Origin of the sequence: Gilliamella sp. CG35 (genome assembly GCF_046635745.1) — a bacterium.
GTDB lineage: Bacteria > Pseudomonadota > Gammaproteobacteria > Enterobacterales > Orbaceae > Gilliamella > Gilliamella apicola_I.
Genome location: NZ_JBIDFH010000011.1, coordinates 1 through 82854 on the forward strand (window position 1 = coordinate 1; position 82854 = coordinate 82854).

Consider the following 82854-nt stretch of genomic DNA (forward strand, 5'->3'; position numbering starts at 1 on the left):
GAATCAATAAAACAAGGCTTAGAACAACAAAGAAGAGATTATCAACGTTTTCCAGATGGTTATGAAGATGCACCCGAAAAGAAATTAACACAAGAGCAACTTAACTTATTGGGGAAAATAAATGAGTTAGAAGAGAAGTATAAATTATGGGAAAAAAGCAAAGAAAAAGCGACAAAAATGCTCTGGTGGGATGATGTCACCAAAGGTTTAGCTAAGCAAAGTCAACAGACAGAACAAAGTGACGCAGAAACTAAAAAAGAGCAATCAGCAGACGCCTCAAGTAAACAAACCCAAACTTCATCAACGCTTGCCACGTTAAGTCAAAATGGTCGGGTGTGGTTTATACATCCGGTATCTATGGTAAATTATTTCTCTGATAATAAAGTGCTTTTCCAAAAAGGTGATAAAGATGAAATAATTCGAGAAATCAATATCCGTCTTGCCGGTTTTGGTGGCAATGTCCCGACTGATGAGTTTACGGAAAGAACAGAAAACATGATCAAACAGTTTCAACGTGATTATATGAAAGTTGAAGAAACGGGTGTTGTTGATATGCAAGTAATTGAAGCGATTGATAAGTTTCAAGAGGAATATCCAATAGAAACATATTTTGCTCAAGCTAAGTGTAAATGTTCAACATACAAATTAGAAGTTGAGATTAAAGCATGTGGAGGATTTGGGCTTGGGAGGTATTCTGAGCAAAAACAGAAGGAAGATCCTGTTGAAATGTTGAGACAGTATGAATATCCCGGGTTACATAGAACGTTATTTTGGGTATTAAGAGCCTGGAAATTTTATTTGAAACACTTTGATCAACGAAATATGAAAATTGAAAAAGTTGAATCCGGATACCGCTGTTGGAGGGATAATAAATTTCATAAGGACAGACAAACCACGAATCATATGGGAAAAGCGCTAGATATTCATATGGTTTACGACAATCCAAAAATTACAAAAGCTAATTTGTGTGATGATGCAAGAGAAGTGATGATTAAGTATTGTGATGCTCAATACAGATGGGCTAAACCAAATTTTGTTTCTTTAGAGCCAGGAAATCGAGTAAAAATATCTACAGATAAAGCTGTAGCATCAACATGGGTACATTATGATGTCAGAAGTTTTCAATTAGTTTATTTGAAAGATGAATACTTTGCCAAAAGTGTTGAACAAGCTAATGGCATATCAATGCAAACATTAATCACTAATAAAGGTTAACAATATGCAACAAAGTAATTACTATATTGTATTATTTTCTCTATTATTAAATTTAATCGTATCATCAGCGATAGCTGATGAAAAAAAAGCGCCAGATAATTGGGGAATTATTTATGGTATTAGCAATACATTGGTAGATGAAACAACGATTGATTTTGATATAAAATTGCGTGGTAATAAATTTTATTTCAATAATCAGTCGTTTTTGATTAAACGTAATACGATGCCTATAGAAGATTTTTTTAAAAGTAATAATATTGAACAAGCATATATTGATTTAAAAAAGAAGCAAACATTATTAGAGCATAGTTATAATATTAAATTAAAAGATAACATTACTTATCTTCAGTTTGATAAAAATATTGATAATAGCCTATTAAAACAGTATGTAACACAAAATCGGCAGGCCTTATTATTGGATGATATGCTGCTTCTGTTTGGAAAAAATGGTAAGCCAGTATTTTATTCAAAGCCTTATTTTGAAAAAGAATTTATTAAACAAGTCCCTCCGTTACCCACAATCAATGTTCCATTTAACCAAGATGATGCTTTTATGCTATATCAAGAGCGCGTATTAAAACCGTTATCCATTCATTTTAAAAATTTTTTAGATCTTCCTTGGGTTGCAATATATATATCCGGAGCAAAGTATCCTTCTATTTCATCGATTATAAATCCAATATTTATTGATGTAAGTTGGGATAGTGGTGATGTTGATTCCTATTTATATCTGTTTTCTAATGATTATAAGGTTCTAGATAAACTGGTGTTATTTGGTTATCGGACTACAACTCGAGGCGGTCCTGGCGGTAGCGGTTACATGGTTGGTTATCATTATTTTACCATTGACAAAAACTATTTTATTGAGCGTCGCCAACGTTTTGAAGATGAAACAGTAGAAGTACAACATTTTCAAGTGACAAAAGAAGGGAAGTTTCAAGAATTACCTGTCACGTCAAATTGCTACAGTAAATTAGCGGTTAAAGATAACAAAATACATTCAACAAAAAGCCTTTTACTAACCAGTCAACAAGCAAATAATTATATGCGCTTTGAAAGTGTGAGAATCGATGAACTTTATGATATCACACTAACCTTAAATCCTGCTAATAAAAAGCTTTGTGTAAATTATCAACAAGCCCATTCATTTACCTTTGGTAAAGCGAAGTCAAAACAGTTATTTGGTGATGAAAAACGCTATCAACAGCAAGTCGAAAATTTTAAAGAATTTAATATAGATATTAGTGACGAGTTGGAATATATCGCATTTGACAATATCGACAAATCACCATTAGCTAAATATCTACTCAATGGAAATAAAGCGATTTATATGAACGAAATGCTCTTTATTGTGGGTGAAAATTATCTCGCAGCCTACAGACAGCCTACAGTTATCGAGCTAACTTACCAAGAATGATAATATTAAAAGGTGCAAAATTACTGGCGTCAGCATCAGAATCGGATACAAAAGTCGGTGAGCGTCTTAAAGACTCGGAAATAAAAATATTAAGTAAAGAACAGAATATCAACTGGTTCCAAATAGAGATTCAAACATCGAAAAGTGAAACTAAAACATTATGGATAGAGAATAATAAAGAGATACAGGATAAACTAAAAGAAAAAGGTAATCTAAAAGATTTAGCCAGTACCACACCCGCATGGAGCAAGTTTCCATTACAACAGAGTGAGTTAACAACCAGTAAAAATGAAGTCGATACACCATCGTTGCTACTGAATATGAATGATGAAGATTTAATCAAGAATGATAAACGAGCCATGGATGAAAAGGGGACATTATGGTTATGGATAGAGCATGCAGTGGATAGTCAAAATGTTTCTATTAAAGGATGGACATTTATTGGCAGTGAGGGCGTGAAGAAAGTCAGTGGTTGGGAGTGGTTTAGTTTTAAACAGATTACAGAAACCAGCAGTTTAAAAGAGTTTTACCTGAGTGCAAAAAAAGCGATAACCCGAAATAAGGATAATGCTTCACTGGAGAACTATAAGCCAACCCTCAAAGAGACCTTAACAATATTAGACAAGCAATATATTCAAAATAGTAATAAATATGCGACATTAACACAGGGATGTTTTAAAGGAATATCCGACAAACCACACTTAACAACGGCACTGGGACGGCTGTTAGTTCATTATCAAAGTGAATGGTATGAAAAGCTGAATGCAGAAGGAAAGCGACCGGAATGGGAAGCATTAAACAGTGAAATGACCGATGATGCGGAAAACTATTTGGGTTATATAAAAGACGGTGATGAAGCAAAACGTGATGCATATGTTAGTAAGATGGATGCAAGCGAACAAGAATCAGAAAAACATGATTTAGAACAAGAAAAAAAGAATATTAACGCTTTGCTAAAGACGAGTTCCCTGTATACACAGGGATACATCATCAACAAAATCAATAAATTCTATACTTAACTATTATAATGCAACTATAAAAGGTTATTTTTAGCTTGTAATCACTCTTAATGATTAACCCTTTTTATTCTGCAAATTTATTTTTGTGATCGTAACGATCAAAGTGAACATCATCGCTAATCAAATATTGATAAATATCATCCACGATTTCGATCCCATTTTTAATATAATCTGCTTCCCGTTTTTTTCCTCTTTCACCAGGGAAGAATACTTCACTATTGCCTTTTGCAGGTTTTACCTGTTTCAATTGGTCTAACATCGCAGACATGCTTTTTTTGAATACTTCAAGCCCAACAAAGTATTCTGGATTAATGACAATATGTAAATGCCCTAGATTACGTCCTTTGGATAAATCGGCATACATCGAAGACACGTTTTTACCAAATGGTACACCAAGCAAAATTCCGGATAACACATCAACCATCATCATTAATCCATATCCTTTTGCATCTGCAATAGGTAATAAGGCATTGACTTTATAAGGATCGGTAGTGGCTTCACCTTGCTCATCAACAGCCCAAGTAGGGGGGATTGCTGCACCTTTAGAGCGAGCATACAATACTTTACCCCAAGCTTGTACAGTCGTTGCCATATCAAATGATACGACTCTTTCATCAGCAGAAGGGGCGGCAAAGGCGATAGGATTAGTGCCAAAAAATTCTTCGGCACCGCCAAAAGGTACCGCCATCGGATCAGATTGACACATTGAGATAGCAACAAGATTATGAGCGGCTGCCATTTCAGTAAAATAACATAATGAACCACTGTGTGACATGCGTCGAATACCGACAACGGCAACGCCATTTTTTTTGGCTAGTTCAATCGCTTTATCCATACCAATTTTTGCGCCAACCAAACCACATCCATTATCAAAATCGAGAATCGCACTAGCTGGCCCGGTTTCTTTATAGGTCATATTGGGATTTGTGGTCATGCCGCCTTTGGCTATCCGCTCAGAATAGTATTCAACTCTTACCGCTCCATGTGAGTGTATTCCCCTTGCATCAGCAAAGGCTAGTGCATCGGCAGCAATATCAGCATGTTCTTTGCTTAATCCTGCTTTATGTAGTTTTTTCGCAATTAAATTATGTAATGTTTTTCGGTCTACTCTCATGTTTGTACTCCTCTGAATGGATTCTATTTATCCATGGAATGGTTTTTTATTACGGTTCCTTTTTGACCTTTTAATAAGGATTCAATATCTGTTAGGGTACCGATATAAGCTGTATTCCCTGTTTTTTCGACAAATTCAATGACGGATTTGACTTTAGGGCCAATAGCACCATCATCGATAGCAAGCGGTTTTAGGCGTTCAGTATCAACATGATCAAGTGCTTTTTGTTGTGGTGACCCCCAGTTTTCATAAACGGCATCAGCATCGGTTAATATCATTAGGTGATCAGCTTGTAGCTGTATGGCTAATTGCGCAGCAGACAGATCTTTATCAATGACCGCTTCCACTCCTTGGTAGCCATGGTCAGTGCTGATAACAGGAATACCACCACCCCCATTACAGATCACGATAGTATTGTCATTCAGCAATTTTTGAATGGTTGCAATTTCCAAAATTTTTTTGGGTTTAGGGGAGGGGACTACCCGTCGAATGTATTGACCGTCTTGTTTAAATATCCAACCATATTGTTGTTTGAGTTGATTTTGTTGTTCGGGTGGATAGACCGGCCCTATAAATTTTGTCGGGTGAGTAAACGAAGGATCATATTTATCAACTTCCACTTGCGTAAGTAACGTGACCACCTGGGTAACATTAGGTTGTTGCTGTAAACTTTGACCTATCATATATCCTAGCATGCCTTGAGTTTGCGCAACTAATATATCAAGCGGATAAGCCGGTACCTTTGAATAAGCTGCATTTTGCAAGGCTAAAAGTCCCACTTGCGGACCATTACCATGTACAATGACTAATCGATATTTACCTGCTAATTTGGCAATTAATTTGGTTGTAGAATGAATATTTTGATATTGATTCTCAACCGATAAAGGTTCATTACGTTTGGCAATTGCATTACCACCTAAAGCAATGACAATCAGTTCCATATGGTTTCCTTGATCATTTGTTAAAGTTATTGGATTTATCCGTTTTTAAGTTTACGTTGTCTTATTATCGATTGATTAGATAGCAACGTCTCGATGACAATCTTTAGAATAGATATAACTTAAAGGCACTTTACCAACGGCATAACAGGCTTGTAAGGCATAGGCACCCATAAAAATATAGTCATCTTTCTTAACGGGGATCCATTCATTATCAAGTAGGTACATCCCTTCACCACTTAGCAGATAAGCACCATGTTCTTGGACATGGGTTTCAATGTACCCATGACTGGCGCCGGGATTGAAGGTTAAAATATGGAAATTCATATCAAATCCAAGTTCTTTAGGTAATAAGTCTTGGATAAATACGTTATCCATATTTTCATAATTTAAGCTTTCTAACTGCTGAACGTGATTGGAAATAATGCGAGTTTGATAATCTGCTAAGGGGATATAACGTCTTTTGTAGAGAAATAATCGTGAACTTTCGGCATGATTGTGTAGATATAATTTTACCCCAGCAGGACAATATAAATAGCCACCAGTCTTTAATCTAAACGATTGACTATCTGCGGTGGCGGTAATATATCCACTAAGGACATAAACAAAAAGTTCAATCCCTTCGTTGCCAAAACCTTGTACATTTTTTGCGTCTTGATGCATGGTGACAAGATAATCTACGAAGGATGCACCTAACTTAGGTGTCGATAAGATAGTGATATCACAATTTTCGAATCCCGGAATGACATTTTTGACTAATCCATCAGGTGGAATAAGCGCATAATTTTGTCGTTTGATGATGGCTCTGGAAGCCAGCAAATCTTTTGGATAACCAGTATTGTGATTGAAGTACCCCATATTTATCTCCTTGAAAAATAATAATCTTATACTTTGCTGTTCGTTTTTTTTTTAGGGTAAAAGGCAACTAGCCTGTAAAACAGCATCGTTTTAAAGCAATATAGTTATTGCCGACTACCGCAATGGATCGGCAATGATTGATTTGTTAATTGGTGATATGTTTACGCATGTTGATTAGGAAAAAAAGCAGCGTAGCGATAATTAAAATGCAGATTGCCACGTAAAATCCTGTCATTTTTGTTCCGGTCAGATCAGCTAAATAACCGGTTAATGGCGGTGCAATTACCGATGAACTCATACCAAAAAAGTTAAATACTCCAAACGAAGTGCCATAATTTGTTTTCGGTGCTGTATCAGCCACGTGTGAGATGAGGATAGGCTCTACCGCCAATTTACCAAACAGTCCATAAAAAATGAGCCCACCTAGCAATAACGTGATGGTTGTTGCTTGTACGGTCGTTAACAGGGTCGCTGCTGCAATTAACTCAAGTACAATAATGAAAAACAGCCGTTTATTTTGGTATTTATCTGATATTTTACTGATGATTAACGCCCCGGGTATGGCAGCAAAGGCAACCAAAGACGATGCAGATCCAATGTTTCCACCCGTAAAGCCACGCTCGGTTTCGAGAAAGTTAGGTAACCAACTAACTATCATGTAATACCCATAGCAGGTTGCAAAATACATAATATAAGAAGCCACCATTTGACTACTAAAAAATCGGTGTTTGGCGTTCGGTTCGTCAGCGGATGTGACCGCTTCTTTTGCTGACGATGATTGACTTTGATTTTGTTTTTGTTTTGGCGTTTCCTTAATAATCAGGGCAAACCCTGCCACTAAACAAAGTAATAAGGCTGCAATGATGTATAGCATATACTCCCAAGGCATTCCCCATGATTTGACCAAAAAGCTGGTGGCAAGTAGACTGATCCCCATTCCTAATGCTGAACCAGTATTAATAATGGCAGAAGCAAAACCGCGATGTTGCGAAGGAATGTTTTCAGCAGAAAGTGACCAAGCTGATCCATAATAAGAGCCACATCCTAATCCAGCCAATAAGCTACCGACATAAATCATCATAATTGAATGTGCATTACCAATGATTAATGCCGCTATGGTAAAGAGTAAAAATCCTGGAATCACCACGGCTTTTTTACCGAATCGATCGACAAGAATGCCTGCCGGAATTTGCATTGCGGTGTAAGCAAAAAAATAGCAACTTGCAATAAGTCCAAGTTCTGTATTGGATTGAGGGCCTATAGTTTGTTGAACTTCAGGAAAGATAGCGGTTAGCACAGGGCGATAGATCCACATCACTGTCCAACCCAGACATAATAATACGACGATTTTATGCCAATATTGAATACCGCCTGTTTTTTCTGTCGTGGTCATATTGATTCCTCTTACTCTTGATAAGCTAGTTTATATAAGGCATAAGTGAGCGCTTTAATGCCTTCAACTAAATCTTCGGTTTTGGTATCTTCGGCAATATTGTGACTAATGCCTTTTATACTCGGCACAAATAGCATTGCTGTTGGAACACGAGGCGCGAAAATCTGTGAGTCATGGCCTGCACCGCTATGCATTACCCGATAACTTAATCCTTCTTGATCACAAATTTCTTCTAGCAGATGAATTAATTTAGTGTCCATAGGAATGGGATCTTCATCCATCCAGCGATTGATTTCGATCTCAAGATTAAGTTGATGGGCGATTCGAATCATATCTGCTTCAATCTCTTCGGTGAAGGCGACGAGTTCCGCTTTATTGGTATGGCGACAATCCATCGTGAATAGCACTTCACCCGGCACGACGTTTACAACATTCGGTTTAGGTTCAACGTGCCCAAAAGTCAGGACTAAGGGATCACCCACTTTTATGGCTTTATTAATTGATTGATAACAGATTTGACTAAAGGCATAAACTGCGTCTTTACGATAACCCATTGGTGTTGTGCCGGCATGGTTAGCTTCGCCAATTAAGCGGATGTTATAACGGCGCTGACCAACTATGCTTGTCACCACACCGATACTTTTTTGTTCTTTTTCAAGCACGCCACCTTGTTCGATATGAATTTCTAGAAAAGCTTTAATGTCGGTGCGTGCAGGCTGAGTTTTGAAATTAAATCCACATGCTTTCATGGCATCAACAAATTTGATTCCGTCACTATCTTCAATGTCATTAACATCACGATGATCGGCAATGGCAAACACATTTTTACTTCCCCAAAAAACATACGGAAAACGGCTACCTTCTTCTTCTGCCATTGAGATGAGTTCTAGTGTTCGTAACGGTTGACCATAATGTTGATGTAAGTATTGCATGGCAAGTAACGCAGCAATAATACCAAGTTGCCCGTCAAGTTTGCCACCGTTAACAACGGTATCAACATGCGATCCAGACATAATGACTTCATCCGGATATTTGCTACCTTTGAATCGTCCATAAAGATTGCCTATTTCATCAAAGTCGCTTTCCATACCGAATTGCGTCATTCTGTCTTTTAAGGCATTTTGGGCGGTCAGCCATTCTGGTGTATATAGCAGTCGGGTGGTACCGCCTTGTTCAAGCCCGCCAAAACTTGATATCCATTTAACTGCATTAGCCACATCATCATACAAGATATTCATAAGCATTTACCTGTCATTAACCATTCTTTTAGAAAAATTGCTTTAACTCTTTTTAACTATTCGTTTTTAATTAGTTTTTTAGTTCTGGAACAAATTCGATAATTGTTTATTTGCCGTTTAGACTATCTATTAATAGCAGAGAATAATGTGATCAAACTAACTATTTTAGATTTATAAAATTTAATTAAATTAATGGGTTATTATTATAAAAAATTTTTTAATAATAATTTATCTTCATGATTATATTCATATTTATTTAATGATATAGATGATTGTTTTGTGACTTATGACCTATTTATTCCGCTTTTTTTACGTAATATATAAATATAGTCTGATAGTTAGATTTAATAGGTTAACGCAATATTGTTGTTGTAAAACAGATTCAAAGCGGATAGTAGGGTATGACTGAGTAGGATAATTTATCGCGTCAATGAAAATGTCTTTTAACATCTAGCAAGCGCATATCTATTTATTTCCAATTACCATTACAGCATTTATTACAATAATTTAATAACTGAGAGGTCCAATTCTCATGATTCAATCTTTCATAAAAAAAGGTAGTTTTCAGGATTCTGTTAGCCTCATGTTGATATCTAAAAAGCTGAGTAACCTTGAAGAAGTCGATGAAGTTTCCGTTATGATGGGAACACCAGCCAATAAATCATTGCTTGTAGCCACGGGATTTTGGAGTGATACTTTCAATCAAGCAACGCCTAATGATATCTGTGTAGCAATTAAAACGCATGATGATGCTAGCGATGCCATAGATTTAATTCGTTCACAACTTGAAGAAGCTTTAAAAAATATTGCTCAGCAACAGCAAGGGGGCAGTAAATTACTAAAAGCAAGACGTTTGGCAACCGCTAATCGAAAACTGCCTGATGCTAATTTGGTGCTTATTTCAATTGCCGGTGAATATGCAGCAGAATTGGCAGAACAAGCGTTAGATGAAAATAAAAATGTCATGATATTTTCCGATAATGTGTCGCTTGAAGATGAAATCCGTTTGAAAAAAAGCGCAGCAGCAAAAGATCTTATTGTCATGGGGCCGGATTGTGGAACGGCAATCATCGCTGGGGCGCCATTGGCATTTTCTAACGTGATACCTAAGGGTAATATTGGGGTGATTGGGGCATCGGGAACCGGCATTCAAGAAGTGATTTCACAAATTGCATTACTCAATCAGGGAATTACACAAGCAATTGGACTTGGCGGACGTGATTTATCGCAAGCAGTAGGGGGGATTAGCGCATTAACCGCATTAACTATGCTAGCGGCTGATAAGCAAACGCAAGTCATTACTTTTATTTCCAAACCGCCAGCTGAAAGTGTCCGTATAAAAGTGATTAATGCAATGAAGCAAATAGCTAAACCTATTGTGGCGCTCTTTTTAGGTTCCCGTATTGATAAACGGCAAGACGATAATATTTTTTTTGCCAGCACGTTAGATGAAGCAGCTAGATTAGCTTGTTTATTAGCCAAAGTTGAAAGTGCGATGAGCACGTTGCCTAGTGTGGATCATCAAACCATTATGGGATTATATACCGGTGGTACATTAGCATCGGAAGCCGCAATGTTGCTGGCTAATCAACTCAATCTTTTGCTCAGTGATAACCACGACAAAGGTATCATGTTCGATCAGCAAGGTCATAAAATTATCGATCTGGGCGATGACTTTTATACCGTTGGGCGCCCACATCCCATGATTGACCCATCCATACGTGAACATGCAATAGCACAATTGGGCGAGCAAACAGGGGTGGGGGTATTGTTACTGGATCTGGTCATAGGCTATGGCGCAAATGCGAATCCGGCTGAATCAATAATCTCAGGTTACAACAAGGCTATCGCTCAACGATCTTCTCATCATCCCTTAATTGCTATTGCCACGGTGACAGGATCTGAATCCGATCCACAATGTCGTAGTAAGCAAATTGCAGCACTTCAATCGGCAGGTATTACCGTAATGGATAATTTACCTGAAGCCATTTTATTAGCCACAAAATTAATTACGTCAGCAAATAAGATTGATTGCTTAAAACCTTACCCTTTACTTGATCATATCAGTGTGATTAATGCCGGTTTGCGGAGTTTTGCTGAAGATCTGCAATCATCAAATATTCCTGTGGTGCATTATCAATGGGCACCGATAGCTGGTGGCAATCAAAAATTAGCGGCTATTTTGAAAAAATTAAACTAAGAGGTTGTAACAATGAACTCATCAATTAATGAAGCAAATCAGGCCATTATTGAAATAATTAAAGTGGCAAGACCGCATTGGGTTGGTGTTATTGCTGCTAAAGAAGCGATCCCGACTTTGGCACAAGGTTACAAATTATTACATGCAGGCCCACCGATTATATGGCCGGACATGACTGGACCAATGCAAGGTGCCTGTATTGGTGCCTGTTTATTTGAAGGCTGGGCGCAAAATGAAGAACAGGCACTAGCTTTGCTAACGACAGGTAAAGTGGAATTTATACCTTGTCATTCGGTTCATGCTGTTGGCCCTATGGGTGGGATTACTTCGGCAAATATGCCTGTTGTTGTGGTTGAAAATATTACTCATGGCAACCGAGCTTACTGCAATTTGAATGAAGGTATTGGGAAAGTCATGCGTTTTGGTGCCTATGGGCAAGAGGTGTTAAATCGTCATCACTGGATGAAAACGTCATTAGCGCCGGCGCTTAATGAAGCATTAAAATTATTTGAAAAAGGAATCGACTTAACCGCACTGATGGCTCAAGCCATTTCAATGGGGGATGAGTTTCATCAACGCAATATTGCTGCATCGGCATTATTACTTCGTACCTTATCACCTAAATTAGCTCTGCTTAATCGTAGTAAAGAAGAAATGGCGAAGATTTTTGATTTTTTAAGTGTCACCGACCAATTCTTTTTGAATTTGGCCATGGCATATTGTAAATCAGTTATGGATAGCGCAGCACAGATCCAAGCCGGCACTATTATTACTGCGATGACACGTAATGGTAAAGATTTTGGCATTAAAGTCAGTGGACTGGGTGATGAATGGTTTACTGCACCCGTTAACACACCACAAGGACTTTTCTTTACCGGATACTCCCAAAAGGATGCGAACCCCGATATCGGTGATAGTGCAATTACGGAAACATTTGGTATTGGTGGGGCGGCAATGGTTGCTGCACCAGGTGTAACCCGTTTTGTTGGCGCAGGTGGCGCGGATGTTGCATATGAAGTATCAGAAGAGATGAGCGAAATCTTTTTAGAACATAATATGCAACTACAAATACCGTCTTGGAACTTTCAAGGATGTTGTATGGGATTAGATCTACGTCTGATTGTAGAAACCGGTATTACGCCCTTAATTAATACAGGAATTGCCCATAAACAAGCAGGTGTGGGTCAAATTGGTGCAGGAACGGTGCGTGCGCCGTTAGCCTGTTTTGAAAAAGCGCTTGAGGCATTAGCGATAAAATTGAAAGTGTAATTTATGAATCAGGAACTTGCAGATTGTCATCGTACCGATAAACAAGCTGAAAATCAGCAATGGCTCTCACCATTCTCTGCCGATTTTAATCGGCAGGGAGTTTGCCATACATCAAAACGTATTACGCAATCTATAAAGCCATTGCTTAAAAGTGCCCATGTACCAATTACTGTGAGTGATTTAACACTATTTAGTCTGCATGAACATACCATTAATCTGATTAATAATGCAAAGCAGCTTATCACTTTACACCGTTATGGTCACGGTTTGTCGCCAATGGGTTGGGTACTAAAAAGTGCTCAATTTGATTTAATCAAACAGACACTAACTCAACGTCATAAACCAATCGAACAATTAGCAACGGGTGACTTAATTATCGGACATATTCAAATTAGTGCAAAAACACACATCTGCTCTTTGCAATTACTTCCTTATCCGCTTACCAATTATGATAAAAATGGCGTTGCTCAATTATTCAAGCAGATCAATAATCCTACAGGATTGTTTGGCGAGTTAAGACAAAATATTACTGAAAAAAGGGCGCCTGAATTGTGCCAGTTTTGTGACAAAATTGACGCATTATTAAATGGATATTCTGATGATATTACCCCTTTTATTGGTCTAGGAGCAGGATTAACCCCCAGCTTTGATGATATTTTGATTGGCATGATTGCAGTACTATTAAGTGATCAGCGTTTTTATCGTCGATGTAACTTGTTACAACGTGCCATACTTAAGCTTGATCTGGATTCTTTAACGACAACTATTAGTGCGACTTTTTTACGTCATGCCCTGCAAGGAAGATTTTCATTACAAGTACTGCAAGTTATAACCGCACTCAATCAACAAAAATATCAACATCGATCTTTGGCTGAGATATCAAATTATGGTCATACTTCAGGGGCTGATCTGTTGCTTGGTATTTGGCTTGGTATCGATCGTTTTGTCATAAGGGATTGAAGTATGTTAGATACAGAAACCATGCGCACTTTTACTAAAGTTGTTGAGTGTAACAGTTTTTCTAAAGCCGCAAAGTTATTATATAAAACCCCAGCCGCAATTAGCTATCGAATAAAATCATTAGAAGCTGAACTCAACACTCAGCTATTTGAACGAACCACTCGAACCGTTTCACTTACGCTTGCCGGTCAACACCTTTATGAGCACTGTAGTCAGTGGTTATTATGGTTAAATTCAATGCCCGAAGAGTTACAACAAATTCGTGATGGCGTTGAACGTAGAGTCAATTTAACCATTAATAACCTATTATATGACAGCGACGCTATTACAGAACTGCTAGATTATCTACTGGAAAAATTTCCTTTTACCCATTTTACGTTTAATCGCCAAGTTTATATGGGGGTGTGGGATTCATTGTTACATGGAGAATGTCATCTTGCTATTGGGGCAACAGGCACGGAATCACTGGATAATATGATTAATATCTTCCCATTAGGCGAAATAACTTGGGCATTTGTAGCAGCTAAGCATCATCCTATCACTCGTATAGATACTCCTTTATCAAATGATGCACTGCGTAAATATCCTGCAATCAATGTTGAAGACACCTCTATTCACATGAATAAACGTGTGGCATGGTTATTGCCAAGTCAGACCGAAATCATCGTACCGGATATTTCAACTAAATTGGCTTGTCATTTAAAAGGGCTTGGTATTGGATTTTTGCCTCGCTCTTTGTGTCAACCCTATTTGGAGACGGGGGAATTAATTGAATGCAAAGTGATTAATGAACGCAAACCCTCACCACTTTCGTTAGCATGGAAAAAATCGAATATGGGTAAAGTGATGAATGAAATCGTCAATTTGTTTAAATATCATCATCCTATTGCGCTACGTTTTTTAAAAAATATTGATAAAAAAAGGTAATCCAATTCGTTCTTAAAGTAGACATTGTTAATTAACAAATTTGATATTAATAAAGGAAAAATAATATGTTAGACCTAGATAAGTATGATCAAATTAATCCGCCAATGCGTTTACTCATGGGACCGGGGCCAATTAATGCCGATCCAAGAGTGACCCGTGCTATGGCTGCGCCATTAATTGGTCAATTTGATCCAGTTATGACGGATTATATGAATCAAACAATGGCACTGTATCGAGATATTTTCAAAACCACCAATGAGCAAACTTTTGTGATTGATGGCACAGCACGAGCAGGAATTGAAGCGGTCTTAATCTCAACTATTCGTCCGGGTGATAAAGTTTTGGTACCGGTTTTTGGTCGGTTTGGATTATTGCTATGCGAAATTGCCCATCGTTGTCGAGCACAAGTCCACACGATTGAAGTACCATGGGGTGAAGTGTTTGATCCTAATGTGATTGAAGATGCGATCAAAAAAGTGAAACCGAGATTATTACTTTGTGTTCAGGGCGATACTTCGACAACGTTACTTCAACCGCTTGATAAAATCGGTGAAATTTGTCGCCGACATGGTGTGTTGTCGTATGTTGATGCGACTGCTTCAATCGTCGGTAATACTTTGGAAGTGGATAAATGGCAACTCGATGGGGTATCAGTCAGTTTACAAAAATGTTTAAGTGGCCCACCGGGTGTTGCACCATTAACCTTAAGCCCGGCAATGGTCGACGTTATTCAAGCTCGCAAATGCGTTGAATTAGGCATTCGTGCAGAGGGTGATACCAGTGGTAATGACGAAATCATCTATTCTAACTATTTTGACATCGATATGATCATCCGCTATTGGGGGGCGGAACGCATTAATCATCATACAGAAGCTACTTCGATGCTTTACGCCGCAAGAGAGTGTGCCCGTATTGTATTACAAGAAGGACTAGATAATGTCGTTGAACGTCATCGTATTAATGGCGAGGCAATGGTCGCAGGTTTGCAAGCGATGGGGCTTAAACTTTTTGGCGATCTTAAATACAAAATGAATAATGTGGTTGGGGTTATGCGTCCTGAAAATATCGACGACCAACAAGTTCGTAACCTAATGCTGAATGATTTCGGTATCGAAATAGGGGCATCTTTTGGCCCACTTAAAGGGAATGTTTGGCGCATTGGCACAATGGGATATAACGCCAGAAAACAGTGTGTTTTACAAACCTTGACCGCATTTGAAGCCGTGTTAAACCGTCTTGGCTTTAAAACCATACAAGGTGCTGGTCTTCAAGCTGCCTGGAACATTTATCAAAATTCGTAATATATCGTCATCGTTATAAAGCTCACTAAGGTGAGCTGATCTTATGACTATTAAAAGTATTAGATACACCATTTATATCGAAAAGTAAGTTAGTTGTTATTGGTTGCAATAAAAGCAGATTATCAAATTAGCGTCTAAAAGCGTTGTGATTCGTTGCTCATTGATTTGAGTGATGGAGGACAATAGCCTAATTATACTTAAGGAAATTCTATGAGTATCTTAACAAATAAAAAGCCGACATCGGGATATCATCCTAAAAAGTGGAAAGGTCGTTATAGTGTCCTGTTGTTATTATGGTCTGCTTGGTTAGTATCATTTCTCGATCGAATGGTGATGAATGTATCGCTTCCCTTTATAGGTGACGATTTAGGGTTGGATAAAATAGAACAAGCATCAATTATCAGTGCTTTTTTTATTGGTTATGCCCTTTTTCAAATACCGGGCGGGTATTTATCCGATAGATTTGGATCCCGTAAAGTCATGGCATTCGCCATCGTTTGGTGGTCAGTTTTTACTTTTTTCACAGGTTTAATCTATATTCTGCCTTTAATGTTATTAGTCAGATTTCTGTTTGGTCTAGGAGAAGGCGGGTTTCCTGCTTCATCATGGAAAACCATTGCCACTTATTTTCCTACTAAAGAACGAGGTCGAGCCACTGCGATTCAATCTTCTGTCAATACATTAGGCCTGCTATTTCGGTCATCGTTGCGGTGACAATTATCGAATGGTTAGGTTGGCGTGCCGTTTTCATTCTGTTAAGCCTGCCCGGATTAGTATTAGGTTATCTTATCTACCGTTTGATATCCAATCATCCTGCTGAAAATCCCTTAATCAAGCCTGAAGAACTGCATGAACTACAAGAATACAATGACAATTTTAATACCCCTAATCATAACGTCAATTTGCGCAATAATAGTCAGTCGCTAGCTGATGTGTTGAAAATGCCTTTATTATGGAAGCTGTCATTAATCTGGTTTTTATTTGATATTACTTTTTGGGGATTTACGACTTGGTTACCCAGTTATTTACTGGAAGCAAGAGGATTATCGTTATCCAAAACTGGGATATGGGCCGCTATTCCATTTTTATTTGGTGCAGTAGGCACCTTGATCGGAGGCTATCTTGCCGATAAATTTGTACAACGACTCAAAATTATTTATGGTGTTACCGCAATCTTATCTGCTAGTTTTTTATTTCTTATGTTTAACGTTGAAAATCTTGATGCTGCCATTGCTTTTCAATGTATTTCAGCGTTGTTTATGTTTATTGCCTTTGCTATTTTTTGGGGAATGTTAATGCAACTTATTCCAACTGTCATTATGGGTAAAGCTTCCAGTATCGTTAATTTTGGCGGACAAGTTGCCGGAGTTATTTCACCCTTTATCATCGGTTTTTTAATTGAAAAATCAGATGGTGGATACCAAAGTGGTTTTTTATTTATGGTGCTATCACTGATTGCATCGGCAATTTTAACGCTATTCATTCAAAAAATAACACGTTAAAAAAGTGGAGCAATGCTCTGCTTTTTGTTATTGTTATTGTTATTCAATCCATTAATATGGTTACCATAAGGTTTGATTAAACAAGTGGAATAAAAGTCGTCAGAATAATTAAGAAGAAATCTATACGATTAACCTAATCGGAAAAGTGAAATTATTTTCTCTAAAAATCATCGCATTGTAAAAAAGATAAAAATATCTGCGAAATTTCTTGATTAATATGTGATTCAAAAATAAGTCAGGTTAACGTAACGCATTAATTAGTTAACCAATGAAAAATAGGATGTTTATAAAATGAATGTTTGCGATATTTTTGAACGTGAATAAAAAAACCGTTCCAAAGAGAACGGTTTTATTTAACTAAAACACTAGACTAAGCTTTATATTTTTTCATGACAATTGAAGCGTTAGTTCCACCAAATCCAAAGCTATTCGACATGACTGTCGTTAATTCACGCTCGGTTGGTTCAGTGATAATGTTCATGCCAATAGCGGCTTCATCCAGTTCATCAATGTTAATGCTTGGCGTGATAAAGCCATGTTCTAACATTAATAATGAATAAATTAATTCTTGTGCACCTGTCGCACTTAACGAGTGACCCGTCATTGATTTAGTGGATGAAATCGCCGGGATATTATCACCAAATACTTGCTTGATAGCCCATAGCTCTTTAACGTCACCAACAGGAGTTGATGTACCGTGTGTATTGATATAATCTACAGGCACATCTAAATCTTGGATCGCAAGTTGCATACAACGCATTGCACCTTCACCAGATGGGGCTACCATGTCATAACCGTCAGATGTAGCAGCATAACCAACCAGTTCACCATAGATATGGGCACCACGAGCAAGTGCATGCTCTAACTCTTCAACTACAACCATACCAGCACCGCCGGCAATCACAAATCCATCACGGTTGGCATCATAAGCACGAGATGCTTTTTCAGGTGTATCATTGTATTTAGTTGATAACGCACCCATTGCATCAAATTCACATGACATTTCCCAACAAAGTTCTTCACCACCACCGGCAAAAACAATATCTTGTTTACCGAGTTGAATCAGCTCAGCAGCATGACCAATACAATGTACAGACGTTGCACAAGCTGACGTCATAGAATAGCTAATCCCTTTGATTTTAAATGGTGTTGCTAAACAAGCTGAAATTGCTGATGACATTGATTTTGTCACAGCATAAGGCCCTACGCCACGTAATCCCTTTTCTTTCATACCTGCAACGACGTTATATTGAGTTTTGGTTGAACCACCATAGCCCGCAATTAAACCAGTTCGAGGATTTGAGACTTGTTCAGGAGTCAATTTTGCATCGTCAATAGCTTGTTGTAGAGCAAGATAACCATAGATAGAAGCATCATTCATAAAGCGCACGATTTTGCGATCGATAAGTCCAGTAGTATCTAATTTAACATTACCGCAAACATGGCTTCGCATTCCGCTATCTTTCATTTCTTGAGAAAAAGTGATTCCACTACGACCCACTTTTAATGATTCTAAAACCTCTTTAGTATTGTTCCCAATACTCGAAAGAATACCTAATCCGGTAATAACAACTCGTTTCATGTAATATTCTGCTCCTAAATTAACTGGCTTCATAAGAAAAATTGATGTGATTATAGCGTACACTTGTAAGCTGAACAATACCTAACGAAGCTATTTTATTTATAATATTAAATCGAGTAATTTCGAAAGTAAAAAATATATCAATTATCCTTTAAATTATATTAATTATTATGTTTTATTAACAATAAACCTCATACTTTGTTAAGTACCTAAAATTACACTTTTCTGATTATTTATTTACTTGCTAATTAAAAAGTGATTAGTATAATACTGTTTGTTTATACAGTATAAGGGGTTAGCAATGAATGAAAAGATGATATCAAAGCTTGAAATATTAGCTGAATCAGCAAAGTATGATATTTCTTGTGCTTCAAGTGGCTCATCTCGAACTAATAAAAATAAAGGGATTGGCAGTGCGCATCGTTGTGGAATATGTCATTCATTCACTGCTGATGGGCGTTGTGTCTCTTTGCTTAAAATCATGTTAACCAACTATTGCATGTTTGATTGTGCTTATTGTATAAATCGCCAAAGCAATGATATTCCCAGAGCTGGATTTACGCCTAAAGAATTAGCTGATTTAACCATTGAATTTTATCGTCGTAACTATATTGAAGGACTTTTCTTAAGTTCTGGCATTGTCAGAAGCCCTGATCATACGATGGAAAAAATGATTAGAGTGGTAAAAATATTACGTAATGAACATGGATTTAATGGCTATATCCACATGAAAGCCATTCCTGGTGCCAGTAATGATCTTATAGTTCAGGCTGGTTTGTTGGTTGATCGAATGAGTGTGAACTTAGAGATCCCGACAGAAAAAAATCTAAAGTTATTAGCGCCCGATAAAGATCATCAAAGCATTTATCAACCAATGCGCCATATTCATCAAAACTTACTTGAAAACATAGAAGATCGAAAAAAAATTAAATCTACGCCAAAATTTGTACCAGCAGGGCAGAGCACTCAAGTCATTATTGGGGCGACAGATGAGACAGACAGCCAGATTTTACAACTAACGGCTAAACTCTATAAACGACCAAGCATGAAGCGTGTTTATTATTCAGGGTTTATTCCTGTTAATGGTTATGATAAAAGATTACCCGTATTGCAAGAAGTACCAAGAGTGCGAGAAAATCGCCTTTATCAAGCTGATTGGTTATTACGATTCTACGATTTTAGTGTCGACGAAATTGTCAATGATCAATATCCTGATCTTGATTTAACTGTTGATCCTAAACTGGCGTGGGCTATTCGAAATCCCCAATTCTTTCCGGTAGATATAAACCGTGATAGTTATCAAAAAATTTTACGGGTACCGGGTATTGGTGTTAAATCGGCAAAATTAATTGTTTTAGCAAGGCGACATCGTAAATTAAATTTAGAAGCTTTAAAACGAATAGGCGTTGTTCTAAAAAGAGCCCAATTTTTTATTATTTGCCATGAAATGCGAAAATTTAAATTATTAGACTCATCCGAGCAGTATATTCGGCTTTCTTTGCAAGAAAAACCGTTGATTGAAGTCAAAAATGATAATATTCCTCAGCAATTAGTGATGGGTTGGTAAATCATGTTAGCTTTTCAATATGATAAAAGTTTTGAAGGATTGCTATGCGCAGTGTTTGATGCGTTTGAGCAAAAAAAGATGCCCGATTGTTTGTTGGCGCATAATGATCTTGTGCCTTTGTTAGTATCCGATACGCATCATGTGGAAGTACGTAATAGTAAATATGAACGGGTTCAAGTAGCTTTGAATAAAAAGTTATCTCACGTTGCGCTTAATCAATTAAAGTATGTTTGGCTTTCTGAATTACCAGAAAGTGATTTCATTATTTTTCGTTATATCTGTAAAGTTTTCAAATCAAAGCATCCTATTGAAACGGATTTTGGTGATCCTGATGTACTAACCGTTCACGACATTGCTAAAAAAGTAAGTCGGGAACGGCATCATTTAATGCAATTTGTTCGTTTCAATACTATTGAAAACCCAATTGATAACACAAATGACGGACAAAATGAAAAGATCTATTTTTCGGTTATTGCTCCTATCTATAACGCATTGCCTTTAGTCTTAGATTTTTTTAAAGATCGTTATGCCGATCAGAAATGGGCGATTTATGATGAAAAACGTAAATATGGCTACTTTTATGATCTCGACAAACTTGAAAAAATTTCACTTGTTGATCATGAGGAGTTGATCGTAGATAACAAAGTCAATCAACGGTTTTTAACGAAAGATGAACAACTATTTCAAACCCTATGGCATCGTTACTTTAATGCTTTATCTATCAAAGAAAGAGAAAATCCTAAATTACAACGTCAACAGATGCCAAAACGGTTTTGGCACAATTTACCTGAAATGAAAGGCAAATAAAAAACCGCTATTGAAGCAGCGGTTTTTTATCTATAAATCATGATAAAACAAGTTATTGTGAATCGATATCATTAATAAAACTATTGATGCTTTCTTCACGTTGTTGCTGTTTCTTTTCATCGACTTTACCGCCAGAAGCAATAAAATCATTTCGTTGGAAATAAGCATTACGCATAAAGTTATAAGGATCGTCACTGTTTTTAATCAGATCTTCGTATTCAATCGCCACCGCACGAGCCTCAATACCGTCGAACACGCCTCGTACTAATGCCCATTTCCAATTTAACCAAGCTAAAGGTGGATAAAGCGTATCAACTAAGGCACCGCCTTCCTCTCTAAGCGTTGCTGAACCATAGAAAGGTAAAACCACATATGGACCATACGGTACGTCGTAGTGACCAAGCACATCACCAAAAGTATGCCTATTGCCTTTTTGTAATTGTGGGTCAGCTAAACTGGCAACATCAAATAATCCTGCAACACCAAAAACAGTGTTTAAAAAGAATCGTGCTAAGTGTTTTCCGGCTTGGTGGACATTTCCTTGTAAAAGATTATTCACCATCGAAGCAGGTTCAGAAAGGTTAGAAGAAAAGTTCACGACACCTTTACGAAGTGGTGTTGGTACATAATCTTTCCAAACGACAGCAGCTGGACGCAAAACATACGGATCTAATGCATAATAGTTAACATTAAACATTGCTTTATTGAATCCAGATAAAGGATCACTGTATGAATTGCTTTCAGGATCATATGAAGCGCAACTTGTTAGCGCCATAACAGAGAACAGCATACCAATTATTCTTTTTTTCATAGGATTTTCAACTAAACAAAATTCAGATTATTGATTTTTTAATTGTATCATGTTTACACATAATACAAAATTTTTCATTATTTAAATGGTATTATTTTTTTAAATTTATTAAAATGGGCGCCCCCGATGACCTCATAGTTAAATGGATATAACGAGCCCCTCCTAAGGGCTAGTTGCAGGTTCGATTCCTGCTGGGGTCGAATGATAATATATATTCCAGTCATACATAAATATAAATCATAGTCTAAAGAATATACCATTTTCAATCTTAGAATTTTTTGAGATACAAAAAAATTATCTGAATCTTGAGCATAATTTTCCTTAATTGACTTAACCACTACACTAAGACATTTTAAATATAACTTTAAGTTATAAGCATCTAAATAATCGTTATTTATCCCCCCAATACTTTATTGATAAACTTAAAACCCTATTAAGTCCAAAGGGGGATAATAACAATGAAATTTTTTACTAAGTCACTGTCGGTAGCTGCATTAATTGGTTCATTATTGGTCGCAAGTTCGGCTTATGCTGATCGTCTTGATGATATCGAAAAAAAAGGGGTAATTAAAATTGCGGTATTTGATAGTAATCCACCCTTTGGATTTGTTGATGAAAAATCGCATAATATTGTCGGGTTAGATGTGGATTATGCCAATCAAATCGGTAAAGCTTTAAAGGTAAAGGTTGAACTTGTACCGACTAATCCTGCCAATCGTATACCATTATTAACTTCACAAAAAGCCGATTTAATTGTGGCTAATTTCACCGTAACTGAGGAGCGTGCCAAAGCGGTTGATTTTAGTTTGCCTTATTTTGCTACCGGACAAAAATTTGTGGCAAAAAAAGGGGTATTAACATCACCGGATGATTTGAAAAATCTTCGTATAGGCGCCGATAAAGGGACAGTAATGGAAATTACTCTACGTGAAAAATATCCTACCGCTAAAGTAATTTCGTATGATGATACGCCGTTTGCGTTTGCCGCTTTACGTAATGGGGTGGTGCAAGCTATTACGCAAGATGATGCTAAATTAATTGGTTTACTTGCCAACGTACCCGAAGAGCAACGTGCTATTTTTGAAATCTCACCCTTTAGTATTACCCAAGAATATCAAGCGGTTGGCATTCCCAAAGGCGAAACTCGTTTAAAAGATAAAGTGAATCAAATCCTGTTAAATCTTGAAACAGACGGTGAAGCGGTGACGATTTATAATCGCTGGTTTGGACCTGAAACGACGTCAGCAATGCCTCGTGGTGATTTTAAAATCGGTAAAGGTCAATAGATAGATGGTTGAGCAATTACTTGAACCACGATATTTGTGGTGGCTGTGGGACGGTTTTTTAGTGACGCTTGCGATTTCGTTATTAACCATAATATTGTCAACTGTGCTGGGTTTTTTGTTAGTGATTGCTCAACAAAGCCATATCAAAATCATAAAAGGTTTGGTGACATTCTATAATGCAATTTTTCGTTATTCGCCTTTACTGCCTCAACTGTTTTTTTGGTATTTTGGTGTCGGTAATTTATTACCAATTGAATTTAAAGTGTGGTTATTTGATGAACCCCAAATTCAACTCTTTTTTTTAACGTTAAAAATGCCTTCTTTTGAGTTTATTATTGGTTTGATTGCTTTAACGTTTTATTCCAGTGCTTTTATTGCTGAAGAGTTTCGGGCTGGTATTTTAGGTGTGTCAAAGGGACAACAACAAGCGTCTTTAGCGTTGGGGTTAACGTGGTGGCAAACTATGCGGTTTATCATTTTACCACAAAGTGTGCGAATCGCTTTTCCGCCATTAATTGGGCAATATATGAATATTATCAAAAATTCATCATTAACCATGGCTATCGGCGTACTTGAACTTTCTTATGTTTCTCGGCAAGTCGAAACGGAATCCTTAAAGACGTTTCAAGATTTTGCTATTGCAACCTTGTTATATATTTTAGCCATTGTAATAGTAGGAACGGTTGGCAATATTTATCAAGCAAGTCGGTTGCAAATAAGTAAAGGTTAGTCAGTTATGGATCTTATGGGATTTGCTGTTATTTGGAATAATCTGGGATACCTGATGTGGGGTAACTTTCCTGGTGGCATGTTTTTAACGTTATTAATGAGTGTTGTTGCAATTGTTTTTTCAACTATTTTAGGCATAGTAGCCGGTGTTGGTTTAACCGTGCTAAAAGGGGGAGTGCGTCAGTTACTCATCACGCTTCTTGCTTTTTTGCGAGCAATTCCAGTCATTATGTTAATTTTTTGGACTTATTTTCTATTACCCGTGATTTTTAATGTCGATGTACCGGCTATTGCTACCGTGATCTTTGCTTTATCGTTAATTGGAGCAGCTTATATTGGGCATTCTGTTCATGCCGGTATGAATGCAGTTGGTAAAGATCAGTGGCAAGCGGCTTATTCATTGGGGCTGAATAAAGCGCAAGTGATTATTGAAATTATTTTACCACAAGCATTAAAGATGATGTTGCCGTCGTTTATTAATCAGTGGGTTTCACTCGTTAAAGATACTTCTTTGGCCTACATTGTTGGTGTTGCCGAGTTTACCTTTGTGGCAACACAAATTAATAATCGTAGTATGGTTTATCCGACTGAGATTTTTTTATTTGTCATTCTGGTTTATTTTTTCATTTGTTGGTTGCTTGATATTACGGTTTCATTTTTGGCAAGATGTTGGTTGCATTATGGCATCGACCACAAATAAACATGTCTAACTTTTCAGTATGTAAATTAAACCCGTATAACGATAAGTCACTCATGTAAAATAGATTAAAGTGGTTATTAAGGTTTTTTTAAGGTTAATAGGTTACATTTTTGATATGAATAATTCAGTCTGTTCAACTTTTCATGTGGTATGATATTAATACTAAACTCTTTTTATTGATTAATGCTTCTGATCAAGCATCAAAATCTTTTATCTATTTTGCAATCTTTTGTGCTAATTATTTAATGTTTTTTCCAATTATCATGTTAGCTGGCTATTGGTTTTTGAAGCCCGATTATCGACAATCGATTGTTAAAATTATGGTTAGTTTAGTGTTAGCGCTATTGATTTCTTTTGTGATACGTCATCTATTTTATTCGCCTCGCCCTTTTGCGCTTGATGTTGGAACCCATTATCTGTATCACGAAACCAATAGTTCGTTGCCAAGCCAACATGCTGTTTTTGTATGGACACTGTTTTTTTCGATTTTTTTCAATACAAAGCAGCAAGTTAAAAAATTATATTATTGCTGTTTTATTGTTGCGTTATTGGTTTGTTGGAGCCGAATTTATTTAGGTATTCATTGGCCTTTAGATATTATTATCAGTTTTATTGTCAGTCTTTTATCGGCTTATTTTGTGTCTAAATCTTGGGTTGCTTTTCTTAAATGATTGAGTGTATTTATCGCTAATTCAATAAAGTTGAGTCAATAAATCCAGTAATTGAATTTTTTCGATATCACTATTTTTACGTTAATTAAGGAACATTTAATATGAATGTCCAATCGACAATAGGATAACATTTAATGAAAATACTTATTGTTGAAGATGATAGCCTTCTTCAAAAAGGACTCTATGATGGCATTACTTCTAATGGTTATGTGTGTGAAGTGGCATCTAATGGTAAACAAGCTGAGCAGTTTATTCAATTTGGTCAATTTAGTCTGATAATATTGGATCTGGGTTTACCTGATTGTGACGGTTTAGATTTGCTAACGCGTTGGCGTAAAAAACAGATAGATACCCCAGTGCTTATTTTAACCGCTCGAGATACCATTGAAGATCGAGTTGAAGGATTAGATCATGGTGCCGATGATTATCTTATTAAACCTTTTGCTTTAACTGAACTTTTAGCCAGAGTGAGAGCCTTAATTCGCCGTAATCAAGGCACTGCTGATAATCTTATTTGCTTTGGTTCAATTACCATTGATATTAAGCAACAAATTGTCACTCAACATCAGCGTGAAGTAACATTGACGCCTAAAGAGTTTATTGTACTTTCTCGACTGATGTTAAAAGCCGGCGAAAAAGTACACCGTGATTTATTGCAAAATGATCTATATGATTGGCAAAGTGATCCAAGTTCCAATGTGCTTGAGGTTTATATTCATGGATTACGAACTAAATTAGGTAAAAGTTTAATCAAAACTGTACGGGGCTATGGTTATCAACTCAATAGCGACCATTAAATTATTATTTTTCTTTATTGAATGAAAAACATGATGATCTTTAAATCGTTAAATAATATTCGTCAAAGTATTCGTTGGAATCTTTTTTTCACTTTGGGGGCGATTATGCTCATTTGCCAGATCATTACGGTGTTATGGTTATGGCATGAAAGTAAAGAACAGATAGATGTATTGGTAAATTTGACCTTAAGTCAAAACAAAATTGATGAAGTGGTTGAACATGAAGAACTAGAAGCTATTTTTGCCTTATTTTGTTCTGCTTTTTCAATGATGTTAGTCACTTTATTCCTTGCGTATAAAGCCATTAAATGGATTACAAAACCCTTAGAAGTGTTAGAAAAAGATTTAAATGAACGAACCGAAGATAATCTGAGTCCTATTGATCCCATTAGTAATAAGCGAGAAATTAAATCCATTACCACTGTTTTGAATAAGTTGTTTGTCCGATTAAGTAGTACACTTGCTCAAGAGCGTCTTTTTACGGCTGATGTTGCGCATGAAATGCGAACACCATTAGCCGGTATCCGTTTGCATTTAGAGTTATTAGAAACAACACATCATATCGATTGTCATGAATTAATTGATCGTATTGATCGTTTAGTTAATACCGTCGAACAGTTATTAATGCTTGCCAGAGCTAGTCAAAAATTTACTGTTGGACACTATCAAAAAATTAATTTTCATGATGATATTATGTTGCCGCTTTTTGAAGAGTTATCCGAGCAAGCATTCCATAAGCAACAAGCGATTCAATGGAACATACCTGATAAAAAACTGATGTTTGAAGGAGATACCACTTTAATTAGATTATTGATTCGAAATTTGGTTGAAAATAGTAGTCGTTATAGTCCACCCAATACCAAAATTGTCGTTAATTGTTTTAAAGATGCCGAAGGCATTATTATTAATGTCGTCGATGAAGGTAGCGGTATTGATGAATCTAAAAGCGAAAAATTAACTCAAGCCTTTTTCCGTATGGATCGAAAACATGATGGAATAGGGCTTGGATTAAGTATTGTGAATCGTATTTCAAAGTTGCATCATGGATCGTTCACTTTAGAAAATCGTCATGATCATCATCAAGGGACCATTGCTCAGCTACGTCTTACTGATTTACCTCATCAATTAAATTAGCCACCAGTGGATTATGCCAATTATCTTTGATGATTGATTTTAAAAAACGTTGCCATGTGCGCTCAATCTTCGATTTTGCAAAATAGGGGATATAGTTGGCAACCGGAATAAAGGTCGAATTACCAATATTATCTATAATGACAAGCCGATTTTTTTGTTCTGAAAGATGTTGAAATAAGATATTTTTGCTTTTAATGGTCATCGTAATGATACGATTGTCAAGCAATGTCGACTTTAATGCTTTTAACAAAACAATTAATTCATCATAGTATTGTTGTGTTAATTGTTGGTCAGCAAGATATGTTTCGAGTGGTGTAGCGGTTTTGCCACCATAATTACGAATTAATTCGAAAAGATGACCTTCACCAAAATTTGTTTGCACAGGGCCATAATATTTGGCTAACGCATCCCACGAGATATTGCGTTTAATAAGATGTTTGTAATAGGCAATTTCGCGGTTAGTTTCTTGTTCTGCCCCATCATTATAGTTGACTTTAATACATTGATCGGGATTAGTCGGATGGTGATAGCACTTCCTATGTAAGCCTTTACTTATATAATCTTTATCGGTAAGTTGAATTATCTGAGTCATCTAAAATAATATGATTGAGTAAAATTAGTTTTAAGTTTAACAGCAAGCGTTTTTACTTGCTATAATTTTTTATGACAAAACCTAGCACTTTTACTATATTTCTGTATAATATTGCAACCCACGTTACAACAGTGTTCTTCCCAACACTGTTTTCGGTTGTCAAGGTTAATATAACAACTCGAAGGGGTTAGTTACTTAATCATTGCAATCAAAAAGTGTAAATAAATCGTTTGATTTATTAACGTGAGATTAATTAAAAATTGGATAAATACGAATGAGTACTTTTTCAGCTAAACCAGAAACAGTTAAACGCGACTGGTATGTTGTTGATGCAGCAGGTAAAACGTTAGGTCGTTTAGCTACTGAGATCGCAAGCCGTTTGCGTGGTAAACATAAAGCAGAATATACACCACATGTAGATACAGGTGATTATATTATCGTTATCAATGCAGAAAAAGTTGCTGTAACAGGCAAAAAACGCACTGATAAGATCTATTATCGTCATACTGGTTACATCGGTGGACTTAAAGAAGCGACTTTTAAAGAAATGATTGAACGTCATCCTGAACAAGTCATCGAGATTGCTGTAAAAGGCATGTTACCGAAAGGTCCTCTTGGTCGTGCAATGTACCGTAAACTTAAAGTTTATGCTGGTAGCGAGCACAATCATGCGGCACAACAACCGCAAGTATTAGATATTTAAGGGGATAGAAGATGGCTGATAATCAATATTACGGTACTGGTCGCCGCAAAAGTTCTGCTGCTCGTGTGTTTATCAAACCAGGTAGTGGAAACATCGTTATTAACAAACGTTCATTAGAGCAATACTTTGGTCGTGATACTGCTCGTATGGTTGTTATGCAACCTTTAGAGTTAGTTGAAATGACTGACAAACTTGATCTTTACATCACTGTTAAAGGTGGCGGTATTTCAGGTCAAGCGGGTGCAATTCGTCACGGTATTACTCGTGCATTAATGGAATATGATGAAACTTTACGCTCTTCATTACGTCAAGCGGGCTTTGTTACTCGTGATGCACGTCAAGTTGAACGTAAAAAAGTGGGTCTACGCAAAGCTCGTCGTCGTCCACAATTCAGCAAACGTTAATTGCAGACTTTACAAAAATATTTCAAAAACCCAGCACTGTCTGGGTTTTTTTTATGACTAAAATTTATCACACTTCCAATTACCAAAGTCTTTTTTTCATTTCATCGAATTATTTAATTGTGAGCCAACTGTTATTGATAAATTGTATCGGTTTTAATTGACTTAAACATGGTAAATTGTCAAAGTTTTTCACAATTAAAACGATTATTTGAAGAAAGATGATAAGAAAATTAATTTTTTTTAACAATTTTGTTATCCAATTTGCTAGAATAGAAACTCTCTAAACCTATTTTAAATTTTGCATATTTGGAGTGAACATGGTTGTTGCTGTTAATAAACGTTCTGTAATGACATTATTTTGTGATACAACAGATATCTATGGTCATCAGATCCGATTTGTGTTGGCAGAAAAAGGTGTGACTGCTGAAATTGAGTTTGTAACTGCTGATAATTTACCTCAGGAGTTACTGGATCTTAATCCTTATGGTTCAATTCCAACGTTGATTGATCGCGATTTAACACTGTATGAGCCTCATATAGCGTTAGAATATCTCGATGAACGTTTCCCTCATCCACCATTAATGCCTGTTTATCCGATTGTGCGTGCTAATTCTCGATTAACGATGTATCGCATTAAAAGAGAATGGTACAGTGCCTATGAAACCATTATCGCCGATCCAAATAGTGATGCCGCTAAAGTCGCACGTAAAAATCTTCTTGATGATTTAGTCTCAATTTCTGTCATGTTTAAAGAAAAAGACTTTTTTATGAGTGATGATTTTACGCTATGCGATTGTTATTTCGCACCTCTACTATGGCGATTGCCAATACTTGGTATAGAATTACCTAAAGTTGCGGAAAAAAATTATTTAGCCTACATGGCAAGAATTTTTGAACGCCCAGCTTTTATCAGTTCATTAACTGAAGATGAGAGAAAAATTAGAGTATAATAATTTATCTGCTCTAATTTATTATGTGATTTTAGAAGGTAATCTAAATGGATCCAAACCAAATGACTGCTCGACGCCCTTACTTATTTAGGGCGTTTTATGATTGGATTGTTGATAATGAACTTACTCCTTATATCGTGGTAAATGCTTCGGTATTCGGTGTTCTTGTACCGCAAGAGTTTGTGAAAGATAATCAGATCGTGTTAAATATTGCGCCACATTCCGTTGCGCAATATATGGCAACAAATGAAAAAATTGAATTTAATGCGAGATTTTCGGGTGTGCCACAACATATTATTGTGCCGATGTCAGCCGTAGAAGCCATTTATGCTCGTGAAAATGGCGTGGGCATGGGATTTGAAGACGAACCCGAATATAAACAGCAACGCGAAACCGATATTCAGCAATCTGATAAAACCGAGAAGAAATCAACAAACCCATTCCGAGTAGTGAAGTAATAATTTAACCTAAAACGTGATAATAAATTCAGTTGAACAGTTGGTTAACTATAGAAAGTGATGATCAACTGTTTATTCCCACCTAATAGTGTATATTTATTTCATTAATCGGGATATGATATAGCAAATTAAATCATATTCCCGTTTAAATTCATGAGTAATGAAATTGAGTTAAAATTCCAGATAAATAATTGTGACATTGCTGATCTACAATCTTTTTTAAACCAATGGGCAAGTAGTGATGAGCTTGAGTTTTCGAGCTTATCGAACAATCAGCGTACATTTTCAACCTTATCTTTGTGTAACTGTTACTATGACACAGCGGATAATTATTTGCGAAATCATCATTGTGGATTAAGACTTAGAGTAACTGAAAGCAACGAAAGTAAACAGTACGAAATGACGTTAAAACGTGATAGTCATGCTATCGCCGGTTTGCATGAACGCACTGAATATAATGTTGATTTAAGTTGTCCACAACTCGATTTATCTCTATTTCCTGTAGGCGTATTTCCTAACAATTGTGACATCGAAAAGTTACAGAAAAATTTACAACCACTTTTTACTACTAACTTTACCCGTCAAGTGTGGTTAATCTCGTTTGCGAATAGCGAAATTGAAGTTGCTTTAGATTTAGGCAAAATAACCTCAAATGGTAAATTTAAACCAATACAAGAAGTTGAACTCGAAATAAAACAAGGCAATAAACAAGATTTGATTAACTTTGCGATTGAATTAAGTCGTTTTAACTTACATCTTTTTTCGCAGAGTAAGGCCTCAAGAGGTTACCGTTTATTATTAAATAAACCTGTTACTTCTGAACTCTTTTCTGCACAAATTGAACAAGATTTACCAAATTTACTCAACTTTTGGCAACAAAATGAAGAATATGCTTTAGAAAATAATGATTTCAGTTATTATAAACAGTTACTTATTCAAATAAACGAAGTATTAATAAACCTAAATCTTCAAATTGAGCCAGATTTTGAGCAGTGGCAAATGGCGATACAACGTATTGACTCGATTGCAAAGTTTGCTTATAGCGAGGTAAACACAAAACTCAAACTTAAACTAATTTCTGAAATAAATGGAATATAGGTATAACAATGAAATTGGACAGGACTTTTTTTAAACTACCACTATTATTAGTTTTATTTTATTGGTTATTTAATATTTTATATATCATAGTCTATGTTACTGGATTTGATGATTATCCTTTATTGTCAGATATGACAAATAATCAATTTATTCGGTATGTAACTAGGCAAGTCGTAATCAACTTCTTCTTCCAAATACCTTGTTCGATTGTTTTATTTGTTGTTTCCATCGTATTATTTAATAAATACTCCATTCATCAAGTCAATTCGAGAAATATTATTAATACTTTACTTGTTGCTATTTTATTTGCCTCAATGGAGGTTGCAGGACGATCGCTTTTCTACAGTGATATCTTTTTATGGGTTAGATCTAAACTTAATTATTCAAATTCTGTTATCTCTTCTTCGTCTCTAACTTATGAATTGATTAATTTTGTTAACATATTAATTAGTTATATTTTTATAACACTGTGGACTTATCTTAGTATCAAATTGTTGAATAAAAATTTTATTCGCATCAATGACGTATTAACTCAATCTGAAAGTCAGCGGTTACATTTTGGGTTATTTATTTCGCTTTATAATTGTTATTTTAGCACGTTGTTATTTCCTCTAATTTTTTTCGGTTATTATCACAGTTTAACAAGTTCAATTATTAATCTAACAATTTTAGTTCTATTTTTATTCATGACTAATTTGATAGGCTATTTTTTGTTGAGAAAATGTTTTACAGGCGTAACAGAAATTTTAAACCTGAAAAAACTTGTATTTAGTTCGCTATGTATATTTATTTTCAATTGTATCTTGGTTGCAATAATTTTTTGGGTATCTGTTTTTCTGGATAAATATTGTCGAGCATTTTATAGATTCTACAATAACTTTTCATTGTGTTATACATGGATAACGATAGCAATGGTGTTTATTTTAAGTTCGATACTGGTTAGAATTATGACTAAACTGTTATTTGATTCAAAAAAGAATAAAATTAATATCACGCAATAATACAAGTTGTTATAGATGTATTGGTGAAAATGAGTTTTAAAGAAATACATAGATTATGTTTTCGGTTATAGTAAATGGCGTTGATGCAATGATCTAACAAATCAAACCCGATAATACCTTGTGTGAGACAGAAAAAATGCCCCAATCTAATCTTTTTAAAGATCAAAAGCAAAGCGTTATCAATCAGCTTCAACATTGCGATCCAGTACTGGTACAAGCAAACCTTGATATTTTAGTCCAAAGTAATTTTCTTGTTGAGGCATTTTCTCGTTTTCCACATTGGCTTACTGATTTTGTACAAAACCCACCACTGGCAGATGAAAGACAATATTATCAATCTTGGTTGAATGAACAGTTAGTTTCAGTCATAGATGAAGCCTCGTTAATGAAAATATTAAGGCAATTTCGCCATAAAATGCTAATTCGTCTGGCATGGTCTCAATTAATAAAGGCAAGCAGTGATGAACAGATTTTGTTACAACTCAGTGAATTGGCAGAAATAATTGTTGTAACGGCTCGTGATTGGCTCTATTCATTAAGTTGTCAAGAATGGGGAACGCCAAGCAATATGCAAGGTAAACCCCAACCGTTATTGATTTTAGGTATGGGTAAATTGGGTGGTGGCGAGCTAAACTTTTCGTCTGATATTGATTTGATTTTCACTTATCCAGAACATGGACAGACACAAGGTGGACGTCGAGAAATGGATAATGCGGTTTTTTTTACGCGTTTAGGACAACGTTTAATTAAAACGCTTGATCAGATTACAGAAGATGGATTTGTTTACCGTGTTGATATGCGTTTACGCCCTTTAGGCGATGGCGGTCCATTGGTTCTTAGCTTTTCTTCTATGGAAGATTATTATCAAGAACAAGGTCGAGATTGGGAACGTTATGCAATGGTGAAAGCAAAGGTGTTAGGTGACCAACATGATCCTTATACCCAAGAACTCTATCAAATGCTTAAACCTTTTATTTATCGCCGTTATATCGATTTTAGTGTTTTACAGTCACTGCGAAACATGAAAAGTATGATTGAGCGAGAAGTCCGTCGTCGTGGCTTAAAAAACAATATTAAACTTGGCGCTGGCGGCATTCGGGAAATTGAGTTTATCGTTCAAGTCTTTCAACTTATTCGAGGTGGTCGAGTGGTTGGATTGCAGACACGTTCGTTATTAAGTGCTTTGCAGGTTATTGAACAAGAATCATTACTGAAACTCAGTGAAGTGATTTTACTTCGAGAAAATTATCTTTTTTTACGTCGTTGTGAAAACCTTTTACAAGCGATTAATGATGAGCAAACCCAAACTTTGCCAGACAATGAACTAGATCAAATGCGTTTAGCAATCAGTATGGGGTTTGACAATTGGGAAAATTTTGAACAAGACTTGGCAAAAAGAATGTTGATCAACCGTGAAATATTCAATGAATTAATCGGTGATGAACAGTCCGAATCCACCCAGTCTAAACAATATAATGATAAGTTTGATGATTTATGGGTACCAGACTTAGAATTAAGTGATGTCAAAGCGGTGTTACCTAACTATTGTGATCAAACGGCAAATCAGCTTTGTCAATTGTTGTTACAATTTCGCAATGATATTGGTAAACGGACAATAGGTGTGCGTGGGCGAGAAATCCTCGATCAACTTATGCCGAGATTATTAGAAATACTCTGCAATGAAAAAAATGCCTTAATTGTGTTAGCAAGAATTTTTCCTTTGTTAGTCAATATTGTTAGCCGTACCACCTATTTAGAATTATTACTTGAATATCCTACCGCATTGAAGCAGTTAATTCGGTTGTGTAGTGCTTCTCCAATGATTAGTGATCAGTTGGCACATTATCCGATCTTGTTAGATGAACTGATCGATATTCATTCACTTTATCAAACGGTTGCCCCTAATGAATATAAAAGTGAACTTTATCAATATTTGCTTCGCATTCAAGTTGATGATGAAGAACAACAACTTGAAGCGCTACGCCAGTTCAAGCAAATGCAATTATTGCATATTGCCGCAGCCGATGTTGCGCATGTATTAACCACCATGAAAGTGAGTGATCATTTAACGTTTGTGGCCGAAGCTCTCCTTGATTTTGTTGTTCAAATGGCATGGCATCAAATGATAGTTCGATATGGCAAGCCAGAACATCTTACTGATGACCATAAAGGTTTAGTGGTTATTGCGTATGGTAAATTGGGCGGTTGGGAGCTGGGTTATGGGTCGGATTTAGATTTAGTTTTTTTACATGACTGTCCTGTTAACAGTATGACTAGGGGTGAAAAACAGATAGATAGTCGTCAATTCTATCTTCGCTTAGTTCAGCGTATTATCCATTTATTCAATGTACGTACCAGTTTTGGTATTTTGTATGAAGTTGATGTTCGTTTACGTCCGCAAGGGGAAGCGGGTTTATTAGCTTGCAGTTTAGCTGCTTTTGAGGACTATCAAATGCAAGACGCATGGACTTGGGAGCATCAAGCATTAGTTCGCGCTAGAGCCATTTATGGCGAAGTTGAACTTATTGAGCGTTTTAAACAAATCCGACATAAAGTGCTTTGTAAAGTACGTGATGAACATCAATTAAAAACCGAAGTTAGAGAAATGCGTGAAAAAATGCGTACTCATTTGGGGTCAACTCAACCAGATTTATTTAATTTAAAAATTGATCAGGGTGGAATAGGGGATATTGAATTTTTATCACAGTATCTTGTGCTTAATTACGCACATCATTATCCTAAAATGACAACTTGGAGCGATAATGTTCGGATATTAGAATTAGCCGCTAATTATCAGATTATGGAACAGGATGAAGCCCAAAAGCTCACTCAAGCTTATATAGATATGCGTAACGAAATTCATCAATTATCATTACAACTATTACCCAGCACGGTTGATAACTCCTGTTTTGTTGAGGAAAAACAAATCGTCAATCAGAGTTGGTCTAAATGGTTAATAAATTGAAAAATATTAATGTTGATAATCAATTTAAACTTTATCGATAGAATAATCGATTGAATGTTATCAGTGAGTTAACGCTATTAAAATTGACGAAAAAATGATGTTTTAGATTTGTTATCCCACTAAAGTGTTGAGTGGGATAATTTTACAAAATAGCGATAATATAAAGATTTATTTAACTTCTTTCCATAAGATCATGTCTTGATCTTCAAGGTCGGATGCATCAAATCCAATCGATTGGGGCATATCTTCGTGATCAAATGCTATATCTCCTCCATCAATTACGTGATCCCCCTTTTTAATTCCTTTGAAATCAAAAAGTGAAGTATCACAAAGATGCGATAAGGTGATATTTTGGGTTGCACGGAACATGGTTTCAATGCGTCCGGGATATTTTTTATCCCATTCATTAAGCATCTCTTTAATCACTTGACGTTGTAAATTGGGCTGTGAACCACAAAGGTTACAAGGAATAATTGGGAATTGCTTAATTTCAGCATATTTTGCAATGTCTTTTTCTTTGCAATACGCAAGCGGACGAATAATGATATGTTCACCTGAATCATTCATTAATTTGGGTGGCATTGCTTTTAGTTTACCGCCGTAGAACATATTTAAAAACAAGGTTTCTAAAATATCGTCACGATGATGACCTAAGGCAATTTTTGTGGCGCCCAGTTCGGTTGCGGTGCGATATAAAATTCCACGGCGCAGACGTGAACAAAGCGAACAAGTTGTTTTACCTTCTGGTATTTTTTCTTTGACAATACCATAGGTATTTTCTTGAACTATTTTATATTCAATGCCTAATGACTCAAGGTATTGCGGTAATACATGCTCAGGAAATCCCGGTTGCTTTTGATCTAAATTAACGGCAATAAGATCAAAATTAATAGGCGCACTGATCTTTAAATTTAATAAAATATCAAGCAAGGTATAACTATCTTTACCGCCTGATAAACAGACCATAATACGATCGCCTTCTTCGATCATATTAAAATCAGCGATCGCTTCACCAGTAAGGCGACGCAATCGTTTATGGAGTTTGTTTTGATTATAGGTTTTCATGACAAATTAATACGTTATTCTGATCGTCCCATATAACGACGTTCGGCGATATGAATTTTGACCTTTTCATTGTTATCAATATATTCTGGAACTTGAATAACAAGTCCTGTTGATAATGTGGCTGGTTTAGTGCGAGCACTTGCTGATGCCCCTTTGATACTTGGTGAGGTCTCAATAATTTCTAGATCAACCGTTTGTGGTAATTCCAATGCAACGACTTCACCATCAGTCATGAGTACTTGAATGCCGTTCATGCCACCTTCTGGAATAAAAAGAAGTTCTTCTTCAATTTGTGCTTTTTTGAAAATAAATGGCGTATAGTCTTCATTGTCCATAAAGACATATTCATCACCATCGATATAGGAAAAGCTGACTGGACGTCGAAAAAGTTCAATGGTTTCGATAATATCGTCACCTTTAAATCGCTCTTCAACTTTACCGCCTGTCTTGACATCGGTAAAACGCATTTTATAGAGTGTACTTGCACCACGGGCACTTGGACTTTGAACATCAATGTCTTTAACCAGTAATAATTTGCCATTATAAGTGACGGCATCGCCACGTTTTATTTCATTTGCTTTTGCCATAATAGTTTCTTTGTAAGGTTTTAAAATTGAATTTAAAATTTAGCTCGCTATTTTACCGCTATCTTGCTATTGTCACCATCAAAATTTATCGATGTTCCTTAAATTAAAGGAATCTTATGACAGAATTGGTTAAATGTCGTCAAAATTGTGGGGCCTGCTGTATTGCACCTTCGATCTCGTCCATTATTCCCGGAATGCCCAATGGCAAGCCTGCCGGCGTGCCCTGTATCCATTTAGATAGTCGTTTTCAATGTCAACTCTTTGGACAATCCTCCAGACCAAGGGTTTGTTGTCGATTAAAGCCGTGTATGGAAATGTGTGGCAGTAATCGTAAACAAGCTTTAGATTATTTAACTCAATTAGAACAGGTCACTAGCGCTTGAATATTGCTAATATTTAACAAACTTGCGCTATTATTAGAATTATTTATCTCGTGTTGTTTTTTTTTTGATACACTTCACCGCATTTCATTATTTAATGATAAATATACACAATAATTAAGATAAATAGTGTTTTCTATCAATTTGTTAAAATAACCGATTGGAAACTGAAGTTTTCTTAATTACCTTTACTCTCTTTAAAAGAAGATTTTTGTTATGAAAAATAAATTAAAACGGGATTTAAAGGCTCGCCATTTAGCCATGATTGCAATCGGTGGTTCAATTGGGACAGGGCTTTTTGTTGCATCCGGTGCGACAGTTGCACAGGCAGGGCCTGGCGGTGCTTTGCTTTCCTATGCCATTATTGGTGTAATGGTGTACTTTTTAATGACCAGCCTTGGTGAACTTGCAGCATATTTACCTGTATCTGGGACATTTGCGACTTATGGCGCGCGTTATGTTGACGAGGCGTTCGGATTTGCGATTGGTTGGAATTATTGGTACAACTGGGCAATTACCGTCGCGGTTGATCTGGTTGCTGCGCAGTTGGTCATTTCGTATTGGTTTGATGCCGGAGCGTATAGTTGGCTTTGGAGTTTGCTATTCTTAAGCATTATCTTCTGTTTAAATTATATTTCTGTCAAAGGTTTTGGCGAAGCTGAGTTCTGGTTCTCATTAATTAAAGTTGTGACTGTTATCATTTTTATTGCAGTTGGCTTATTAATGATTGTCGGTATTTTACGTGGGAGTGAAAGCACTGGTTGGCAAAATTGGACTGTTGGTGATGCGCCTTTTGTTGGTGGCTTTTCTTCGATGATTGGTGTTGCTATGGTGGTTGGTTTTTCATTCCAAGGCACAGAACTCATTGGTATTGCAGCCGGTGAATCAAAAGATCCTGAAAAAAATATTCCTAAAGCCATGAAACAAGTTTTTTGGCGTATTTTGCTATTTTATATTTTTGCAATTTTAGTCATCAGTTTAATTATTCCTTATACCGATCCTAATTTACTTCGTAATGAAGAGACCGACATTAGTGTCAGCCCATTTACATTAGTATTCCAACATGCGGGCTTATTATCGGCAGCAGCCATAATGAATGCGGTTATTCTAACGTCAGTCTTATCCGCAGGTAATTCTGGTCTATATGCCTCGACACGTATGCTATATGCCTTAGCAAAAGAAGGAAAAGCACCTAAAATCTTTTCAAGATTATCTTCAACGGGTGTGCCTCGATTTGCATTATTAGCCACAACATTTGTTGCTATGTTATGTTTTTTAACATCAATGTATAAAGATCAAGAAGTTTATTTATGGCTTCTTAATATGTCGGGGATGACCGGATTTATTGCTTGGCTTGGGATTGCGATTAGTCATTATCGATTCAGAAAAGGATACATGGCTCAAGGTTTTGATGTGAATAAATTACCTTATCGTTCAAGTTGTTTCCCTTTTGGCCCTATATTTGCTTTTGTACTTTGTCTCACCATCACCCTTGGGCAAAACTATGAAGCATTTTTACAAGATACCATTGATTGGAATGGTGTAATAGCGACTTATGTTGGTATCCCGTTATTCTTTATTATTTATTTGGGTTATAAGATTGTGAAGAAAACTAAATGGGTGAAATACGAAGATATGGATTTTTCTCAAACGGATTAGTTTGAGAAAGTTGGTTAAAATTTCTCTTCCGTCGACATTTATGTCGACGGAATTTTATTAAAAAAGAGAAAAATAACCAATAAGGTTAATTAATTTTTAAATAACAAGTTTGATAACGATATTAGCGACTACGGAAGATGATACGTGCTTTAGAAAGATCGTAAGGCGTCATTTCAACAGTAACTTTATCGCCAGTTAAAATACGAATATAGTTTTTTCGCATTTTGCCAGAAATATGTGCAGTAACGACATGACCATTTTCAAGTTCAACACGAAACATCGTGTTAGGAAGAGTATCAAGTATGGTACCTTGCATTTCAATGTTATCTTCTTTTGCCATTGGGGCCTCTTAATAATAAAAACAAATTAACTATACACAACTCGTTTATGATATCCCTTTTATTTTTGAGGGAAAGAAAAGTCAACTTTGGATGCTTTTCTTAAATGACTAGTTCAGTATTTTATCATAAGATAAAATGATAGTGTGTATAAACATAAAAAAGCTCAACTTACAACATATAAGTATCGCCGCAAAATAATGCCGAAAAAACTCCCAGAAGTAAAGTCATTTCTAAATTTTCTTTGTCTGGTAAAGACCTTGTTGGTGGATATATTGCCAAACTTTTAGTGGTAATAGACCTTCACAACTTTGTTGATTCTTAATTTTTTGCCTGATTTGCGTTGCTGAAATATTTTCTAAAGGCGTATCAGAAAAATAGATACATCCTTGAGCAGAATCATGCAAATTTTTTATATTAGTCGTACGATTTTTATCAATCCATTGTTGAAATTCAACATTATCAGTTCTTGCGGCATAATTTGGTCGCTGACAAATAATCAAATGGCAATAATCGAGTAATGATTGCCATTTATACCAACTGGGCAAATTCAGTAATGAATCTTGCCCCATAATGAATGCAAGTGATGCGGTTTTCCCATTTTTATGACGCCATTGCTTTAAAGTATCGATGGTATAAGAAGGTCGATTTACAGTGCTAGGAACAATTTCACAGGTGTCAACGGTAAACAAAGGTAAATCTTCAATGGCTAATGCTAACATTGCCAGACGCTGTTGTGTGGTTGCTTCTGGTTGCGCTTTATGTGGTGGTATTTTATTGGGTAATAAAACTATCTGTGTCAAACCCACTTCTTGCGCTAATGAAATTGCAGTGCGTAGATGACCATAATGAATAGGATCGAACGTGCCACCAAATAAAGCGGTTAGCATTGATTTAATCCCATAAATTGCATCATCAAACTGGTCAAATTGTCCCAAATTTGCAATTGGCTATCATGCTTTAAACCGATCTCAATATCGGTCAATTTTGCCAAAGTGGTAAATAAATTTTTGATATCACAACGCGTTAAATAGGCGGTATATAAAGCTCTTTTGTTTTGCCATATTTTATATTCATCAAACGCTTGTTTAAGCGATTTTTTTTCTGAAGATTTTTTTAAATTAATAAGTAGAATTAGCTCTCGTTGAAAAATTCGCATTAAAATCAGTGGTTCCAAATCATTCATTTTTAGTTGGTGTAATATATGTGTTGCACGTTTAGATTTATTGGCAACCATGGCATCAATCCAATGATAAGGCGTAAATACAGCCGAATCATTAATGTTATTTTCAACTTGATCATAACTAATGGTATGATTTGGATATAGTAATTTTAATTGTTCAATAATTTGTGTTAATGCGAGTAAATTACCTTCATAATAATAACAAAGTAGTTCAATCGCTTGTGGTTCGATGCTTATTTGTCTGTGCTGAAGATGACTTTTTATCCAATGAGGTAATTGTAAGGTATCGGGCGTGACGCAATTAACGACAACAAGTTTATCGTTTAACGCTTTATACCATGTTGCGTTTTCCTGGGTTTTAGTGATTTTGTTTAAACTGATTATTAGCGCAATTTCAGGGGTTAAAACGTCACTTAGTGTATTAAGCTTTGTTATTAAGGCTGTGTTTAATGCATTATCACCAAAATCAAGAAAGATAAGCGTGTTATTCGAAAATAGATTTAATGCCTGACAACTGTCATAAATTGCTGACCAATCGGTTTGATTGTCTATCGTATATGTCAGTTGCTCATCGAATCCTTTCTGTTTAAAAGTATGACGCAATTGAGTTTGTGCATAATATTGCAAATAGGGATCACTTCCTACTAATAAATAATAGGGTGATCCTAGGTGATTAGTAATTTGATCAGCATTGATTTTAATCATAACAACGTTATTTTTTGGCATCTACAGATTTTAATTTACCTATAATCTGTTTTGCTGCTTGCCTATACATTTCGTCTTCGATTAAATTCTGCTCTGCTGTTTTGGATAATGGCGTTGATGGATTATCAAAGAATGTACGGAATATCCGTACATTAATTGGATATATTTGCTTACCATTGATTACGGCTTGAGCATGGACGGTTAAAACTAATTGATATTCAGCAGCTTTACCGTCTTGATAAATCGATATAGTATTACGATCAATATTTTCATTGGTGATATTCAGTGTCGGATATTTGCCTGAAGCATCATCATTGACTAGTGTGATATGATTATCATGCAAGAGTTCTTTAACATATCTTGATAATTTACCATAAGGATCATAACTTACGTAAGACATGGTTTTAAATCGTGCAGGTATCTCTGTTTCATTTTGCAAATGAAATCCACACCCTGTCAGTGATATTGCCATTAGCATGATTAAGACGATATATTTTTTCATAAGTATTACCACCAATTTTCGTTATTAACAATATTAACCAACAACCAAATTCAATAATTTACCTGGTACATAAATGACTTTACGAATAGTCACATCTGCCAAATATTTTTGTATATTAGGTTCTTGTTTAGCTTGTTCTACAACAAAATCTTGCTCAGCATTAGCAGGTACAGTGAATTTGCCCCGAACTTTACCATTAATTTGTACTACGATAAGTTTTTCATCTTCAATCATCGCTGATTCATCAGCAATCGGCCATGTTGCATCATCGATTGATTCACTATGCCCTAATGCTTGCCACATAATAAAACAGACATGCGGAATCATTGGATAAAGTAAACGAACAATCGCGTTTAAAGCTTCGTTCATTAATGCATAATCTTGATCGTTTTCTAAAGGTGCTTTTTGTAGACGATTCATAAACTCCATGACAGCAGCAATTGCCGTATTAAATGTTTGTCGACGTCCAATATCATCACTGACTTTGGCAATGGTTTTATGAAGTTCACGACGCAATGTTTTTTGTTCAGCATTCAATTGTGTCACATCTAATTTGACACTTTTACCTTGCTGTGCATATTCATACACTAAACGCCAAACACGTTTAATAAAACGGTTAGCCCCTTCAACACCTGATTCTTGCCATTCAAGCGTCATATCAGCAGGCGAGGCAAACATCATAAATAATCGAACTGTGTCAGCACCATATTTTTCAACCATTTCTTGTGGATCGATGCCGTTATTTTTCGATTTCGACATTTTAGTCATACCTGCATGCACAAGTTCATTGCCTTTGCTGTCGATTGCTTTACAAATGCGACCTTTTTCATCACGTTCAATGGTGACTTCGGTCGGTGATACCCAAATGCGTTCGTTTGTTGGACTGGTATAATAAAATGCATCAGCAAGTACCATTCCTTGACAAAGTAATCGTTTAGCTGGTTCATCAGAGCTGACTAAGCCAAAATCACGCATTAATTTATGGAAGAATCTAAAATAAAGTAAATGCATAATGGCATGTTCAATACCACCAACGTACTGATCGACAGGTAACCAGTAATTCGCTGCTTTTTCATCTAACATGCCCTTGTCATAGTGCGGACAAGTATAACGTGCGTAATACCATGATGATTCCATAAAGGTATCAAAGGTATCGGTTTCTCGTAATGCCGCTTGACCATTAACAGTCGTTTTTGCCCAATTTGGATCGGCTTTAATTGGACTTGTGATCCCATTCATTTCGACGTCTTCAGGTAAAATAACCGGTAATTGGTCTTCTGGTGTCGGAATGGTGGTTCCATCTTCAAGGGTGACCATTGGAATTGGTGCGCCCCAATAACGTTGACGGGAAACACCCCAATCACGCAAGCGATAATTGACTTTACGCTCACCAATACCCAATGCAGTCAATTTGTCGGCGATCGCATTGAATGCTTGCTCAAAATTAAGTCCATCAAATTCACCCGAGTTAAATAGCTTACCATGTTCTGTATAAGCATTTTCAGACAGGTCAGGAGCTTGCCCATCTTGATTTAAGATAACTGGTTTAATTGGCAGATTATATTTTGATGCAAACTCATAATCTCGCTCATCATGTCCCGGTACTGCCATCACAGCACCAGTGCCATATTCAATTAAGACAAAGTTGGCAATCCATACCGGCACTTTATTACCCGTTAACGGGTGAATAGCATAAAATCCAGTAGCGATGCCTTTTTTCTCCATTGTTGCCATATCGGCTTCTGCCGTTTTGGTATTTTTGCATTCTGCAATAAATTCAGCAATTTTCGGATTATTTTTCGCTGCTAATTGTGCTAGTGGGTGCTCAGCGGCAACTGAGACAAAACTTACGCCCATTAAGGTATCAGGGCGGGTTGTATAAACACGCAATTTATCATTGTAGTTTTCTACAGCAAAATCAAATTCGACCCCTTCAGAACGACCAATCCAGTTTCGTTGCATTGTTTTAACTTGTTCTGGCCAATCTTCAAGCGTATCTAAATCATTGAGTAGCTCTTCGGCATAGTCAGTAATTTTGATAAACCATTGTGGGATCTCTTTACGCTCGACGGGGGTATTACAGCGCCAACAGCAACCTTCAACGACTTGTTCGTTCGCCAGTACAGTTTGATCGTTAGGGCACCAGTTAACTGCTGAAGTCTTTTTGTAAACTAAACCTTTTTCATAAAGTTTAGTAAAAAACCATTGTTCCCATTTGTAGTATTCTGGTCGGCAAGTGGTGACTTCACGATCCCAATCATAACCAAAACCTAATAATTGTAATTGCTTTTTCATGTAAGCAATATTTTCGTAAGTCCATTTTGCTGGTGCGGTATTGTTTTTTACTGCCGCCCCCTCAGCGGGTAAACCGAAAGCATCCCAACCTATTGGTTGTAATACATTTTTACCATTTAGACGTTGATAACGTGAGATCGTATCACCGATTGTATAATTACGGACATGACCAAGATGCAAACGACCTGAAGGATAAGGAAGCATTGACAAGCAGTAATACTTCTCTTTAGATGCATCTTCAGTAACGTGAAATGTTTTGTTCTCTAGCCAATGTTGTTGAACTTTGGCTTCAATCTCATCTGGGCGATATTGTTCTTGCATGACGAATTAATGTCCTATCTATTATTGCTAATAAAAAATAATTTGCTAATTGTATTGGTTATTGGCACGTTTTACAAACGATATATGAAACAAGGAGAATGATTTGATACCAATATTTATAAGAATTAAAATCAATAGAGTTAACAAAATAAAAGAAATAAATCTTTGCTTCTCAATATATTTAAAAAAACTTAAGATATATTTCTAAAAAATATAAGGAATAGCTTATGGAAAATCGTACATTTGGATTTCGTTGTTTCACTCGTCGCTCATTTATTGTTTTAGTTATATCAGTTATTAGCTTTGCTTCATTTGTCGCAGGTTATCTCATTTTTTTATTTACCTCTGATGCTGTCATGCCTTTGATCCCCAAACAATATTTTATGGAGATTCTTTTTGGTGGAATCCTTGTGTTGAGCTTACTTTCTGGCGTTTTGTTTGCTATAAGTATTGTGAGTTTATTCCGTAACAAAATGACGTTTAATGTCAATTCATATTCGATTAATATTGATGACCATAAAAAATTGAATCAAATGTTTCAATGGTCAGCATTACAAAAAGTAATAATGTTTAAAGTCGAAAACGCTGTTTGGATTAATCAGACACTTATCCTGGAATTTGACAATGAGCGTATTAATATGCAGATAGTAAAGGGAAGAATTCCACTATTATCCAAAAAAGATATCGATCAATTTTTTGAATTTACACAATATCTTCATGAACAAGTTCTCAAACCAGATTTTACATTATTCTCGGTGGATAAAACTTTATCATCTAAAACAGCTGAATTTCTAGTGGATGTTTCACATGATTTAGAATATCGTTACCTTTATATCAGAAAGTAGCTAATGCGCATATGTTGTTTGTAAATTAGTGATAAAACAATGGCTATTGAATGGTTAAATAGCCATCAACTGTTTTGATAAACGTTAACTGTCTTTTAATTGGTCAATATAATAGCTATCATTAAACACACTTAAGATACGAGAAAGAATGATTTTTCTCTTCAACCGGTATATTTTCGAAATTGGTTTAAATAAGTTCATCGACTTTTGGGGCTTCAATCTCATCTAGGCAATATTGTTCTTATGTGATGAATATATGTCCTATCTATTATTGCTAATAAAAAATAATTTGGTAACTCTATTGGCACGTTTTATAAACGATGTAAGAAACAAGAAGAATGATTTGATACCAATATTTATATGAATTAAACACAATAAAGTTAACAATATAAATAAAAAGAAATAAATCTTTTCTTCTCAAAGTATTTAAAAAAAACTTAAGATATATTTCTAAAAAAATATAAGGAATAACTTATGGAAAATCGTACATTTGAATTTCGTTGTTTTACTCAGCGCTCATTTAAAAATTTAATGATACTCATTTGTTGCTTTGGTGTTTTAGTCCTTGGTTGTCTCATGTATTTATTTTTCTCTGATGCGATCATGCCGATGATTCCCAACCGGTACTTTGAGGTCATTTTTATTGTTGGACTGCTTGTTCCGGAATTATTTTCTATCTTTCTATTTGCTATATGTATTGCTCGCTTGTTTCGTAAAAAAATGACGATTAATGTCAATTCATATTCGATTAGTATTGATGACCATAAAACATTGAATCAAACGTTTCAATGGTCAGCATTAAAAACAGTAATAATGTATAAAAGTACCGTAGTGCTATATCAAACGATTATTTTGGAGTTTAACAATAAGCTTATTAATATGATGATGGCAAAAAGTATATATTTATCCAAAAAAGATATTGATCAATTTCTTCAATTTATACAATATGTCGAAGAACAAATTATAAAGCCAGATTTTACATTATCCTCATCGGATACAACTTTATCAACTAAACTTACCCAAGAACTAACAAAAGCATTAACAAATATAAATGATGATCATGGAGTATACCGTTATTTATATGTCAGAAGGTAACGAGGCAATGTTTCTTGATGATAAAATACTAATATGGCTATTTAAACAATTAAATAGCCATACTCGATTTTATACAAATTTGGATATGAAGTGATTAATTTAATTAGCCGCCATTAAAGACGCTAGTAAACCGTGAAAAGAATGACTTTTGTTGCTCTTTGGGCATATTTTCAAGATTAGCTTGAATGAGTTTATCAACATTTTCGACTTCTGCCGTTAACCCTAATTCTTGATAAGCATTGCGCATTAACAATAGAGCAGATTTTGTTGAATCTGTATCGGGAAATAGGGATAGCATTTGTGTCACACGATTAATGACAGCGACATACGCCCCACGTTTGGTGTAAAATTCAGCCACTTTTAACTGATAACGTGCTATTCTATTTTTTAAAAAAACTAAGCGTTTTTGTGCATCAGCGGCATAATAACTTGATGGAAAACTGGAAACGAGGTAGGAAAAATCTTTAAAAGCCGTGATCGCATATTGGGAATCGCGATCTGAACGATCAACATTGAACCAACCTTGAATCATATTGTCATCTTGAGCCATATTAGATAGGCCACGCATATATATCACCCAATCAACATTTGGATGAGTCGGATTCAATTTTAAAAAACGGTCTATTAAGGCTACAGCTAGTGGTAAATCTGCAGTTTTGTAATATGCATAAATTAAATCAAGTTGAACTTGTTGAGAATAGGGACCAAAAGGGTAACTTTTATCCAATGCTTCTAAAACAGTAATACTTGATTTTAAATTACCACTATTAAGTGCATCTTGTGCTTTACTATGGAGTTCAACCTCTGATACATTTTCAACATCAGGCTTTGTTGATGTACAACCAATAAGCACACCACTTAATGCGATAGCCAATAACGAGTGTAAGCGTAATTTCATTCAGTTTCCAATCCAAAAAATAAACAATAACCGTTATGATTAGTATATAATACTCTAAAACATATCAGCTTAAAATAGATAAATTACATATGCAAGAATTAAAATTATCAAATCAAATTGAGTCAACTCAACTTGGGATGCGTTTAGACCAAGCATTATCAGAACTTTTCCCCGATTATTCTCGCTCAAGAATTAAAGACTGGATTATCAATAATAAAGTATTAGTAAACGATGTGATAGTTAATAAACCCAAAGAGAAAGTATTGGGTGGTGAAAAAATTATTATTCATGCTGAGATTGAAGAAGAGACTTATCATCAACCAGAAGATATTAAATTAAATATTGTTTATGAAGATGATGATATTTTAGTGATAAATAAACCACGTGATTTAGTTGTTCACCCTGGTGCAGGTAATCCAAATGGCACAGTATTAAATGCGTTATTACATTACTGTCCTGAAATTGCTCGCGTTCCACGTGCAGGTATTGTTCATCGGTTGGATAAAGACACGACCGGTTTGATGGTCGTTGCTAAAACTATCGTTGCCCAAACGCATTTAGTCGAATCGCTACAATTAAGAGAAATAACCCGTGAGTATGAAGCGGTAGCTATGGGTATTATTACGGCGGGAGGAACGATAGATCAGCCGATTACCCGACACCCTACCAAACGAACTCATATGGCTGTGTTTCCGACAGGAAAACCTGCTGTAACACATTATCGTGTTTTAGAAAAATATCGATTGCATACAAGATTGCGTTTACGATTAGAAACTGGACGAACACACCAAATTCGAGTACATTTAGCACATATTGCTCATCCTTTGGTCGGTGATCCTCTTTATGGCGGACGTCCAAGACCACCAAAAGGGGCAAGCGAAACACTTATTAACACATTACGAGAATTTGATAGGCAAGCATTACATGCAACCATGTTAAGGTTATATCATCCAATAACGGGTGAGCAAATGGAATGGCATGCGCCTATACCAGAAGATATGCAAAGACTAGTTGAAGCATTACAAGAAGATACAGAATTATATAAACATGAGCTGGATTGGTGAAAGAAAAATGATTAAATCGATTTATCCTTACTGGTTTGCGCCGAAAAATGTTCGAGCGTTGACCACAACACGAATGGGCGGTGTCAGTATGCCGCCATTTGAAAGTTTAAATATGGGAGGGCGTACAGGTGATAATATAAATGATGTTGCAGAAAACCGAAAACGCTTAATTACCGCTGAACAGATACTCAGCGAACCTTATTGGCTTAATCAAACTCATAGTACTGTCGCCCTTGATATTTCACAAATAAAATTACAACCCCCCACTGGAATCGTTAATAATAAACAAATATTTGAAGCTGATGCGGCTTATACTCATCAAGCAAAGCAAGTATGTGTTGTGTTAACTGCCGATTGCATGCCTTTATTATTTTGCTCTTCGAAAGGCGATGAGGTCGCGGCAGCGCATGCGGGTTGGCGAGGATTGTGCAATGGAATTTTAGAAGAAACCGTTAAAAAATTCTCCTGTAAACCATCCGAAATTATGGTTTGGATGGGACCAGCCATAAGTGCCAAAAAATATGAAGTAGGGGAAGAAATAAAAAAACAATTTGAGGCCATCGATCCAGAAGCAAAAAGTGCATTTAAATTAATCAATATACCAGAGCAAAAATATTTGGCCGATCTCTACTTAATTGCCAAACAACGTTTGAATTCAATAGGTGTAAATAAAATATTTGGTGGTGATTATTGTACTTATACAGAACAAGATAAATTCTTTTCTTATCGACGAGAAAACCGAACAGGAAGAATGGCATCAATGATTTGGTTTGAGTGATATTTAAAAAAATGGTGCAAACATTCTCAGATTAGCTGGCAAATAAAGAAACCAATCATGACGTTCCTCAGTTATTCTATTTTGGTGACTTAAAATATAAAACTTCTCTTCTGCCAGCTAAATAATCATTCTTACGTGTTTAACTTAGTGAAGTTAAGTTAATTTTCATTAAAAATTTATCTTTCATGTTTTGAGCAAGTTAATCTTGGCTAATAGTATGCAAAGTTCAAACATGTTATTCTTATTTTCGTAACAAAAACTTTATTAAATTATTAAGTTATATAACCATCACAATCGTTCAGGGCAAAATTATGAGCCGTTAACGGTAAACAGATGTGCTTTTTCGTGATTAATTATTCAATATTAGCAAATTTATGCGTTTGAATATTCAGTAACCATTTATTTTCCATACGATTTTGATTAATTTGTCCAAGTAATATGATTGTGTCATGCATGTTAAACTCGCCATTTCTTTCACAAGGCGATAAGTAATAGCGTTTAGCTTGAATATTTTGTTCTATATATTGGCAAAACGAAATGAAGTCAGGATGATTTTCAGCAACGATTCTCACTTCATTAGCAATTGACTGAACTATTTTTTGATAACGTGATTGATAGCAAAACTTAGGACTGAGAGCAATATAGTCAATTAAAGCGTCGACTTTGCCTAAACCATTACTTTCAATAGCAATAAAATAACCCGCTTGTTTAAGGGGTAAGAGTAATTTAGATAGATCTTTAACTAAGGTTGGCTCGCCACCCGTAATAATGATATTTTTGCTTTTATACTGTTTCACTTTGTCGAGAAGTTGATCTAATGTGAAACGGGTATATTGGCGAAAATTGGTATCACACCAACAACAATTTAGATTACAACCTGCCAAGCGAATAAAAATGGCGGGCATACCGGTATTATAACCTTCGCCTTGCAGTGATTCGAAGATTTCAACAATACGAAACTCAAGCATAGTTAACCCCGTTGATACTCGCAGTATGAGCTTGGGGTTTCCCACAGTTTAATCTTGGATATGGGTAAATAGTTCGATAAACAATCAAAAATGTATTGACTCATTCCTTCAGCGGTTGTGCGACACGGAAAAGCAAATGTTTTTCGATCCATTTCTTGCAATAAGGTAGCAATACGGCATTCATTAACATTATTTTGGTGGTAAAGATAAGCATGATCGAGCGGATCAATAATATGTTTTTTTACAATGGATTTGAGATCAGCGTAATCCATTACCATATCTTCGCTGGAACCCTTACTAATGAGTTCACCACTAATTTCGACAACTAAACGGTAAGTATGACCATGCAGGTTATGACATTTCTTGTTATGCCCGTCTAACATGTGACAAGCATCAAATTGGAACTCTTTGGCAATTTTGAACATTTTACATTCCTAGTTTTTTTTCGTGGGATGGATCACGAACCACGGTTAGTTAACCTAACAGAAGAAAGCGGTTAATATAATAGATATCAAGTTATTTGTCACCTTTCAATTATTATCTGAAACCGGATATCTTATTTAGGATGCGATTGTAAATATATTTAAATTTATCATTTTTAGGTCTAAAATGTTTCACGTTAGCCAGTTTTTATTATCTGTAAAAAAATTCTTGACAAGCTCTTGAAATTTTTCCTTCCACACTCATTTAGTCATTATGCAAATGGAATAAGTGTTTAATCATTTATGCCAAATTTATTGCTAAGGAGATAGATAATATGAGGTTAGATAAACTCACAAACAAATTTCAACAAGCTTTAGCTGATGCGCAGTCTTTAGCATTAGGTAAAGATAATCAGTATATAGAGCCTATCCATGTACTCTCAGCAATGCTTAATCAAGAAGGTAGTAGTGTTAAACCATTATTGGCTGCTGCTGGAGCAAATAATGCCATTTTACAACAAGAATTAAATCAATCCATTGACCGATTACCTCAAGTGCAGGGTGTCGGTGGCGAAGTAATTCCTTCTCAAGATTTAATTAAAGTTTTAAATTTATGCGATAAATTATCTCAAAAAAATGGAGATAGTTATATCTCTTCAGAGCTATTTATATTAGCTGCATTAGATGAAAAAGGGAGCCTTGGCGATATCCTAAAAAAATCGGGTGTCACTAAAGATAAATTTCTTCAAGCAGTCAATCAATTAAGAGGAAGCGACAACGTGAATGATCCAAATGCAGAAGATCAACGTGGTGCGTTGAAAAAATACACTATTGATTTAACACAGCGTGCAGAACAAGGTAAACTCGATCCAGTTATTGGGCGTGATGAAGAGATTCGCCGTACGATACAAGTGTTACAACGTCGTACCAAAAATAATCCTGTGTTAATTGGTGAACCGGGTGTGGGTAAAACTGCGATTGTTGAAGGTTTAGCACAACGTATTGTGAATCGTGAAGTCCCCGAGGGATTACGTAATAAACGTGTCTTATCCTTGGATATGGGAGCCTTAATTGCTGGTGCTAAATATCGTGGTGAGTTCGAAGAGCGTTTGAAAGCTGTCCTTAAAGACATCGCTAAAGAAGAAGGTCGTATTATTCTGTTTATCGACGAAATTCACACTATGGTCGGTGCAGGTAAAGGCGATGGTGCTATGGATGCCGGAAACATGTTAAAACCAGCATTAGCTCGTGGTGAATTACACTGCGTTGGGGCAACAACACTTGACGAATATCGTCAATATATTGAAAAAGATCCTGCATTGGAACGTCGTTTTCAAAAAGTTTATGTGGCTGAACCGACTGTTGAAGACACCATTGCCATTTTGCGTGGTTTGAAAGAGCGTTATGAATTGCATCATCATGTTCAAATTACCGATCCAGCCATTGTGGCTGCGGCAACCTTATCGCATCGTTATATTTCAGATCGTATGTTGCCAGATAAAGCTATTGACTTGATTGACGAAGCTGCATCGAGTATTCGTATGCAAATGGATTCTAAGCCAGAATCATTAGATCGTCTTGAAAGACGTATCATTCAACTTAAACTTGAGCAACAAGCGCTTAAAAAAGAGTCGGATGATGCCAGTAAAAAACGACTTGAGATGTTAAATAATGAACTTGCTGAAAAAGAAAAGGATTATGCGTCACTTGAAGAAGAGTGGAAATCAGAGAAAGCTGCACTTTCGGGTACTCAGAATATCAAAGCAGAGTTGGAAAAAGCTCGCACTGAGATAGAACAAGCTCGTCGAGCTGGGGATTTAAACAAGATGTCGGAATTGCAATATGGCAAAATTCCGGAACTTGAAAAGAAACTCGCAACAGCTACGCAATTAGAAGGTAAAACCATGAAATTATTGCGTAATAAAGTGACCGATAACGAGATTGCCGAAGTTTTATCGAAAGCGACGGGTATTCCTGTTTCGAGAATGCTTGAAAGCGAAAAAGATAAATTATTACACATGGAAGACGCTTTACATAAACGTGTTATTGGGCAAGATGAAGCTGTTGTCGCTGTTGCAAATGCTATTCGTCGTAGCCGTGCTGGTCTTTCTGATCCGAATAAACCGATAGGGTCTTTCTTATTCTTAGGCCCAACAGGTGTGGGTAAAACCGAGCTTTGTAAAGCATTGGCAAACTTTATGTTTGATAGTGAAGATGCAATGGTACGGATTGATATGTCTGAATTCATGGAAAAACATTCCGTTGCTCGCTTAATTGGTGCGCCTCCTGGTTATGTTGGTTATGAAGAGGGCGGATATTTAACCGAAGCCGTACGACGTCGACCTTATTCAGTAATTTTACTGGATGAAGTGGAAAAAGCGCATCCGGATGTCTTTAATATTTTATTACAAGTCTTAGATGATGGTCGCTTAACTGACGGACAAGGTCGTACAGTGGATTTCCGCAATACGGTTATTATCATGACATCTAACTTGGGTTCTGATTTAATTCAAGGACAAGTTGAGCTTAGTTATGACGAAATGAAAGCATTAGTTATGACCGTGGTAACTAAACATTTTAGACCTGAATTTATCAACCGTATTGATGAAACGGTGGTCTTCCATCCACTGGGTCAAGAAAACATCAAAGCGATTGCTAGAATTCAATTGGCACATGTTGAAAAACGCTTAGATGAGCGAGGTTATGAAATGGATATTTCTGATGCAGCGTTAGAACATCTTGCTAAAGTTGGTTTCGATCCAATTTATGGTGCAAGACCGTTAAAACGCGCTATTCAACAAGAAATTGAAAACCCATTAGCACAACAAATATTGTCCGGTAAATTAGTACCAGGTAAAACCATTCATTTGGATTTAGTGGGTGATAATATCGAAGCTAAACAGTAATCAACAAATAAACCGACCTTAATGGTCGGTTTTTTTTATTATACCGATCCGTCACTTTAACAGTGTATATTGCGGTAGATAAGTCATCGTCAATTTTAGATCTCTCAATAATCAATCGATCCATTCTCGTTTTAACTCATTTGCATTAATAATAACTTTAACATATTAATAATATTGAGTATTTCCTAATAGAAAAACATCAATAGAATTTAAATGACTTCATTTTTTGTGATCATGATCTCATCCTGAACGATTACAATATTGCCAAATCGATCATAAAGCATCATAATCAATCATATCTTGATTGATTAAATGAAATTGCAATGAGAAAGGATATTAAAATGATTAAATTGATCATAAGTGATCTAGATGGGACATTTATAAATAGCCAAGGTGATTATGACCGTCAGCTATTTTCTCAAGTGTATGCGCTTATGGCTGAGCAACAAATTCATTTTGTCGCTTGTACCGGTAAACAATGTGAACGGGTTGAAGAGCTATTTGGTGATTACAGCGACAAAATCTGGATAGTCGGTGATAGCGCAACGACCATAAAACATAAAGGTGAATTTATTTATCGCTCATTCATCCCTAATGAACTAGGGCAGCGTATGATAAAAACCTTGGAACAAGTTAGTAAAGCGCACGTTATCATTGCTTGTACTGCTCAAGGAGCTGTTATCAAAGCCCATTTACCTGAACGATTAAAAGCTAAAGTCCGAGGTTCATATGCAACAATAATTGAAGTGGATGATCATGCTCTTATTGGTGATGACTTTATTAAAATCACTGTATATGATGAAAAAGGGCAATGTTTACAAACTCGACAGCATTTAACTCCTTTTGAAAACCAAGCTTATATTGTGGTGTCTGAAGCTTCATGGATTGATATCACTCAGCATGATGTTCATAAAGGGAATACTATCAAAAAATTACAACAGCTACTTAAGGTAAATTATCATGAAACCATGGCATTTGGTGACGGTTACAACGACATAGAATTACTTGAACAAGCGGAGTATAGTTTTGCAATGCGTAATGCATTTGAAGAAACCAAAGCTGTCGCTAAATTTATCACCGGTTTCAATGATGATAGTGCGGTACTGAATACGATAAAGCAACTAATTGAATTGCAAAGCAAATGATGGCATGCTCAGATTCAGTTGATGACAGCTGAATCTATTAAGCGATTTCTATTTTGAGATTAAAATCTTCAAAGCCCTCAATTTTGCTATCTCGACTAGCGATAATGATATCTATATCTTCACAAGTGGCAACTTTATAGCGAGCAACTTGTTGCATTTTGTCGGCAATCACTGCGGCTATAACCTCATTGCTTTGCGTAATGACTTCTTTTTTGAAGCAGGCATCATCATAATAAACTGCGCTTAACCCCGCATGCGGGTCAAGTCCACAAACGCCAATAAAGGTTTGATCAAAGACCATATTTCGGATTTGATTAACGGTATCAGCGCCCATTGTTCCCCCCGTTAACGGATTAACTTTGCCACCTAATAAAATGAGCTCGCCATTGGTACGGCTACTTAAGACCGAAGCAATTTGAGGAGAATTGGTGACAATCGTTAATGTCAAATTTTGTGGGATATAACTTGCCATTGCTAAATAGGTGGAACCAGTATCAATAAAAATGCAGGAATTATTTTTGATTAATTTTGCACATTTTATTGCTACTGAAGATTTTTCGTCTACACATTGATTAATACGAGTTTCAAATGTGGCTGATTGTTTTAAATGGCTAACTGCTCCACCATATACACGCTTGCAAACACCGTCACGGGCTAGTTTTTGTAAATCTCGACGAATCGTGTGTTCTGAAACCCCTAACAATTTAATTAAATCAGCACTGACAACACGCCCTTTTTCAGTCAAAAGCTGCCGGATAAAAGATTGGCGTTGTTCAGGGAATGCATTATAATCAATCATCTAATATCCTTTAAAAAATTATGCTGATTTCTAAAAATATCTTTAATGATCATACCGTTTTTAAGCGAATTATCCTATGATTTTTTAAAAGGATAAATTACTTATGCCCCCGAATTTTTTAATTAACTTATTGATTGTGTGGTTTTTTTGTATTAAAACTTGATTAACCTTTCATATTTTATTTGTTATTATTTAGAACAGAAATTAAAATATCTTTTTTTACCTGAGTTAGGTTGGAAGTAATGTCTATTGCTGTCGTTAATGTTAATCGTCAAGCTATTCTGCATAATATTGAGTATGTGAGACGTAATTCACCTAATAGCTCCTTAATGGCTATTCTTAAAGCAAATGCTTATGGTCATGGGATTGTTGGCATTGCTCAATTATTATCCGATAAGGTCGACTACTTTGGGGTTGCAAGACTTTCTGAAGCGCTTTTGTTACGGCAAATTGGGATCATTACCCCCATTGTTTTGTTGGAAGGTTTTTTTCCACATGATGAAATAACGGATTTAATTGATTTTAATTTGCAAACTGTGGTTCATTCAAGTTGGCAAATTGATGCGTTAAATGCGATTAAAATTGAAAATCAAATCACAGCTTGGTTCAAAATTGACACAGGTATGCATCGTTTAGGGTTTCGGTTTGATGAGGCTCAAGGTGAATTTAATCGATTAGCAAGTTGTTGCGTTGTGCGTAAACCATTGAATATTATCAGTCATTTTAGTTCTGCTGATGATTTTTCTTCCGATCAAACGTCAAATCAATGTTTGCTATTGGACGACTTTGTTGAATCAATTTCTAATAAATCATTGCTTGATAAGCAATCTATTGCTGCTTCTGGCGGTATTCTTGCTTGGCCAAATTCACATCGTGATGTGATTCGATTAGGTATTGCTTTATATGGAGTTTCTCCTTTTGAGAATCCCATTGCCGAATTACACCCAGCTATGACGTTTAAGTCAGAGCTAATTGCAGTAAGAAAGCATAAAAAGGGTGAATCTGTGGGCTACGGGCAAATTTGGACAAGTCATAAAGAGACAAAATTAGGTGTTGTTGCAATGGGATATGGTGATGGATATCCTCGCGGTATACCCGAAAATACGCCTGTATTAATTAATGGTAGACGTGTTCCTATTGTGGGGCGTGTTTCAATGGACATGATTATTGTTGATCTGGGACTGAATAGTTCGGATAAACCAGGCGACGAAGTCATTTTTTGGGGGAAGGAGTTGCCGGTAGAAGAAATTGCTAAACATACAGGTATTAGTGCATATGAGTTATTAACGCGCTTAACTACACGAGCTAAGGTTCACTATATAGATAAATAAGTTATGATTAAAAAAATATTTTTATACACGTTTTTGGCAATAATTTTAGTTGTTACCGCTTCGCTTGCGTTGGGTTACTATTTTTTACAACAGTTTTCTAAACAGCATATTCATGTTAACGATGATAATAAAGTGTTTATTATCAAAAAAGGAACGTCAATACATCAGTTAGTTGAACAAATAGATCAAGCAAATTTAATGGATAGGGCTTATCTACTTCCTTATTTGTATAAATTAAATCCTGAATTAAGTTCTATTAAAGCAGGGGGATATAAGTTAGAACCCCATATGACTGTTGATGAGTTTCTAAAATTATTAGTGTCAGGGAAAGAAAGCAGTTTTACGCTAAGATTTGTAGAAGGGAAGCGAGCCAATGATTGGTTAAATACCATGAAAAATACCCCTTACATTCAACAAACTTTGGTTGATAAATCAAGCGATGATATTGCAAAAATTTTAGGTATTGAGGGGCCTCTTGAAGGGTGGCTTTCGCCAAATACTTATCTTTATACGGTCGATACCTTAGATATTAATATTTTAAAACGTGCTCATCTCACTATGAAAAATAACCTGCAAAGAGTGTGGGAAAATCGTGATAGTGGGCTGCCATATAGCACGCCGTATGAATTACTTATTATTGCCTCAATTATTGAAAAAGAGACTAGTCTCAGTTCTGAACGTGCGAATGTCGCATCTGTTTTTGTTAATCGATTAAAAGCAAAAATGAAGCTGCAAACCGATCCTACAATTATTTATGGTTTAGGTGATAAATATACGGGTAAAATTAGACGTATTGATATGACCGATAAGACTAATCCTTATAATACCTATGTCATTAATGGTTTACCACCTACGCCTATTTCAATGCCAAGTTTAGCGTCGTTAGAAGCTGCGGCACACCCTGCTGATACCAAATATCTGTTTTTTGTCGCTAATGGTAAGGGCGGACATACGTTTACGACGAATTATAATAGCCATTTAAAAGCGGTCAATGAGTATCGAAATAAGTTAAAAAAATAAAAATTGTATTTTTTATTAAATTACCGCGGGCAGAACGCGGTAATTAACTTCTCAAATCTATTCAATATCACTTTTTCATATGTTTAAGCCACCATTAACTATTTGGATTGGGTCAATTCATCAAGTTGTTTTATCAGATCTAACAAATGGTCAATATTTTTCTCTGACTCTTTTAACGCTTCTTCAAAATAGGGGTGTAACGCAAAGGGGGGAATAACCGAATTGGCATCAATTATAGCTCGAATTCGGGGTATAAAAATCCATTGTAGCCATTCGTATGACTTCATGGTATCAAGAGCAAAAGGTTGTTGACTTAAAAAAGCATCCTGACTGGGTGGCAAGGCTTGCCATAAATCTATTTTTTTTAACGCTTGCTCAATTCGTTCTAATTGATCTTTAATTAAGTTAGCTTGCATTTTATTAGCAAGCAAATGCCTATAATATTGCCAATCAAAATAAGGCCCAGGATCTGTTTTACGTTCTGGTGCAATGTCACTGTGTCCGGTGATATTGTTAAGTGGATAAGTTTGTTGTAGTAGAAGGGTGACTTTTGCCAGTTGTTGATATTGCACTTCGGTAAATTTTTCACTATCACATCCTTCCAATTCGATTCCTATTGAAAAATCATTACAATTTTCTTGTCCTTCAAATGCTGATATACCTGCATGCCATGCTCGTTTATCAAAAGCTACAAATTGAATTATCTCACCGTCACGACGAATAAATAGGTGACTTGATACCTGCATTTGATAGATATCGGCAAAATAAGGGTGTTCATTTGGATCAAGCTGACCTGTGAACAGCTGTTCTACATAAGGGCCACCAAATTGATTGGGCGGAAGGCTTATATTATGAATCACTAATAATGAAATTGGTTTATCACTTGGTCGATCATTATAAAATGGTGAAATGACCTGTTTTACACCTTGTAACCAACCATTAACTATCTTTAAGGACATATCGACTCCTTATCTTATAAAACTTTGTTATCAAATGACTGATTTGTGATTTGACTTCCAATAATTTAAATAATGATGAAATCAGAAAAACAATTATTGTTATCCTTTTTCCATACTTGGCATACCGTTATTATTTCATTTTTTTTAAACGCTATAAAGTTGCTTGTGTTTCGTTAGCAATTTAATAACAGAGAATGAATATGAACAAACAATCGGGATTTTCCTTATTTGAACTCATGATAGCAATTATAGTAATTGCTATTTTAACGGCAATTGGTTTGCCTGCTTATCAAGGTTATGTAAAAAAAGCAGCCATGACCGATATGCTACAAGCCATGACCGCTTACAAAACAGCGGTAGAAATATGTGTAATTGAGCAAGGTGGATTAGCAAATTGTAATAATGCAAATAATGGTATTCCAATGACTAAATCAACCAATTATGTCACCTCAGTGACAGTCACAAATGGGATGATTGAATTAGTTGGACAAAATGCCTTATCTGGCTTAACAGTAACGATGACACCGACGCTGAATATAACCCATGGTAGTGTTGATTGGTCACGTACCTGTGTAACTAATCCTGTTGATGTAAGCTTAAATAGTGTATGTGAAGATATCTTTAAATTTTAAATTAATGCAACAATAAAATGGTTTTAGTCATGCAAGAAGATCAACTAGTCGACAGTATTGATAAATTATTGCTTAAAGCTTTAAAAAAACGTGCTTCGGATATTCATTTTGAACCTTATCAACAAAGTTATCGCATTCGTATGCGGATTGACGGTGTATTGCATACCATACTGGCTCCTCCTTTAACACTGGCAAAGCAAATCGTTGCCAGATTGAAAATAATGGCAAAGTTGAATATTGCAGAACAGCGATTACCCCAGGATGGGCAATTAGTAATAGATCGTTATGCTATGCGGATTTCAACCTTACCGGTTATGAATGGTGAAAAAGTGGTGTTACGCGTACTCGATAATCATGATTCACCGTTGTCGATTCACGATTTAGGATTAACGGATAGGGATCTTGCTCAATTTCAACAAATATTAAATTACCCACAAGGACTAATATTAGTTACAGGACCGACAGGCAGCGGTAAAACGGTAACGCTTTATAGTGGACTGAAAACATTAAACTTGCCTCATTGTAATATCTGTAGCGTGGAAGATCCGATTGAAATACCGGTTGAAGGCATTAATCAAACATCTGTAAATATGAAAATTGGGTTAAGTTTTGCAACCATTTTACGTGCTTTGTTAAGGCAAGATCCTGACGTGATGATGATTGGTGAAATTCGTGATCATGAAACAGCAGAAATAGCCATTCAAGCTGCACAAACCGGACATTTAGTCCTGTCTACCTTACATACTAATTCAAGTATAGAAGCAATAACACGTTTGAATCAAATGGGAATAGAACGATATCTCATCTCTGCTAGTGTTAAATTAATCATCGCTCAACGATTAGTACGTAAGTTATGTTGTCATTGTAAAGTGGTGGCGAGCGAGCTGATTAGGCTAGGACAAAAGCCGATTCCACATTATGTCGCAATCGGATGTGAGAACTGTGTAGGTGGTTACTCAGGACGAATAGGGTTATATGAATTTTTAACTATCACCCCTGAAATTCAACACCAAATTTTAAATCAACAGGTTATAACACCTTCAAATCAAATTTCTTTAAGGCAATCAGCTGAACAATTAATACAGCAAGGGATAACGACCTTAGCAGAAATAAATAGAGTATTAGGTGAAACATGAAAAGGCTCTATTATTGGTACGACATCAATTTTATAGAACATAAAATTATAGCGGCTTCACAAAACGAAGCGCGACGGCAATTATTATTGCAAGGTGATATCGCCATAAAATTCAAGGCAGGTCACTATGTATTTTCAAGTAGTTTTAAGCGTATTGAATTATTTATCTTGACAAAACAACTGGCTACCATGCTAAAAGCTGGATTACCTTTGCTTGAAATTTTGCATTTACTTGCGCATGAACACCCTAAACAGCATTGGCAATGTTTATTGACGGAAATTGTAGGGCAACTAGCTAAAGGAGAACGACTATCAACAGTACTAACTCAACATCAATCTGTCTTTCCACCACTTTATGCTGAAATTATTGCAACAGGGGAATTAACAGGACAACTTGATTTGAGTTTTGAGCAATTGGCTTTTCAAATAGAGGCATCAATTAATTTACAAAAACGACTAAAAAAAGCATTGCGTTATCCATTATTCCTTTTGTTTATGTCAGTTGTTGTAACACTAATTATGTTATTGATAGTATTACCTAAATTTGTAGATATTTATCAAAGTTTTGAAGCTGAACTTCCCTTTTTTACATTATTAATTATTGATTTGTCTTACTATATTCAGAATAACTATGGGAAATGGGTCGGCATGATTGGTTTGTTTTGGCTTATTTATCATTATCACTTAAAAAAATCTTACGCCCCAAAAATGGATAAATTAATATTGAAATTACCATTCTTGAATTCGTTAATTCATACTTTGCATTTAACCCAAATATTTCAGACTCTTTCTATAACTCAAATAGCAGGTATTCCTATATTGAGTGGGTTGAATGCGGTTGCAACAATTATGCAAAATTACCATTATCGTCATGTTATTTATCAAATTATCGCCGGAATTGAACAAGGCTATTCATTCAGTGCTGTTATCGAGCAGCAAAGTTTATTGCCTCCATTGTGCAGTCAATTGATCTTGGTTGGTGAAGAGTCAGGTACATTAGATTTGATGCTAAAACAACTAGCAGAATATTATCAGGAACAACATCAAACGCTGACTGATAATATGATACAGCGGTTTGAACCGCTATTAATGTTAATTCTAGGTTTGATTATTGGTGGCTTAATTATTGCCATGTATTTACCGATTTTCCAATTGGGGGATGTTATTCATTGATGATTTGGTTAATTATTGGATTGGGAATGTGTTTGGGAAGCTTCATTCATGTGGCTTACTGTCGTTTTAAGCCTATCTATTCAGGGTATGAATATTTAATTGCTATTTCTTTTCATCGCTCTCGTTGTCCACATTGTCACAAACAACTTAGATTTTGGCAACTGTTTCCTGTTTTTTCATGGCTATTACTGAAGGGACAATGCTGGGCGTGCAAAGGGAAAATTCATTATCGCTATATCGTATTTGAGATTTTATTTGCGGTTATTTTTGCTATTCTATTTTTGACAAAAGGCTGGACTTTAAATACGGTTTTATTAATGATATTAGCGTGTTATTTTCTCTTATTGGCAATGATAGATCTAAAATATTATTTATTGCCAGATCTATTTACTCAACCCCTACTATGGTTAGGGATTTTAGCTGGCTATTTTAATCTGTTTGGCATTACGTTAAATAAAGCGATCACTGGCATTATTTGGGGTTATTTTTTATTAATTGTCCCTAAAGAATTATTTTATTTGCTGACCAAAAAACAGGGACTAGGGCAGGGTGATGTTAAGTTATTGGCTGCTTTAGGCGCATGGATATCTTATGAAAGTCTTCCCTTGTTGTTAGTTTTTTCATCATTTTTAGCTATCGTTTATTATCTTATTTTGCGTTATGGATTAAGTGAGCAATCAATAACCGTAATTCCATTTGGTCCGTTTTTGTTAATGTCGGGTTATTTGATTTTGTATTACCATGTGTGAGTTTTTTCAGTTATATACTGTTTTCAAAGCCGTTTTAATGTTTGATTGAAAATAGAGGCGTTTAACTAGTTTTAAATGTGAAACTTATAACTAAAATTAATAATCATAGTAAAATTAGTTATTTTTATTAAGAATGATATCGTATTATAGTGGCTATTAATTCGAGGTATAACTGGTAAATCAATTAGTCAGAAAGGAATAATTAATGGACTCAATTACACAACTAAAAAATGAGATGATCTCATGGCGTCACTATATTCACTCTCATCCCGAAACTGCATTTGAAGAAACTAATACCACTCAATTTATCATTGAAAAGTTGAAATCATTTGGTATATCAGAATTATACACTGACTTTGCACCCACAGGGGTTGTTGGCATCATAAAAGGTAATAAAGAAGGGCGGATGATTGCTTTACGAGCTGACATTGATGCCTTGGATATTACCGAAGAGAATAATATTGATTATTGTTCAACAATACACGGAAAAATGCACGCTTGTGGTCATGATGGTCATACAGCAACGTTATTGGGAACGGCTAAATATTTGAGCCAGCATCGTGATTTTAGTGGAACGGTAGTTGTCATCTTCCAACCAGCCGAAGAAAACGAAGGGGGTGGCCGTGTAATGGCGGAAAATGGGCTATTTGATAAATTGCCTATTGAAGCAGTATATGGAATTCACAATCAGCCCAATATGGCATTAAATCATTTCTATATTAATCACGGTGCAATAATGGCATCTTATGATATCTTTGAAATTAATGTGACAGGTGTTGGCTCACATGCAGCGGCACCGCATCTGGGTAAAGATACAATTTTAACTGCAACACAAATCGTCAATGGATTACAAAGTATTGTGAGCCGTAATGCCGATCCTCTTAGCTCCTTAGTTGTCAGCGTAACACAAATTCATAGTGGTGATACTTGGAATGTATTACCTCAACAAGCTGTAATTCGAGGAACGGTTAGAGCATTTAGTTCCGATGTTCAGGACATGGCTGAATCAAGAATCAAACAGATAGCACAGGGCATCGCATCAACTTTTGACGCCAAAGCGGAAGTCAATTATCAGCGCCGCTATCCTGCTACCATAAACTATGCTAAGCAGGCGGATATAGCCATTAGCGCTGCAAGAAAAGTGGTGGGCGATGATAATGTAACGATTGATCCTCCTCCTTCAATGGGATCTGAAGATTTTGCCTTTATGTTACAAAAGGTTCCTGGTGCTTATGTTTGGTTAGGTGCAGGGCAAGGAGCAAATTTGCATAATCCTGCTTATAATTTTAATGATGAGCTATTAACAACGGGTGTAAACTATTTTGTGCAAATTGTTTATCAAGAGTTAGGTAAGGGATAATTAAAGATTTCATTGATAGCTAGAATATTTTTATCTATATTCTAGCTATTCTTATCAATTCAAATTGTTTAATTTTAATGAATATAAATTGAAAAATCGATATCGTTTTTAATTGGAATGATTGATACCAACTAATTAATCAATGAAAATTTAGCTTGCTTGTTGATTGTCCTTTAATTCTAAAGTCAGTATTGATATCTATACCATTAGGTAGTACTACTTGTACATACACATCATGATTTTGATTAAGTTTTAGTGCTGCTAACACTTTCCCCCCTTCTCGCCAATTTCCTTCTATTTGATATTCTATCGTATCACCAATGATAGGTAGTACATCACTTTTGCCAGATAATAGATAAAGTCCACGTTTATTTGTGCCACGAAATTGCGCTCTAGCAACCATTTCTTGTCCGCAATAACAACCTTTATCAAAACTAATGGCATTATAGAGTTGTAAATTACACGCTTGCGGTAATAAACTTTCTGTATTTTCACTATCAATAATGGCATAGCCTGCTTCTAAATCAAGTTGTAACCATTTATTGCTTGGTTGTAAATGACTTTCAATAGACTGTGGTGTAATGACAATGATTCGGGGTTGAGGTAACATTAATTTAATATAAGTAGTGTCATTATCATTAACACAATTATCATCATTGAATTTTGATAGTATTTGCGCTGGTAATGCATCAGCCATAATCCCATACATATTTAAATCTTGTTCCTTTTCAATCGTCACTTTGGAAAAAATAGCATATTTTTTTAGTTCGGTAATTTGCTTTTCTGCAACACTTTTACGCAATAAATAATATATCTCAGCACCGCGCATAAATAATAATAGATTACTCCACATTCTCCCTTTAGCATCACAATGAGCAGCAAACAATGCTGAGTGCTCGGAAAGATTTTTCATATCAATAGTCACTTGACCTTGTAAATATTTAAGATTGTCTTCTCCTGTCACTTTTACTAATTGCCAATCAGTAAGCGAGATAGGTTCCAAAGAATAATTGCTCATGATAATACCTTTTAGGAATAATATGTCGGGTTTAGATAAGACTTAAATAGACTTTTCCAAAGTGTATAGAAAAAACATAAAAATAACAATAAAACACAAAAATTATATTTTGCGTTAAATTTTTTAACAATATGTTTTATATTGACTTTTATTAGCATTTGTTTACGCTGTTATCGTATAAAGAAAATTAATAACCTTATACAGTTTATTGATTTAATGTAGTAGTTAATGCAAAATAAATGACTAATTTGTAATATTGGAGGCAACAACGATGGCAAAACTGTCAGGCGCAGAAATGGTCATTCAATCTTTGATTGATCAAGGAGTAAAACAGATATTTGGTTATCCCGGTGGTAGTGTTCTTGATATCTACGATGCAATTCATACTTTAGGTGGTATAGAGCATATATTAGTTCGTCATGAACAAGCTGCTGTACATATGGCTGATGGTTATGCTAGGGCTACAGGTGATGTTGGTGTTGTACTCGTAACATCAGGGCCCGGAGCGACCAATACAATTACTGGTATTGCGACTGCCTACATGGATTCTGTGCCATTGGTTGTTATTTCGGGGCAGGTAGCAAGTAACTTGATTGGCAATGATGCCTTCCAAGAGTGCGACATGGTCGGTATATCACGCCCGATAGTCAAACATAGTTTTCTAATAAAAGACAGTAAAGACATTCCTGAAATTATTAAGAAAGCTTTCTATATTGCGTCAACAGGTAGACCTGGCCCGGTTGTGATTGATCTGCCAAAAGATATTGTTAATCCTGCAAATAAATATAATTACCATTATCCTAAATCTGTCTCAATGCGTTCATATAATCCAACTATTCAAGGACATAAAGGACAAATTAAAAAAGCATTAACGACATTATTGGCAGCTAAAAAACCCGTTTTGTTTATTGGTGGCGGAGTAATTAGCGCCGGTGCAAGTGATGCTATTAAACGTTTAGCCGAAAAATTGAATCTCCCTGTTGCGTCAACTTTAATGGGGATAAGCGCTTTTCCTGGTACAGATAAACACTATTTAGGCATGATTGGAATGCATGGGGTGTATGAAGCCAATATGGCGATGCATAATGCCGATGTAATATTTGCTGTTGGTGCCAGATTTGATGATAGAACAACCAATAATGTTGAAAAATATTGTCCGAAAGCAAAAATAATACATATTGATATTGATCCAACATCAATTTCAAAAACAATTTCTGCCACTATTCCTGTTGTGGGTGATGCTAAAGTAGTGGTTGAAACGATGTTATCCGAACTTAATGAATTGCAAGCTGATCGTGATCTTGATGCATTAGTGGATTGGTGGAAACAAATTGATCATTGGCGTTCACGTCACTGTTTAGCTTATAGTCATGAAGGTGAAAGCATCAAACCACAAGAAGCAATCGAAGTTTTATATAAATTGACTCAAGGTAACGCATTTGTCACTACTGATGTAGGACAACATCAAATGTTTACTGCTTTGTATTATCCATTTGATAAACCTCGTCATTTTATTACTTCTGGTGGTCTAGGTACCATGGGGTTTGGTCTTCCGGCTGCGCTTGGGGTGAAACTTGCTTTTCCAGATCAATGTGTCGTATGTGTAACTGGTGATGGTAGTATTCAAATGAATATTCAAGAACTTTCTACCGCTTTACAATATGGTTTACCGGTTATTGTTTTAAATCTGAATAACCGTTTTTTAGGCATGGTTAAACAGTGGCAAGATATGATTTATGCCGGGCGACATTCTTGTTCGTATATGGAATCATTGCCTGATTTTGCAAAAATAGCGGAAGCTTATGGTCATGTTGGTATGGTCATTACCAAGCGTGAAGATCTGGAAACAAAACTTAAAAAAGCCTTGTCAATTAAAGATCGATTAGTCTTTATTGATGTCATGACCGATGCAACTGAACATGTCTACCCAATGCAAATACGTGGTGGAGCAATGAACGAAATGTGGCTGAGTAAAACGGAGAGAACCTAATGCGATATATTTTATCAATTTTAACAGAAAATGAACCCGGGGCTTTATCTCGAATTATTGGTCTGTTCTCACAACGTGGTTTTAATATTGAAACCATTACGACAGCACCGACAGAAGATCCGACCATGCACAGAATGACCATTCAAACAACAGGTGATGAACATGTGCTAGAGCAGATTCAAAAGCAGCTTCATAAACTTGTCAATGTTTACCGTGTACATGATTTAACCGAAGGGCCTCATGTTGAACGAGAAATTATGTTAGTGAAAGTGGCTGCTAAAGGGTCTGATGCACGAGATGAAGTTAAACGTTGTGCCGATATTTTTAGAGGCTCGATTGTCGATGTTACCGCAACGCATTACATTGTTCAATTATCGGGTACAAGTGAAAAACTAGATTCTTTCTTAGCGTCGATACGTGAAACTTGTCATATTGTCGAAATGGTTCGATCGGGAATTATTGGATTATCGCGTAGTGAAAAAACAGCAAATCACTAAATAAAAGAATCAGATTGACCAATTTTATCAGTTAAATATAACTATAATAATGTTTCATAAGGAATAAGTCACAAAATGAATATATTTGGTTTAATATTAGTCATTCACATTTTGGTTTTGATCGTTTCGTCGATTAGAAAAAACTTCAAAAGTAACAAAAAAAAGAAAAAGTTAATTGAAAAAAACTATATTGTTGATCTTAGGCCTATTAGGCAATTGTCCACACTAGAAGAACGTCTTATAACACCTTATCTAAAAACAACAAAACATTTATCTTCAGAGGTAAAAGAATCGTCATTAATAAATTCAGATGTAATATCAATATCTGGCAAATTAGTCAAACAAAATATCAATCACTATGTTGGCGAAACACTTTTTTATAAAATTAATAATATTGATGTCATTATCCCCTATGATATGGATCGTTTTATCTTAGATGATAATGTGGCTGAAGTAGTTTTCACTGAAGATTATGCCATTGTGATTAGGTTAAATGATCACGATATTCGTTATGCAGCGCATCAAAATATCATCAATGAAAAAAAATTAGAAAAAGATGATATGGAGTATTGGGCAAGTGAATTGTTTGATGTTCAACATCCAGAAAATTATAATCATAATCATGACAATGAGACTATAAACAATCGCATTGAAAATCAACAAAAATTTGGTTATGAAATTTTAATGACACGGCAAGAAACACCGTTAGAATCAGCGTATCGGAATAAAAATAATAAAGGGATAGTTGCGGTATTTTTTTGCTTTTTAACAATTAATTATTTTTTAGATTATTGGCAAAGTAATGAACTATTTGATCTGTTTTTATTTGGCATAAATTTACTAGCAGTTATCTATTTTTATTGTCGTAAACCAAAGTCTAAAGTAAAAATTCAATTTGTTAATCGAATAAGAGGAAAAGTTAAAAATAAAAACTCTAAAACGAAACAAATTACTGTTGGTCATAATTCTATTTTAAATTATCCTGATAATTGGCAAGCATATATACCCGAACATACATTAACTAATGTTGAGCTTGATGTTACTTTTGAGGATAAAAAAATAATTCGTTATGGTTATACATTGTCAGTTTCGAAAGAGATTGAAAATTTTGGACCACCAAAGTTTGCGGGACGTAATTTATGGCTTTTTCTTGTAGGTATTATTTTGACATTTATTGTTTATGCAAAATCCAATGTTAAAGATAATATCTTTTATATGTATCACTTTGCTAATCATGACCTGAAAAGTTGGAATTTTGATGATAGTTCACAATTATTAACCAACAATCTAAAAGAGGGCGATTGGGTAAATGTTACCACGGAAGGGGCACTTTGTGATAAATATAACAAAAAGGTGAATAGTAAGTGCGGAAAAGTAGAAATCCATAATCAAACCGATAATGTTTCTTTCTTCATTACGCTGAAAAATAAGTTTTTTAACGAAACAGATAGCAAAGACCAAGAGGATTTAGAATCTAATCGGGTTTCGAATTCAACTTTTCAAAATAGTTTGAATAGCCAATCGGGGCGAGTCAATTTTTCTGGATTAGTCTCAGATATTTATTATCGAGATGATAATTCTATCTCAGGATTTACGATTAATCCTGACATTAGATATCAAATTAATGAACAAGACAGGTGGTTACCCATTATTTTAAGTATCTCTTTATTTGCTTTTTTTGCATTAAGTACGATTTTTAATGGTTTAATTTTCATTTGGAAACGGATACAAAATCGAGTTCGAAAAAGTAAGATTAATAACTTTTATGCTAATCTTACAGTTTAGATTGATTGTCGAAGATAATTCTGTTTTCAAATTAAAGTTGATTAGATTGAGTAGCATTAAATCTATCTAATCAGCTTAATTAAAACATCTGTTAAAGATAATTATTCAATTGTGAGCAAGGTCAGATTCTGTTATACTATTTTCCCGTCTGATTTATCGTATATTGTGTTGCTTTTATCGTTTGAAAACGACGCAATATTGTTCTTATAAATTAATAATGGTCTGGTATTAATGGTCACGAATTATATTTTTGTTACAGGCGGTGTCGTTTCTTCTCTTGGTAAAGGCATTGCCGCAGCATCACTCGCTGCAATTTTAGAAGCCCGCAATTTAAAAGTCACCATGTTAAAACTTGATCCCTATATTAATGTCGATCCGGGTACAATGAGCCCGATTCAGCATGGTGAAGTTTTTGTGACGGAAGATGGGGCAGAAACGGATCTTGATTTAGGTCATTATGAGCGTTTTATTCGCACTAAAATGACTCGCAAAAATAACTTCACAACAGGGCGTATCTATTCCGATGTATTACGCAAAGAACGTCGTGGGGATTATTTAGGTGCAACTGTTCAAGTCATTCCCCATATTACCAATGAGATTAAATCTCGCGTTATTGCAGGAGCTAAAGGCTTCGATGTTGCTATTGTTGAAATCGGTGGCACAGTTGGGGATATTGAATCACTTCCATTTTTAGAAGCGATTCGTCAATTAGCGGTTGATGTAGGTCGAGAACATACCTTATTTATGCATTTAACCCTAGTGCCATATTTAGCTTCTGCTGGAGAAGTTAAAACAAAACCTACACAACACTCAGTCAAAGAGTTGTTATCTATTGGTATTCAACCTGATGTGTTAATCTGTCGTTCAGATCGTATCATTCCAGCTAATGAGCGAGCAAAAATTGCACTATTTTGTAATGTGCCTGAACGTGCAGTTATTTCATTAAAAGATGTCGATTCAATTTATAAAATACCTGCTCTTTTAAAATCACAAAATTTAGATACTTTTGTCTGCAATCGATTCCACCTTGATTGCGTTGAAGCAGATCTATCAGAGTGGGAACAAGTGATTTATGAAGAGGCCAATCCTGTTGGTGAAGTCACAATAGGTATGGTGGGTAAATACACTGAATTACCCGATGCTTATAAGTCTGTAAACGAAGCATTAAAACATGGCGGGTTGAAAAACCGTTTAACTGTTCATATTCGTTATATCGATTCTGAAGATCTTGAATCGCGTGGTACGGATTTACTTTCAGGCTTAGACGCAATACTTATTCCGGGTGGATTTGGGTATCGTGGCGTTGAGGGTAAAATCATTGCTGCACGCTATGCGCGTGAAAACCAAATACCTTATTTAGGTATTTGTCTTGGAATGCAAGTTGCCATGATTGAATATGCTCGTAATGTGGCTGGAATTAAAGACGCAAATTCTACAGAATTTGTTAAAGATTGTGCGAATCCAATCATTGCGTTAATCACTGAATGGAGTGATGAATCGGGTAATGTTGTGCAACGTAATGAAAATAGTGATTTAGGTGGTACTATGCGACTTGGTTCTCAGATATGTCATTTAGAACCAGACTCATTAGTATTTGATATGTATAAAAAAGAGTCAATCACTGAGCGTCATCGTCATCGTTACGAAGTGAATAATAATTTATTACCTGAAATTGTAAAAGCAGGATTAAAAGTAACAGGACTTTCAACTGATAGAAAATTAGTCGAGATTATTGAGGTTCCTAATCATCCATGGTTTGTTGCTTGTCAATTCCATCCGGAATTTACCTCGACACCACGAGATGGGCATCCACTGTTTAGTAGTTTTATAAAAGCTGCCAAGGAGTATCAGCAGCTACAACAAAAATAGTTTTAAAGTTTTACATTTGTAATATATCTGTCATATAGAGGAAAATAACATGGCAAAAATCGTTAAAGTACATGGTCGTGAAGTCATCGACTCTCGTGGGAACCCTACAGTTGAAGCTGAAGTTCATTTAGAAGGTGGTTTTGTTGGTCTAGCAATCGTTCCATCTGGTGCATCAACTGGTTCGCGTGAAGCATTAGAACTTCGTGATGGTGACAAATCTCGCTTTTTAGGAAAAGGTGTTTTAAAAGCAGTTGAAAACGTAAATGGACCAATTGCGAAAGCAGTTGTGGGTAAAGATGCGTTAGATCAAGCGGCTATCGACCAAATCATGCTTGATTTAGATGGAACTGATTTTAAATCTAACTTGGGTGCAAACTCAATTCTTGCAGTATCATTAGCCAATGCTAAAGCAGCAGCAGCAGCAAAAGGTGTTCCACTATATCAACATATTGCTGATTTGAATGGTACGCCAGGTCAATATTCAATGCCATTACCGATGATGAACATCATCAATGGTGGTGAACATGCGGATAATAACATCGATTTACAAGAATTTATGATTCAACCAGTTGGCGCGAAAACAGTACGTGAAGCAATCCGTATGGGTTCTGAAGTATTCCATAACTTAGCGAAAGTTTTACATGCTAAAGGTATGAATACTGCTGTAGGCGATGAAGGTGGTTTTGCCCCTAATTTAGATTCAAATGCTGAAGCATTAGCTTGTATCAAAGAAGCTGTAGAAAAAGCGGGTTATGTACTAGGTAAAGATATTACTTTAGCGATGGACTGTGCTGCTTCTGAATTCTATAACAAAGAAACAGGTAAATATGTATTAAAAGGTGAAGGTAATAAAGAGTTTACTGCTCAAGAATTTACTCACTATTTAGAAGGTTTAACTGAACAATATCCTATCGTATCAATCGAAGATGGTTTAGATGAAAGCGATTGGGACGGTTGGGCATACCAAACTAAAGCATTAGGTCACAAAATCCAATTAGTGGGTGACGATCTGTTTGTAACTAACACCAAAATCTTCAAACAAGGTATTGAAAAAGGCATCGCTAACTCAATCCTAGTTAAAGTTAACCAAATCGGTACATTAACTGAATCTATCGCAGCGGTTAAAATGGCAAAAGATGCAGGTTATACTGCTGTTATCTCTCACCGTAGTGGTGAAACTGAAGATTCAACTATTGCTGATTTAGCTGTTGGTTTAGCTGCTGGTCAAATCAAAACGGGTTCTATGAGCCGTTCTGATCGTGTTGCTAAATACAATCAATTAATCCGTATTGAAGAAGCATTAGGTGCTAAGGCTCCATTCAACGGACTTAAAGAAGTGAAAGGACAATAATTGAGTTTATAAAAACTGAATAATTGTTTAATAAGAAACGGTGACCAGTTCACCGTTTTTTATTTTCTTTTCTTATAGAATAAGATGGCAAAGGTTGCGTTGATTTATGTTGTATTGTACTCTTTAAAGTTGGTATTTATGACTAATCTTTGATATCTATTGATATTTTATAATTTAGCCACATATAAATTTTTTATAAATTAACTAACTCAAATTTATTTTTTCTGCTTATGAATAATATTACGAATATGTCCCAGCCAAAAAGCAAATGGCAACTTTTTAACTGGCTATGTACCGGTAAACTTCCGCTAAATGAACTTTGGCTTAATCCGACTTATCGTTATAAATTTTTTTTTAGAACCTTATTTTTAAGTCCTATTACACTAAAATGGTTGGATAAATTAAGACAATATCCATTACTTGGCTACTATTTTTCTTGCCAAACCAATTTACCGTGTAAATTACAAAGACCGTATTTATCATCAAGTTTGTCGCAACAAGAGCGTTTTGATGCGTTAGCATATCACTATGATTTTTTAGCGAATCAGCCTGATAGCATGACTAAGGCTTTTTATGATCCTAAAACTCCATATGTATTGGCTAAACTAACAGCAAAAAATGAAGCTAATATTCAAATTGCGATTCAAGCGCGTAACAAGTTTGCTCGAGAAGGTGAAATAAGCCTTTATTTTTATGATAATGACGGTATTGATTTAGCAACATTAACTTTTTCAATCATTCAATATCAACAAAAAACGACTTTATTTATTGCAGGGTTGCAAGGTACCGGTCATCATGAAGCGCGAGTTCGGGTACAAAAAGCGACTAAGCAATGTTATGGATTATTTCCAAAACGAGTCGCCGTTGAGGCAGCATTAATCATTGCGCATTATTTTCAGCTTGAGCAAATTGTGGCGGTTGGAAATAAAACGCATGTGTATAACAATTGGCGTTATAACAGCAGACAAGAACGCATTTTGTCTGATTATGATGATTTTTGGTTAACAATCGATGGTCAACAAGATGATCGTGAGTTATTTATTTTACCCACTGAGATTACACGTAAATCGTTAGAAGATATAGCAAGTAAAAAACGTTCTGAATACCGTAATCGTTATGCTTTGTTAGATCAACTCAAACTGAATATTGAAACACAATTAGCATCATTAATATAATATACTAAAGGTAATGATTATTTACCTAATGTAGTGTCAAATTATCAAAATTGATTACAATCGATATTCAACTTGTTGTTTATCGATTTTTTTAATTAAAGCTCAATAAAATAATTGTCTTAAATTAATTAGTAGGGAATGAAATATGTATTTTGGTATTCTAATAGCACTTGTGCCTTTGTGCATTGGTTATTTAATTAAATGCAAACAAGAAAAATGGATAGCTAAAATTAATCAAATTCTAAGTTGGATGGTTTATTTTATTCTTTTTATTATGGGCGCAGAACTTGCTCATTTAGATAACCTTGCGACTAATTTGCAAAATATTTTATTTTATACTGCTATTATTTTTATCTGTACTTTTGGCGGGAATTTTATTTTTCTAATGTTATTTGACCTATTTTTACCGTGGAAAGCTTCAAGTGTTAATCAAACCTTTGGTTCACGCGTAAAAATGATATTGGAATCATTGCGTGTCTTTATTGCACTTGTTTTGGGATTTATAGTCGGACTTTTTCCATTGTTTGTATGGCAATATACCGAAAACATTATTCAGGTTGTTTTAGTTTTTTTACTCTTGTTAATTGGTATTCAGTTAAGAAGTAATAATATTTCACTTAAACAAATTTTACTTAACAAAGTTGGTATTGCAACAACGCTAATCGTCATTATAAGCACTTTTATTGGTGGAATGGTAGCCGCTTTACTATTAGATCTTCCTTTGCGTATAGGATTAGGTATGTCATCTGGATTTGGTTGGTATTCTTTGTCAGGCATTTTAATGACTGAAGCGCATGGGGCAATTATTGGCAGTGCCACATTTTTAAATGATATATTACGTGAACTTTTTGCCATTATACTTATTCCAACATTAATAAAACGGTATAAATTAACAACACTGGGTTTATGTGGTGCAACGTCTATGGATTTTACTTTGCCTATGTTACAGAAAGGAGCAGGAATAATGATAGTGCCATCTGCTATCGTGCAAGGTTTTTTGCTTACATTGCTAATGCCAATATTTATGACGTTATTTAATTATGGATGATAGATTATCCATTACTTGAGTCAAAAATCATATATTGATGAATTGAACAAAATTGCCTGGATTGCAAATTGGCAATATGATTACCTTATGTTACACTGCCAAAATCCGAATGGTTTGAGTGAATTATGAATACTGGATCGATTGATTATTGTGCGATAGGTCAGCGTTTACGGGCGTATCGTATAGCGGCTTCCTTAAAAGCAGAAGACATAGCACAAAATCTTAGAATTTCAAGAGCTGCGGTTTACCGTCTTGAAAAGGGTGAAATTATCAAAATCGAAACATTAGGACGTTTAGCGACTTTGTTAGATACATCCTTAGCAAGCTTGCTTGGTATTGATACTGAATATTATTCAAGTGGTGAAGGTTTTTTTGAACGTATGCGCCAACTTGAAGAACAATCAACACATATTTATTCTCATTTTGATCCTTTTTCTTTTTTACTCACTTCACCAGATTATCTTTCTCATCTTGCTATGATGCTAGATGAATCGGGCGATTCAATTAATTTAAAAAAATATGCAACAACGTTAGCCATTTTAAAAGAACGACAAACACAATTCTATCAATCAGCGCCTAAAGTCATTAATTTAATTAGTTTACGCAATGTAGAACGTTTTTTACATATTGGTTTAGTCGGTAATTTAAATCTTTCACCGGGTAAAAAGTCTGAACGCATGCTATTAGCTCGCAAAGAAGTCTATCACTTAATTGAATTAATTGAACAACAAACTTATTCGCCAACCATTGCTATTACAGAGCATGCAATTCCATCTATTGCTTTTCAACTATTTTATCAAAATGAAAACCCGATTTCGTTAGCAATGAGCCCGTTTCGATTAGGTGAATTACCGAATGTGACCACAGGGATTGCTTCTATTACCTCTTCTCACGATGCGATTAAGCGATACCGGTTGTTATTTGATAAATTGTGGCAAAATAGTGCTAAAGATAAACAAGCGATTGAATTGTTGAAAGCAACTTTAGATAAATTTTAAAAATCTTAAAAATATAAAGAGAACTATCATGTTATCCCTAACATTACAACCGATAAAAAGATTTAATGGTACGATAAACTTACCGGGTTCAAAAAGTGTGTCTAATCGGGCGCTACTTTTGTCTGCATTGAGTCAAGGTAATACACGTTTAACAAATTTATTAGACAGCGATGATGTCCGTTATATGCTTGATGCTCTTAAAGCATTAGGTGTTACGTATCAATTATCGAATGATCGCACGATTTGTGATATTCAGGGTGTCGGCGGAAAATTACATTCATCCCATGCATTAGAGCTTTTTTTAGGGAATGCCGGTACGGCGATGCGTCCTTTAACTGCTGCGTTATGTCTTGGTGAAAATAATATTGTGCTTACGGGCGAACCACGTATGAAAGAGCGTCCAATAGGGCATTTAGTTGATGCGCTTCGTCAAGGTGGGGCTAACATAGAATATCTTGAAAATGAAGGTTATCCACCACTGCATATTCATGGGGGCTTTATTGGCGGTAATATTCAGGTTGATGGCTCTGTTTCAAGTCAATTTTTAACGGCGCTATTAATGGCATCCCCACTTGCTGATAACGATACTGAAATTACTATTTTAGGGGATTTAGTCTCTAAACCGTATATTGATATCACGATCAAAATGATGGCGATATTTGGGGTGTCGGTCATCAATGATAATTATCAAAAATTTGTTATTAAAGCAAAGCAAACTTATAAGTCACCGGGTACTTATTTGGTTGAAGGTGATGCTTCATCCGCTTCATATTTTTTAGCTGCAGCGGCGATTAAAGGGGGCACTGTTCGCGTCACAGGTGTTGGTAAAAAAAGCTTACAAGGTGATACCCAATTTGCCCATGTACTTGAAAATATGGGTGCTAAAGTAACGTGGGCTGATGATTATATCGAGTGTAGCCGAGGGGAACTTAACGGTATTGATATGGATATGAATCATATCCCTGATGCGGCGATGACAATAGCAACAACCGCTTTGTTTGCCAAAGGATCCACAACTATTCGTAATATCTATAACTGGCGAGTTAAAGAAACTGACCGCTTATCTGCTATGGCAACTGAATTGCGTAAAATAGGGGCAGAGGTTGAAGAAGGTAACGATTATATAACGATTATCCCCCCTAAATCTTTAACACATGCTGAAATAAAAACCTATAACGATCATCGTATGGCAATGTGTTTTTCATTAGTGGCATTATCCGATACGCCCGTGACTATATTAGATCCTAAATGTACAATGAAAACATTTCCTGACTATTTTGAACAATTTAAACGATTGAGTGAATACTAAATGAATACATTAGTTCCTGTTATTGCTGTCGATGGCCCTAGTGGTGTGGGGAAGGGCACGTTGTGTCAAGCGTTAGCTAATCATTTCAATTGGCATCTTTTAGACTCTGGCGCGATTTATCGTGTGCTTGCGTTGTCGGCGCTTAATCATCACATTGCGCTGAATGATGAACTACAATTAACACAATTAGCATTAAATTTACCTTTAACTTTTGATACCCATCATGGCGAAGTCAAAGTGCTATTAAATGGCGTCGATGTCTCTAAAGATATTCGTACTGAAGAGACTGGGGGCGCTGCTTCTAAAGTGGCTTCGCTAAATCAAGTTCGGGCAGCATTATTGCAACGACAAAGAGATTTCAGGCAATTGCCGGGGTTAATTGCGGATGGGCGAGATATGGGGACAGTTGTGTTTACTGATGCACCAGTAAAAATTTTTCTGGATGCTAGCCCGCACTCAAGAGCAGAAAGAAGAATGAAACAGTTGCAAGATAAGCAAAAACATGCTAAATTCGCCGAAATTTTGCAGGAGATAACTGCGCGTGATGAGCGAGATCGTAATCGAGCCGTTGCCCCATTAAAACCTGCAACAGATGCACTAATAATTGATACCACATCACTCTCTATTCAAGATGTATTTAATCAATCTATTACGTATATAAACGAAAAACTTGCGTTGTAAATTTATTTATAACGTGAACAAAGCTCCATTATAAGGACGAGTGGAGTATCATAAACAACCCCACAAGACATGATGTAATGTGGACGTTAATATTAATTTAAGTATATAAATATGACTGAATCTTTTGCTCAACTCTTTGAAGAGTCTTTAAATCAACTAGACACTCGTTCTGGTAACATGATCCGTGGTACTGTCGTTGCAATCGACAAAGATGTTGTTTTAGTTGATGCTGGTTTAAAATCCGAATCAGCAATTCCAGTAGAGCAGTTTAAAAATGCCCAAGGCGAATTAGAAGTTAAAGTTGGCGACGTTGTTGATGTCGTACTTGACTCAATTGAAGATGGCTTTGGTGAAACCATTCTATCTCGTGAAAAAGCTAAACGTCATGAAGCGTGGCTTACATTAGAAAAAGCAGTTGAAGATGCTGCAACAGTTTTAGGTGTTATCAATGGTAAAGTGAAAGGTGGCTTTACGGTTGATCTTAATGGCGTTCGTGCGTTCCTTCCTGGTTCGCTTGTTGATGTACGTCCATTACGCGATACTTCTCATATTGAAAATAGAGAAATCGAATTAAAAGTTATTAAATTAGATCAAAAACGTAACAACGTTGTTGTTTCTCGTCGTGCAGTAATTGAATCTGAAAATAGCGCAGAAAGAGAACAACTTCTTGAAAATCTTCAAGAAGGTTCTGAAGTTAAAGGTATCATCAAAAATCTTACTGATTACGGTGCATTCGTTGACCTTGGTGGTGTTGATGGTTTACTTCATATTACTGATATGGCTTGGAAACGTGTTAAACACCCAAGTGAAGTGGTTGAAGTGGGTCAAGAATTACTTGTTAAAGTTCTTAAATTTGATAAAGACCGTTCACGTGTATCTCTTGGCTTAAAACAATTAGGCGAAGATCCATGGGTTTCAATTGCTAAACGTTACCCAGAAGGCACTAAAGTAACTGGTAAAGTAACTAACTTAACTGATTACGGTTGTTTCGTAGAAATTGAAACTGGCGTTGAAGGTTTAGTTCACGTTTCTGAAATGGATTGGACTAACAAAAACATTCACCCATCTAAAGTGGTTAGCTTAGGTGATGAAGTTGAAGTTATTGTTCTTGAAATTGATGAAGAACGTCGTCGTATTTCTCTTGGTCTTAAACAATGTAAACCTAACCCATGGTTACAATTTGCTGAATCACACAATAAAGGTGATAAAGTTAGCGGTAAGATCAAATCAATCACTGATTTCGGTATCTTCATCGGTTTAGATGGTGGTATTGACGGTTTAGTTCATCTTTCTGATATCTCTTGGAATATGCCAGGTGAAGAAGCAGTTAAAGCTTATAAGAAAGGTGATGATATCGAAGCGGTTGTATTACAAGTTGATGCAGAACGTGAGCGTATCTCTTTAGGTATTAAACAACTTGAAGATGATCCATTTAGTAGCTTTGCTTCAAACTTCAAAAAAGGTTCAATTGTTAAAGGTCATGTAACAGCTGTTGATGCTAAAGGCGCAACAATTGAAATCGCAGAAGGCATTGAAGGTTACTTAAAAGCTCAAGATATCGCACGTGAACGTATTGAAGATGCAACAACTGCATTAAAAGTTGGTGATGAAGTCGAGGCTAAGATTGTTAATATCGATCGTAAAACTCGCGCAATTTCATTATCTGTACGTGCTAAAGATGAAGCTGACGAAAAAGAAGCGCTTGCTGCTGTAAATAATACTTCAACTCAAGAAGAAGCATCATTTACTAATGCAATGGCTGAAGCATTCAAAGCTGCATCAAAAACCGAGTAAAAAATATTCAACTAAAAAGTAAAGAGGGCTTGCCCTCTTTTTCTTTTGTGGTATAAAATGAACAAATTATATATCACATACATAACTTAGGAGTGACCATGAACAGATCAGATTTAGTGGAAAAGATAGTCAACTGGCGGGCACACCTTCCTGTGCAACTTGTTGATGATGCTGTAAGAGATATTATTGAACAGATCGCTTTAGCTATGGAAAGCAACGATCGTGTAGAAATTCGAGGATTTGGTAGTTTCAGCTTAAATTATCGTGCACCACGTAAAGCGAGAAACCCAAGAACTGGTGGTAATGTTGAGGTGAAACATAAATACATTCCTCACTTTAAACCAGGTAAAGAATTACGTGAAAGAGTAAATAATGCCGCTAAAGCATAATATCTAAAATAGTATTTAGTTTAAAAGCCTTTGAGTTAACTCAAAGGCTTTTTTATTAATCCCTCAATTAATATATTGATTAAACATTAAAAAGTTATTTAAAAATAATTAAAAAGTTTGATGACTATTTAAAGTAATTTTAGTCTTAACACCTGTCAAAATACATTTATAAATGTTCTTATCATAATGATCGATTTTTAACAAATGCGAATTAAGATTGGAACCAAGATCGCAATATCTATAAAAAGTTTCTGAGCATAATTTGTTGACAGGTTATGCTAACTTATTGTTAATTCGATAGCCTAATTTGAGTCAATGCGGCAAATTTATTCACATGATTTACTTATAATTACATTTTCATTAGGCTGCTTGCCATTAATGTTTATGTCTAAATTACTTTCAGACATATTTTGGTATGCGACAGCTTTTGGCGTGTTGATTATTGTCATTGCGAGTAAATTTCTATTTAGAAAAACGTTGTTACTTATTAGTATATTTATGTTAAGTTTCTTATGGTCGACGGCATATTCTAAACAGTATTTAATCAATATCGATCCTTACATTGACAAAACACTCGTCGTCAAAGCAAAAGTCGAAAGTATCAATATCCGGCATCCATCTCAGCAAATGAATCCTTACTATCTGCAATGGACTATTCTTGAAAGTAATCACCAAGCATCATCAACTCCTATCCCAATTTCAATTTATTGGGATAATGTTAATGTACCTAAAATAGGTCAAATTTGGCAATTAACGATAAAAACGAAAGTAATTCATAGTTATTTAAATGAAGGAGGATTTGATAGTCAGCGTTTTGCTATAGCCAATCGGACATTATTATCTGCAAAAATCAATAATGCTAAATTATTAAAAGATAAAAATGATATTAGACAAACTATTGTTGATCATGCTTTGCCTTATATGTATTTGTTTCATTACCGTGGGATATTATTTGCATTGGCTTTTGGTGATCGCTCTCAACTTGATCATCATTATCGGCAAATTATGATGAATACCGGCGTTGCTCACTTAATGGCGATATCAGGTATGCATATTTTGTTGGTCTTTGGTATGTGTTACAGTCTCGTCAAATTAATGTTATTTTTTATTCCACAGCGATTCAATAATTTATATGTCCCAATCATAATCGGATGGTTATGCGCCTGTTTTTATGCTTGGTTAACAGGATTCAATCCTCCTGCTTTACGTGCAATAATGGCATTAGGGATATGGATTTATTTACGCTGTCAAAACCAACATATCAGCGCATGGCAGAAAATTAATCGAATAATAGCCTTATTATTATTAACCGATCCGTTGATGATTTTGTCTGAAAGTTTTTGGCTATCTTGTTATGCTGTTGTTAGCTTAATATTTTTATATCAATGGGTACCATTATCAAAAAAGATTCAAAATAACAAAACGTGTTACCTAGTTAAATTAATACATCTACAATTAGGTTTAACAGCGTTATTGTTACCAATACAATTATTTGTTTTTCAAGGTGTCAGTACTATGGCTCTTTTGGCAAATTTAATTGCGATTCCAATCATATCGTTACTGACTTTTCCATCAATCTTGATAGCACTCTGTTTTAGTTTTTTTGATTGTTTCTATTTAGCATTATGGTTTTGGTTTATTGCTGAACAGTCACTTGATTATTTATTTTACTGTCTGAAGCTGATTGATTTCCCTTGGTTTACTACTTCATCTGATTTTTATTTATTAAGTATTATTGGATGGCTGGCCATAATTACTCTTAAAACGGAATTTTGGCGTCGTCATACTATAACCCTCTGCATTTTACTCATGATAATAGTGAGTCCATTTTTTAAAAAACAGCATTATCTATGGCGAATGGATATGTTAGATGTCGGTCATGGTCTGGCAATTGTCATACATGATGGGAAATCCGCAATATTGTATGATACGGGGGCGCAGTGGCAAAATAGTTCTGCCGCAGAACGTATAATCATTCCATTTTTACAATGGCACAATTTAGATGTAAAGGGAATTATTATTAGCCATCAACACAATGATCATATTGGTGGACTTTCTCTACTTCAACAACATTATCCCAATGCATGGCTGATGAGTTCATCAGTAAAATTAAAAAATCACTATCACTGTTTATCAGAAAATCATCTGACATGGAATAATCTAAGTTTAACTGTATTATGGCCAACTCATCTAGCCGAATATGCGCAAAACGAAGATTCATGTGTAATACACATTACAGATGGTCAATTTTCAGTATTATTATCAGGTGACTTAGAAAAAAATCAAGAGTATCAATTGATTGAAAAATATCGAAATACACTTAAATCAACAATTTTACAAATTCCTCATCATGGTAGTAACACGTCATCAAGCTATGCTTTTTTAAACGCTGTTAATCCTAGCGTGTCCCTTTTGTCGACTTCCCGTTATAATCCTTGGAAATTGCCTTCCAATAAAGTTATAGCACGTTACAAAGATCGACAATTAAATTTTTATACCACATCTAAATCAGGACAAATAAGTTTAGTTTTTTATCATCATAAATTGGAGTTAAAAACAATGAGGAATGAAATAAATCCGCGTTGGTATCATAATTGGTTTGGTCATTTGCCTGTATATTAACTAAATTTTCCTTTTGAAAAGGATAGATTAAATTCTCCAATCATCTTCTCAAAAAATCTAACACATAATATTTGCTAACGGGAATTCAACACAGTGACTTATTTGTTAATTTTCTGTAATAAAAGCAAACTTATTTTACAAAATAAATTTTTATGCTCTTCTATAAAATCTCAGTAATAGCTTATTTGGCTAATAATATAATTAACTTGAGGATATTGAACTTACTTAAGTAAGTTATTTAAAATGATTCGCCATAATTATTCATGGAATTTTAGGGCGTTAATCGGCGTAAAAAATTGATCTAAAAGTTTCTAATTTATAGTTTAATAAAAGTGCAATATTCATTAAAGCTAATAAAGATAATGGTTTATTATAGTTTTTTTAGATGTTTTTATTTCTAAATAATAT

General features: G+C 35.5%; 69 protein-coding genes, 1 tRNA gene, 4 pseudogenes and 1 riboswitch. Of the genes and pseudogenes, 52 read left to right on the forward strand and 22 right to left on the reverse strand.

Going from position 1 to position 82854, the window contains the following annotated elements; genetic code table 11:
- From ACGH4F_RS06435 to ACGH4F_RS06445, 3 genes are all read left to right on the forward strand, one after another.
- A partial coding sequence (locus ACGH4F_RS06435; RefSeq protein WP_411590506.1) for a peptidoglycan-binding domain-containing protein occupies positions 1-1215 on the forward strand: 1215 nt, incomplete at its 5' end.
- A 4-nt stretch (positions 1216-1219) separates the two neighbouring features.
- Complete coding sequence (locus tag ACGH4F_RS06440) at positions 1220-2632, forward strand: hypothetical protein (RefSeq protein ID WP_411590508.1); 1413 nt, start codon at positions 1220-1222, stop codon at positions 2630-2632.
- On the forward strand, positions 2629-3651 hold the full coding sequence (locus ACGH4F_RS06445; RefSeq protein ID WP_411590510.1) for a hypothetical protein: 1023 nt from the start codon (positions 2629-2631) through the stop codon (positions 3649-3651). Before ACGH4F_RS06440 ends, ACGH4F_RS06445 begins: the two co-directional genes overlap by 4 nt.
- Before the next feature lie 64 nt (positions 3652-3715).
- On the opposite strand, the gene allD is transcribed toward ACGH4F_RS06445, so the two are convergent.
- The 5 genes from allD to allC form a co-directional block, all read right to left on the reverse strand.
- Positions 3716-4765 (reverse strand): ureidoglycolate dehydrogenase, encoded by a 1050-nt coding sequence (gene allD / locus ACGH4F_RS06450; protein ID WP_411590512.1) that lies wholly within the window; start codon positions 4763-4765, stop codon positions 3716-3718.
- A 23-nt stretch (positions 4766-4788) separates the two neighbouring features.
- Complete coding sequence (locus tag ACGH4F_RS06455) at positions 4789-5706, reverse strand: carbamate kinase (RefSeq protein WP_267360131.1); 918 nt, start codon at positions 5704-5706, stop codon at positions 4789-4791.
- Positions 5707-5781: 75 nt separating this feature from the next.
- On the reverse strand, positions 5782-6561 hold the full coding sequence (gene allE, locus ACGH4F_RS06460; protein ID WP_267360132.1) for a (S)-ureidoglycine aminohydrolase: 780 nt from the start codon (positions 6559-6561) through the stop codon (positions 5782-5784).
- 145 nt (positions 6562-6706) lie between these two features.
- Positions 6707-7954: an MFS transporter gene (locus tag ACGH4F_RS06465; RefSeq protein WP_411590513.1), complete on the reverse strand. Its 1248-nt coding sequence runs from the start codon at positions 7952-7954 to the stop codon at positions 6707-6709.
- A gap of 11 nt (positions 7955-7965) precedes the next feature.
- Positions 7966-9192, reverse strand: coding sequence for an allantoate deiminase (allC, locus tag ACGH4F_RS06470; RefSeq protein WP_267360133.1), 1227 nt, complete (start codon positions 9190-9192; stop codon positions 7966-7968).
- Between the two features lie 532 nt (positions 9193-9724).
- Between allC and fdrA the strand changes: the two genes are divergently transcribed.
- The 6 genes and pseudogenes from fdrA to ACGH4F_RS06500 all read left to right on the forward strand — a co-directional run bounded on the left by fdrA (position 9725) and on the right by ACGH4F_RS06500 (position 17351).
- A complete protein-coding gene (gene fdrA / locus ACGH4F_RS06475) occupies positions 9725-11392 on the forward strand; it encodes an acyl-CoA synthetase FdrA (RefSeq protein ID WP_411590514.1) in 1668 nt (555 codons plus the stop codon).
- 12 nt (positions 11393-11404) lie between these two features.
- Positions 11405-12661, forward strand: coding sequence for a DUF1116 domain-containing protein (locus ACGH4F_RS06480; protein WP_267360135.1), 1257 nt, complete (start codon positions 11405-11407; stop codon positions 12659-12661).
- 3 nt (positions 12662-12664) lie between these two features.
- Positions 12665-13621, forward strand: a complete 957-nt coding sequence (locus tag ACGH4F_RS06485; RefSeq protein WP_267360136.1) for a DUF2877 domain-containing protein — start codon at positions 12665-12667, stop codon at positions 13619-13621.
- A 3-nt stretch (positions 13622-13624) separates the two neighbouring features.
- A complete protein-coding gene (gene allS / locus ACGH4F_RS06490; RefSeq protein ID WP_267360137.1) occupies positions 13625-14548 on the forward strand; it encodes an HTH-type transcriptional activator AllS in 924 nt (307 codons plus the stop codon).
- A 65-nt stretch (positions 14549-14613) separates the two neighbouring features.
- Complete coding sequence (locus tag ACGH4F_RS06495) at positions 14614-15849, forward strand: pyridoxal-phosphate-dependent aminotransferase family protein (RefSeq protein ID WP_267360138.1); 1236 nt, start codon at positions 14614-14616, stop codon at positions 15847-15849.
- A 333-nt stretch (positions 15850-16182) separates the two neighbouring features.
- Positions 16183-17351 (forward strand): annotated as a pseudogene (locus tag ACGH4F_RS06500) (MFS transporter).
- Positions 17352-17721: 370 nt separating this feature from the next.
- Here the strand turns inward: ACGH4F_RS06500 and fabB are convergent.
- On the reverse strand, positions 17722-18933 hold the full coding sequence (gene fabB / locus ACGH4F_RS06505; RefSeq protein ID WP_065559433.1) for a beta-ketoacyl-ACP synthase I: 1212 nt from the start codon (positions 18931-18933) through the stop codon (positions 17722-17724).
- A gap of 301 nt (positions 18934-19234) precedes the next feature.
- Between fabB and ACGH4F_RS06510 the strand changes: the two genes are divergently transcribed.
- Positions 19235-20500 carry a putative DNA modification/repair radical SAM protein gene (locus ACGH4F_RS06510; RefSeq protein WP_267360142.1) on the forward strand — a complete coding sequence of 422 codons (1266 nt, stop codon included), beginning with the start codon at positions 19235-19237 and terminating at the stop codon, positions 20498-20500.
- Between the two features lie 3 nt (positions 20501-20503).
- Positions 20504-21307, forward strand: a complete 804-nt coding sequence (locus ACGH4F_RS06515) for a TIGR03915 family putative DNA repair protein (protein WP_411590517.1) — start codon at positions 20504-20506, stop codon at positions 21305-21307.
- A gap of 52 nt (positions 21308-21359) precedes the next feature.
- Here ACGH4F_RS06515 and ACGH4F_RS06520 read toward each other — a convergent pair whose 3' ends face one another.
- Positions 21360-22118 carry an MlaA family lipoprotein gene (locus ACGH4F_RS06520; protein ID WP_267360146.1) on the reverse strand — a complete coding sequence of 253 codons (759 nt, stop codon included), beginning with the start codon at positions 22116-22118 and terminating at the stop codon, positions 21360-21362.
- Between the two features lie 128 nt (positions 22119-22246).
- Between ACGH4F_RS06520 and ACGH4F_RS06525 the strand changes: the two genes are divergently transcribed.
- The 7 genes from ACGH4F_RS06525 to pmrB all read left to right on the forward strand — a co-directional run bounded on the left by ACGH4F_RS06525 (position 22247) and on the right by pmrB (position 27435).
- A tRNA-Arg gene (locus ACGH4F_RS06525) sits at positions 22247-22318 on the forward strand.
- 258 nt (positions 22319-22576) lie between these two features.
- Positions 22577-23404: an ABC transporter substrate-binding protein gene (locus tag ACGH4F_RS06530; protein WP_267380764.1), complete on the forward strand. Its 828-nt coding sequence runs from the start codon at positions 22577-22579 to the stop codon at positions 23402-23404.
- A gap of 4 nt (positions 23405-23408) precedes the next feature.
- A complete protein-coding gene (locus ACGH4F_RS06535) occupies positions 23409-24134 on the forward strand; it encodes an amino acid ABC transporter permease (protein WP_411590519.1) in 726 nt (241 codons plus the stop codon).
- A gap of 15 nt (positions 24135-24149) precedes the next feature.
- Entirely contained in the window at positions 24150-24833 is a 684-nt protein-coding gene (locus tag ACGH4F_RS06540; RefSeq protein ID WP_411590559.1) for an amino acid ABC transporter permease, read from the forward strand.
- Between the two features lie 143 nt (positions 24834-24976).
- The gene (locus tag ACGH4F_RS06545; RefSeq protein WP_267352451.1) at positions 24977-25504 is read left to right on the forward strand and encodes an undecaprenyl-diphosphatase; all 528 of its coding nucleotides are present in this window, start codon (positions 24977-24979) and stop codon (positions 25502-25504) included.
- 134 nt (positions 25505-25638) lie between these two features.
- On the forward strand, positions 25639-26301 hold the full coding sequence (gene pmrA / locus ACGH4F_RS06550; RefSeq protein ID WP_267360152.1) for a two-component system response regulator PmrA: 663 nt from the start codon (positions 25639-25641) through the stop codon (positions 26299-26301).
- 30 nt (positions 26302-26331) lie between these two features.
- Complete coding sequence (gene pmrB / locus ACGH4F_RS06555) at positions 26332-27435, forward strand: two-component system sensor histidine kinase PmrB (protein ID WP_411590521.1); 1104 nt, start codon at positions 26332-26334, stop codon at positions 27433-27435.
- Here pmrB and ACGH4F_RS06560 read toward each other — a convergent pair.
- Positions 27407-28027 (reverse strand): YrbL family protein, encoded by a 621-nt coding sequence (locus tag ACGH4F_RS06560; RefSeq protein WP_267360155.1) that lies wholly within the window; start codon positions 28025-28027, stop codon positions 27407-27409. The genes pmrB and ACGH4F_RS06560 overlap by 29 nt on opposite strands.
- A gap of 274 nt (positions 28028-28301) precedes the next feature.
- Here ACGH4F_RS06560 and rplM point away from each other — a divergent pair, with 274 nt between their 5' ends.
- From rplM to glnE, 6 genes are all read left to right on the forward strand, one after another.
- Positions 28302-28730, forward strand: a complete 429-nt coding sequence (gene rplM / locus ACGH4F_RS06565; protein WP_034901369.1) for a 50S ribosomal protein L13 — start codon at positions 28302-28304, stop codon at positions 28728-28730.
- 11 nt (positions 28731-28741) lie between these two features.
- Positions 28742-29134: a 30S ribosomal protein S9 gene (gene rpsI / locus ACGH4F_RS06570; RefSeq protein WP_034901366.1), complete on the forward strand. Its 393-nt coding sequence runs from the start codon at positions 28742-28744 to the stop codon at positions 29132-29134.
- 317 nt (positions 29135-29451) lie between these two features.
- On the forward strand, positions 29452-30084 hold the full coding sequence (locus ACGH4F_RS06575) for a glutathione S-transferase N-terminal domain-containing protein (RefSeq protein ID WP_267352456.1): 633 nt from the start codon (positions 29452-29454) through the stop codon (positions 30082-30084).
- A 47-nt stretch (positions 30085-30131) separates the two neighbouring features.
- The gene (locus ACGH4F_RS06580; protein WP_267360157.1) at positions 30132-30542 is read left to right on the forward strand and encodes a ClpXP protease specificity-enhancing factor; all 411 of its coding nucleotides are present in this window, start codon (positions 30132-30134) and stop codon (positions 30540-30542) included.
- 153 nt (positions 30543-30695) lie between these two features.
- The gene (locus tag ACGH4F_RS06585; RefSeq protein WP_411590523.1) at positions 30696-31640 is read left to right on the forward strand and encodes an inorganic triphosphatase; all 945 of its coding nucleotides are present in this window, start codon (positions 30696-30698) and stop codon (positions 31638-31640) included.
- A gap of 1137 nt (positions 31641-32777) precedes the next feature.
- On the forward strand, positions 32778-35606 hold the full coding sequence (glnE, locus tag ACGH4F_RS06590; RefSeq protein ID WP_411590525.1) for a bifunctional [glutamate--ammonia ligase]-adenylyl-L-tyrosine phosphorylase/[glutamate--ammonia-ligase] adenylyltransferase: 2829 nt from the start codon (positions 32778-32780) through the stop codon (positions 35604-35606).
- A 168-nt stretch (positions 35607-35774) separates the two neighbouring features.
- Here the strand turns inward: glnE and ttcA are convergent, their stop codons facing one another.
- Positions 35775-36671 carry a tRNA 2-thiocytidine(32) synthetase TtcA gene (gene ttcA / locus ACGH4F_RS06595; RefSeq protein WP_411590526.1) on the reverse strand — a complete coding sequence of 299 codons (897 nt, stop codon included), beginning with the start codon at positions 36669-36671 and terminating at the stop codon, positions 35775-35777.
- A gap of 14 nt (positions 36672-36685) precedes the next feature.
- Positions 36686-37258 carry an elongation factor P-like protein YeiP gene (gene yeiP / locus ACGH4F_RS06600; protein ID WP_411590527.1) on the reverse strand — a complete coding sequence of 191 codons (573 nt, stop codon included), beginning with the start codon at positions 37256-37258 and terminating at the stop codon, positions 36686-36688.
- Between the two features lie 116 nt (positions 37259-37374).
- On the opposite strand from yeiP, the gene ACGH4F_RS06605 reads away from it, so the two are divergent.
- Together ACGH4F_RS06605 and ACGH4F_RS06610 are read left to right on the forward strand one after the other, a co-directional pair.
- Positions 37375-37641: a YkgJ family cysteine cluster protein gene (locus ACGH4F_RS06605; protein ID WP_411590529.1), complete on the forward strand. Its 267-nt coding sequence runs from the start codon at positions 37375-37377 to the stop codon at positions 37639-37641.
- Positions 37642-37854: 213 nt separating this feature from the next.
- Positions 37855-39297: an amino acid permease gene (locus tag ACGH4F_RS06610; protein WP_267360167.1), complete on the forward strand. Its 1443-nt coding sequence runs from the start codon at positions 37855-37857 to the stop codon at positions 39295-39297.
- A 121-nt stretch (positions 39298-39418) separates the two neighbouring features.
- Here the strand turns inward: ACGH4F_RS06610 and infA are convergent, their stop codons facing one another.
- The 5 genes from infA to leuS form a co-directional block, all read right to left on the reverse strand.
- On the reverse strand, positions 39419-39637 hold the full coding sequence (infA, locus tag ACGH4F_RS06615) for a translation initiation factor IF-1 (RefSeq protein WP_025315083.1): 219 nt from the start codon (positions 39635-39637) through the stop codon (positions 39419-39421).
- Positions 39638-39868: 231 nt separating this feature from the next.
- Positions 39869-40525, reverse strand: coding sequence for a nicotinate-nucleotide adenylyltransferase (gene nadD, locus ACGH4F_RS06620; protein WP_411590531.1), 657 nt, complete (start codon positions 40523-40525; stop codon positions 39869-39871).
- On the reverse strand, positions 40519-41523 hold the full coding sequence (gene holA / locus ACGH4F_RS06625; RefSeq protein ID WP_411590533.1) for a DNA polymerase III subunit delta: 1005 nt from the start codon (positions 41521-41523) through the stop codon (positions 40519-40521). Before holA ends, nadD begins: the two co-directional genes overlap by 7 nt.
- 7 nt (positions 41524-41530) lie before the next feature.
- On the reverse strand, positions 41531-42025 hold the full coding sequence (gene lptE, locus ACGH4F_RS06630; protein WP_267352465.1) for an LPS assembly lipoprotein LptE: 495 nt from the start codon (positions 42023-42025) through the stop codon (positions 41531-41533).
- Positions 42026-42058: 33 nt separating this feature from the next.
- Positions 42059-44641 (reverse strand): leucine--tRNA ligase, encoded by a 2583-nt coding sequence (leuS, locus tag ACGH4F_RS06635; RefSeq protein WP_267380744.1) that lies wholly within the window; start codon positions 44639-44641, stop codon positions 42059-42061.
- Between the two features lie 227 nt (positions 44642-44868).
- Between leuS and ACGH4F_RS06640 the strand changes: the two genes are divergently transcribed.
- Together ACGH4F_RS06640 and ACGH4F_RS06645 are read left to right on the forward strand one after the other, a co-directional pair.
- The gene (locus tag ACGH4F_RS06640) at positions 44869-45486 is read left to right on the forward strand and encodes a hypothetical protein (RefSeq protein WP_411590535.1); all 618 of its coding nucleotides are present in this window, start codon (positions 44869-44871) and stop codon (positions 45484-45486) included.
- 474 nt (positions 45487-45960) lie between these two features.
- A complete protein-coding gene (locus ACGH4F_RS06645) occupies positions 45961-46581 on the forward strand; it encodes a hypothetical protein (protein WP_065559308.1) in 621 nt (206 codons plus the stop codon).
- Positions 46582-46756: 175 nt separating this feature from the next.
- Here the strand turns inward: ACGH4F_RS06645 and bamD are convergent.
- Positions 46757-47479, reverse strand: a pseudogene (gene bamD / locus ACGH4F_RS06650) (outer membrane protein assembly factor BamD); the annotation flags it as partial.
- An 89-nt stretch (positions 47480-47568) separates the two neighbouring features.
- Between bamD and rluD the strand changes: the two are divergent.
- Positions 47569-48543, forward strand: coding sequence for a 23S rRNA pseudouridine(1911/1915/1917) synthase RluD (gene rluD, locus ACGH4F_RS06655; protein WP_411590537.1), 975 nt, complete (start codon positions 47569-47571; stop codon positions 48541-48543).
- Positions 48544-48553: 10 nt separating this feature from the next.
- On the forward strand, positions 48554-49321 hold the full coding sequence (pgeF, locus tag ACGH4F_RS06660; protein WP_411590561.1) for a peptidoglycan editing factor PgeF: 768 nt from the start codon (positions 48554-48556) through the stop codon (positions 49319-49321).
- Between the two features lie 353 nt (positions 49322-49674).
- Here pgeF and ACGH4F_RS06665 read toward each other — a convergent pair whose 3' ends face one another.
- Positions 49675-50289 (reverse strand): 7-carboxy-7-deazaguanine synthase QueE, encoded by a 615-nt coding sequence (locus tag ACGH4F_RS06665; RefSeq protein WP_411590539.1) that lies wholly within the window; start codon positions 50287-50289, stop codon positions 49675-49677.
- A gap of 2 nt (positions 50290-50291) precedes the next feature.
- Positions 50292-50714, reverse strand: a complete 423-nt coding sequence (gene queD / locus ACGH4F_RS06670) for a 6-carboxytetrahydropterin synthase QueD (RefSeq protein ID WP_411590541.1) — start codon at positions 50712-50714, stop codon at positions 50292-50294.
- A 3-nt stretch (positions 50715-50717) separates the two neighbouring features.
- Positions 50718-50763: riboswitch (PreQ1 riboswitch) on the reverse strand.
- 283 nt (positions 50764-51046) lie between these two features.
- Here queD and clpB point away from each other — a divergent pair.
- Together clpB and ACGH4F_RS06680 are read left to right on the forward strand one after the other, a co-directional pair.
- Positions 51047-53617, forward strand: coding sequence for an ATP-dependent chaperone ClpB (gene clpB, locus ACGH4F_RS06675; RefSeq protein WP_411590542.1), 2571 nt, complete (start codon positions 51047-51049; stop codon positions 53615-53617).
- Between the two features lie 341 nt (positions 53618-53958).
- Complete coding sequence (locus ACGH4F_RS06680; RefSeq protein WP_411590543.1) at positions 53959-54762, forward strand: Cof-type HAD-IIB family hydrolase; 804 nt, start codon at positions 53959-53961, stop codon at positions 54760-54762.
- Positions 54763-54799: 37 nt separating this feature from the next.
- Here the strand turns inward: ACGH4F_RS06680 and ACGH4F_RS06685 are convergent, their stop codons facing one another.
- Positions 54800-55561, reverse strand: coding sequence for a DeoR/GlpR family DNA-binding transcription regulator (locus tag ACGH4F_RS06685; RefSeq protein ID WP_267352476.1), 762 nt, complete (start codon positions 55559-55561; stop codon positions 54800-54802).
- A gap of 242 nt (positions 55562-55803) precedes the next feature.
- Between ACGH4F_RS06685 and alr the strand changes: the two genes are divergently transcribed.
- Both alr and mltG read left to right on the forward strand, forming a co-directional pair.
- Positions 55804-56892 (forward strand): alanine racemase, encoded by a 1089-nt coding sequence (alr, locus tag ACGH4F_RS06690; protein ID WP_411590545.1) that lies wholly within the window; start codon positions 55804-55806, stop codon positions 56890-56892.
- A gap of 6 nt (positions 56893-56898) precedes the next feature.
- Positions 56899-57912 (forward strand): endolytic transglycosylase MltG, encoded by a 1014-nt coding sequence (gene mltG / locus ACGH4F_RS06695; RefSeq protein WP_411590563.1) that lies wholly within the window; start codon positions 56899-56901, stop codon positions 57910-57912.
- 98 nt (positions 57913-58010) lie between these two features.
- Here mltG and ACGH4F_RS06700 read toward each other — a convergent pair whose 3' ends face one another.
- Positions 58011-58328 (reverse strand): YqcC family protein, encoded by a 318-nt coding sequence (locus ACGH4F_RS06700; RefSeq protein ID WP_411590564.1) that lies wholly within the window; start codon positions 58326-58328, stop codon positions 58011-58013.
- Positions 58329-58871 (reverse strand): annotated as a pseudogene (gene ampD, locus ACGH4F_RS06705) (1,6-anhydro-N-acetylmuramyl-L-alanine amidase AmpD); the annotation flags it as partial.
- 200 nt (positions 58872-59071) lie between these two features.
- Here ampD and ppdD point away from each other — a divergent pair.
- The 5 genes and pseudogenes from ppdD (at position 59072) to ACGH4F_RS06730 (ending at position 63920) form a co-directional block, all read left to right on the forward strand.
- Positions 59072-59503, forward strand: coding sequence for a prepilin peptidase-dependent pilin (gene ppdD / locus ACGH4F_RS06710; protein ID WP_267352480.1), 432 nt, complete (start codon positions 59072-59074; stop codon positions 59501-59503).
- Positions 59504-59547: 44 nt separating this feature from the next.
- Positions 59548-60639: pseudogene (locus tag ACGH4F_RS06715) on the forward strand (GspE/PulE family protein); the annotation flags it as partial.
- On the forward strand, positions 60636-61811 hold the full coding sequence (gene hofC, locus ACGH4F_RS06720; protein WP_411590547.1) for a protein transport protein HofC: 1176 nt from the start codon (positions 60636-60638) through the stop codon (positions 61809-61811). The pseudogene ACGH4F_RS06715 and the gene hofC, both read left to right, overlap by 4 nt.
- Positions 61811-62560 (forward strand): prepilin peptidase, encoded by a 750-nt coding sequence (locus ACGH4F_RS06725; RefSeq protein ID WP_411590548.1) that lies wholly within the window; start codon positions 61811-61813, stop codon positions 62558-62560. The genes hofC and ACGH4F_RS06725 overlap by 1 nt, the downstream gene beginning before the upstream one ends.
- A gap of 205 nt (positions 62561-62765) precedes the next feature.
- On the forward strand, positions 62766-63920 hold the full coding sequence (locus ACGH4F_RS06730) for a M20 aminoacylase family protein (protein ID WP_411590549.1): 1155 nt from the start codon (positions 62766-62768) through the stop codon (positions 63918-63920).
- 139 nt (positions 63921-64059) lie between these two features.
- Here ACGH4F_RS06730 and ygfZ read toward each other — a convergent pair whose 3' ends face one another.
- The gene (gene ygfZ / locus ACGH4F_RS06735) at positions 64060-64938 is read right to left on the reverse strand and encodes a tRNA-modifying protein YgfZ (RefSeq protein ID WP_411590551.1); all 879 of its coding nucleotides are present in this window, start codon (positions 64936-64938) and stop codon (positions 64060-64062) included.
- Positions 64939-65209: 271 nt separating this feature from the next.
- Between ygfZ and ilvI the strand changes: the two genes are divergently transcribed.
- The 13 genes from ilvI to ACGH4F_RS06800 all read left to right on the forward strand — a co-directional run bounded on the left by ilvI (position 65210) and on the right by ACGH4F_RS06800 (position 82446).
- A complete protein-coding gene (ilvI, locus tag ACGH4F_RS06740; RefSeq protein ID WP_267352486.1) occupies positions 65210-66928 on the forward strand; it encodes an acetolactate synthase 3 large subunit in 1719 nt (572 codons plus the stop codon).
- On the forward strand, positions 66928-67425 hold the full coding sequence (ilvN, locus tag ACGH4F_RS06745; RefSeq protein WP_267352487.1) for an acetolactate synthase small subunit: 498 nt from the start codon (positions 66928-66930) through the stop codon (positions 67423-67425). Before ilvI ends, ilvN begins: the two co-directional genes overlap by 1 nt.
- A gap of 75 nt (positions 67426-67500) precedes the next feature.
- Entirely contained in the window at positions 67501-69210 is a 1710-nt protein-coding gene (locus ACGH4F_RS06750; protein ID WP_411590552.1) for an IgaA/UmoB family intracellular growth attenuator, read from the forward strand.
- Positions 69211-69441: 231 nt separating this feature from the next.
- Entirely contained in the window at positions 69442-71079 is a 1638-nt protein-coding gene (gene pyrG, locus ACGH4F_RS06755; RefSeq protein WP_267352489.1) for a glutamine hydrolyzing CTP synthase, read from the forward strand.
- A gap of 49 nt (positions 71080-71128) precedes the next feature.
- Positions 71129-72430, forward strand: a complete 1302-nt coding sequence (gene eno, locus ACGH4F_RS06760; protein WP_065559328.1) for a phosphopyruvate hydratase — start codon at positions 71129-71131, stop codon at positions 72428-72430.
- A gap of 248 nt (positions 72431-72678) precedes the next feature.
- On the forward strand, positions 72679-73605 hold the full coding sequence (locus ACGH4F_RS06765; protein WP_411590554.1) for a VirK/YbjX family protein: 927 nt from the start codon (positions 72679-72681) through the stop codon (positions 73603-73605).
- Between the two features lie 145 nt (positions 73606-73750).
- Positions 73751-74653 carry a lysine exporter LysO family protein gene (locus tag ACGH4F_RS06770; RefSeq protein ID WP_411590556.1) on the forward strand — a complete coding sequence of 301 codons (903 nt, stop codon included), beginning with the start codon at positions 73751-73753 and terminating at the stop codon, positions 74651-74653.
- 125 nt (positions 74654-74778) lie between these two features.
- Positions 74779-75651: a helix-turn-helix domain-containing protein gene (locus tag ACGH4F_RS06775; protein ID WP_267360208.1), complete on the forward strand. Its 873-nt coding sequence runs from the start codon at positions 74779-74781 to the stop codon at positions 75649-75651.
- Positions 75652-75676: 25 nt separating this feature from the next.
- Complete coding sequence (gene aroA / locus ACGH4F_RS06780; protein ID WP_411590566.1) at positions 75677-76960, forward strand: 3-phosphoshikimate 1-carboxyvinyltransferase; 1284 nt, start codon at positions 75677-75679, stop codon at positions 76958-76960.
- Entirely contained in the window at positions 76961-77641 is a 681-nt protein-coding gene (cmk, locus tag ACGH4F_RS06785) for a (d)CMP kinase (RefSeq protein WP_267352494.1), read from the forward strand.
- Between the two features lie 111 nt (positions 77642-77752).
- A complete protein-coding gene (gene rpsA, locus ACGH4F_RS06790) occupies positions 77753-79435 on the forward strand; it encodes a 30S ribosomal protein S1 (protein ID WP_267352495.1) in 1683 nt (560 codons plus the stop codon).
- 98 nt (positions 79436-79533) lie between these two features.
- Entirely contained in the window at positions 79534-79824 is a 291-nt protein-coding gene (ihfB, locus tag ACGH4F_RS06795; RefSeq protein WP_065559335.1) for an integration host factor subunit beta, read from the forward strand.
- A gap of 378 nt (positions 79825-80202) precedes the next feature.
- Complete coding sequence (locus tag ACGH4F_RS06800) at positions 80203-82446, forward strand: DNA internalization-related competence protein ComEC/Rec2 (protein ID WP_411590558.1); 2244 nt, start codon at positions 80203-80205, stop codon at positions 82444-82446.
- Positions 82447-82854: the final 408 nt, after the last annotated feature.

Coding starts and splice junctions, on each gene's coding strand:
- ACGH4F_RS06440 (WP_411590508.1), top strand. CDS start 1,220: ATGCAACAAAGTAATTACTATATTGTATTATTTTCTCTATTATTAAAT.
- ACGH4F_RS06445 (WP_411590510.1), top strand. CDS start 2,629: ATGATAATATTAAAAGGTGCAAAATTACTGGCGTCAGCATCAGAATCG.
- allD (WP_411590512.1), bottom strand. CDS start 4,765: ATGAGAGTAGACCGAAAAACATTACATAATTTAATTGCGAAAAAACTA.
- ACGH4F_RS06455 (WP_267360131.1), bottom strand. CDS start 5,706: ATGGAACTGATTGTCATTGCTTTAGGTGGTAATGCAATTGCCAAACGT.
- allE (WP_267360132.1), bottom strand. CDS start 6,561: ATGGGGTACTTCAATCACAATACTGGTTATCCAAAAGATTTGCTGGCT.
- ACGH4F_RS06465 (WP_411590513.1), bottom strand. CDS start 7,954: ATGACCACGACAGAAAAAACAGGCGGTATTCAATATTGGCATAAAATC.
- allC (WP_267360133.1), bottom strand. CDS start 9,192: ATGAATATCTTGTATGATGATGTGGCTAATGCAGTTAAATGGATATCA.
- fdrA (WP_411590514.1), top strand. CDS start 9,725: ATGATTCAATCTTTCATAAAAAAAGGTAGTTTTCAGGATTCTGTTAGC.
- ACGH4F_RS06480 (WP_267360135.1), top strand. CDS start 11,405: ATGAACTCATCAATTAATGAAGCAAATCAGGCCATTATTGAAATAATT.
- ACGH4F_RS06485 (WP_267360136.1), top strand. CDS start 12,665: ATGAATCAGGAACTTGCAGATTGTCATCGTACCGATAAACAAGCTGAA.
- allS (WP_267360137.1), top strand. CDS start 13,625: ATGTTAGATACAGAAACCATGCGCACTTTTACTAAAGTTGTTGAGTGT.
- ACGH4F_RS06495 (WP_267360138.1), top strand. CDS start 14,614: ATGTTAGACCTAGATAAGTATGATCAAATTAATCCGCCAATGCGTTTA.
- fabB (WP_065559433.1), bottom strand. CDS start 18,933: ATGAAACGAGTTGTTATTACCGGATTAGGTATTCTTTCGAGTATTGGG.
- ACGH4F_RS06510 (WP_267360142.1), top strand. CDS start 19,235: ATGAATGAAAAGATGATATCAAAGCTTGAAATATTAGCTGAATCAGCA.
- ACGH4F_RS06515 (WP_411590517.1), top strand. CDS start 20,504: ATGTTAGCTTTTCAATATGATAAAAGTTTTGAAGGATTGCTATGCGCA.
- ACGH4F_RS06520 (WP_267360146.1), bottom strand. CDS start 22,118: ATGAAAAAAAGAATAATTGGTATGCTGTTCTCTGTTATGGCGCTAACA.
- ACGH4F_RS06530 (WP_267380764.1), top strand. CDS start 22,577: ATGAAATTTTTTACTAAGTCACTGTCGGTAGCTGCATTAATTGGTTCA.
- ACGH4F_RS06535 (WP_411590519.1), top strand. CDS start 23,409: ATGGTTGAGCAATTACTTGAACCACGATATTTGTGGTGGCTGTGGGAC.
- ACGH4F_RS06540 (WP_411590559.1), top strand. CDS start 24,150: ATGGGATTTGCTGTTATTTGGAATAATCTGGGATACCTGATGTGGGGT.
- ACGH4F_RS06545 (WP_267352451.1), top strand. CDS start 24,977: ATGTGGTATGATATTAATACTAAACTCTTTTTATTGATTAATGCTTCT.
- pmrA (WP_267360152.1), top strand. CDS start 25,639: ATGAAAATACTTATTGTTGAAGATGATAGCCTTCTTCAAAAAGGACTC.
- pmrB (WP_411590521.1), top strand. CDS start 26,332: ATGATGATCTTTAAATCGTTAAATAATATTCGTCAAAGTATTCGTTGG.
- ACGH4F_RS06560 (WP_267360155.1), bottom strand. CDS start 28,027: ATGACTCAGATAATTCAACTTACCGATAAAGATTATATAAGTAAAGGC.
- rplM (WP_034901369.1), top strand. CDS start 28,302: ATGAGTACTTTTTCAGCTAAACCAGAAACAGTTAAACGCGACTGGTAT.
- rpsI (WP_034901366.1), top strand. CDS start 28,742: ATGGCTGATAATCAATATTACGGTACTGGTCGCCGCAAAAGTTCTGCT.
- ACGH4F_RS06575 (WP_267352456.1), top strand. CDS start 29,452: ATGGTTGTTGCTGTTAATAAACGTTCTGTAATGACATTATTTTGTGAT.
- ACGH4F_RS06580 (WP_267360157.1), top strand. CDS start 30,132: ATGGATCCAAACCAAATGACTGCTCGACGCCCTTACTTATTTAGGGCG.
- ACGH4F_RS06585 (WP_411590523.1), top strand. CDS start 30,696: ATGAGTAATGAAATTGAGTTAAAATTCCAGATAAATAATTGTGACATT.
- glnE (WP_411590525.1), top strand. CDS start 32,778: ATGCCCCAATCTAATCTTTTTAAAGATCAAAAGCAAAGCGTTATCAAT.
- ttcA (WP_411590526.1), bottom strand. CDS start 36,671: ATGAAAACCTATAATCAAAACAAACTCCATAAACGATTGCGTCGCCTT.
- yeiP (WP_411590527.1), bottom strand. CDS start 37,258: ATGGCAAAAGCAAATGAAATAAAACGTGGCGATGCCGTCACTTATAAT.
- ACGH4F_RS06605 (WP_411590529.1), top strand. CDS start 37,375: ATGACAGAATTGGTTAAATGTCGTCAAAATTGTGGGGCCTGCTGTATT.
- ACGH4F_RS06610 (WP_267360167.1), top strand. CDS start 37,855: ATGAAAAATAAATTAAAACGGGATTTAAAGGCTCGCCATTTAGCCATG.
- infA (WP_025315083.1), bottom strand. CDS start 39,637: ATGGCAAAAGAAGATAACATTGAAATGCAAGGTACCATACTTGATACT.
- nadD (WP_411590531.1), bottom strand. CDS start 40,525: ATGCTAACCGCTTTATTTGGTGGCACGTTCGATCCTATTCATTATGGT.
- holA (WP_411590533.1), bottom strand. CDS start 41,523: ATGATTAAAATCAATGCTGATCAAATTACTAATCACCTAGGATCACCC.
- lptE (WP_267352465.1), bottom strand. CDS start 42,025: ATGAAAAAATATATCGTCTTAATCATGCTAATGGCAATATCACTGACA.
- leuS (WP_267380744.1), bottom strand. CDS start 44,641: ATGCAAGAACAATATCGCCCAGATGAGATTGAAGCCAAAGTTCAACAA.
- ACGH4F_RS06640 (WP_411590535.1), top strand. CDS start 44,869: ATGGAAAATCGTACATTTGGATTTCGTTGTTTCACTCGTCGCTCATTT.
- ACGH4F_RS06645 (WP_065559308.1), top strand. CDS start 45,961: ATGGAAAATCGTACATTTGAATTTCGTTGTTTTACTCAGCGCTCATTT.
- rluD (WP_411590537.1), top strand. CDS start 47,569: ATGCAAGAATTAAAATTATCAAATCAAATTGAGTCAACTCAACTTGGG.
- ACGH4F_RS06665 (WP_411590539.1), bottom strand. CDS start 50,289: ATGCTTGAGTTTCGTATTGTTGAAATCTTCGAATCACTGCAAGGCGAA.
- queD (WP_411590541.1), bottom strand. CDS start 50,714: ATGTTCAAAATTGCCAAAGAGTTCCAATTTGATGCTTGTCACATGTTA.
- clpB (WP_411590542.1), top strand. CDS start 51,047: ATGAGGTTAGATAAACTCACAAACAAATTTCAACAAGCTTTAGCTGAT.
- ACGH4F_RS06680 (WP_411590543.1), top strand. CDS start 53,959: ATGATTAAATTGATCATAAGTGATCTAGATGGGACATTTATAAATAGC.
- ACGH4F_RS06685 (WP_267352476.1), bottom strand. CDS start 55,561: ATGATTGATTATAATGCATTCCCTGAACAACGCCAATCTTTTATCCGG.
- alr (WP_411590545.1), top strand. CDS start 55,804: ATGTCTATTGCTGTCGTTAATGTTAATCGTCAAGCTATTCTGCATAAT.
- ACGH4F_RS06700 (WP_411590564.1), bottom strand. CDS start 58,328: ATGCAAGCTAACTTAATTAAAGATCAATTAGAACGAATTGAGCAAGCG.
- ppdD (WP_267352480.1), top strand. CDS start 59,072: ATGAACAAACAATCGGGATTTTCCTTATTTGAACTCATGATAGCAATT.
- hofC (WP_411590547.1), top strand. CDS start 60,636: ATGAAAAGGCTCTATTATTGGTACGACATCAATTTTATAGAACATAAA.
- ACGH4F_RS06725 (WP_411590548.1), top strand. CDS start 61,811: ATGATTTGGTTAATTATTGGATTGGGAATGTGTTTGGGAAGCTTCATT.
- ACGH4F_RS06730 (WP_411590549.1), top strand. CDS start 62,766: ATGGACTCAATTACACAACTAAAAAATGAGATGATCTCATGGCGTCAC.
- ygfZ (WP_411590551.1), bottom strand. CDS start 64,938: ATGAGCAATTATTCTTTGGAACCTATCTCGCTTACTGATTGGCAATTA.
- ilvI (WP_267352486.1), top strand. CDS start 65,210: ATGGCAAAACTGTCAGGCGCAGAAATGGTCATTCAATCTTTGATTGAT.
- ilvN (WP_267352487.1), top strand. CDS start 66,928: ATGCGATATATTTTATCAATTTTAACAGAAAATGAACCCGGGGCTTTA.
- ACGH4F_RS06750 (WP_411590552.1), top strand. CDS start 67,501: ATGAATATATTTGGTTTAATATTAGTCATTCACATTTTGGTTTTGATC.
- pyrG (WP_267352489.1), top strand. CDS start 69,442: ATGGTCACGAATTATATTTTTGTTACAGGCGGTGTCGTTTCTTCTCTT.
- eno (WP_065559328.1), top strand. CDS start 71,129: ATGGCAAAAATCGTTAAAGTACATGGTCGTGAAGTCATCGACTCTCGT.
- ACGH4F_RS06765 (WP_411590554.1), top strand. CDS start 72,679: ATGTCCCAGCCAAAAAGCAAATGGCAACTTTTTAACTGGCTATGTACC.
- ACGH4F_RS06770 (WP_411590556.1), top strand. CDS start 73,751: ATGTATTTTGGTATTCTAATAGCACTTGTGCCTTTGTGCATTGGTTAT.
- ACGH4F_RS06775 (WP_267360208.1), top strand. CDS start 74,779: ATGAATACTGGATCGATTGATTATTGTGCGATAGGTCAGCGTTTACGG.
- cmk (WP_267352494.1), top strand. CDS start 76,961: ATGAATACATTAGTTCCTGTTATTGCTGTCGATGGCCCTAGTGGTGTG.
- rpsA (WP_267352495.1), top strand. CDS start 77,753: ATGACTGAATCTTTTGCTCAACTCTTTGAAGAGTCTTTAAATCAACTA.
- ihfB (WP_065559335.1), top strand. CDS start 79,534: ATGAACAGATCAGATTTAGTGGAAAAGATAGTCAACTGGCGGGCACAC.
- ACGH4F_RS06800 (WP_411590558.1), top strand. CDS start 80,203: ATGTTTATGTCTAAATTACTTTCAGACATATTTTGGTATGCGACAGCT.